This window comes from Paenibacillus septentrionalis (assembly GCF_042659865.1).
In the GTDB taxonomy this organism is placed as follows: domain Bacteria; phylum Bacillota; class Bacilli; order Paenibacillales; family Paenibacillaceae; genus Pristimantibacillus; species Pristimantibacillus septentrionalis.
On record NZ_JBHSTE010000003.1, the window covers coordinates 315,571 to 430,913 of the forward strand.

The 115,343-nt window shown below is 43.9% G+C and carries 107 protein-coding genes and 2 pseudogenes (1 of these 109 running past the window's edge); 26 read left to right on the plus strand and 83 right to left on the minus strand.

The window, feature by feature from the left end:
• The 6 genes and pseudogenes from ACFP56_RS21785 to ACFP56_RS09770 form a co-directional block, all read left to right on the plus strand.
• A pseudogene (locus ACFP56_RS21785) lies at positions 1-1,063 on the plus strand (collagen-like protein); the annotation flags it as partial.
• A gap of 299 nt (positions 1,064-1,362) precedes the next feature.
• Positions 1,363-3,639 carry a helix-turn-helix domain-containing protein gene (locus ACFP56_RS09750; protein ID WP_379233820.1) on the plus strand — a complete coding sequence of 759 codons (2,277 nt, stop codon included), beginning with the start codon at positions 1,363-1,365 and terminating at the stop codon, positions 3,637-3,639.
• A 316-nt stretch (positions 3,640-3,955) separates the two neighbouring features.
• A complete protein-coding gene (locus ACFP56_RS09755) occupies positions 3,956-5,578 on the plus strand; it encodes an extracellular solute-binding protein (protein WP_379233822.1) in 1,623 nt (540 codons plus the stop codon).
• A gap of 57 nt (positions 5,579-5,635) precedes the next feature.
• Complete coding sequence (locus ACFP56_RS09760; protein ID WP_379233825.1) at positions 5,636-6,547, plus strand: ABC transporter permease; 912 nt, start codon at positions 5,636-5,638, stop codon at positions 6,545-6,547.
• A gap of 66 nt (positions 6,548-6,613) precedes the next feature.
• The gene (locus ACFP56_RS09765; RefSeq protein WP_379233827.1) at positions 6,614-7,507 is read left to right on the plus strand and encodes a carbohydrate ABC transporter permease; all 894 of its coding nucleotides are present in this window, start codon (positions 6,614-6,616) and stop codon (positions 7,505-7,507) included.
• Between the two features lie 324 nt (positions 7,508-7,831).
• Positions 7,832-9,082, plus strand: coding sequence for an MFS transporter (locus tag ACFP56_RS09770; RefSeq protein ID WP_379233829.1), 1,251 nt, complete (start codon positions 7,832-7,834; stop codon positions 9,080-9,082).
• A 118-nt stretch (positions 9,083-9,200) separates the two neighbouring features.
• On the opposite strand, the gene cysI is transcribed toward ACFP56_RS09770, so the two are convergent.
• From cysI to ACFP56_RS09795, 5 genes are all read right to left on the minus strand, one after another.
• Positions 9,201-10,940 (minus strand): assimilatory sulfite reductase (NADPH) hemoprotein subunit, encoded by a 1,740-nt coding sequence (gene cysI / locus ACFP56_RS09775; protein WP_379233831.1) that lies wholly within the window; start codon positions 10,938-10,940, stop codon positions 9,201-9,203.
• Between the two features lie 76 nt (positions 10,941-11,016).
• Positions 11,017-12,852, minus strand: coding sequence for an assimilatory sulfite reductase (NADPH) flavoprotein subunit (locus tag ACFP56_RS09780; protein WP_379233833.1), 1,836 nt, complete (start codon positions 12,850-12,852; stop codon positions 11,017-11,019).
• Positions 12,853-13,144: 292 nt separating this feature from the next.
• Positions 13,145-13,816 (minus strand): SOS response-associated peptidase, encoded by a 672-nt coding sequence (locus ACFP56_RS09785; protein ID WP_379233836.1) that lies wholly within the window; start codon positions 13,814-13,816, stop codon positions 13,145-13,147.
• Between the two features lie 72 nt (positions 13,817-13,888).
• Positions 13,889-14,740, minus strand: a complete 852-nt coding sequence (locus tag ACFP56_RS09790; RefSeq protein ID WP_379233838.1) for a helix-turn-helix transcriptional regulator — start codon at positions 14,738-14,740, stop codon at positions 13,889-13,891.
• Between the two features lie 36 nt (positions 14,741-14,776).
• On the minus strand, positions 14,777-15,316 hold the full coding sequence (locus tag ACFP56_RS09795) for a hypothetical protein (RefSeq protein WP_379233840.1): 540 nt from the start codon (positions 15,314-15,316) through the stop codon (positions 14,777-14,779).
• Positions 15,317-15,408: 92 nt separating this feature from the next.
• Between ACFP56_RS09795 and ilvA the strand changes: the two genes are divergently transcribed.
• From ilvA to ACFP56_RS09825, 6 genes are all read left to right on the plus strand, one after another.
• Positions 15,409-16,674 carry a threonine ammonia-lyase IlvA gene (ilvA, locus tag ACFP56_RS09800; protein WP_379233843.1) on the plus strand — a complete coding sequence of 422 codons (1,266 nt, stop codon included), beginning with the start codon at positions 15,409-15,411 and terminating at the stop codon, positions 16,672-16,674.
• Positions 16,675-16,708: 34 nt separating this feature from the next.
• A complete protein-coding gene (locus ACFP56_RS09805) occupies positions 16,709-17,275 on the plus strand; it encodes a TVP38/TMEM64 family protein (RefSeq protein ID WP_379233845.1) in 567 nt (188 codons plus the stop codon).
• A gap of 60 nt (positions 17,276-17,335) precedes the next feature.
• Positions 17,336-17,809 (plus strand): large-conductance mechanosensitive channel protein MscL, encoded by a 474-nt coding sequence (gene mscL, locus ACFP56_RS09810; protein ID WP_379233847.1) that lies wholly within the window; start codon positions 17,336-17,338, stop codon positions 17,807-17,809.
• Positions 17,802-18,437 (plus strand): NUDIX hydrolase, encoded by a 636-nt coding sequence (locus ACFP56_RS09815; protein WP_379233849.1) that lies wholly within the window; start codon positions 17,802-17,804, stop codon positions 18,435-18,437. The genes mscL and ACFP56_RS09815 overlap by 8 nt, the downstream gene beginning before the upstream one ends.
• Before the next feature lie 82 nt (positions 18,438-18,519).
• Positions 18,520-19,131, plus strand: a complete 612-nt coding sequence (locus tag ACFP56_RS09820) for a TraX family protein (RefSeq protein ID WP_379233851.1) — start codon at positions 18,520-18,522, stop codon at positions 19,129-19,131.
• A gap of 113 nt (positions 19,132-19,244) precedes the next feature.
• Positions 19,245-19,463 carry a hypothetical protein gene (locus tag ACFP56_RS09825; RefSeq protein WP_379233853.1) on the plus strand — a complete coding sequence of 73 codons (219 nt, stop codon included), beginning with the start codon at positions 19,245-19,247 and terminating at the stop codon, positions 19,461-19,463.
• A 73-nt stretch (positions 19,464-19,536) separates the two neighbouring features.
• Here ACFP56_RS09825 and ACFP56_RS09830 read toward each other — a convergent pair whose 3' ends face one another.
• From ACFP56_RS09830 to ACFP56_RS09850, 5 genes are all read right to left on the minus strand, one after another.
• Entirely contained in the window at positions 19,537-20,733 is a 1,197-nt protein-coding gene (locus tag ACFP56_RS09830) for a putative bifunctional diguanylate cyclase/phosphodiesterase (protein WP_379233855.1), read from the minus strand.
• A gap of 112 nt (positions 20,734-20,845) precedes the next feature.
• Entirely contained in the window at positions 20,846-21,559 is a 714-nt protein-coding gene (locus ACFP56_RS09835; RefSeq protein WP_379233857.1) for a response regulator transcription factor, read from the minus strand.
• 128 nt (positions 21,560-21,687) lie between these two features.
• A complete protein-coding gene (locus tag ACFP56_RS09840) occupies positions 21,688-25,542 on the minus strand; it encodes a response regulator (RefSeq protein ID WP_379233859.1) in 3,855 nt (1,284 codons plus the stop codon).
• A gap of 21 nt (positions 25,543-25,563) precedes the next feature.
• The gene (locus ACFP56_RS09845) at positions 25,564-26,994 is read right to left on the minus strand and encodes an HD-GYP domain-containing protein (RefSeq protein ID WP_379233861.1); all 1,431 of its coding nucleotides are present in this window, start codon (positions 26,992-26,994) and stop codon (positions 25,564-25,566) included.
• Positions 26,995-27,033: 39 nt separating this feature from the next.
• Positions 27,034-29,031, minus strand: coding sequence for a putative bifunctional diguanylate cyclase/phosphodiesterase (locus ACFP56_RS09850; protein WP_379233863.1), 1,998 nt, complete (start codon positions 29,029-29,031; stop codon positions 27,034-27,036).
• Positions 29,032-29,568: 537 nt separating this feature from the next.
• Here ACFP56_RS09850 and ACFP56_RS09855 point away from each other — a divergent pair.
• Positions 29,569-30,696: a peptidylprolyl isomerase gene (locus ACFP56_RS09855; protein ID WP_379233865.1), complete on the plus strand. Its 1,128-nt coding sequence runs from the start codon at positions 29,569-29,571 to the stop codon at positions 30,694-30,696.
• 172 nt (positions 30,697-30,868) lie between these two features.
• Here ACFP56_RS09855 and deoC read toward each other — a convergent pair whose 3' ends face one another.
• The 7 genes from deoC to ACFP56_RS09890 form a co-directional block, all read right to left on the minus strand.
• Entirely contained in the window at positions 30,869-31,546 is a 678-nt protein-coding gene (gene deoC, locus ACFP56_RS09860; protein WP_379233867.1) for a deoxyribose-phosphate aldolase, read from the minus strand.
• A gap of 200 nt (positions 31,547-31,746) precedes the next feature.
• On the minus strand, positions 31,747-32,724 hold the full coding sequence (locus ACFP56_RS09865) for a diaminopimelate dehydrogenase (protein WP_379233869.1): 978 nt from the start codon (positions 32,722-32,724) through the stop codon (positions 31,747-31,749).
• Positions 32,725-32,778: 54 nt separating this feature from the next.
• Complete coding sequence (locus tag ACFP56_RS09870) at positions 32,779-34,038, minus strand: Glu/Leu/Phe/Val family dehydrogenase (protein WP_379233871.1); 1,260 nt, start codon at positions 34,036-34,038, stop codon at positions 32,779-32,781.
• A gap of 550 nt (positions 34,039-34,588) precedes the next feature.
• Positions 34,589-35,662, minus strand: a complete 1,074-nt coding sequence (locus tag ACFP56_RS09875; protein WP_379233873.1) for an ABC transporter substrate-binding protein — start codon at positions 35,660-35,662, stop codon at positions 34,589-34,591.
• Positions 35,663-35,664: 2 nt separating this feature from the next.
• Positions 35,665-36,432: an ABC transporter permease gene (locus ACFP56_RS09880; RefSeq protein WP_379234657.1), complete on the minus strand. Its 768-nt coding sequence runs from the start codon at positions 36,430-36,432 to the stop codon at positions 35,665-35,667.
• Positions 36,433-36,448: 16 nt separating this feature from the next.
• A complete protein-coding gene (locus ACFP56_RS09885) occupies positions 36,449-37,264 on the minus strand; it encodes an ABC transporter permease (protein ID WP_379233875.1) in 816 nt (271 codons plus the stop codon).
• Positions 37,254-38,396 (minus strand): ABC transporter ATP-binding protein, encoded by a 1,143-nt coding sequence (locus ACFP56_RS09890; RefSeq protein ID WP_379233878.1) that lies wholly within the window; start codon positions 38,394-38,396, stop codon positions 37,254-37,256. Before ACFP56_RS09890 ends, ACFP56_RS09885 begins: the two co-directional genes overlap by 11 nt.
• A gap of 342 nt (positions 38,397-38,738) precedes the next feature.
• Here ACFP56_RS09890 and ACFP56_RS09895 point away from each other — a divergent pair, with 342 nt between their 5' ends.
• The 3 genes from ACFP56_RS09895 (at position 38,739) to ACFP56_RS09905 (ending at position 41,194) form a co-directional block, all read left to right on the plus strand.
• Positions 38,739-39,107, plus strand: a complete 369-nt coding sequence (locus ACFP56_RS09895; protein ID WP_379233880.1) for a hypothetical protein — start codon at positions 38,739-38,741, stop codon at positions 39,105-39,107.
• A 655-nt stretch (positions 39,108-39,762) separates the two neighbouring features.
• On the plus strand, positions 39,763-40,809 hold the full coding sequence (locus tag ACFP56_RS09900; RefSeq protein WP_379233882.1) for a hypothetical protein: 1,047 nt from the start codon (positions 39,763-39,765) through the stop codon (positions 40,807-40,809).
• A gap of 28 nt (positions 40,810-40,837) precedes the next feature.
• Complete coding sequence (locus ACFP56_RS09905; RefSeq protein WP_379233884.1) at positions 40,838-41,194, plus strand: hypothetical protein; 357 nt, start codon at positions 40,838-40,840, stop codon at positions 41,192-41,194.
• Between the two features lie 117 nt (positions 41,195-41,311).
• Here the strand turns inward: ACFP56_RS09905 and ACFP56_RS09910 are convergent, their stop codons facing one another.
• Positions 41,312-43,333 (minus strand): YhgE/Pip family protein, encoded by a 2,022-nt coding sequence (locus ACFP56_RS09910; RefSeq protein WP_379233886.1) that lies wholly within the window; start codon positions 43,331-43,333, stop codon positions 41,312-41,314.
• A gap of 74 nt (positions 43,334-43,407) precedes the next feature.
• A complete protein-coding gene (locus tag ACFP56_RS09915) occupies positions 43,408-43,980 on the minus strand; it encodes a TetR/AcrR family transcriptional regulator (RefSeq protein WP_379233888.1) in 573 nt (190 codons plus the stop codon).
• Between the two features lie 182 nt (positions 43,981-44,162).
• On the opposite strand from ACFP56_RS09915, the gene ytxJ reads away from it, so the two are divergent.
• Complete coding sequence (gene ytxJ, locus ACFP56_RS09920; RefSeq protein ID WP_379233890.1) at positions 44,163-44,501, plus strand: bacillithiol system redox-active protein YtxJ; 339 nt, start codon at positions 44,163-44,165, stop codon at positions 44,499-44,501.
• Positions 44,502-44,558: 57 nt separating this feature from the next.
• Here ytxJ and ACFP56_RS09925 read toward each other — a convergent pair whose 3' ends face one another.
• Positions 44,559-45,335 carry a YheC/YheD family protein gene (locus ACFP56_RS09925; RefSeq protein WP_379233892.1) on the minus strand — a complete coding sequence of 259 codons (777 nt, stop codon included), beginning with the start codon at positions 45,333-45,335 and terminating at the stop codon, positions 44,559-44,561.
• A gap of 143 nt (positions 45,336-45,478) precedes the next feature.
• Between ACFP56_RS09925 and ACFP56_RS09930 the strand changes: the two genes are divergently transcribed.
• Positions 45,479-46,147, plus strand: coding sequence for a peptidylprolyl isomerase (locus tag ACFP56_RS09930; protein WP_379233895.1), 669 nt, complete (start codon positions 45,479-45,481; stop codon positions 46,145-46,147).
• 52 nt (positions 46,148-46,199) lie between these two features.
• Positions 46,200-46,655 (plus strand): DUF4395 domain-containing protein, encoded by a 456-nt coding sequence (locus ACFP56_RS09935; protein WP_379233897.1) that lies wholly within the window; start codon positions 46,200-46,202, stop codon positions 46,653-46,655.
• An 83-nt stretch (positions 46,656-46,738) separates the two neighbouring features.
• Here ACFP56_RS09935 and ACFP56_RS09940 read toward each other — a convergent pair whose 3' ends face one another.
• The 4 genes from ACFP56_RS09940 to modA all read right to left on the minus strand — a co-directional run bounded on the left by ACFP56_RS09940 (position 46,739) and on the right by modA (position 50,891).
• On the minus strand, positions 46,739-47,554 hold the full coding sequence (locus ACFP56_RS09940; RefSeq protein WP_379233899.1) for a protein-glutamine gamma-glutamyltransferase: 816 nt from the start codon (positions 47,552-47,554) through the stop codon (positions 46,739-46,741).
• A gap of 615 nt (positions 47,555-48,169) precedes the next feature.
• Entirely contained in the window at positions 48,170-48,949 is a 780-nt protein-coding gene (locus ACFP56_RS09945) for a Cof-type HAD-IIB family hydrolase (protein ID WP_379233901.1), read from the minus strand.
• A gap of 497 nt (positions 48,950-49,446) precedes the next feature.
• The gene (gene modB / locus ACFP56_RS09950; protein WP_379233903.1) at positions 49,447-50,106 is read right to left on the minus strand and encodes a molybdate ABC transporter permease subunit; all 660 of its coding nucleotides are present in this window, start codon (positions 50,104-50,106) and stop codon (positions 49,447-49,449) included.
• On the minus strand, positions 50,103-50,891 hold the full coding sequence (modA, locus tag ACFP56_RS09955; RefSeq protein WP_379233905.1) for a molybdate ABC transporter substrate-binding protein: 789 nt from the start codon (positions 50,889-50,891) through the stop codon (positions 50,103-50,105). Before modA ends, modB begins: the two co-directional genes overlap by 4 nt.
• 163 nt (positions 50,892-51,054) lie before the next feature.
• On the opposite strand from modA, the gene hflX reads away from it, so the two are divergent.
• Entirely contained in the window at positions 51,055-52,344 is a 1,290-nt protein-coding gene (hflX, locus tag ACFP56_RS09960; RefSeq protein WP_379234659.1) for a GTPase HflX, read from the plus strand.
• Between the two features lie 116 nt (positions 52,345-52,460).
• Here hflX and ACFP56_RS09965 read toward each other — a convergent pair whose 3' ends face one another.
• Entirely contained in the window at positions 52,461-53,390 is a 930-nt protein-coding gene (locus ACFP56_RS09965; RefSeq protein ID WP_379233907.1) for an alpha/beta hydrolase fold domain-containing protein, read from the minus strand.
• Positions 53,391-53,555: 165 nt separating this feature from the next.
• Here ACFP56_RS09965 and ACFP56_RS09970 point away from each other — a divergent pair, with 165 nt between their 5' ends.
• On the plus strand, positions 53,556-54,317 hold the full coding sequence (locus tag ACFP56_RS09970) for a helix-turn-helix domain-containing protein (protein WP_379233909.1): 762 nt from the start codon (positions 53,556-53,558) through the stop codon (positions 54,315-54,317).
• 1 nt (position 54,318) lies between these two features.
• Here ACFP56_RS09970 and ACFP56_RS09975 read toward each other — a convergent pair whose 3' ends face one another.
• The 26 genes and pseudogenes from ACFP56_RS09975 to ACFP56_RS10100 all read right to left on the minus strand — a co-directional run bounded on the left by ACFP56_RS09975 (position 54,319) and on the right by ACFP56_RS10100 (position 89,441).
• Entirely contained in the window at positions 54,319-55,851 is a 1,533-nt protein-coding gene (locus tag ACFP56_RS09975; protein WP_379233911.1) for a carboxylesterase/lipase family protein, read from the minus strand.
• A gap of 243 nt (positions 55,852-56,094) precedes the next feature.
• Complete coding sequence (locus ACFP56_RS09980) at positions 56,095-57,084, minus strand: ABC transporter permease (RefSeq protein ID WP_379233913.1); 990 nt, start codon at positions 57,082-57,084, stop codon at positions 56,095-56,097.
• Positions 57,081-58,601, minus strand: a complete 1,521-nt coding sequence (locus tag ACFP56_RS09985; RefSeq protein ID WP_379233915.1) for a sugar ABC transporter ATP-binding protein — start codon at positions 58,599-58,601, stop codon at positions 57,081-57,083. Before ACFP56_RS09985 ends, ACFP56_RS09980 begins: the two co-directional genes overlap by 4 nt.
• An 83-nt stretch (positions 58,602-58,684) precedes the next feature.
• Positions 58,685-59,791 carry a sugar ABC transporter substrate-binding protein gene (locus ACFP56_RS09990; protein WP_379233917.1) on the minus strand — a complete coding sequence of 369 codons (1,107 nt, stop codon included), beginning with the start codon at positions 59,789-59,791 and terminating at the stop codon, positions 58,685-58,687.
• A gap of 332 nt (positions 59,792-60,123) precedes the next feature.
• On the minus strand, positions 60,124-61,014 hold the full coding sequence (locus tag ACFP56_RS09995; protein WP_379234661.1) for an aldo/keto reductase: 891 nt from the start codon (positions 61,012-61,014) through the stop codon (positions 60,124-60,126).
• Between the two features lie 83 nt (positions 61,015-61,097).
• Positions 61,098-62,714: a glycerol-3-phosphate dehydrogenase/oxidase gene (locus ACFP56_RS10000; RefSeq protein ID WP_379234663.1), complete on the minus strand. Its 1,617-nt coding sequence runs from the start codon at positions 62,712-62,714 to the stop codon at positions 61,098-61,100.
• A 196-nt stretch (positions 62,715-62,910) separates the two neighbouring features.
• Complete coding sequence (gene glpK / locus ACFP56_RS10005; protein WP_379233919.1) at positions 62,911-64,401, minus strand: glycerol kinase GlpK; 1,491 nt, start codon at positions 64,399-64,401, stop codon at positions 62,911-62,913.
• 23 nt (positions 64,402-64,424) lie between these two features.
• Positions 64,425-64,985, minus strand: a complete 561-nt coding sequence (locus ACFP56_RS10010; protein ID WP_379233921.1) for a glycerol-3-phosphate responsive antiterminator — start codon at positions 64,983-64,985, stop codon at positions 64,425-64,427.
• A gap of 212 nt (positions 64,986-65,197) precedes the next feature.
• Positions 65,198-66,334 (minus strand): glycosyl hydrolase family 8, encoded by a 1,137-nt coding sequence (locus tag ACFP56_RS10015; protein WP_379233923.1) that lies wholly within the window; start codon positions 66,332-66,334, stop codon positions 65,198-65,200.
• Positions 66,335-66,488: 154 nt separating this feature from the next.
• Positions 66,489-67,394, minus strand: coding sequence for a carbohydrate ABC transporter permease (locus ACFP56_RS10020; RefSeq protein ID WP_379233925.1), 906 nt, complete (start codon positions 67,392-67,394; stop codon positions 66,489-66,491).
• Positions 67,395-67,409: 15 nt separating this feature from the next.
• Positions 67,410-68,375 (minus strand): ABC transporter permease, encoded by a 966-nt coding sequence (locus ACFP56_RS10025; RefSeq protein ID WP_379233927.1) that lies wholly within the window; start codon positions 68,373-68,375, stop codon positions 67,410-67,412.
• Between the two features lie 96 nt (positions 68,376-68,471).
• Positions 68,472-70,184 (minus strand): ABC transporter substrate-binding protein, encoded by a 1,713-nt coding sequence (locus ACFP56_RS10030; protein ID WP_379233929.1) that lies wholly within the window; start codon positions 70,182-70,184, stop codon positions 68,472-68,474.
• A gap of 107 nt (positions 70,185-70,291) precedes the next feature.
• Positions 70,292-72,085, minus strand: a complete 1,794-nt coding sequence (locus ACFP56_RS10035; RefSeq protein WP_379233931.1) for a sensor histidine kinase — start codon at positions 72,083-72,085, stop codon at positions 70,292-70,294.
• Positions 72,082-73,668, minus strand: coding sequence for a response regulator transcription factor (locus tag ACFP56_RS10040; protein ID WP_379233933.1), 1,587 nt, complete (start codon positions 73,666-73,668; stop codon positions 72,082-72,084). The genes ACFP56_RS10035 and ACFP56_RS10040 overlap by 4 nt, the downstream gene beginning before the upstream one ends.
• A 160-nt stretch (positions 73,669-73,828) precedes the next feature.
• Complete coding sequence (locus tag ACFP56_RS10045; RefSeq protein ID WP_379233935.1) at positions 73,829-77,029, minus strand: alpha-amylase family glycosyl hydrolase; 3,201 nt, start codon at positions 77,027-77,029, stop codon at positions 73,829-73,831.
• 535 nt (positions 77,030-77,564) lie between these two features.
• Positions 77,565-78,764 (minus strand): staphylopine family metallophore export MFS transporter CntE, encoded by a 1,200-nt coding sequence (gene cntE, locus ACFP56_RS10050; RefSeq protein WP_379233937.1) that lies wholly within the window; start codon positions 78,762-78,764, stop codon positions 77,565-77,567.
• A gap of 19 nt (positions 78,765-78,783) precedes the next feature.
• Positions 78,784-79,527: an ABC transporter ATP-binding protein gene (locus ACFP56_RS10055; protein ID WP_379233940.1), complete on the minus strand. Its 744-nt coding sequence runs from the start codon at positions 79,525-79,527 to the stop codon at positions 78,784-78,786.
• Positions 79,514-80,341 (minus strand): staphylopine uptake ABC transporter ATP-binding protein CntD, encoded by an 828-nt coding sequence (cntD, locus tag ACFP56_RS10060; RefSeq protein ID WP_379233942.1) that lies wholly within the window; start codon positions 80,339-80,341, stop codon positions 79,514-79,516. The genes ACFP56_RS10055 and cntD overlap by 14 nt, the downstream gene beginning before the upstream one ends.
• The gene (gene cntC / locus ACFP56_RS10065) at positions 80,342-81,235 is read right to left on the minus strand and encodes a staphylopine uptake ABC transporter permease subunit CntC (RefSeq protein ID WP_379233944.1); all 894 of its coding nucleotides are present in this window, start codon (positions 81,233-81,235) and stop codon (positions 80,342-80,344) included.
• The gene (opp1B, locus tag ACFP56_RS10070) at positions 81,236-82,168 is read right to left on the minus strand and encodes a nickel/cobalt ABC transporter permease (protein ID WP_379233946.1); all 933 of its coding nucleotides are present in this window, start codon (positions 82,166-82,168) and stop codon (positions 81,236-81,238) included.
• A gap of 44 nt (positions 82,169-82,212) precedes the next feature.
• Positions 82,213-83,817 carry a staphylopine-dependent metal ABC transporter substrate-binding lipoprotein gene (gene cntA / locus ACFP56_RS10075; protein ID WP_379233948.1) on the minus strand — a complete coding sequence of 535 codons (1,605 nt, stop codon included), beginning with the start codon at positions 83,815-83,817 and terminating at the stop codon, positions 82,213-82,215.
• Between the two features lie 350 nt (positions 83,818-84,167).
• The gene (locus tag ACFP56_RS10080; protein ID WP_379233950.1) at positions 84,168-85,253 is read right to left on the minus strand and encodes a Gfo/Idh/MocA family protein; all 1,086 of its coding nucleotides are present in this window, start codon (positions 85,251-85,253) and stop codon (positions 84,168-84,170) included.
• Between the two features lie 69 nt (positions 85,254-85,322).
• Complete coding sequence (gene pepT, locus ACFP56_RS10085; RefSeq protein ID WP_379233952.1) at positions 85,323-86,549, minus strand: peptidase T; 1,227 nt, start codon at positions 86,547-86,549, stop codon at positions 85,323-85,325.
• A gap of 82 nt (positions 86,550-86,631) precedes the next feature.
• Entirely contained in the window at positions 86,632-87,510 is an 879-nt protein-coding gene (locus ACFP56_RS10090) for an SMP-30/gluconolactonase/LRE family protein (RefSeq protein ID WP_379233954.1), read from the minus strand.
• Positions 87,511-87,637: 127 nt separating this feature from the next.
• A complete protein-coding gene (locus ACFP56_RS10095) occupies positions 87,638-87,979 on the minus strand; it encodes a YisL family protein (protein WP_379233956.1) in 342 nt (113 codons plus the stop codon).
• 122 nt (positions 87,980-88,101) lie between these two features.
• A pseudogene (locus tag ACFP56_RS10100) lies at positions 88,102-89,441 on the minus strand (MFS transporter).
• A 214-nt stretch (positions 89,442-89,655) separates the two neighbouring features.
• Here ACFP56_RS10100 and ACFP56_RS10105 point away from each other — a divergent pair.
• Complete coding sequence (locus ACFP56_RS10105; protein WP_379233958.1) at positions 89,656-90,315, plus strand: response regulator; 660 nt, start codon at positions 89,656-89,658, stop codon at positions 90,313-90,315.
• Positions 90,316-90,339: 24 nt separating this feature from the next.
• Positions 90,340-90,813 carry a glutathione peroxidase gene (locus tag ACFP56_RS10110; RefSeq protein ID WP_379233960.1) on the plus strand — a complete coding sequence of 158 codons (474 nt, stop codon included), beginning with the start codon at positions 90,340-90,342 and terminating at the stop codon, positions 90,811-90,813.
• 76 nt (positions 90,814-90,889) lie between these two features.
• Here ACFP56_RS10110 and ACFP56_RS10115 read toward each other — a convergent pair whose 3' ends face one another.
• A complete protein-coding gene (locus ACFP56_RS10115) occupies positions 90,890-92,608 on the minus strand; it encodes an ABC transporter ATP-binding protein (RefSeq protein WP_379233962.1) in 1,719 nt (572 codons plus the stop codon).
• A 247-nt stretch (positions 92,609-92,855) separates the two neighbouring features.
• On the opposite strand from ACFP56_RS10115, the gene ACFP56_RS10120 reads away from it, so the two are divergent.
• Complete coding sequence (locus tag ACFP56_RS10120) at positions 92,856-93,677, plus strand: sugar phosphate isomerase/epimerase family protein (protein ID WP_379233964.1); 822 nt, start codon at positions 92,856-92,858, stop codon at positions 93,675-93,677.
• Positions 93,678-93,903: 226 nt separating this feature from the next.
• Here the strand turns inward: ACFP56_RS10120 and ACFP56_RS10125 are convergent, their stop codons facing one another.
• The 5 genes from ACFP56_RS10125 to ACFP56_RS10145 all read right to left on the minus strand — a co-directional run bounded on the left by ACFP56_RS10125 (position 93,904) and on the right by ACFP56_RS10145 (position 97,861).
• Positions 93,904-95,220 (minus strand): sensor histidine kinase, encoded by a 1,317-nt coding sequence (locus ACFP56_RS10125; RefSeq protein WP_379233966.1) that lies wholly within the window; start codon positions 95,218-95,220, stop codon positions 93,904-93,906.
• 132 nt (positions 95,221-95,352) lie between these two features.
• Positions 95,353-95,502 (minus strand): hypothetical protein, encoded by a 150-nt coding sequence (locus tag ACFP56_RS10130; protein WP_379233968.1) that lies wholly within the window; start codon positions 95,500-95,502, stop codon positions 95,353-95,355.
• A gap of 222 nt (positions 95,503-95,724) precedes the next feature.
• Positions 95,725-96,516 (minus strand): class I SAM-dependent methyltransferase, encoded by a 792-nt coding sequence (locus ACFP56_RS10135; protein WP_379233970.1) that lies wholly within the window; start codon positions 96,514-96,516, stop codon positions 95,725-95,727.
• A gap of 20 nt (positions 96,517-96,536) precedes the next feature.
• Positions 96,537-97,283: a DUF4184 family protein gene (locus tag ACFP56_RS10140; RefSeq protein WP_379233972.1), complete on the minus strand. Its 747-nt coding sequence runs from the start codon at positions 97,281-97,283 to the stop codon at positions 96,537-96,539.
• Between the two features lie 29 nt (positions 97,284-97,312).
• Entirely contained in the window at positions 97,313-97,861 is a 549-nt protein-coding gene (locus ACFP56_RS10145; protein ID WP_379233974.1) for a GNAT family N-acetyltransferase, read from the minus strand.
• A 164-nt stretch (positions 97,862-98,025) separates the two neighbouring features.
• Between ACFP56_RS10145 and ACFP56_RS10150 the strand changes: the two genes are divergently transcribed.
• On the plus strand, positions 98,026-98,490 hold the full coding sequence (locus ACFP56_RS10150; RefSeq protein ID WP_379233976.1) for a cupin domain-containing protein: 465 nt from the start codon (positions 98,026-98,028) through the stop codon (positions 98,488-98,490).
• A 113-nt stretch (positions 98,491-98,603) separates the two neighbouring features.
• Here the strand turns inward: ACFP56_RS10150 and fabI are convergent, their stop codons facing one another.
• The 5 genes from fabI to ACFP56_RS10175 all read right to left on the minus strand — a co-directional run bounded on the left by fabI (position 98,604) and on the right by ACFP56_RS10175 (position 101,587).
• On the minus strand, positions 98,604-99,374 hold the full coding sequence (gene fabI / locus ACFP56_RS10155) for an enoyl-ACP reductase FabI (protein ID WP_379233978.1): 771 nt from the start codon (positions 99,372-99,374) through the stop codon (positions 98,604-98,606).
• 128 nt (positions 99,375-99,502) lie between these two features.
• The gene (locus tag ACFP56_RS10160; protein ID WP_379233980.1) at positions 99,503-99,664 is read right to left on the minus strand and encodes a hypothetical protein; all 162 of its coding nucleotides are present in this window, start codon (positions 99,662-99,664) and stop codon (positions 99,503-99,505) included.
• Positions 99,664-99,804, minus strand: coding sequence for a hypothetical protein (locus ACFP56_RS10165; RefSeq protein WP_379233982.1), 141 nt, complete (start codon positions 99,802-99,804; stop codon positions 99,664-99,666). Before ACFP56_RS10165 ends, ACFP56_RS10160 begins: the two co-directional genes overlap by 1 nt.
• 208 nt (positions 99,805-100,012) lie before the next feature.
• Positions 100,013-100,558 carry an AAA family ATPase gene (locus ACFP56_RS10170; RefSeq protein ID WP_379233984.1) on the minus strand — a complete coding sequence of 182 codons (546 nt, stop codon included), beginning with the start codon at positions 100,556-100,558 and terminating at the stop codon, positions 100,013-100,015.
• Between the two features lie 516 nt (positions 100,559-101,074).
• Positions 101,075-101,587, minus strand: coding sequence for a DNA topology modulation protein (locus tag ACFP56_RS10175; RefSeq protein WP_379233986.1), 513 nt, complete (start codon positions 101,585-101,587; stop codon positions 101,075-101,077).
• Between the two features lie 174 nt (positions 101,588-101,761).
• On the opposite strand from ACFP56_RS10175, the gene ACFP56_RS10180 reads away from it, so the two are divergent.
• Positions 101,762-102,820 (plus strand): flavin-containing monooxygenase, encoded by a 1,059-nt coding sequence (locus tag ACFP56_RS10180; RefSeq protein ID WP_379233988.1) that lies wholly within the window; start codon positions 101,762-101,764, stop codon positions 102,818-102,820.
• Between the two features lie 34 nt (positions 102,821-102,854).
• Here the strand turns inward: ACFP56_RS10180 and ACFP56_RS10185 are convergent, their stop codons facing one another.
• The 21 genes from ACFP56_RS10185 to ACFP56_RS10285 form a co-directional block, all read right to left on the minus strand.
• Complete coding sequence (locus tag ACFP56_RS10185) at positions 102,855-103,277, minus strand: VOC family protein (RefSeq protein ID WP_379233990.1); 423 nt, start codon at positions 103,275-103,277, stop codon at positions 102,855-102,857.
• 30 nt (positions 103,278-103,307) lie between these two features.
• Positions 103,308-104,219: a hypothetical protein gene (locus ACFP56_RS10190; protein WP_379233992.1), complete on the minus strand. Its 912-nt coding sequence runs from the start codon at positions 104,217-104,219 to the stop codon at positions 103,308-103,310.
• A gap of 2 nt (positions 104,220-104,221) precedes the next feature.
• Positions 104,222-104,653: a hypothetical protein gene (locus ACFP56_RS10195; protein ID WP_379233994.1), complete on the minus strand. Its 432-nt coding sequence runs from the start codon at positions 104,651-104,653 to the stop codon at positions 104,222-104,224.
• A gap of 73 nt (positions 104,654-104,726) precedes the next feature.
• Positions 104,727-105,539: a VOC family protein gene (locus tag ACFP56_RS10200; RefSeq protein WP_379233995.1), complete on the minus strand. Its 813-nt coding sequence runs from the start codon at positions 105,537-105,539 to the stop codon at positions 104,727-104,729.
• A gap of 21 nt (positions 105,540-105,560) precedes the next feature.
• The gene (locus ACFP56_RS10205; protein WP_379233996.1) at positions 105,561-106,223 is read right to left on the minus strand and encodes a hypothetical protein; all 663 of its coding nucleotides are present in this window, start codon (positions 106,221-106,223) and stop codon (positions 105,561-105,563) included.
• Positions 106,224-106,250: 27 nt separating this feature from the next.
• On the minus strand, positions 106,251-106,634 hold the full coding sequence (locus ACFP56_RS10210; RefSeq protein WP_379233998.1) for a zinc ribbon domain-containing protein: 384 nt from the start codon (positions 106,632-106,634) through the stop codon (positions 106,251-106,253).
• Between the two features lie 22 nt (positions 106,635-106,656).
• The gene (locus ACFP56_RS10215) at positions 106,657-107,448 is read right to left on the minus strand and encodes a GNAT family N-acetyltransferase (RefSeq protein WP_379234000.1); all 792 of its coding nucleotides are present in this window, start codon (positions 107,446-107,448) and stop codon (positions 106,657-106,659) included.
• A gap of 10 nt (positions 107,449-107,458) precedes the next feature.
• A complete protein-coding gene (locus ACFP56_RS10220; RefSeq protein WP_379234002.1) occupies positions 107,459-107,782 on the minus strand; it encodes a DUF3221 domain-containing protein in 324 nt (107 codons plus the stop codon).
• Positions 107,779-108,357, minus strand: a complete 579-nt coding sequence (locus ACFP56_RS10225; RefSeq protein WP_379234004.1) for a DJ-1/PfpI family protein — start codon at positions 108,355-108,357, stop codon at positions 107,779-107,781. Before ACFP56_RS10225 ends, ACFP56_RS10220 begins: the two co-directional genes overlap by 4 nt.
• A 185-nt stretch (positions 108,358-108,542) precedes the next feature.
• Positions 108,543-108,809: a hypothetical protein gene (locus ACFP56_RS10230; protein ID WP_379234006.1), complete on the minus strand. Its 267-nt coding sequence runs from the start codon at positions 108,807-108,809 to the stop codon at positions 108,543-108,545.
• Between the two features lie 35 nt (positions 108,810-108,844).
• Positions 108,845-109,198 (minus strand): VOC family protein, encoded by a 354-nt coding sequence (locus ACFP56_RS10235; RefSeq protein WP_379234665.1) that lies wholly within the window; start codon positions 109,196-109,198, stop codon positions 108,845-108,847.
• 42 nt (positions 109,199-109,240) lie between these two features.
• Complete coding sequence (locus ACFP56_RS10240; protein WP_379234008.1) at positions 109,241-109,810, minus strand: hypothetical protein; 570 nt, start codon at positions 109,808-109,810, stop codon at positions 109,241-109,243.
• Positions 109,803-110,063 (minus strand): DUF4083 family protein, encoded by a 261-nt coding sequence (locus ACFP56_RS10245; RefSeq protein ID WP_379234010.1) that lies wholly within the window; start codon positions 110,061-110,063, stop codon positions 109,803-109,805. Before ACFP56_RS10245 ends, ACFP56_RS10240 begins: the two co-directional genes overlap by 8 nt.
• Before the next feature lie 52 nt (positions 110,064-110,115).
• Positions 110,116-110,763, minus strand: coding sequence for an HAD family hydrolase (locus ACFP56_RS10250; RefSeq protein WP_379234012.1), 648 nt, complete (start codon positions 110,761-110,763; stop codon positions 110,116-110,118).
• 14 nt (positions 110,764-110,777) lie between these two features.
• Positions 110,778-111,620, minus strand: coding sequence for an HAD hydrolase family protein (locus tag ACFP56_RS10255; RefSeq protein WP_379234014.1), 843 nt, complete (start codon positions 111,618-111,620; stop codon positions 110,778-110,780).
• 22 nt (positions 111,621-111,642) lie between these two features.
• Positions 111,643-112,359 (minus strand): metallophosphoesterase family protein, encoded by a 717-nt coding sequence (locus ACFP56_RS10260; protein ID WP_379234016.1) that lies wholly within the window; start codon positions 112,357-112,359, stop codon positions 111,643-111,645.
• A complete protein-coding gene (locus ACFP56_RS10265; protein WP_379234018.1) occupies positions 112,356-112,862 on the minus strand; it encodes a GNAT family N-acetyltransferase in 507 nt (168 codons plus the stop codon). Before ACFP56_RS10265 ends, ACFP56_RS10260 begins: the two co-directional genes overlap by 4 nt.
• Positions 112,863-112,907: 45 nt before the next feature.
• On the minus strand, positions 112,908-113,381 hold the full coding sequence (locus ACFP56_RS10270) for a DinB family protein (RefSeq protein WP_379234020.1): 474 nt from the start codon (positions 113,379-113,381) through the stop codon (positions 112,908-112,910).
• 5 nt (positions 113,382-113,386) lie between these two features.
• Positions 113,387-113,926 (minus strand): GNAT family N-acetyltransferase, encoded by a 540-nt coding sequence (locus ACFP56_RS10275; RefSeq protein ID WP_379234022.1) that lies wholly within the window; start codon positions 113,924-113,926, stop codon positions 113,387-113,389.
• 21 nt (positions 113,927-113,947) lie between these two features.
• Entirely contained in the window at positions 113,948-114,463 is a 516-nt protein-coding gene (locus ACFP56_RS10280) for a GNAT family N-acetyltransferase (RefSeq protein WP_379234024.1), read from the minus strand.
• Between the two features lie 100 nt (positions 114,464-114,563).
• A protein-coding gene (locus tag ACFP56_RS10285; protein ID WP_379234026.1) for a class I SAM-dependent methyltransferase crosses the window boundary here: on the minus strand, positions 114,564-115,343 show its 3' portion. 33 nt of this gene lie beyond the right edge of the window; 780 of the gene's 813 nt are visible here — the last part of the coding sequence; its start codon lies beyond the right edge, outside the window; the stop codon is at positions 114,564-114,566.

Consider the following 115,343-nt stretch of genomic DNA (forward strand, 5'->3'; position numbering starts at 1 on the left):
TACTGGCGCGACGGGCGATACTGGTCCTACTGGCGCTACCGGTGACACGGGGCCGACTGGTGCTACCGGCGACACGGGGCCGACTGGCGCGACGGGTGATACTGGCGCTACAGGCGACACGGGGCCGACTGGCGCGACGGGCGATGCAGGGCCGACTGGCGCTACAGGCGACACGGGGCCGACTGGCGCTACCGGTGACACGGGGCCGACTGGCGCGACGGGCGATACTGGTCCTACTGGCGCGACGGGCGATACTGGTCCTACTGGCGCTACCGGTGACACGGGGCCGACTGGTGCTACCGGCGACACGGGGCCAACTGGTGCTACCGGCGACACGGGGCCGACTGGTGCTACCGGCGACACAGGTCCGACTGGTGCGACGGGCGATACAGGTCCTACTGGCGCTACGGGTGACACGGGTCCAACTGGTGCTACCGGCGACACGGGGCCGACTGGTGCTACCGGCGACACAGGTCCGACTGGCGCTACCGGTGACACGGGGCCGACTGGTGCTACCGGCGACACAGGTCCAACTGGCGCGACGGGCGACACAGGTCCGACTGGTGCGACTGGCCCAGGTTTTGAAGATGGCTTCTCTGCTCTCGCAACCTTAGACGGTGTAACAGCAACAACTCAAATCGCGCCATGGACAGTTGCAGATCCTTACTTCAACTCTGGTGCCTTTGATCCTACCACTGGAACATTCACAGTTCCAGAAACTGGAAGATACGCATTTATGGCTACAATAAACTATGAAACTACTGCTGCTCTTACTGTATCTCTTGGTCCAGGTGTAACTCCAGCTTTTGTTATTCGTAGAACTGCTCCTGTTCTAACAGACTTAATTACTGGCGTATTCCCAATTTTGAATGTCAACGTCGCATTAGTATTAACCCTGAGAGCTATTTTAGGTAGTGGAACTGTTACTTTAACAGGAGAAGTTGAACTTACAGCTGGCGACACAATTGGTCTATACTATGAGGCTGCTGGATTAACCATTGGTTTGGATCTAGGCGGTACTGCCGACCAAGGAATTGTATGGTCAGCACAACGTATAACGTAATCTAGTAATAAGAGTATGATAGGAGTAGTAGAACGAGTAGACATCGTAATAACTAGTATTTAAATAATAAAGAAAGATGAGAGCCTATGGTTTTCATCTTTCTCTATTATTTATTCCAAACTCGGATAGCGCATGCTAGACTTTAATAAGAGTCATTGTGAAACGCACTAACATTAACAAAAAGATAAAGTGCTGTATAGTTATGTTAATTATGCTATTATGATAAAAAAACGCTTTCATTGTAGTTTATCTACTGTATTCGCTCGTCGTTTCTATTACGAATGATATGGAGAAATACTATGAAAAGAAATATTGGACTTCTTCATAAATTTATTGTTTCATACGCATTAATTGTTGTTCTTCCACTTCTCATTATTCTCTCATTTTTCTATCCTTTTACAATGAACATCATGAAAGAAAAATCAACAGACTGGAATGAACACTCCACCGAGCAGTTGAAAAATTCGATGGATATTTTCACAAAATACGTATATAACTTGCCATCTGAAATTTTACATAATCGAGAAATTAAGCCTTATATGGTGAATGAAAATCCATTACAACACATTATCATTATGAATGAAATGAAAAAGTATAATGTCATTGATGCATTTATTGAAAATGCGCTGCTCTACCTCAAAGAAGCGGATTATTTTTTTAGTAATAAAGGAAGCGCCTATACACTGCAGGATTTTGATACTAGAGGTGTTGGGTACTATTACAGCAATTGGTCGGTTGATGAAATGTACGACGAGTTGCAAAACTTAACGAGTCCTATCGTGCGACCAGTTGAATCAGTCATTGTGCCTGGCGGGCATTCTGTAAACCTTCTCAGCTTTGTATTGCCTCTGCCTTTAGGTGGCAGCAACTCACCTGGGTCATTATTAATATTAGTGAAAGAACATACCATTTTAGAATTAATGAACGCCTCTCGAGAAGACTCAAACGGTATTTTCATCATTACCGATGAGCACAAACGCTGTCTTGTTTCTACCCTTGGGTGCGCTGCGATTGAAGCTACTGATTTTAGTGAAGTGCTTAAAGCTGACATCGAGTTTCAAGGCACTGTCGAACGTACCTTTCAAACAGATAAATACTTAGTGTCAGAGCAAATCTCTGACAGTAACGGCTGGCACTATATCCGCTTGCTCCCTGTGTCAGAAACGATACAAGACGTTAAAAATATCCAGTTTATGACCTTCGTGCTCTTATTGATTATTGTTGTGCTCACATCGTGCGTCATCTATTTATCGTTACGCCTGAATTATCAGCCAATTAAGCGGTTAGTTGATGCGGCATCCTCCATATTCGAAAACAAAAATAAAGATGAGCTTGATGAAATTGAAACCATTCATTATGCGTTGAATCAGCTTACATTAACAAGAGACTCATTAGACAACAAAATAAAGCTGACCGAACCAAAGATCAGGGATCAAATTCTACTCGATTTACTATTAGGGCATTATGATGATTGGACATCCTTTAAGCAGGATAGTGTACAATATCGAATCACGTTTCCATATCCGTATATTACAGTAGCGGCCATTTTGACTGAACAGGAAATGGATACCCAATTAGTGGAATGCTGCAAGCAGAAACTGCTTCAATCTGAGCACAATGAACGACTTGAGGTTTACATCTTAAAAAGCATGTATAAGCGTGAGTGCTTAATCATTCTGTCGCATTCAAAACACGCTGCTGTATTAGACAGGCTAAGCCAGCTGCAGCAACATTTATCAGATGCGTTTAAGCAGGAATGTCTAATCGGCATGAGCAATAAACAAAAAATCGAAGACGGTATCGGCATATTCTATACAGCCTACCTTCAAGCCTCAAGATGCTTGGAGCATATTAGATTCCAACGTACAACGATAATTATGGCGTATTCAGATGCTTTTCAAACTGCACAAGGAGTCGTCTCCTATCAGTCAGAACTGATACAAACCTTGGAGCTGGCTATTATAAGAAATGATATCGAGCAAATCAAAGCACTAACAAAACAGATTCAGAGCTATATGAGCAATGGAGGCATGCCCCCACACATTAGAAGAACCATCTATCTAAATACGATGAGCATTCTATTCAATGCGCTCGAAAAGCATCAGCAGGATAACAGCTCGGTATTGAGCAATATTGAATTTGTCTTCCAGCATCGCTATACCCTTGATCAAATGCTCAGCATTATGACGGATGCTTCGCATAAGCTATGTGAATTAACTGCTGATACAGTGCCAAATCATTCGAGAAGGACGCCATCTGAGCAAATATTAGATCTGATTGAAGAGCATTGGTCAGACCCTAATCTCTCCCTTCAATTCATGGCAGACCAATTTCAAATGTCTACCTCTAACTTCAGCTACCACTTTAAAAAAACTATCGGTCAAAACTTTAAGGAATATATCGATCATCTTAGAATTAAACAATCGATACATCTACTAAAAAACTCCGAGCAATCCATCGAGGGCATTGCGTTACGTGTTGGTTATTTAAACGCGTCGAGCTTTATTCGTTCGTTCAAAAAAATTATCGGTATGACGCCAGGGCAATATCGAGATCAATTAAAGCCGTCTGACTAATCATATACGTATAACTATTGCAAGGAGCTGTATGCAAGTTCAATTCCGAACGCATACAGCTCCTTCTTTTGCCGCTCTTTTCATCCCAGCTAGAATACACAAAAATTATAGCAATCAGCAATTTTTCAAGAGGTACTACGATACATGATAGCTCCATAAGTATTGAAAGCGTTTTAATACAGCGCTTTCAATTTTTGTGGATCACTCAATTCTTGCTCGTTTACGACAGATCGGAGATTGCACTACACTGATATCGCTAGGCTGACTAACAGCCTCTTATGGGCAGTCACTGGCATATTATTAAGGGGGTATGACAATGAGAAAAATGATGTCGGTTATACTTGCTGGAGTTCTTGTGCTCACGCTAGTCTCTGCTTGCAGCGGAAGCAATGGCGGCAGTAACGAGAAAAAGCCAAACAATGGAGAAGGCTCAAGTGGAAACAAGGATAAACTTACTGCGATTATCGTAAAGCATCCGCTTACAAAACCGCTCGCTGAAATGGAATGGCTTCAAGAGGTCGAAAACAAAGCTAATGTAGATATTGAGTGGCAAGAAATAACGGCAGATTGGGATCAGAAAAAAGGACCGATGCTGGCAAGCGGTGACATCCCCGATTTATTTGTTGGTCCAAATGTCATTACTGATGCAGATTTTGCACAGTTTAATGGATTGTTTCAGGATTTGAATGAGCTTTTGGAGCAGGCGCCTAACGTACAGAGTATGTTCCAAGACAACCCGAGTACACAAATTATCGCTACTCAAACAGACGGACGAATCCTTGGCTTGCCAAAGTATCAGCGTTTCTGGCCTGATTCAGTCAACCGTCAATATATCAACCAAACATGGCTTGACAATCTAGGACTACCGATGCCAACCAACTGGGATGAGCTGTATGAGGTGCTGCTTGCCTTCAAGGAACAGGATGCGAATGGAAATGGCGATCCCAATGATGAAATACCTGTTGACTGGCCAGGAGGCATTGGCGGCTATTTCAACCCTGCGGTCATGCTAGGTGGGATGGGAATCAACCTTTCTTCCGATATTAGCGGACAAGGCTATTTTGTAGAGGGCGGTCAAGTGAAAAACTTTCTAATCGATGATCGATTTAAAGAACTCGTTACTTTTCTGAATAAGCTGTATGCAGCAGGCTTAATTAACACCGAAGTCTTTACGCATGACTATACCAAATTCCAATCCGTTTCACGTGGTGAAGGCGATATTGCCAAAGTGGGCTTCACATGGGGCTGGGTTGCTTCAGACCGATTCGGGGAACAGCTTGCGCCGCAATATACGTCCATGTCACCGCTGAAATGGAGCGCCTCTTATACAGGCGATGTATCGTGGAGCTATGATTTCTACACGCTGAATTATGGCGCAAATGCCATTGTCATGTCTGCACGATCGAAAAATAAGGAAGCTGCTATGCGTTTTATCAATGAACTTTATACCCCTGAGGTTGGTATTCAAGCATTATTCGGATCAATTGGCCCGAATATTGAAAAGCATGAGGATGGTTCATATAGCGTGCTGCCGCCAAAGGATACTCAGATGGATCCTGGCACATGGAAATGGACGTCCACTTGGGCTGATAACGGCGCATTCTATATCTCAGATGATATCAACTTAACGCTTGGAACAGATATGCAAGAGGTGCTCAACGATTCAGAAGCACTACAGGAAGCACTCTCTCGCATTAATCCTGGAGAGGATATTTTCCCTAGCGCCTTTATCAAATATTCCAGCCAAGACAACAATACAATGAGTCTTAACAACACCAATCTTATGAATCTTGCCAACACGAATTTTGCGAAATGGATAACGTCCGGCGGCGTTGAAGAGGAATGGAACAGCTATGTCCAGGAGGCCCAAAAAGCAGGCTTGCCGCAAAATCTGGAAATTATGCAGCGTTACTTCGAGGAATATAAAGCCAATAGATAGACAAACTTTTAGATGCTAGTATCGACCTGCTAGCATCTTCCTTCTAGGAGGGTAGCGATGAGACAGCATTTCTTTCGTAAAACCTTTATTCGCGACTATCAGTTATGGATAATGGTTCTCCCTGCTATTGTCGCGATATTCATATTCAACTATATCCCGATGTATGGCATCCAGCTTGCCTTTCGCGATTATGACTTTAGCAAAGGACTAACTGGCGGTGAGTTCCGTGGATTATACTACTTTACGCAATTTATTGAAAACTATCAATTTGAAAGCCTAATGCGAAATACTTTTCTAATCAGCTTCGCAACAATTGTAATCGGCTTTCCTGCGCCTATTATTTTGGCGCTGCTGCTTAACCAAATTCGGATCAAACGGTATAAACAGCTCATGCAAACAACGGTTTACTTGCCGCATTTTATTTCCATTATTGTACTTGTTGGGATGCTTAATGTTTTACTGTCCTCCGAAACGGGTATTGTCGGGCATTTTATGAAAGCAATCGGTTTGGGACATATTAATCTGCTTGCCTCAACTAATACATTTATTCCCGTTTATGTGCTATCTGACATATGGCAGCATTGCGGTTGGAACAGTATTATCTATCTGGCTGCCCTATCTACAGTTGATCCTCAGCTGTATGATTCTGCTAAAATGGATGGCGCAAGCCGCATGCAGATGGTTCGCTATATCGATCTGCCGGCACTTAAGCCAACCATCATTATTCTATTTATTCTAAGCATGGGAAATATACTAAGCACCGGCTTCGAAAAGATCTTCCTCATGCAAAACTCGCTCAATTTGCCAGTTTCAGAGGTTATAGCAACGTATGTGTATAAAATTGGAATCGTATCGAATCAATTTAGCTATGCTTCTGCTATTGGACTGTTCAACACGATAATTAATTTCATTTTCCTTATTAGCATGAATGCCATTTCCAAAAAAATGTCCGATACATCCTTGTATTAATGCTTTTAATGCCTGTCTTGAGGCAAATCTTGTTCCAATTGGCTTGCCAAAGAAAGGAGCCGCACGATGCATACCACCAGAAAGTCCATTTCCGAGATCAGTTTTTCAATCTTGCTCGGTCTAATTTGCGCTTTTATTTTCCTGCTGATTGCCTACCCGCTCTACTTTATTATTATTGCTTCTATAAGCGACTCTGTTTTAGTTTCTACAGGTAAAGTATTGCTGTTTCCAAAAGGTATCAGCTTTTTCGGTTACTCCGAGATATTTCAGGACAGCAGAATATGGACCGGCTATCGCAACACGATCTTTTATACGGTTGCAGGAACGCTTGTGAATTTACTAGTTACGCTCCCAGCTGCCTACGTGCTCTCACGCAGAGAATTTAAGGCAGGAACATTTATTATGTTTGCTTTTGTATTTACGATGTTTTTCAATGGTGGGCTAATCCCGACTTACCTGCTTATGAAGGATCTTCATCTCATCAATACGGTATGGGTGTTTATCATTCCGTTCTGCGTGAACGTTTTTTACTTGATTATCGCACGCACTTTTTTTGAAAATTCACTACCGAAGGAGCTGTACGAAGCAGCCGCAATGGATGGCTGCTCTCACTTTACCTATTTTATTAAAGTGGCACTGCCTTTATCAAAAGCACTGATTTCCGTTATTGGCCTTTATTATCTCGTTGGCCATTGGAACAATTTCTTTACGGGCTTGATCTACATTCGCAGCAACGAACTACAGCCGCTGCAAATCGTACTACGCGACATTCTACTAAGCAACCAGGTTTTTTCGGGCGGAGCCGGAACTGGTGGCAGTGCAGGAGGCTATGCTCAGCGTTATGCGGATCAAATCAAGTATGGCGTAATCATTATTTCGACTTTGCCGATATTGCTCGTGTATCCATTTATTCAAAAATACTTCGATAAAGGGGTGATGATTGGCTCAGTTAAGGGTTAACACGACTGCCACTAATTAGCCGAAACTTTGCGAAGGTGAGCAAATATTGCTTTGCTATTTATATCTATAGAGGGGTATTCATCATACTTGAATATGGTGGATGCCCTACTTTTTTATACTCATCAAAAAATTATCGTATATCCCCCTCCCCGTCTATCATATGATGTTATCAATACTAGTGATATCATACTGAAAGCTTAATTGAGATGTTCATGGTTTGTTATGATTTGGTTAAGATGCAGAAATTGGGAAGGAAATTGCCGAGTTTATTCGAATGATATAGGTTGATAGATGACCTATAACGAATAAATAGATGGAGGAATGATGATGAAGCTTACCAAAGAGGAACGATCCTGGATCTTATATGATTGCGGCAATTCAGCCTACTCGATCGCGATATCCACTGCGTTGTTGCCTGTTGTGTTTGGCATGTTCAATAATGTAAACAGCAGTATGGATTTGGGATATTTTAATACGCTTGCTAGCTTGCTGTTGGCAATCCTGAGTCCTATACTAGGAACGATTGCAGATTATAAGGATAGAAAAAAACGATTCTTTCTCTTTTTCTTTATTATGGGTGCGGTATTTACCGTATCACTAGCCTTTGTACCTCCTTCAAGCGGCATGTGGCAGCTGCTAGCGATCTTTTATGTTCTCTCCTCTGTCGGTTTTGCTGGAGCAAACATCTTTTATGATTCATTTTTGGTAGACGTTTCATCCGATGAGCGCATGGACAAGGTTTCATCGAAGGGTTATGCCTATGGATATATTTCAAGCGTTATTCCATTCGGAATCAGCCTTGCCCTAATTGTTGCGCTAGGGATGGATAAAGCAATAGGCTATCAAATCGGCTTTATTGTAACAGCTGTTTGGTGGGGGCTATTAACCATTCCAATGATTAAACATGTACGTCAAAAGCATTATATCGAGCCAGAACCGAAGCCTGTTATTAACAGCTTCAAGCGACTAGCAAAAACCTTTAAAAATATTAGGCAGTATCGAACTGTTTTCGTGTTTCTAATGGCTTACTTCTTTTATATTGATGGCGTCGATACCATTATTAAGATGGTCGTCCCTTACGCGACTTCCGTTTTGGGAAGTGATGCACTCGATACCTTTGCCTTGCTTGGCATTCTGCTCGTCATTCAAATTATCGCGTTTCCATTTGCTATTCTGTATGGCAATCTGGCAAAAAAGTACTCCGCTAAAGCTTTAATTATCGTTGCAATTTTCACTTACACTGTTGTGTGTATCAGCGGATTCTTCATCACATCGGTCTTGCATATTTTCCTGTTAGGCGCTTTAATAGCATCTGCACAAGGGGGAATTCAAGCATTAAGCCGCTCCTACTTTGCAAAAATTATTCCAAAGCATCAGTCAAATGAATTTTTCGGGTTTTACAATATATTCGGTAAATTCGCAGCGATTATTGGACCGGGCGTCATGGCGCTGACGACAACGTTAACAGGTAATCCGCGCTTCGCCATTTTAGCGATTATCCCGCTGTTTATTATCGGTTTCATCATCTTCGTTACGCTGCCCAAAGAGCCTCAGGTCGCAGAAACAAATGGATAAGAGCCAATCCATTACTCTCCTATTTAAAAATATGCCCCGCAGCGCTTTATTCGCGCCACGGGGCATTTCCAGATATGCTTTTACTCATTATGACTGTTAAGTTATTGCAGCAGCCGTATTAAGCGTTGTGGAAGTTCGTTCCATCAGTTGTTGCTTTAATATAGCCAGCGCGGATTACAAAATCGCCAAAATGCTCTTTTTTATTGCGCTCCTTGGCATAATGCTCAATAAGCGGTTCAAGTGTTGACAAAATCTCTGCCTCACCGATATTTTCCTTGTACATTTTGTTCAGACGCTCGCCTGCAAAGCCAGCTCCCATATACATATTGTACTTGCCAGGAGATTTACCAATAAAGGAGATCTCGCCAAGCGCAGGGCGTGCGCAGCCATTCGGACAGCCTGTCATGCGAATATTGATTTCGTTGTCAAGCAAGCCGTTCTTCTCGAAAATTGGCTCCAGCTTATCAAGCAGGTCTGGCAAGTAGCGCTCCGCCTCTGCCATTGCAAGGCCGCATGTTGGCAATGCTACGCAAGACAAAGCATTGCGACGCAGACCAGACAATTCCTCACCAATAGAGATATTGTATTTTTTAAGCAGCTTGTTGATCGCTGCTTTTTGCTTCGCAGGAATATTGCCGATCATCACATTTTGGTTAGCGGTCAAGCGGAAATCACCCTTAAGCACTTTTGCGATTTCGCGCAAGCCTGTCTTCAGCTGCTCGTCCTCTGTATCTGCAATACGACCACTGCGAACAAACAACGTTACATTCCATGTACCATCATAGTTTTTCGCCCAGCCATAACGATCACCCGTATTTTCAAAGCTGAATTCACGTGCCGGAGCCAGCTCCCAGCCAAGGCGATCATGCAGTTCTTCCTTGAACCAATCCAAGCCATGACGATCAATCGTATACTTAAAGCGCGCATTTTTACGGACTGAGCGGTTACCGTAATCGCGTTGAATCGTTACAACCTTCTCTGCCACTTCCAGCACCTGATCAGGTGTAATAAAGCCAATGACTTTACCTAGCTGAGGATACGTATTGGTATCGCCATGCGACATCCCCATACCGCCGCCAACTGTTACATTGAACCCAATCAGCTTATCGTCCTCGACAATTGCGATATAACCAAGATCTTGGGAATATACGTCAATATCGTTGGATGGTGGAACGGCGATCCCGATTTTGAATTTACGAGGCAAATAAACATGTCCATAAATCGGCTCTACAGGATCAACTGGTTCACTGTACGGCTTGTACGGATTTTCCAGCTTCTCGCCATCCAGCCAAATTTCATGATAGGCAGGTGTACGCGGAGCAAGATGAAGCGTAAGCTCATTGGCCCAATGGTTAACCTCTTCATGCACCTTGGATTGCAGTGGATTAGGATTACACATCACGTTACGGCTAACGTCTCCACAAGCAGCCAACGTTGTCAGCAGTGTGTCATTAATGCCTTTAATCGTTTGCTTCAAATTCCATTTGAGAACGCCATGTAGCTGGAACGCTTGACGTGTTGTCACGCGCATCGTGCCATTACCATATTTGTCTGCAAGCTCGTCGATTACGAGCCATTGATCTGGTGTTGCTACACCACCCGGTGTAACGACGCGCAGCATAAACTGAAATGCAGGCTCAAGCTTTTGCTTCTCACGCTCTTGACGCAAGTCGCGATCATCCTGCATATAGCTGCCGTGGAATTTCAATAATCGGTTGTCAAGCTCTGTCAGACCGCCTGTTACGCGGTTGTTTAACTGTTCAGCAAGTGAGCCGCGCAAATATTTGCTCGCCACCTTCAAATCTTCAACATCACTAGGCGTTCCGCCGATTGGCTCAACCTTTTTTTTGCTTGTCATTGCGTTAACCCTCCCCATAGCTCTGTCAATCTGTCATATATCCCGATGCCTTTTGGCTCAATTAATTATTCTTTTATTAATACACATCGCGCTGATAGCGTCCAGCATCCTGCAGCTCCTGCAAGTAAGCCGCAGCAGCTTCCTCGCTTACGCCCCGCTGTTCTTGAATAATTTGCAGCAATGCCTTGTGTACATCATGTGCCATATGCTTCTCATCTCCGCAAATGTAAAGATGAGCGCCTTCTTCAATCCATGTATATAGCTCAGCAGCATGCTCCAGCAAACGGTGCTGAACGTATACCTTCTGCTCCGTATCACGAGAAAAGGCTACTTCAAGCTTCGTTAGTGCGCCTTCATTCAGCATGCGCTGCCAATCTGTTTGATACAGGAAGTCAGTCACATAGTGACGATCTCCAAAGAACAACCAGGACTTGCCGCTTGCCCCTTGTTCCTCCCGCTCCTCCATAAATGCACGGAATGGAGCAACACCAGTACCAGGTCCAATCATAATAACCGGAGTTTCATGGCTAGCTGGAAGCTTAAAGTTCGGATTCGATTGAACGAATACCGAAACGCGATCTCCAATCTCCAAACGCTCTGAAGCATATACGGAGCATACGCCGTTGCGCTCTCTGCCGTGTGTCTCATACTGTACCTTGCGAATCGTCAGATGCACTTCATCAGGATGCGCATTCAGACTGCTGGCAATAGAATATAAACGTGCAGGAATTTTACGCAGTACACCTGCTACATCACTTGGCTGCCATGTGAACGGTCCAAAATCCTCAACCAAGTCCAGTAAGTCTCGGCCTTTCACATACGCTCTTACTTCATTCGAATCAGCAAGCAGCTTTTTGAATTTATCATTCTTCGCAAACGGCTCAAATTTCTCTAGCAGCGTTTTGGACAAAACCGTAATCTCATACTCTGTCGAAAAAGCTTCTTCGATCGTTAGGCTCACACCATCCTTGGTTGTAACCTGCTCAGAAGCCTTCCAGCCAAGAGCTTCGATCAACTCCTTAACGAGCTGTGGATCGTTGTGAGGGACAATCCCTACAGCATCACCTGGCTCATACGTAATGCCGGAGCCTTCTAGCGATAGCTCTAGATGACGCGTCTCGCGGTCAGAGCCGCGGCCGTTCAGGTTAATGCTTTCAATCACTTCAGCCTGGAATGGCTGGTTGCGTGTATAAACAACAGAGCTTGCCGTTGCATCTGCTACAGCGCTCACCGCTTGCACTGCTGGAGCTGCTTGTGCTTGATTCAGTTTTTCAGCAACAGCGTTAATCCACGCGCTTGCTGTTTCTTCATAATCTACATCGCAGTCCGCTCTATCAACTAGCTTCTCTGCTCCGAGTTCATTTAAGCGCTGGTCAAAATCCTGACCTGTTTTGCAGAAAAATTCATAAGACGTATCGCCAAGTGCCAACACGGAGTATTTCACATGCTTAAGCTCTGGTGCGCGTTTGCTGTGAAGAAACTCATAGAATGACACAGCGTTGTCCGGCGGATCTCCTTCACCATGCGTGCTGACAAGAACAAACAAATTCACAGCCTTCTTTAAATCATTCGTTTTGAATTTGTTCATAGCCGATACCGTTACGTCGAAGCCGTCAGCCTTCAACCGGTCTGCTAGACGACCTGCGAGACGCTGTGCGTTGCCCGTCTGTGAACCGAATACAATCGTTGCTTCTTTCGGAATCTGAACAGCTTCTACTGCTGGAGCCGATATGGCAGTTATTCCCTCAGCAGGTATAGCCGCTTGCACACTACCTTGCACATTGCCCGCGCGATAAAAAGCCAAATACCCGCTAAGCCAATGAATTTGCGATTCAGTTAATGTTGGCAGCAATGCATTAATATGCTGAAGCTGCTCTTCAGAAAACGGACTATTCGTAATTAATAATTGCAAATTCTACACCCCGCATAGTTATATAATTAATTCCTATTATATTACTCTGATTTAATCTATCATTAAAATTACCATATTGATGGTAAGGGGTCAATGTAAAGTGAAGCTTCAGCCTATAAGAAATATTGAATCTAAGCACATAGTTTTCTTATAGGTAATATATGGACATATGCTATACCATTAGTTGCAAGATATAATGTCTGAACTAGAACAAAAACAGCTTGTCTAAACGATAACGTGAGTACATGTCCTCACCATCTAGACAAGCTGCTTATTTTCTCTTCATAGGTTACTATGCAAAATCAATCTTCAGCTCTCGAATGCAATCTGGCGTATCATACTGCTCATTATGCACATCATTGGTAACCGGGTAAGCTCTAAGCTGGTAGCTTTCCAAGCGAGGCAAGTACACCTGCAGCATGTCCACATTGCGCTGATTCGGATTCAGCCAAGCTTCGATCCCTTCTTCATCAAGCACGACTGGCAAGGTGGGCTGCCAATCCGCCATATGACCAATCGTTTCCTCTGTCAGCATCGTAAATACACGATATTCCTTCCCTTGTGTATTGCGGAAGCAATCGAATATGCCCGCTATGCCGAACATTGGCTTGCCCTGCATGACAATATGCATAGCGCGTGGGTCGCGCTCTTGTCCAATCAGCTTAGCCCCATAAAAACCTGTGCATGGAATGACGCAGCGGTTTCGCCGTGCCAGCTCATGCAAAAAGGGCTTGCGGCTCATGTCTGCTTTAGAGGTATTAACCGAATCCTTTGCCCAAAACGGGAACATCCCCCATCTTGCTTCCTGAACAACACGCTGCTGGTGACGATCATTCATTACAACCGATACGACTTGAGTTGGCACTACATTGTATCGTTCACTATGTGCTTTCTCTACTCTGCTTACCTTGAACTGCTCAACTACATCGGAAACCTCAGCTTTTAGTGAAAAACGTCCGATCATAAACATACCTCCTTGGTGTGGAACGAGTAACGAGTCATTCCAGTTTTTGTAGCAAGGAGGTAGATTATGCATTTAATGTGTAAATTTCTTGCGATAACGAAGCGGCGATAAACCAACTTGATTAGCAAACAATCTGGAAAAATGCGCGGTCTGCTTAAAGCCCGTTTCCTGTGCAATTTGCGCGATTGGCCAATCTGTTTTAATTAAGAGCAGCTTTGCCTGATCAATGCGGTAATATAGCAAGTACTGCTGTGGTGTACAATCGAATACTTCACTCATGCTGCGCGTAATATAGTTGATATGAAGCTCAAGCGCATCACTAAGCATTTGATTGCTGACAGAATAGCGGTAATTGCGCTTCAGGAAAGCAGCTGCCTTCTCGGCTACTACGACTGAAGCTTTGGCTGTATCACTTCTCCAGCCTTCATCAAGCATTTGCAGCAAATGTAAAAAGCGCTGCTGTCGATCCCAAAAGGCCCCATGCGAGCTGTTTCTAGCAGCTTCATGAAGCGCCTCAAGCAAAGACTTCATCTCATAAGTTGCCTGAAGCTTGATATGCTTTGGAACACGCAACGCATAGGTGTAGTAATCACCACGCAGCGTCCCCAGCTCCGTGCTTTCGATTTCCTCCCACGGTCCAGCCGCTTGAAAGTGCAGCCAATCGAAAGTCGTTCGCTCGCTGCAGGGTGCATAGGAGTAATGCCATGCATCAGGTCTTAGAATAAGCACCTCTCCTTCTTTTAGCTCCCAGCGGTGGTTTTCCTCTGCAATGTACATACAGCCCTCCCTCACATAAATCATATCGAATAGACCAATATTCGTACGGTTGGGATGTTCCTCTCCAGCTTCGTATGTGTGTGAATTCGATTCAATAAAATACGGAAACGGAGGTGATTTGAATGTAAGTAATAATGATGATTCCAACTGTTTCTCTCCTCTTGCTTTGCCTAATAAAAATTATTATCCAAACATGCTGAATTTCAGCTTTATGATTAGCTCAGTGCCTCTTGTATTTACGCTTTCTATCGCTATAACAGAATTGGCAGGATCATAAATCGGAACGTTTATTTCATTCAGCCAATTAACAGGCAGATTCATATTTTTCAGCTTCAAGGCCACAGGCTCAAGCATCAGATTCGGCTCCTCCCACATGATGGCATAAACGGCTGTAACCTCTGCCTTAACAGCATCCCGCAGCGTAACGTTCAGCTTGGCATATAGCTGATTGTCCGCCACTTGAAAATGTGCTCCATCGACGTATACATCTTCGTGCAGCTGCCTGTCCATATTCGCCTTGATCAGCGTATTGATGTCCGATTCATTCAAAACGACTTCAGGTTTGAAATTACGTACCATATCCAATACTTTCTGTTCCAGTTTAACAGGCTCATAGTCCATCGTTAGCTCCTCATCAGGAGAAATATAGACGAGCAGTCCACCAGCCAGCAAAATCAAGCCCAACATAATCGTTACGATTAGCAACAGCCATCTTTTTTTCATTTTTTCACTCCTCTGCATGGTGATCTTCTCAATGATATACTATTATTAATATGACAAGATACATATTAAAAAGAAGAAAAGGATAGATTGCCATGAACGCATGGGATAACCAGGTGAAAATAGGGTTGGAGGAAATCGTACAAGCGCATATGCATCTTAAGGATGTTATCTCACATACCCCATTGCAATACAATCGAGTACTATCAGAACGCTACGGCGCTAATGTTTATTTGAAGCGCGAAGACTTGCAAATCGTCCGCTCCTTTAAAATTCGTGGAGCTTATCATATGATTCGATCCTTGTCTGCGCAAGGCCCGCTTACAGGCGTAATTTGCGCTAGCGCCGGCAATCATGCGCAAGGTGTTGCTTATTCATGTCAGACACTGGGCATACCGGGCAAAATCTTTATGCCAAGCACAACTCCGAATCAAAAGGTTAAGCAGGTTCAATTTTTCGGAGGTTCTTCTGTAGAAATCATACTAAAAGGCGATACATTTGACGATGCTTATAATGAAGCAATTGCTGAAAGCGAGGCAAGCGGCTACACATTTGTCCATCCATTTGATGACCGAATGATTATAGCAGGAAACGGTACCGTTGGGCTAGAAATTTTAAATGATATTGAGCAGGCGCCTCATTTTATTTTTGTAACAGTTGGCGGAGGCGGACTAGCTGCTGGTGTCAGCTCCTATGTCAAAAGCGTTGCAACGGGAACAGCAGTTATTGGGGTTGAGCCAGAAGGAGCCGCATCGCTTCGATACGCACTTGACCATAATGAAGTGCTAACCCTCCCGCAAATTGATAAATTTGTCGATGGGGCTGCTGTCAAACGTGTCGGTCAGCATACCTTTGCCATTTGCAAGGAGCTGCTTGATGACGTTATCCATGTCAATGAAGGCCAGGTATGTACGACCATGCTGGACCTATATAATGAAAATGCAATTGTAGCAGAGCCTGCGGGCGCGCTTCCTATTGCGGCACTAGAGCAATATCGCGAGCAAATTCAAGGCAAAACCGTCGTCTGTGTCGTAAGCGGAGGCAACAATGATGTCGATCGCATGCAGGAAATTAAAGAGCGTTCCTTAATTTACGAGGGCTACAAGCATTACTTTATGGTCAGCTTCCCACAGCGGGCAGGTGCGCTTCGAGAATTTCTTGTTCAAGTGCTTGGACCTAACGATGATATTACCCGCTTCGAGTATGTGAAAAAATCGAATAAAGACAACGGCCCTGCCCTTGTTGGCATAGAACTAAAATATAGAGAAGACTATGCCGCACTCATCGAGCGTATGAACAGCAGAGGGTACCCTTTTGTCGAGTTGAATAAGGACCCTGTCCTATTCAATATTTTAATATAATTTCGTAAGGAGCAGGAACGGAGAGTTATAGAGTATGACATTAGAGCAAATCGAACAATTTCTGAAAAGTCTATCTAGTCTTGGTCCTTTGCCAGGCATATTGGTTCCATTACTGGAAGCACTACTGCCATTTTTACCGCTTGTTCTGATTATTGCAGCGAATGTGAATATTTATGGCTTCGGGTTCGGTATCATCTTCTCCTGGGTCGGCATTGTAACTGGTGCAATCATTATTTTCAGCATCTTTAGAAAATATGGGCATAAGCTTGGTGCAAAGCTTCAGCAACGGTATCCCACGATGAAAAAAATATTTGGCTGGATTGAAACTAAAGGCTTCACTCCTTTATTTCTTTTATCATGCTTTCCATTCACACCATCTTTTCTCATTACCATAGTCGCTGGCTTAAGCAACCTTCCCTTTCGAGCTTTCCTCGTCGCAATGTCGCTCGGAAAAGCGGTGATGGTGTTGTTCGTGGCACTGATTAGCTTCGATATTACTAATCTGTTTACAGAGCCTTGGAGAATCATTGCCTCCTTGGTTGGTATCGTTGTCCTCTGGTACGCCAGCAAAAAACTGGAGAAGCGCTATAATGATAAATAAGATGAAAAATTTCATGTTAGATAGTTTTAAACGATCTTAATCATCAGTTGGAGGTCTCCTATGAAAATTTTACAGGAGTTCAAGGAATTTGCCGTTAAAGGAAATGTCATTGATCTTGCCGTCGGTGTCATTATCGGGGGAGCGTTTGGTAAAATTGTTACCTCTCTTGTGAATGATGTTATTATGCCGCCAATCGGGGCGTTGCTAGGCGAGGTTGATTTCAAAGATTTGAAGCTTTATTTAGTTGATACAGAAGCAATGTCAGCTGAACAGCTTGCTGAAGCACCGGCTATTTTATACGGATCATTTATTAATACCGTACTGGACTTTTTAATTGTGGCGCTATGTATATTTTTTATGGTTAAAGGCATTAATCATCTAAGACGCTTGACGGAAAAGGAAAAAGAGAAAAAAGAAGAAGCAGCTGCTCCAACAGAAAAGGAATGCCCGCATTGTCTTTCTCAAGTACCGATCAAAGCGACTCGCTGCAAGTATTGCACATCTCAATTAGGAGAAGCAGCAAGCCATGGGTAACGAGTGGTTGGATATCTATGACGATCAGGGAAATTTAATGGGTCAAGCTCTGCGTGAGGAGACTCATCAAAAGGGCTACTGGCACCGCACCTTTCACTGCTGGTTGTACGAGCTTCGCGATGGCATACCGTACGTCTTTTTTCAACGGCGTCAGCAAGGCAAGGATACCAATCCACTCTATTACGATATTACCGTTGCTGGACATCTAACAGCTGGCGAACAGCCGCAGGATGCCGTGCGCGAGATTGAAGAAGAAATTGGCATACTTGTCCAATTTGAGCAACTTCAAGAGATTATGGTCGTAAAAGAGGACGCGCGTGGCGAGCTCAATGGCAAACCATATTGGGATCGAGAAATCAGTCACGTGTTTGTATTGAACAATCCCGAGCCTGTAACAGCCTGGAAGCTTCAGGCTGAAGAGGTTATGGCTGTTTACGCAGCTCCGCTTGAGCAGCTTATGCAGCTTTTTAGTGAACAAGCGGCTTCTATTACAGTTAATGGGTACGCCTTTCAAGATGATGAGCACATGCTGCCCGATCAGCAAGTTATTACAAGCAGCCATTTCGTGCCACGAGCATCAACCTACTATCTGCAAGTGCTTAACTCTATTAAACAGCTTACAACATAACTTAACCTGCTGGCTGGAGGCTAGTCTTCCAGCTTTTTTCACAATCAACCGAATATACGAAATTAAGGAGATGAACAGCATTATGCAATGGATTGCCATGCTAACGATGCTCATAGATCATATAGGCGCAGCATTTTATCCGGATCAAGCTTGGTTTAGAATAGTCGGACGCATTGCTTTTCCGTTGTATGTCTATTTCTTGGTTGCCGGCTATATGCACACTCGCAATTATAAGCGATATGTCCTTCGACTAGCTGTGCTTGCAATCATCTCACAGCCATTTTATCAATTGGCATTTGATACGAGATCTTTAAATATCATTGTTACCCTGCTTGCCGGCTTGTTGCTATTCAAGCTGCTGGATACAGTGCGACAGCCAATTGTTCAAGGATTAGCTATTGTTGTGTCTGTGCTTGCTGCGGAGTGGCTCTCCTTCGATTATGGCGCCTACGGAATCGTACTTATGCTCATCTATCGTTATTTCCAAAAAAACAAGCTGCTTCTTGCTCATAGTGTTCTTGAGCTTATATTTCTAGTTGTATGGGGATTACAGTTTTTCAGTCTTGTCGTTACCTTGTTTATCAGTACACAGCATCGCATCGTTTCAACGCTCGAACGAGCTCGCGCACCGAAATGGCTGTGGCGCAGCTTCTACGCCCTTCATTTGTGTATCATTGCCATAATACGCTTCTAAACAAATTTGTTAGAAAAGTGTTTGTTTAGTAAATGAATATTAAACGTATTATTCATGTCCTTCTAAACCTTCCGTTTTATACTAGTTTCATAAAGTTTAGGAGGATTTTTGCTATGATGAAAATAATCAAATTCAAAAACCGTTCCGTTCCCGTGTACTTTCCTTCTGAGAAGTCCAAAAACTACGAACGTCTAAATACAAAGCTTCAAGAGCTTGAATATGATTTTTCATTCCGTAAAAAATGGAAAACCGTAACATCGGTTGAGATGGTACGTGATGTTGCGATTTTCCAATATAATGACGGTACTAAGCTGTATTTGGAAGTTTCTTAGAGATCGAGCTCAGCACTATATCGAACAACCCCCCAATAGCTAGAGATTTTCTAGCTATTGGGGGGTTGTTTGCTTATTGTAAGCTATGTATATTAAGACTCATTAATTGTTCAAGACGCTCGTAGTCAATATCAGCAGCGGGAATCGGCTTGCTCATATAGTACCCTTGCGCGTATGTACATCCAAGATTCGCAAGCAGCGCATACTGCTCAATGGTTTCTACCCCTTCAGCAATTATAATCAGGTTCATCTCATCCAGCATCTTAATCGTATGCTTGACGATTGTTGCAGATATTTGATCTGAATGCAGCTTGCATATAAAATGCTTGTCCAGCTTTACACAGCTAATCGGCATTGTACTTAAGCTTTCAAGACCAGCATATCCTGTTCCAAAATCATCAATTGCGAGGAGAAAACCTGCTTCCTTCAACGCTTTTACAGCAGCAATAACCTGCTCATCCACCAGCTCCATCGTGCCCTCAGTTAGCTCAAATTGAATCTGCTGTGGCTGGAGCCCATGTTTCCTTGCATACTTGATGGCAAGCTCCGCGACATCACCTTGCATAAGCTGTACGGGTGAAACATTAATCGAAATATGAAAATGTCCGAGCTGCTGCTGATGGATATGCGTAAGAAGTCTGCATGCTTCATCAATTACCCACTCACCTAGATCATTAATTAAACCGCTCTGCTCTGCTAATGGAATAAATTCAATCGGACTAAGTATGCCAAGCTGCGGGTGATGCCAACGTACCAGCGCTTCAAATCCAACCAGGTCTCCATGGTCCAAGCGGTAAATAGGCTGTAAATCCAAATGAAATTGGTTTTGGGCGATCCCCTCCGGCAGCATGGCTTCTATAATAATTTCTCTCCGATATGCTTCCGCCTGCTTGTCAATAATAAAATTCCGCTTTACTCCGTAACGCTTAGCCATCTGTAATGCGTATTTACTGCGAATAATATCAAGCTCATTAAAGCTCTGATGCTCGGCATAATAAGAGCCTATATACAACCGGATCGGACAATTGCGTCCTTCTACCGTCAACATATTGCCGATACATTTTCGAATTGCACGCTCAACTGATTTGATCTCTGACCATTCTGTTTCTATTCGTAAGACAAACTTGGTATGCCTATCCTCGATATGACGAATCAGATCTCTAAAGCTCCAATACGTGGTGACTAACTTCTTATAGATTATAGATTTAAGCTCAATTTGGTTGAAGTCAGCATCTAAACCTACTTCCCACTCAATTGTTGTTATTAGCAATTCACCACACCTCACAGTTGTTATCTCTTGCTTGTACAATACTAATTTTACATGAATCGGTTATAAATGTAACAGGGTAATGCAAAAAAACTGTCCTTAGTAGAAAGGACAGTTATTTGGTTGCAGCATCGTTAGGGGAATACTTGTATCCAAATCCCCATACTGTTTTAATTAGTTTTGGTTCCTTCGGGTTTTGTTCGATTTTTTTTCGTAAATTCACGATATGTACATCGATAGAACGATCTGTTACGAATGAATCGAAGCCACGTATTGCACTAATCAGTTCATCTCTACTAAACACTTTATTGGGCGATGTAATAAAAAGTTTCATAATTTCATATTCCGAGAAAGTAGTCTCGATAGATTCTCCTCTAACGATTAACTGCCTGCGCTCATGGTCAAGCATAATAGTATCGTCGTCTTCAACCTGTAGTGAGCTCGACTCTTCCATTCTGGTAGTCATGTGAATGGAACGACGAATAAGCGCCTCTACTCTCGCTGTTAGCTCGTGCATGCTGAAAGGCTTGCTCAGATAATCATCAGCTCCCGCTTTGAGTGCGGATACACGTTCCGACACTTCGCTTCTCATTGAAAGAATCATAATAGGGATCGTTGATCGTTCTCTAACCTCTGAACACAAAACGATGCCATTCATGTCTGGCAGCATGAGATCTAGTAATAGCAGATGAGGCATAAATTGATCTATAAGCTGTAATCCCTGCTTCCCGTCGAAGGCTTGTTTCACATCGTAGCCTTCCTCTGTTAAATACATGGAAAGCATATCACTCATCATAACGTCATCTTCCACAACTAATACTTTATACATCGACGTCACCCTTATGGTTTGTTCGTTTCTGCGTTCCTTATATTGTCTTGTTACCTAATACTATACAACATCCTACCAATTCCGACAATCATTTGTTAGGAATCTATTAAGAAAATATTAAACAAATATTAGGAGTGGTCGATAACGGTTGTAATTTCATATAAGGTTTCATGCAACATCGCTTCAAGGTGATCGATGTAAACAGCCAGCATGGATGTCTCGTGCTCACGAGCAATTCGTTCTCCTTCTACTGCCAATTCAACGATTGCGCCTGCACCTAGATAGCTTGAGGCTCCCTTTAACGTATGCAGCGCTCTCGTGATCTCTTCATAGTTATTGCTTTCATACAGCTTTCTCAAGCGTGGAATAAATAATGAATAATCATTAAAGTACTGCTCGAGCATATGCAAATAAATGTTCAGCTTTCCATTGACGCGCTCAACAGCTGCTTTGGCATCAATCGTATCAAGTGACTCCAACTTGGCGTAAAGTCTCTCATTGTGCTCACGCGATGGTCGCAGGTCGTGACTAGTCACTGCAGGCTTTGCTTTATTCGAATATCTCTCGATAACCTGATTTAGCTGTTCCATAGCAATCGGCTTTGTAATAACAGCATTGATTCCCTGCAGCATGTAGTTTTCATGATCTGACGCAAGCACATTGGCCGTAACTGCAACAATAGGAAGCTCATGGAATTTGTCTTGGGCACGAATCAGCCTTGTTGCTTCCAGACCATCCATCTCAGGCATATGAATATCCATTAGAACTAGATCATAATGATTACTTTCAACAAGTCGAACAGCTTCTGCTCCGTGATTAGCAATTGTCACACTGCAATTGCAATGCTTCAGCATTTCGGCTGCTACCAGTTGATTCACTTTATTATCTTCAGCCAGCAGCACTTGTAAAATTGGTTCCGGTGTAGCTGCTGCTATCTCTTTAATACTTAACATTAATGACTCAGGCATATGCTCTTGCTGATCATGCTGTTTTTTGTGCAGCACCTGATCGATAGCATCTAAAAATCGCTTCTGCGTTACAGGCTTCGTCAAAATCGACTCAGGCTGCTGAGCAGGATCTAGCATTAGAAGCTCCTCGCGACCATAAGCCGTTGTAACGGCGATAATAGGTATGCCGCGAGTTGCTGCTTCCTTCTGAAAATCCAACCATGTTTCCATTCCATACATATCATTCATATCCATGTCCATAAGCATAAATGATGGATATGCGCCTTCACCTAGCCGCATTAAGCGAATATAGGCTTTCTTCCATGACTTTTTCTTTACCGAATTGTAATGGCGCTGCGCCAACAGCTTGGACCAATAAGCAGCCATCTTTTCATGATCCTCAATAATCCAAGCGACACTCTCAAGGCTTCGTACCTGTTTCACTGGCTCCGGTACGAAATGATGAGCTACTTTTTTGAAAGGCAAGCGGAAAACAAACTCACTTCCTTCATTCAGCTTGCTATCAACAGTTAAGTCGCCGCCTAATAACTCGACCAAGTTTTTTGAGATTACAAGACCAAGCCCTGTCCCTCCATATTTGCGCGTTGTTGAGGAATCCGCTTGTGTAAATGGCTTGAACAAATATTTCAACTGTTCCTCGGACATGCCGATTCCCGTATCTTTTACCGTAAACTCCAGTTGAATCTCTTCTTCACGTTCCATCATTACTCGAACCGACAGCTCGACCAGTCCATGCTCTGTAAATTTCACAGCGTTCACACACAGATTAGAAAGCACCTGCTCCAATCGAAGCGCATCTCCTATTAAGCTATGAGGAACATTCGCATCGATTTCGATTTTGAATTCAAACTGCTCCTTCCCGCCAAGAAACACACTAAGCTGGTCTGCCAGATGGTTAAACAGCACATGAATTTGAAAAACGGATAAATCCGGCTCGATCTTCTTAGCCTCAAGCTTTGAAAAATCTAATATATCATTCACGATGTTAAGCAGCATGTTGGAAGAATCCTTCATATGCTGCACATATTCCTGCTGTACATAATCAAGCTCCGTTTTTTGCAGCAGCTGCGACAGGCCAACGATTCCGTTAAGAGGTGTGCGAATTTCATGACTCATTAGAGCGAGGAAGTTGCTTTTTGCCTTATTCGCCTCTTCGGCAACCTCTGTAGCATGAACGAGCTTGCGCTGTACCTCCAGCTGCTCCGTAATATCTCGAGATATGCAAGAGAACATCGTCTCACCTGTAAATGAATCCTCATAGGCTACGATAATGATCGATACATTAATAAACTTTCCGGTAATGTTTTGAAATTGCGCTTCGCATTCAAAGAAGCCTTTCTTACGCGCTTCGATTGAGCCCTTCAGCAGCAGCTTGTACATATGCCCAGGCAAGAGACTTTTAAGCGACAAGCCCTCTAGCTCTAACTCCTCCTCGCCCATTCCTATTATTTTTCTACCTGCTTCATTAATGTAAATAATATTGCCCTGCTGATTAACGGAAGCTATCAGATCCTTCGCTGATTCAACAACCATCTGCAATCGATTCCGAACATTTTCCAGCTGTCTTTGTTCCGACATATCAGTTAATACGGCAATAATGCCAGAATAACGTCCACTTCTATCTCTTAAGCTGCTTGATCGATTGAATACAGGTGTTCTACGCCCGTTTCGGTTAATTATCGTCAGCTCAAAGTCATAGCTTGGATAGTGCTTGCGCAGCTCCAAGAAGAGCTCTATGCCCGGCTGAACCTCTCTACCAATTTCAAGCGAGAACTTTTCAGCCTTCTCTCGAACCTCTTCCATATCCATAAACAGCAACGGCGTAACCTTGCCTATAATTTCTTCCGAGCTGTAGCCAAGCATTTCCTCTGCTGCTCTATTCATATAAGTGATCACATAACGCTCGTCCATAACGAGAACAGGACTTTTATTTTGGTTAATGACTGCGTCAAGTCGATCAAACATAATTTGTAGACGCCCCATCATCCCATTAACGGTGCTTGCGAGAACACCAATTTCGTCCTTATTCCACGAGTTCAAATGATCCCCGTCAAAGTTACCTTCTGCCGCACGCTTTGTAACCTCCAATATGGATTCCAAGCGAGAAATGATCGTCTGAAAATACAAATAAAACACGATCCCAATTAATCCAATCGCGATCGCAATAATAATGAGCATGCGCCACAATGTTGGAGATGCAAGCTTATCGAGCGCTCCTAAATCCTTCACTTCCATAATAACCCAATTTGTACCAGCTATCTTTTGATAAAACACGATAAAATCGTTCATTAAAATGGATAGTTGCTCTTCGCCAGCTGGATTGCTTAATGCCCGTGCAGCAAGCTGCTTCAAGTTGCTGCGCAGGACAATATCCTGCTGCTCGGTAAACAGTGTTTGGATATGGTCGTAAATTAGCTCACCGCTATGATTGTACAAATACAAATTGCCCTCCTCGATTTGCAGCGTTTGTCTATAAGCTGCAGGAGGAAAGGCGTAAGCGGCGTATAACGCGCCAATTAATTCATTTGATTCGTCCATGCTGTATACCGGTACACTTATGAAGCCTGAACGTTCGCCCTCATGACCTGTCCGAACTGGATCTGTCAGGACAACATTGCCACGCAATGATCTTCCGATCGGAGTCTGTTCAACAACGGTTAATGGCTGTCCGGTTAAGCTCGTGATATTGCCTTCGCGGTTAACAAATCCGATTTCAGTATATTGAAATTCATTAAGAGCATGTTCTTGCTCCAAGTATTCCATCATCTTCTGAGTGTCACCTGAGCGAACCTCGTTTGTTCGGCTCATGACAAGCACCTCGGACTTTCGCGTCTCCAACCACGATTCAATAATAAATGACCGACTTTCTTGTTTTAGGCGAATTTTTTCAATTTCAGTTGCAACTATATCCTTTTTAATAGAGGTATAGTTGTATAAACCGACCAGCATAAATGGCACAAACGAAATCAAAACAATAATCAAAATTCCCTTAGTTCGAAGAGAAAGTTTGTTCATTAGGCTGGATCCTCCCTACAATCACTGGCTCATAACATCCTTATGGCTCGAAAGCATGTCGTCAATAAAGCATCTTTCTTCTTCCACGATTTTTTTCCATGCCTCAACGCAACGAGGATCAAAATGTTTACCACTTTCCTCCACTATGATCTGCATTGCTTTTTCATGACTCATCGCCTTTCGATAGGAACGAGATGAGGTTAATGCATCATATACATCCGCCACTGCTGTTACTCGAGCTACTAAAGGAATCGCTTCCCCTGCAAGCTGGTCCGGATAACCCGACCCATCCCACTTTTCATGATGGGAGCGGATGATGGATAATTCTTCAAGCATGAAGCCAACTTGCTTGCACATATTATAGCCATCAATTGGATGGCGTTCGATTAGCAATCGTTCTTGATCTGTTAGCTTTCCTGGCTTGTTTAACACGTAGTCTGGTATATTTATTTTGCCAACATCGTGAACGAGACCGCCTATTGCAATAGATTTAAGCTGTGAGGAGGACAACCCCATTTCCTCTCCCAGTTTTAACGCATAGACCGTAACGCGATAATTATGTCCTGCTGTGTAAGCATCTTTCGATTCTGTTTGTCTGACAAGCTCATTTACACTAGGTGTTTTATAAGTTTGAATCCAGCGATCAGGATCAGCGCGGTACAACTGCTTGACTGAAGCCGTAAGAGATTCCGTCTGAGTGTATTCATTTATAATGACGACCATCATTAGAACTAGGGACAACAGCAGCAGTACATGATACGCCCACCAGCCCGTATGATTTGGCGTTATCGAAAGAAGTACAACCTGTGCAGTGTTGATCCAGCCCGTGCTATACACAATCGCAAGCTGAATGGAAAACCGTGATGCAATATACGTAATCAGATGGCGGTACACCGTCCAAGTATTAAAGAGCAAGATAAACAAGGTCGTTAATCGTACCGTACTATGACCAAACACCTGCCATTTCCCATCAAAATCCTGCAAAAACCAAACCAGACAGCCAAGCATGATAAGTACTAAACACCAAAGCGGTACAAGTTTCATTCTGTGTCTAGCTAAAAATCGTACAAGACGATGATCAGCAGACAAGGAGCTAAGCCACAGCCAGCAAGACGAAAGCAGTAATGCCAGTTGCGCAAAAAGAAAGAAGTGCTGCTCAAGTGCTAGTCCATATCTCGGCAAGGATAGACCATGAAAAATGAGCATACCGCCAATTGAGACATACGACAGGGACACAAACAGAATCTTGATATTTCTTACCCGCTGTGCCACAATCCCCATTACCACTGCAAGCGTGATCGAAAGCAGTACGACAATGCCGATCATATATACGTATGAGGAATGTAAAAGTGCATCGTGAATACCTTGCTTTTGATCCAACCAAAAGTAAATAAACATTGGTAAAATCATCGCCAGTCCCAGCTTTAGCAGCACTAGTCCTCTAGAAAGCATAGGTGTTCCTCCGATCCTATTTCTCTATCTCTGTCAGCGTTAAAGCTGCTTAATCCATGTCCCGACTTCATCTACTGGCATTGGCTTTTTGAAATAAAAACCTTGCATAAGATGACAGCCTGCCGATTTCAAAAATTGAAGCTGCGATTCTGTTTCAACACCTTCAGCGATCAATTCGATGTGAAGCTGCTTCGCTAGATCAACAATTGAATTGACAATCGCTCGCTTGGCAGGCGTTTCGTATTGCTCGATATACGTTTTATCGATTTTTAATGTTTGAAATTGTAGCTGCTCCAGCGAACCCAAGAACGAATAACCTGACCCGAAATTATCCATCGATAATTTGACGCCTAAGTTTTGCAACGGTTCAATCTGCTCTCCTACAAATGAACCGCAATTCATCATAATCTGCTCAGTGATCTCTAATTCAAGCAGATTAGGCTTGAGTCTCGTCGTTTCCAATGCGTGTCTAGTCATCACATAAAGTCGATCTGATTCTATTATTTTACTTGTTAAATTGACAGAAACGACTAACTCGTCCTCACTCCCCAAATTCCATTCATAACAGTCCTGACAAGCTGTTTCCAGTACCCACTCCGTGATAGGCAAAATCAATCCTGTTTCTTCTGCAATCGGAATAAATTCATCAGGTGGGATAATACCAAGGGAGGCATGTGTATACCTTAACAACGCCTCAAAGCCGATTGGGCGATTCGTGCTAATATTCCATTTAGGTTGGTAGTAAATCTGGAACGTTTTTTTGATGAGCGCCTCCCGCAGCCCCTTCTCAATCTCCATCCTTCTGATCACTTTCATTTCCATGTCATGGTTATACTCACAAAATTGATTTTTTCCTAGGTTTTTAGCGTAGTACATAGCGGTATCTGCTGCCTTCAGCAAGCTATCCTTCGTGACGCCATGCTCTCCTGCATAGCTTACACCGATACTGCCAGTAACCTCGAGCTGGTGCTTGCCTAATACGAAAGGCTTCCGGATTTCATTAAGCAGCTGTGTTACAAACTTCAGCACCTCTGTTTTATCGTTGTAAGGAACAACGATAAGAAACTCATCTCCCCCGATGCGAAATACGAGCTGCTTATGTTTCCGAAGACGCTCGCCCATATTTTGAATTAATTGATCACCGATATCATGTCCAAGTGTATCGTTAATGTACTTAAATTGATCAAGATCAATGAACATAACAGCCAGCTTGCGGTTTACTAATGATGTATTTCTAAAATATTCATTCATGGCATGTCGATTACTTAACCCAGTTAATGAATCGGTATATGCCATTCGCTTATAAACTACCTGCTCCCAAACTTGAGCAAGCCACGTTAACAAAATAATAATAATAATCGATGCGAGAACTGTAATTAATAGACGAGTCGGCGCCTGAATCTTCGCCTGATCTGCAATATATGATGGATCGATGCACCAAAATGTGCTTGCCTCCATCCCTACATAATGCATCCCCGTTACAGCCAGTGCCATTAGTGCAGCAGATAGTGATCGCACAACAAAGCCTTCATGCGTCATTTTCATTCGCACAAATAAATTCAATGCTGCATAGGAAGCGATAAAGGCTATTAAAGCAGATACACTCCACATGAAAGGATCATAGCTTAAGGTCATAAATTCACTTTTCATCGATGACATGCCAACATAATGCATCGTGACAATGCCTGATGCCATAAATAGGCTGGCTAACAGCAGCTTACCTTGTGTTATTTTCGTACTCGTAACATAGAAGGCTAATAGAGACGCTCCTATGCTAGCAAGAACAGAGATAACAGATTTTCCGATATGATAATCTACCATTACTGGTAAATGAAAAGCAATCATTCCAACGAAATGCATCGTCCATATGCCGCAGCCCATAACAAAGCCTGCAATAAACAACCAGCCCCAAGTAATTTTACCTGGTATCATAGTAACCTTTTTAATTAAGCCTAAAGCTTGATAGGAAGTGAAAAAAGCTATTATTAACGACAATACTACAATCCATATATTATAACTGCCAGTTAACGAGACCAAAATATACCTCCACCGTTCACCTTAAATAAGTATTCTATTAATTATACAATATATTAACTAAGTTCCATATGACTGGACTCCAATTTCTAGTAAATTATTTTGTGTTTATGTACTGGACCAGCTTAGAATTTTTTTCAACAAAAAACTGTATAGGCTTTTTCCTTAAAGCCCATACAGTTTCAATAGTTATTTAGATCAAAAATAATCCCTACTTTCTTTACTATTATGATACATGCCTCTATATTATTTTAATTCGAACCAGCATTAAAGTAATAATTCGTTACTGATAAGGAAATAAATTTATTACTATTAATGTAAAAACATCTTCGTTACTCCAATTACTTTAACACAATATATTCGGGTCTTGTTGTGTTAGTTTTCATTTGTGTGACCTGCATCACAAACCCGACTTAACGAATCATTCATTTCTGGTATTATTAGAAAACGCTTTTAATTTAAGGTTATATTAATGTTTTTCATTGTAAAATTTGTTATAGTAGTAGCATATCTTTTTAATATTGAGAGGAGCTTAAATGAATGGATAATAAAGAATCGCAATCTCAGGAATTTACGACGAACAACGAGGTTGCGGAAAACGCATCTGTTGTTAAGGATGCAGTAGCAAGTCAAGGACCAGAAAAAAATAGCTCAAAAAGCAATCCTTTTTGGATGATCGCATCAATCATACTAGCAATTGCGCTAGTAGTAGTTATTATCTTCCCGCTTGGTGGCGGAAGCAAAGAAGAAACTCTTGCAACAGTGAACGGAACTAAAATTACAACAAATGATTTGCTAGATACGTTGCAACAATACTACGGCGACAGCATTACAAGCGTTCTTGACCGCATGATTACAGAAGAAGTGGTTGGACAAGAAGCAGAAGCTAATAACATTACGTTGACAGATGCTGACCTTAATGCTGAAGTTTCTGCATTAAAAATTGATTACGGCTCTGATGAAAACTTCCAAAGCTTCCTTGCTTACTATGGAATGACTGAGGATGATCTTAAAAATGAATTAAAGCTAACAACTCTTGTTCGTCTATTGCTTCAAGGCTCTGTAGACGTAACAGATGAAGAAGTTCAAGCGTATTACGATGAAAACAAAGCTACTCTTGGCGGCACTGAAGAAAAAGTTCGTGCTTCTCATATTCTTGTAACGGACAAGGCATTGGCAGAGGACATTTTGGCTCAATTGAAAAATGGAGCTGATTTTGCAGAATTGGCTGCTGAATATGGTACAGACGGAACAGCAACTACTGGCGGTGATCTTGGATTCTTCTCATATAGTGGAATGGTAGAACCATTCTCCAAAGCAGCTTTTGCACTTGATGTCAATGAGCTAAGTGATATCGTTGAAACGGAATACGGCTATCACATTATCTTGAAAACAGATTATCAGGAAGCAACTGAAGCTGATTTTGACAGTGTGAAAGATGCTATCAAAATCAAACTCGTTAACGAAGAAATCTATGCGAACAACAGCACGTACACAGATGACCTACGTGCAAAGGCTAAGATTACAAACCATATGGCAGAAACTACTGCTGTTGAAGCACCAGTTGGGGATGCGCCTGTTGGGGATGCGCCTGTTGGGGATGCGCCTGTTGGGGATGCGCCAGCTGGGGATGCGCCTGTTGAAGTGCCAGCTACGGATGCACAATAAATATCATCATATCGGACAAGCTAAAGACTTGCGTCAATCGACGCAAGTCTTCTTTTTTAATTTCAAGTCAGCATAATATAATAAGCCGCAATAGTTGAGTGGCTGTTCGAGACCAGCGAGCGAAACAATCTAAAAAAATAAAGCGCGCGGAGCCTATGCTCCGCACGCTTTATTAATAGCTTCCTTCACCCGCATCCAGCTTCTCGACAATTGCAATACTGCTGCTGGCACCAATTCGGCTTGCACCAGCCTCGATCATCGCCATCGCTGTTTCATAATCTCTTATACCACCAGAAGCCTTTACGCCGATCTGAGGGCCTACTATGCTGCGCATTAGTTGAATATGCGCTGTCGTTGCCCCTCCCGTACTAAATCCTGTTGATGTTTTTACAAACTGAGCTCCTGCCTGAACAGAAAGTCTACACGCTTCCGCTATTTCTTCATCCGTTAGCAAGCTTGTTTCAAGAATAACCTTTACGATCGCTTGATTAGCAGCAGCAGCAACGACGGCCTCAATATCCGATTTGACTGCACTTAAAAACCTACTTTTTAAGTAACCGACATTGATCACCATATCGATTTCTGTTGCTCCATCGCGAATCGCCTGCTTCGTCTCCATCGCTTTTATTGCGCTGGAGGAAGCACCTAACGGGAAACCAATAACTGTAGTAACTCCTACATCATTAGCCTGCAGCTGGTCAGCAGCTAGCTTTACCCAACAAGGATTTACACAAACAGTCGCAAATTCATATGCTGATGCTTCCTCACACAGCTTAATAATTGCCTGTTCAGTCGCATCTGGCTTCAGTAAGGTATGATCAAACATTGCGGATAATTGCTTACGATTCATAAAAACCCTCCTTTCTCAGCTCGATGTCTATTATTGTACCTTGGAAGACATCAAATTACTATGAAAGGAACTATACACTTATAATTATAAAAGGTTGAGTATTTTTATACATGTTGAATGCAAATTACTATACACATAGTACAAATCATGAGTAAAAGCATGGTCATGATTACCCTGCGTATCATGACCAGCTTATTGTATTACAGAAGCTCTTTACGAAGCTCTGCAGCGGATTTTGGAGATAGATGTCCGATTGGAATATCGAATACAGTCTTTGCACCCGCTTGACCTTCCTTGTGAAGCTTGTATGCAGCACGTGCATAAGCTACAAGAACACTTGAAGTGAACTCTGGATTACTTTCCAGCTTCAAGCCAAACTCCATAATTTGAGTCGTATTTTCTCCTGTTTTACCACTATGAAGCACGATACCACCGTGCGGCATAGCTGAGTGATTTTTCTTGAGCTCTTCCTCAGAGACAAAGTGAACCACTGTATCGTAATCAGCAAAATAGTTAGGCATCGTAACGATGGTCTCTCTAATTTGCTCAAGATCAGCACCTTCTTCAGCGACTACATAGCACTCGCGAAGATGCTTCTCACGTGTTGTAAACGATGGATCTTCACCGTTGCGAACACGCTGAACAGCTTCCTCAACAGGAATCGTATATTGCTTGCCGTCTTTCACACCAGGAACACGACGAATGGCATCTGAGTGGCCTTGGCTCACGCCTTTGCCCCAGAACGTATATGCGTTGCCTTCCGGAAGAATAGCTTCAAACAATAAACGGTTGATAGAGAACAAGCCTGGGTCCCAGCCAGTGGAAATAACAGCCACTTTATTGCTATTAACCGCACCAGCGTTTACTTCCTCGTAGTATTCAGGAATACGCGCATGCGTATCGAAGCTGTCTACTACGTTAAACATTTTCGCAAATTGAGGACCTTGCTCTGGAAGATCAGTAGCTGAACCCCCACACAAAATCATCACATCAATGTCATTCACAAATTTTTCTGCGTCTTCAATCGAATATGCTTTAGTGTTCGAAGAGATCGTTGCAGGGTCTCTACGAGTGAAAATTGCATCCAATTGCATATCCGGATTTTGCGCGATGGCTAATTCAACTCCACGGCCCAAGTTGCCGTATCCTACGATTCCAACGCGAATCCGATTTGTCATGTATAAAACTCACCTTTCTGCTTTTAAATTAAAAGTTAACTTTCCTCTTCCGTATTAAACCCAGCCTCTTGCTTCCATTGCAGCAGAGATGCGTTTAATGGCAATCATATAAGCGGCCTTGCGAAGGTTTACATTGTATTCTTTCGCAAGATCACGAACTGCCTTATAAGAGTTAATCATATTTACTTCCAACTTTTCAAGTACTTCTTGCTCACTCCAGTAGTAGTTCATTAGGTTTTGTACCCACTCGAAGTAAGAAACCGTAACGCCACCAGCGTTAGCAAGTACGTCTGGAATTACGATAATGCCTTTTTCAGTCAAAATACGATCTGCTTCTGGCGTTGTAGGACCATTCGCAGCTTCTGCAATGATCGATGCCTTGATGTTGTTAGCATTTACAGCTGTAATTACGTTTTCTAGCGCAGCTGGAACAAGTACGTTCACATCAAGCTCAAGCAGTTGCTCGTTGGAGATGTGATATTGTTGACCGTAGTCAAGAATAGATGCGTTATCTTTAAGTTCCCCTACTTTAGCAAGATCCAAACCGTTAGGATCATAGATACCGCCTTTAGAGTCGGATACCGCTACTACTTTACAGCCAGCTTCTTCAAGAAGATGAGCTGCAATGCGACCTGCGTTACCAAAACCTTGAACTGCAACAGTTGTTTCTGCAGGTGATTTGCCCATATCTTCAAGTGCTGCAAGAATTGTGTATACACAGCCTTGAGCAGTCGCTTCATTACGGCCTTGAGAACCGCCAAGAATAATTGGCTTACCAGTAATTACGCCAGGAGAATTTACGCCAGCAATTTTGCTGTATGTGTCCATCATCCATGCCATTGTTTGAGCATTAGTATATACGTCTGGAGCCGGGATATCTTTTTGTGGACCAACAAATGATGCGATAGCTTCCATGAAACCACGGCTAATACGCTCTAGCTCACCTTTGCTGTGTTCGCGCGGGTTACAGATAACGCCGCCTTTACCGCCGCCATATGGCAAGCCAACTACGCCGCACTTGAAGCTCATCCACATAGAAAGTGCTTTAACTTCGTCCAATGTCACATCTGGATGGAAACGAATTCCGCCTTTAGTAGGACCGATCGCATCGTTGTGTTGAGAACGGTAGCCTTCAAATACACGTACAGAACCATCGTCCATTTTCACTGGAAAGTTTACAGTAAGCACACGCATTGGGCGCTTCAAGACATTCGTAATATGCTCTGGCAGGTTCAATAGTGCTGCCGCTGCATCAACCTGCTGTTGTGCAATCTCATAAGGATTTAGAGTTTCTTGAATAACTGATACTGTCATTTTAGATCTGCCCCTCGTTTTAGAATTCGATCACCTGATTGTGTCGTTATGTACAGCATACTCTCTAATTTGTATTTTGGGAAGAATTTTGTGTGCATTTAGTGCAAACTTTTTTTCAAATATTACATTGTAAATTTTCATAACGTTAATATGTAACATATTATAAACAAAGTCGATAAGCTTCACTTACATACAGGGAATATTTTGAAATTACGACGTATTACCATAGAGAAATTGTGAACCATTACAAATAATATGTTAGGTATTTGTATGTTTTATTCGTTTATTAGTGATGCATTCACAAAAAAGTTCCAGCTCCAACACAAATCAATCCCCAACATGCATACAAACTACCTTGTTTTATCTCATGTCCAGATTAAAAAGTTCACAATTTATTCACAAATTTATAGCCCTGATTTCCTGTATACAAAAAGTGCAAATCGCTCATAAATTTATTTTTTAGTGTAATAAAAAACACTTATCTGCTACTCTATGCGAGTGAACAGATAAGTGTTTTTGGTATTCTTTGCACTAATTTACGTGAATCTTATTACTTGCGATGCATCTTAAATTCTAAAAACAGATCGTTGTAATGCGAGAGCATTCTAGGACCTAAATTCTCGTACACTTCAAGCCTTTCAGTAAGCTCCTCATCCGGATAGAATCGCTCATCGCTAGAAATTTCTTCATCCAGCAGCTCGAGTGCTGCTGCATTTGGCGTAGAGTAACCCACATACTCTGTATTTTGTGCCGCGATTTCCGGATCAAGCATAAAGTTAATGAATTGATGAGCACCGTCAATGTTACGCGAAGTTTTAGGGATAACCATATTATCGAACCAAAGGTTCGAGCCCTCCTCTGGTACGATATAGTCCAGCGCTTCGTTTTCCCACATAATCTCCGCTGCATCACCAGACCATACTAAAGCCGCTGCTGCTTCCTCACCGGCCATTAGCATTTTAATCTCATCCCCAACAATCGCTTTTACATTAGGAGTAAGCTCGGACAGCTTCTCAATCGCCTCCTGCAAATGCGCTTCATTCGTATCATTCAAGGAGTAGCCTAATGAGTTTAAGCCCATGCCAATCACTTCTCTAGCCCCATCGAGCAGGAAGATGCTGTTTTTTAGCTGCTCATCCCATAGATCATCCCAGCTCTCAAACGTGAGATCGCCAACTAAGTCGGGATGAAAAACGATTCCAACCGTTCCCCAAAAATAAGGAATCGAATATTCATTGCCTTCATCGAAGGAAAGATCCAAAAAGCGCTGATCAATATATTGCAAATTTGGGATTAGGCTATGATCGATTGGGAGCAGCAAGTCTTCATCCTTCATCTTTTCAATTGCATATTCTGAAGGAATGCTAATATCAAAGGTTGTTCCGCCCTGCTTGATTTTCGTCATCATCGCTTCATTCGAATCAAACGTTTGATAGATCACCTTCAAGCCGCTTTCTTCCTCAAAGCGGGTAATCAGCTCAGGGTCGATATAATCTCCCCAGTTGTAGATGGTAAGCGTATTGTCTCCCGCATAGCCCTCGCTTTTGTTCAAGTAGCTTGCAAGATAGATTAAAGCAAAGCTCGTTGCAAATATAAGCACAAACATTTTAGTAAGCTGCTTCATCCTTATACACCTCCGCTCAACGGACGCTGATTGCGACGCTCAATGTAGTAATAGCCGATAACCAGAACAATCGTGAACAAGAAGATCAATGTAGATAGTGCATTGATCGAAAGCGATACGCCTTGGCGAGCACGTGAGTAGATCTCAACAGCGAGCGTTGAATAGCCATTTCCTGTTACGAAAAAGGTTACAGCAAAATCATCCAGGGAATACGTCAGCGCCATAAAAAATCCTGCATAGATCCCTGGTTTAATATAAGGCAGTACGACACGAGAGATAACTTGCCAAGGACTAGCACCCAAATCTCGTGCTGCATCAATTAAAGAATTGTTCATTTCCTGCAGCTTCGGCAGTACCATGATCACGACAATTGGAATACTGAATGCGATATGGGAAAGCAGCACTGACGTAAAGCCGAGCTGAATACCGACTATCGTAAACAAAATCAAAAACGATGCACCAATAATAACGTCAGGACTGACGATTAGCACAGTGTTAAGCGTAAGCAGAGTTGCCTTTGATTTGGATCGAATAAAATGAATAGCGATCGCGCCAAATACACCAATGATCGTTGCAATAGCAGCGGACAGCAATGCAATAATAAAAGTATTAAGCACAATAATCATTAATCTCGTATCCTGCAGCACTTCGCTATAATGCTCCAGTGTAAAGCCGTCAAACCCCTGCATTGTACCTCCGCTGTTAAAGGAGTACACCATCAAGTAAACAATTGGGGCATAAAGCACAACAAAAACAGCAATCAAATACAGGTTAGAGAGCTTGAATTTAGCGTTTGACAATGACTAGCCCTCTCTTTCTTAGGCCCATCAATCCCATAACAAGAGCCATAATGATAATAAGGAATACAGCGATCGTCGCACCCATTCCCCAATCCTCCGTCACGAGGAAATGCTGCTCAATCGCTGTACCAAGTGTAATGACACGGTTTCCGGCGATCAGACGAGTCAGCATGAATAGCGACAGCGCTGGAATAAATACGGCGATACAGCCTGCTTTCACACCATCAAGCGTTAGCGGGAATATCACCTTGCGGAACGTTCCCCATGGCGATGCCCCCAAATCACGTGCCGCATAAATGAGAGAAGGGTTCATTTTCTCAAGTGCATTGTAAATCGGCAAAATCATAAACGGAATAAAGATATAGACGGACACAAACACAAAGCTGAAGTCCGTAAATAAAATTTGCTGATTGCCAATTCCGATTGTTTCAAATATCGCATTAACGACGCCATAGGTACCGAAGATTCCAATAAATGCATACGCTTTTAGCAATAAATTAATCCAGCTCGGCAATATGATAAGCAGCAGCCAAAGCGATTTATGCTTTGTTTTTGTAAGCAAATAAGCTGTCGGATAAGCTACTGCCAACGAGAAAAAGGTAATGAGCAGTGCATACCAGAAAGAGCTTAATGTCATTTTCATATAAACTGGTGTGAAAAATTTCTCGTAGTTGGCAAACGTAAACTCTCCCTCAACATTAAAGAAGGAATAGTAAACGATCAACAGGATTGGAGCCACTACGAACAACACAAGCCACACCATATACGGTATTAGATAGATCGTGCGAGTTCTAGCTTCCATGGTTCATCTCCTCGCCAGCATTTCCTTTCGTCTCTGTTGAGGTTTCTTCATACGATTCCAGACGCTTATCGAATTCTTCCTCCGTCTCCCCAAGCCGCATAACATGTATCGCCTCAGGCTCAAAATACAATCCGATGCGCTCGCCTACCGTTGCCTTGCGCGTACTATGTACCAGCCATTCATTGTTGTTGTCATCGTAGCAGCATATCTCATAGTGAACACCACGGAACAGCTGAGAATCTACTCGTGCGAGCAGCTGGCTCGTTTCGGTTCCGACAATCTCAATGTCCTCTGGGCGAATGACGATATCGACAATTTCATTCGGATTCAAGCCCTGGTCTACACATTCAAAGCGTTTCCCTGAAATTTCAACCTCAAAGTCTTTGATCATTTGGCCTTTTACGATATTCGATTCTCCGATAAAGTCTGCGACAAAACGGTTGATCGGCTCATCATAGATGTCGATTGGAGAACCTGACTGCTGAATTACTCCTTCATTTATTACGAAAATCTCATCACTCATCGCAAGTGCTTCTTCCTGATCATGGGTAACGAATATAAAGGTGATGCCTAACCGGCGCTGCAGCTCTCGCAGCTCATACTGCATTTCGGTACGAAGCTTCAGGTCAAGCGCAGACAGCGGTTCATCAAGCAGCAAAATTTCAGGCTCATTTACAATTGCTCGCGCAATGGCAACACGCTGACGTTGTCCGCCTGACATTTCGGTGATTTCGCGATTTTCATAGCCACTAAGGTTAACGAATTTTAATGCCTCGGCTACTTTATCTTTTATTTCAGAGGCTTTCATCTTTTTTATGCGTAAGCCAAAGGCAACATTTTCAAATACATTCAGATGCGGGAATAGCGCGTAATCCTGAAATACTGTATTTACCTGCCGTTCATTAGCTGGTGTTTGGTTAATTAGCTTGCCATTAAAATAAATATTCCCTTCTGAGGGTGCAGTAAAGCCTGCAATTAGACGCAGTATTGTCGTTTTGCCACAGCCAGAAGGACCTAAAAGCGTATAAAACTTTCCACGCTCTATTTCAAAGCTGACATTTTTCAGTACAGCAGGGTCCTGATCGCTATATTGCTTCGATACACCCTCAAAACGAATAATCGTTTGATCCATTTCCATAACTCCTTTACCAGTGCAATTAAGGTGATTATACATGATTACTCTGAAATTGTGTTTAAATTCGACATCCTCTTCTATAACATTATTGCAAATGTCGGTTGTTTCCATTCGGCGCTCCGCCATTCTCTGGTTAACGCTCGAACATTCAGCGCTACGTCTTTCTCTGCTTAACGCTCGAACATTCAGCGCTACGTCTTTCTCTGCTTAACGCTCGAACATTCCTGCGGAATGGAGGTCACTTTTAACCAGAGAATGACTCCGCTGGAGCGGTTTTCGGGGATCAGCTTTGTAGATGTTGAGGGCGGATTCAGGGGCACTTGGGGGTATCTCAGCGCTGTGACATCCTTGCTCTTCGCTCAACATTCCTTCGGAATGGAGGTCGCGTTTAGAGCTCGGTTGTCGCAGCTGGAGCGGTTTTCGGGGATCAGCTTTGTAGATGTTGAGGGCCGATTCAGGGGCACTTGGGGGTATGCGACTTCCTTGCTCTTCGCTCGACATTCCTTCGGAATGGAGGTCGCGTTTAGAGCTCGGTTGTCGCTGCTGGAGTGGATTTGGGGGATCAGCTTTGTAGATGTTGAGGGCGGATTCAGGGGCACTTGGGGGTTTCTCAGCGCTGTGACATCCTTGCTCTTCGCTCAACATTCCTTCGGAATGGAGGTCGCGTTTAGAGCTCGGCTGTCGCTGCTGGAGTGGATTTGCGGCTGACCTTTGTAGATGTGTGAGGGCCGATTCAGGGGCACTTGGGGGTATACTCAGCGCTCCGTCTTTCTCTGCTTAACGCTCGAACATTCCTGCGGAATGAGGGTCGCTTTTAACCAGAGAATGACTCCGCTGGAGCGGTTTTTGGGGATCACCTTTGTAGATGTGTGAGGGCTTATTCAGCGGCACTTGGGACAACTCAGCGCTGCGACTTCCTTGCTCTTCGCTCAACATTCCTTCGGAATGGAGGTCGCGTTTAGAGCTCGGATGTCGCTGCTGGAGTGGATTTGGGGCTGACCTTTGTAGATGTATGAGGGCGGATTCAGGGGCACTTGGGGGTAACTCAGCACTGCGACTTCCTTGCTCTTTCGCTCAACATTCCTTCGGAATGGAGGTCGCGTTTAGAGCTCGGCTGTCGCTGCTGGAGTGGATTTGCGGCTGACCTTTGTAGATGTATGAGGGCCGATTCAGGGGCACTTAGGGGTAGTTCAGCCCTGCGACTTCCTTGCTCTTCGCTCAACATTCTGCTGGTAAAATGAAACAAAGTTAACATATATATCGTTGTTTATATTGAGCTTCAACCTAAACATTTATTAATAATTAGAATGCTATTTTTTGTTTCGGTCAGTATAAGAATGAGTAAACCTAGGGAGTGATGATAATGCCTAGAAGACGCGTCTATATCCACTGTTTTATCATAGCTTTATTACTATTAGTACTTGGATGCCAGAGCAAACCATCAGCTGATGATTCGGATAAGAGTATTCAAGATAATTCACATGGACTATATGTTGAGCTAGATGACCTGAACAATCACGATAATGATTTGAAAAAGGTTGAAGAGTTACAGCCGATTATTAGAGTAGTCGATGTTCGGACAGAAGAACAGACAACAATCGAGGTCACGTTAGCAAATCAGATCTATATAGCAGAGGATGCCGTAAATAAATCGAATAAGATATTTATGACAGATGTTCGAGGACCTCAATTGTTAGATCCGTTTACAGGAGATGTCCAACCGATCCAGCTTGAAACTAGTAAGAATGATGTGAACAACAGGTATAACTATTATTTTCCGGACACATTTTTTGAAAATACAAATTATGTAATTGAATCGTTGAAAACTTTATATCGCTATGACAATGAGGGTAACAAAACAGCCATTTGGGTAGGGCCTAATAATCAGCCAATTTACGGTTTTGCGGTATCCCCCCATGAAAGCCGAATCGCAGTTTTAATTAGTGCTGATAATCATATAGCTGGAGCCAAATCTGATTTGATTATATTAGATACAGAGGGCAAGGAACTTATGGCAATTGAACAAGTCGCATATACAGGGAAAAGCGACGGAGTGATACCAAAAATTGACCTCAAGTGGATGGATGAGTTTACGTTGCACATACCTACTGAAATTGCTGCAGATGAAGGTTATGAATTTGGTAAAAGAGTCATCACCTTAAAGGATGAAAAACCAGTTATTACAGAGTCGATTCGTTCAGGTTGGGAATTTGACTCAAGGGTCTATCCATCTCCAAGTGGTGAGCATGTTGTACGGGTTAGCCAAGAAGAAGGAATATACTTCGTCCCGGATAAAGAAGATGAGAAATTACTGGGCAAAGGATATTTCCTCGGCTGGTTGGATATGCATCGAATTGCTTGGTATGAAAGCTACAACGAAGAATATCCTGAATCCACCGCTATATTTTAATGACAGTACGATAAAGGAGGCTAGAGTCTTGAAAGTATCGTATTTATTTGCCGCTTGTTTGCTCTTGTTCGTTTTGCTGGTTGGATGTTCAACTGAGGCTGCTAAGGAGAATGATTTGTTACATGATTATGCACTTGCAAAAAGAATTGCTGCTAAAAGTCTTTCTTCCGAACAACGAAAGGAAATCTTGCCTTGGAAGCTGGAGACGGTGACTCCTGTCTCTGCTTCAAGCATTCCTAGCTTCATTCAAACCGATGACTTGAATCCCGATTCCCTTATTTATAAGGTACAGTTCTATACGAGCAAGGATGAGATTTTAGGTCCTATCGGTGTGTATGTCGATGTGGCGAGTCAAGCCGTAGTAGGTCACCAGCTTAGAAATTAGCTCAAGTATAAGTTAACCCCACACCATTCAAACGCCCTCGTCACTAAAATAGGGAGCCCTCGTCATATCCAAATGACTGTGAGCTCCCTTATGATTTAACAATCAACAGGTAAATTACTATGCTATCATCGTACCTTCTTGTCCGCGTTCTCCACGCTGGTTGCGTCTGTAGCTAATCGTCATATATAGGAAGGTTATGACTGAGCATACAAGTGCAAAGGCTAGCAACATCCATACATTTTCCCAGTACATGCTCATATTGTTGCTCGAAATTGCCTGTTTAAATCCAAGGACAGAATAAGTCATTGGCAGGAATGGATTAACCGCCTGCAGCCAGTTAGGCACAAGCTCTAATGGGAATGTTCCAGCTGAGCTTGTAAGCTGCAGGATGAGCAGTACAATCGCAACAAACCGACCTGCATCGGCAAGTGTAACGACTAACAGCTGTATCAGCATCATAAACGTAACGCTTGTTATGACGATAAATCCGAAATAAGCGAACATGTTGGCTACTTCTAGATCAAGCAGCACAAGTGCAGCTCCTCCAAGGATTAAGGCCTGCAGCACAGAAACCAGCAACACGGTAAAGGTTTTCCCTGCATACCAGCTTGCGCCGCTTTTCGGCTTAAGCGCAGGCTCTCGCATGGAATATACAATGGTTAACAACATACAGCCGACATATAGCCCAAGGGATATAAAGTATGGAGCAAACCCTGTACCGTAGTTGGGAACAACGGTGTATGCATCCTTCTCCACCTCAACAGGCTTGGAAAACTGATGCTTCATATCCTCTGTAAGCGTAAGATTCAACGCCTTTCCGTCTGCTCCACCTAGACCTTCCGCTAATTCTGATGAGCCGTCTTCCAGCTGCATCAGACCGCCAGCCAACTCTTTCGCCCCATTTTCTAGTTTATGATTACCTTCTATCAACTGAGAAAACGAGTCTGGAAGCTGAGACAAGCCTTGAGATAATTGTTCGGCTCCTGCTGCAGCGGATTCTGCTCCATTTGTCAGTTTAGCAGCACCTTGACCTGCCTCCTTAACTGCCGAAGCAAGCTGCTCTGTGCCTGTAGCTAAACCGTCAAGTCCGCCAGCGACTGCCTGTGATCCAGCAAGTAGCTCTGCCTCGCCATGCTCCTTATCCAGCAGTCCTTGAACGAGCGCATTACTTCCCGCTAAAAGCTGCTTAAACGATTCGCTCGCTGCCAGCTGCTCATTTTGCTGAGCAAGCTGCTGCAGACCTGCCTGAAGCTGCATTGCCCCCTGCTTTAAAGCGGTCGTACCCTCATTTGATTGCAACAATCCTGCATCAAGAGTAGCGTATTGACTGTTTAATTGCTTCGCACCGCTATTCACCTTTTCACTTGCTTCGTTAATTTGCTGCAAACCATTATTCAATGAGTTGCTGCCGCCTTTTAATTCGGCCAGTCCTGCAGATAGCTGCTTGCCTGCCGTATTCAAAGTATTAGCTCCTGCTTGAAGCTTTCCTAGTCCGTCACCGAGAGCCTGCTGTCCCTCGACGAGCTGATCCGCGCCTGTTCGAGCGTCGGCAGCGCCGTTAGCAATCTGTACGGCACCTTCACTCGCAGTTTCGAGTCCTTCTACTGCATTACCAATCTTGTCGTAAATCGCAGAAACGTAGGTTTCGGTTATTTGCTGATTGAGTAAAGATGCAAGCTCCTTAACAGCAGTATCTCCGATCTGTGCAGCCAAGAAATTGTAAGCCTCGTTAGGCGTATAAATTAATTGTGCTTGCTGTGGTGCATCTGATGTTAGCGAAACGGCATGCTCGGAAAACTGCTCTGGAATTTCAAGCATCATATAGTAGCGATTTTCCTCCATCCCTTTCAACGCTTCTTGCTTCGATACAAAGATCCAGCTAAAATCATCAGATTCCTTGAGCTTATCTACAAACTCATCACCAATGGATAACGTCTCTCCTTCAAATTGAGCTCCCTTATCCTCATTGACAATTGCCACTGGTACCTTATCCAATCTAGCATACGGGTCCCAAAATGCACCCAAAAACAATACGGAATAAAGCAATGGTACAAGCATAATCGCAATAACAGGTACAACTACCTTTGGATTACGAACAATACTGCTTAATTCTGAAGTGATTTGATTTCCTTTTGACATCTGCAAAACCTCTCCTGTCTAACTGACCATTTTCCTCATTTGGTCATTTTAGTTGAAAAAGAACGGCACCTCCATTAAGAAAGCGCCAACCCTCTTTCTAAATAAAATCTTAATTGTGTAGCAATTTCACTTTTTTCCATAGCATGCTGCTTACTCCACTCCACAGCAAGAGCCATGTACAGCTTCATAATAACGAAAGCCGTTAGCTGCGGGTTGCACGGTTTTATTTCATTGCGTTCAATAGCGGTACTTACTTTATCAGCAATATGATCAATGATAAGCTGTTCCATCTGGCTAATTGCCTCTATCGCCATTGGGGTTCCAATCTCACGAACCTCTTGTGTCAGCTTCAACGCCAATTCATGATCCTTACGAAATTCAAGCAACGCATTCAACGCTTCCGTCATTCGATCGAAAAAGCTTGATTTTTCATCCATGACTCGCTCGGATGCAAGCTTCATCTCACGCAGCATCCGGTTTAACACTTCCTGAAAAAGCTCTTCCTTATTTGAAAAAAACGTATAAATTGTCCCTTTCCCTACGTTGGCTATTTTCGCAACCTGTTCCATCGTCGTTCCTTTATATCCAAAAAGCGCAAACGACTTATTGGCTGCATCGACAATTAGCGCACGTCGATCAACATTCATCCCCTCGCCTCCTATCATTGACTTTCTGACTGAATGACCAAATTCAAATTCCGGTCAATAATCACATTTTAGATGATTGCTTCTCATTTGGCAAGAGGTATTATTGAAACTTGGCGATTCATCCTATAAACAGCTATAATAAAATATACACCATTACATATCTTATTAAAGGAGATTAACATATGAACGTTACTGAAATTACAACTGCAGAGCAATGGGAGCAAGCCTTTGAACGCTCAAAGGATCATCCGATCGTAATATTCAAGCACAGCACAACTTGTCCAGTTAGCGCAAATGCCTATGAGGAATTTTCCAACTACTTATCTGACAAGCCGCGTAGTGATGCTGAATATTTACTAGTCAAAGTCATCGAATCTCGCCCTATCTCCTTGCAAATTGCGGAGGATACAGGCATCAAGCATGAATCTCCTCAAATTATGCTGTTGCAAAATAAAGAAAAAGTGTGGAGCGCATCCCACTGGTCCGTCACAAAAGCTCATATTACAGCGGTTTTGGATTAGGATTACAGACAAAAGCAGAGACTTCGAGTAGATTCCTTCGAAGCTCTGCTTTTTTGTCTAACGATAAAGGCGATATTTTCGACCATATCTCGCTCCATAGTGGACGATACGTGCCAAGGCTGCTCGATCTCCTACCAAAACAAACATACGGTGATCAGGTCTTGTATTAAATTCTAAAATCCAAGGCTTCAAGTTGTAATCAAGCGCAATATCCAAACCAATTTCTTTTTGTGAAGGCCAATATTTTTTCACTTGATGCATAACAGCTAGACTTAGCTGACGAATACGCGGCATGGCTATACTGCGCTGATGAGAGGTAAGTAAACTGTCGACGGTTCCTACCGCTCCTCCACCACCTCCATTACTAACCACTCTTCCACCTTGTGAAATACGTGCTGCTATTCCTGTAATCTCAAAGCTTCCTCGTGGGCTTTGCTGAACAACTACACGAAAATCGTAGACTCTTCCACGGTAACGCAGTGAATGAATACCTTTCTGAACGATGTAACGCTCTCCCTTAGTTCGCCTTACGATTGATGCGTACAAGGAATTAAAGCTGGAATAACTCATTACATTCGTTCCTGCATGGCTCGTATAGCGCGTCCCATTTTTCGTAATTCGAATGACACCTCGTCCAAGCGAACCATTTTTAGGCTTAATATATACCATGCCATAACGAGTAATCATTCGTAGTAGTGAAGCTTTTGTCATGTAACTGGTAGGTGGGATATGAGAACGAATGTATTCGTTACCCTTCAGAATTGAAGTCTTGAGCAGCTTATCGGAGCGTCTCACCTTCTTTTTCGCTGAAATTGATGCCTTTGGCTGCTTCATGTCGATTACTCCTTTCTAGAGTCATCCTTCTACAGCATATGTTTCGCGAACAAGGTTCGACATGGACATCTAACTGATTAGGTAACTGCAACAAATTATGCTAAAATATAAGGTAAAACCAACATAGAAAAGGAGTATGATTCATGCGTCATTTTACACATCTTGCTCTTCTTATAAGCATCTTGCTTATCATTAGCGGCTGTGGTGAAGGCAATAATGAGCAAAAGAATCAAGCCGGACAGCCACAAGAGGAAATCGTATATTCCAATGACTCACTTGAACTGCTTGATTCAAGCAAGCACCCTGAGGTTACCATCGAAATGAGCAATGGTGGTATAATCAAGGTAGAGCTTTATCCTGAAATTGCACCAAACACGGTCAGCAACTTCGTATCCCTAGTTCAAGAGGGCTATTATGACGGCGTTATCTTTCACCGCGTCATTCCTGGCTTTATGATCCAAGGAGGCGACCCAACTGGCACTGGTAAGGGCAATCCCGGCTACTTCATTAAAGGAGAGTTTACCGCAAATCAATTCGACAATCCTATGGTCCATAGTCGCGGCGTCATTTCCATGGCACGTTCAACAAGTATGGACAGCGCCGGATCTCAATTTTTCATTATGCATGCAGATTCACCGCATCTGGATGGCAATTATGCAGCCTTCGGTGAGGTAACCGAAGGCATGGAAGTTGTTGATGTAATTGTTGCGCAAGAGCGTGACCGTGAAGATAAACCGCTTGATCCGCTTGTCATGACAAAGGTAACGGTTGATCTTCGTGACAGCGAGCTTCAGGAGCTTGTGAAGCAGTAATCATTCAGCGACTTACGTCAATACTTATATCTTTTGAAAGGAGGAGAGGCAAATGATTTTAAAGGACCCTAACAATCCGCAAGCCAACAAGGAAATTCCTATAACCAAGGTCAGAAGCAATCAGCTGGGCATTGTATTGTCGATCGCTATTGCGATTGCAATCCAGCAGCCATGGATTATCGCGATTGTATGGCTCATTCAAGTGTTAACTATTCTATTTGGACCTGGAGCTAACGTATTCGTCACATTGCTTGAGCCGCTAGCCAAAGCCTTATATCGCAAAAAGGAAACAGAGGCTGCTGAGTTGGTCAAATTCAATCTCAGTCTAGGCATCACCTTCCTGACGCTTTCCATGGCCTGCTTATCCATGCAATGGACATTAGCAGCTTATATTCTGGCAGGTTTAATGGGAGTCGCTGCACTGGCTGCCTTGCTGGGTTACTGCATTGGCTGCACCCTCTACTTTCAATATAAAAAATACAAGGCACTGCGCAGTCATACCAAATAACACAATAAGGGCAGTTGATGCTACGCTTCCAGCGTAGATCAACTGCCCTTTTCTATCAGTGACTTATTAGCATTTACGAATTATTAGCCAAGCATCGCAAGCTGCTCTTCTTCCACCTCATCAAGCACAAGCTCGCCATTAGAAATAGCGAGTCGCTGCTCATAAATAATAAGATTGCGCAGCATCTCAAAATCAGGACGCACAATCAGATTTTCCATGTATGCGGAGCGCCTAGCAAATGGGCGTCTTGCACGATTCAGATTTTGAATAATGCCGTATGCGGTCTGTACACCTACGCCATGTCCAAAATACAAATCCTGATCCAACATAACCGCGTTTTCACCCTGCCATTCTGGATGACGAGGATGGTGATCCGGATTTCTAAAGTAGCATACATCTCCAGGATAGACATCACTTAGATCATAGCTGGCAACTAAATGAAGGTCGTAATCCTTTTGCCAATCCCTTAAGAACAAATCTCGGAAATAATAATTGAACGTTGCATCACCAATTGTCTCCAGCACAGCGCGATAGTACAAAATAATAATTGCTCCTGAACATTCGAATGCGTACATATGTCCATTTATGAAGATATCCCGAATCGCATCCGATGGTCTTACATCTCTACGCAGCAGAAATCCTCCATTGCGTGTGCGAATCCAGAAATTAGGATTGCATCTCGAACGACTAAACACAGCGAATTGAGCGCCGCTTTGAAACATCGCATACGACGCTTCTACGGTATGTCTTCTCATTGCTAGCTCGAACTTCAAGGCCGCTAATGAGGAATATTCGTAGCGATGTCGACTAGCGATTTTCCAGCGCACAATTTTCTGCTCCACGTCGGGCAAGCTGTCAATATTCAGCTCATTAAGTGAGCCTGTTTTTAGCACGATCACGTCAATAACCTCCTATGCCTATGCATCATTAGGTTATTGTACGCCCATATCCGCGGATTGGTGAATAAATTCGCGCTTTTTAACCTCCCCATTCCAATGAGGGTTAAAAAGCTGGGCTTTCAGGACCAAGAAGCTTGCTCGCTAGTAGAAAATAAGGAACGCAGCGTACGGAGTTGGTACGTGAGTTAAAATGTTTTCGCAGAAAACATACTTCGTAAGCACCCTTCGCTAGCGTGCAAGATTCGCCGTCAAAGTCCAGCTTCTTAACCTACCGCCTTCCAATGAGGGTTAAAAAGCTGGGCTTTCAGGACCAAGAAGCTTGCTCGCTAGTAGAAAATAAGGAACGCAACGTACGTAGTTGGTACGTGAGTACCGCAGTTTTCGCTAGCGTGAAAGATTCGCCGCCGACTATGCTCCAAAGCATTACATCGTCATCAAAGTCCAGCTTTTTAACCTACCACTCCAATGAGGGTTAAAAAGCTGGGCTTTCAGGACCAAGAAGATGGCACGATACTAGAAAGCGAGTAGCGCAGCGTACGCCAGTTGGTACGTGAGCAACGGAGCTTTCGGTAGCGTGACATCTTCGCCGTCAAAGTCCAGCTTTTTAACAACTTCTTACTTCTCCAAGATGCCTGCTGCGATTAAACCGTTCCGTATCCCCCGCTCATCAACATGCGTCGTAACGTAATCTGCATATGGAATTACATCCGGATGCGCATTGCCCATAGCAATGCCGAACCCAACATACTCAAGCATTTCTTTATCGTTCAACCCATCACCAAATGCAATCGCTTCTGACTTGTCGATCCCAAGCTTGGCGAGCATTGCTTCAATGCCCTTTGCCTTAGAGCCGCCGATCGGCAAAATATCAAGCGCATCCTCATGCCAGCGAATAAAGGTCAAGCGATCATGAAAAGACTCATAGGTAGACTCTTCATCTGCAACCGCATGAAGGAACATTTGATATATCGATTCCTTCGTCCAGAAATCATGCTCATGCTCAGGGAACGGAACCTTGAGTGAGCCTACTGAGCGAAGAACACGCTCATTATCGATTTGATCGGTGGTATAGCGGGTCTCTCCTTCAAAGCAAAGGGCATGGCCCTGCTCACGCGCAGCTTTAACAAATGCCTCTATTGTCGCTGGCTCTATTGGGTTGCGATAAATTGGCTGCCCCTTATATACAGCAAACGCTCCGTTCAAGCAAACAAATGATTCGATGCCGACCTGCTCAAGCAGCGAATCTAAAAAATATGGTGCGCGACCTGTCGCAATAACGGGTTCTACACCTTTCTCCTTCAATTCCGCAATCGCATCAATCGTATCCTGCGGAATGATCTTTTCTTCATTAACAAGCGTACCATCAATATCAAAAAATGCAATTTTGTATGTCATCGTATCTCTCCCATGTTTTTATCTCTATCTATTATGAATACAACAGCTTAACACCTATCTACAAAGTATAGCGAACAACAGCGGTAACAGGCAATGCCAACATTTGCAACGTCCAGCTATTTAACCTACCTCTTCCAATGAGGGTTAAGCACGATACTAGAAAGCGAGTAGCGCAGCGTACGACAGTTGGTACGTGAGCTAAAATGTTTTCGCAGAAAACATACTTCGTAAGCACCCTTCGGTAGCGTGACATATTCGCCGTCGACTAAGCCACAACGCATCACGCCGTCATCAAAGCCCAGCTATTTAACCTACCTCTTCCAATGAGGGTTAAATAGCTGAGCTTTCAGGTCCAAGAAGATGGCACGATACTAGAAAGCGAGTAGCGCAGCGTACGACAATTGGTACGTGAGCAACGGAGCTTTCGGTAGCGTGACATATTCGCCGTCGACTAAGCCACAATGCATCACGCCGTCATCAAAGCCCAGCTATTTAACCTACCTCTTCCGCACAACAATCATTAGCATAAACGAAAACCCTATCATAACCGCTACCCAAGCAAGAGCAAGCGTTGTTCTTCCACTATCTGCAGCGATATAAATCGCTGTAGCCATCGTTTGTGTGCGTCCAGGAATATTGCCAGCAAGCATTAAGGTCGCGCCAAACTCCCCTAGCGCCCGAGCAAAGCCGAGCATATACGCGATCATCAGCATTCTTGATATAAGCGGCAATGATATGTAGCGCAGCACCTGCCACTCATTAGCTCCTTGCGACCTTGCCACATCCTCAAGCTCACGCTCAATCCCATCGAAGCCCGCTTTTATCGTTTGGTAAACTAGCGGGAAAGCAACAACTACGGCACTTATGACGCCACCCCACCACGTAAATACGATTGAGACTCCAAACGTTGCATCGAGCAGTTTGCCAAGCGCTCCTTGCTTGCCGAACAGTAGGAGCAAGATAAAGCCAACTACCGTTGGAGGCAAGACAAGCGGCAGCATAAACAACACATCAAGCAGCAGCTTGCCGCGAAATCTAGCTCTGCTCATCCAGCGGGCAATTGCCATTGCCAATATGAAAACGATGCCGCTGGATAGCAATGTAATTTTCAATGAAACACCAATCGGCTCCAGAAAAGCGTCCCAATAATTACTCATGGCATTACCTGAAAGCCATATTGCTCATAAATGTGTTTCTGACTTTCCTCCAATAAGTAGCTGTAAAATTGCTGCGCTGCTTCCCGTTCCTTTGTAGACGATACGATCGCAACAGGATATACAATCGGATCATATACATCGATTTCATAAACAATTTGCACCTTATCGGAGCTCATTGCATCCGTTCGGTACACAAATCCAAGTTCTGCATTGCCTTGTTCGACATATGCAAGCACCTGCCGCACATCCTTTCCGTATACATATCGGTCCTGCCAGCTTGTCCAGAGCCCTGCCTTTTCAAGCGCCTGCTTAGAATATTGGCCTGCTGGCACAGTGTCTGGCTCGCCGATTGCAATATGCCTCGCATGAATTGCGATCAGTAATTCTTCTAATGAGCTGGGCGAAGGGATAAGCTCGCCTTGGCTAATTGCAACTAATTGATTTCCGAATAGCGGTACAGACTGCTCAACCAAGCCTTGCTCGACTAGCTGTTCCATTTGTTTTGACCCCGCTGATATAAATAAATCGGCTGGCGCTCCCTGTTCAATCTGCTTTTGCAGCGTACCTGAAGAAGCCGCATTTACTTCAACCCTTATATCGGGATGTTCCTTTTCGAAGGTACGTATCGTCTCAGCCATCACATCGTTAACACTGATCGCCGCAGAGAGCAGCAGCGTCACTGGAGAATTCGTCTCTTTTGTCTGATCCACATCGTTGCTCGTGCATCCCATGCATAAGAGCAAAACCATACTGACAATAATAATAAATGTACGAATGCCTTTCATTACTGTTCTCCTTTCCCATGCTGCACAAATGCGTTAACCATATTTCACAATAGCATGAAACATTTGATATTGGTAGTCGCCTGTTTTACGGGCATAATAAATGTTGCTTGCAATTTTTTCATATGCTACACTGTTGGCAACTTGGATGGAGGTATTTTATATGATTGAACAAGCAACGGAAAATGCCATGATTGTCGGCCTGCATCTTAATGATCGCCCCCAGGCTGATTTTGATTACAGCATGGATGAGCTTGCTGCTTTGGCGGAAGCATGCCATATAACAGTGGTTGGTCGACTCACGCAAAAGGCACAACGTATTAACCCGTCCCATTACATAGGCACTGGGAAGATCGATGAGCTTCGTGCCATTGCTGATGCACATGAAGTTGAGACAATCATCTTTAACGATGAGCTGTCCCCTTCACAAATTCGCAACCTAGAGGCTGATCTTGAGCGTAAAGTGATTGATCGCACCATCCTTATATTAGATATTTTCGCTGAACGGGCACAAACACGCGAAGCACAGCTTCAAGTAGAGATTGCCAGATTGCAATACATGCTGCCAAGACTTGTCGGCTTGCGCGCATCCCTTAGCCGCCAAGGCGGTGGCGGTGGTGCTGGGCTGCGCAACAGAGGTGCTGGTGAAACGAAGCTGGAGCTGGATCGTCGTCGCATTGAAGAACGGATTACGATGCTGCAGCATGAGCTGAATCGCCTCGTTGCAACAAGACAAACGCAGCGCATGAAGCGTAAAAAGAATGAGGTCCCTGTTGTCTGCCTTGTCGGCTATACGAATACAGGTAAATCAAGTCTTATGAATGCGATGCTGCGCTATACCGATCCCGAAACAACGAAGGAAGTATTCGTCAAGAACATGCTGTTTGCCACGCTTGAAACATCCGTGCGCAATATTGAGCTCCCAGACAAAAAAAGCTTCCTGTTAACCGATACAGTCGGATTTGTTAGCCAGCTGCCTCACCACCTGATTAAAGCGTTCCGATCAACACTAGAGGAAGTTACAGAAGCAGATTTGCTTGTACATGTCGTCGACTATTCAAGCGAGGACTACGACAAGTTGATTGAAGTGACGAATCAAACGCTTGAGGATATCGGTACAACAGGCATTGACATGCTGTACGTTTTCAACAAATGTGACTTGACCGATCATCCCTACCCTGTAGTAAACGGCAATCAAGTGTATATGTCTGTTCGTGAAGGGGCAGGCTTAGAGGAATTGATCAACTGTATTCGCAAGGAGCTATTCAGCGATTACGTAAAATGCCGCGTCCTTATTCCTTATGAGCAAGGAAATGTTGTCTCTTACTTTAATGAGCATGCGCAAATTTTTGGCACTGAATACGAGGAAGGCGGCACGCGCCTGGAGATGGAATGCAGCCAGGTCGACTTCGAGCGTTACAAGGAGCATTTTATTGATCTCACTGTACTTAGCTAATATGTGCTTGCTACAGCGAGCTGTCTTACCATTATCATCACAAAAACAACAAAAACAAAACCGGTTGATTGCCAACTAGTTTTGTTTTTGTTATTTTTATTGTTTTCGTGAACCACTTATTGTCGTGCATCATGCTGAAATGGTGGCTTTTCTAGTATCGGTCGATATAAATGAGCCGCTAAGAACTTTTCCGTAACCTGCAAAACCTCTGGATTCCATACGCCTGGACCATGCTCACCGCCTACTACCTTATAAAACAATACTTGATGACCATGCTCCTTCAGCTTTTTATACATCTCGATACTTTGATTAATATGTACGATACTATCACGATCACCATGTACAATTAAAATGGGCGGGAGGCTTTTGTTCAATGGCTGATAATAAGGACTCGCTTGTTTCGCAAGCTCAGGATATTCCTGTACTTTCCTGCCCCCAATAAATAACCCTTCCGGTGAATCAGCAGCATCATGATCTAAAATATGGTTATATTTGCCGAGTGAAAGCAAGTCAGAAACTCCATAAAAATCAACGACCGCATTCACCTCATCCGTATAATCACCATACTGGCCGTTATTGTACTCGCCTATCGTCAAACCTGTCATTAACGATAGGTGACCACCTGAAGAATCACCCCACACCGCTACCCGGTTCGGATCTACATGGTAGGTCTGTGCATGTTTCCGCATAAATCTAATCGCACATTTCACATCCTCAAGCGCAGCTGGAAATGGTGCAATATCTGATTCTCTAATTTCCACACTTGCAATGACATAGCCCTTTGCAGCCAGTTGACACAAATTCGGAATAGCTGCATATACGTCCTGCTTTCTCCAGGCAGATCCTTGAATAAAGATGATTAAAGGAAATGTTCTGTCTGAGCAATGCGGAACGATGAGCTGCATGTTTCGATGGAGTCCTTCATACGTTGCATACAAGACATTTGGTATATAGGTACAGGAACCGTTTTCAGCGTACTCCGCATAGATAACCTGTGTTCCTTCAGGCATTTCGTTAGCAGCGATTGCACTTGCATGTTTATCCATACTACACACTCTTTCCTTATTAATTACACCTCAATTATTCTATTACATTAGCCTGCCATCTACTACTTTCATTTCAATGTGACGCTATCATTCTCGTACGATCTGTTACAGAAATAGGTTACTGCTATGGTACAATGTAGCTATTAGAATTTGGAGGGCTAAGTGATGACACATATCCACTATGTCGAAAGTGATAGAAGGCATGACAGCAGCTTCATTATTGATGTTCCTATTGGCTATCATTGGCTTCTCGTCATAACGAAAACACCTGCACGATTTTGGGTTAATGGCAAGCTGAAGGAATATCCAGCTCATAGTGCTGTACTCTATCGTCCTCATCAAAAGGTATATTACTCGGCTTGCACGGATCAATTCGTTAATGATTGGATTCGTTTTGAAACTAATGAGCCTTATATTACAGAATCATCGCTTGCTCTAGGTGTTCCCTTCTCCTTAAACGATCCAGACTACATAGATAAGCTTTTCAAATTACTCGTGATTGAACACAATGATGAGCAGCTATATAAAGCCTCCTCTACCAGCAGCTTGCTTCGCATCCTGTTTAACAAGCTGCTGGAATCGCATTTTCATGATAACATTACATCCAAGCATTACAAGCTGCTGCGTCTTCGCAACGCGATACAAAGCAATCCCGGCGAACAATGGACAGTGGAAAAAATGGCAAAGCAAGTCATGATTAGTCCTGGCTATCTGCAAAACCTGTATAAAAAAACGTTTGGCGTCTCCTGCATGGAGGAAGTAATCAACAGCCGAATAAAATTAGCAAAGGAATATTTAAGCCATAGCTCGCAAAGTATTGCTGAAATCGCCGATCAATGCGGCTATCAAAACGTCGAGCATTTCTGTCGACAATTCAAAAAAGTAACGCAAAAAACACCGCGACAATACCAAAAGCTCGAAAACTAATTTATTCTGAGGATGCTTTATTCAAAACATATTGGTCAACAGCAAGCTTCATGACACTGCTTGGCAGCTGCCTTAAACATTCGGCTTGATCAGCAAACAGCATGCTATATGGCGCTTCCGACGTATAAGGCTCCCAAGTCGGCATCTGCTCACCAGTGCTGTCTGGCCCGTTCGGATCGCCACTCCTGATGAAGTTAGCCCAATAGTTGCACATGTGGCGTGCTAAATCATAATGCTTGCCTGTGAATGGGCGCCAGCATTTGGCTAGCGTTTCAAAGAAAAACCAAAGATCAACGCTATGGAATGTTCCGGGATTATCCCATCCTGGTATGTCCGCATCAAAATTGTAGTAGTATAAAGGCGTATTCGCTCCAGTATCCTCGTTGGCCTTAGCCATAATTCGTATCGCGTATTCAATACTGCTAATCGCAGCCTTCTTCTTGGACAACTCTAATGAATTAGTTCCCGCTTCACATAGCTCAAGGAAGAGTGGTGCGCGGCTCCCAAACACATCTTGGGCCATTTGCTTCAATTCCTCCATACTGTTCACGTTAGGTGTGTTAATAAACTCTGTTGATGTATGTCCCAGCATAACAGGAACCATTAAACGCTTGTTTTGCATAAACAATTCAAACGGATCACCTACACTGAACTTCTGATCTACCACGGTTCCCCAGAAGCTATTATAAGCTACAGCCTTGTCGCGCAGATAGACAGCATCCAGCTCACGCGCTTCCTTCAGCGAGGATACACCTAAATAGTCAAAAAACGCTTCGCCCTTCCTTTCTGCTTCAGACAACTGCATTCTTACCATTGGCATAAAAGTTCCCGGGTAAGCATGTCTAAATACGCCGCTTTGAACGATAGCTCGTTTGCATAACCCTTCGTTCTGGGGGGAGGTCAGCTGACTCATGACACTAGCGCCACCTGCAGATTGCCCCCCGATTGTAATATTGTCAGGATCACCGCCGAATGCGGCGATATTGCGCTGCACCCATCTCGTTGCGAACTGCTGGTCTAGATTGCCAAAGTTTGCTGGAGCTTCTGGAGCTTCTGCTGTAATGTCCGGATGGCATAAAAATCCGAATACATTTAATCGATAATTAATCGTTACAACGACAATGCCTCGTCTAGCAATACGTTCCCCGTCAAACTCCATTTCCGATGGGTGACCAACTTGAAGCCCTCCGCCAAAATACCAAACATAGACAGGCAGCTTCTCATCTGAATGCTTAGCAGGTGTCCATACATTCAAGTATAGACAATCCTCGCTCATGGCGATATCGGGCTCTACTGCCCATTCACGTGTATAAATGTTGTTGTCGTCCAGCTCCTGTCTGACCTGTAGCGAAATCGGAGCAAACTCGTACGCCTTTAACACGCCCTCCCAGTCACTGGCAGGCTGTGGTGCTCGCCAACGATTTTCCCCGACAGGCGGCGCAGCAAAAGGGATCCCTTTAAAGCTTGTAATGCGAGGATCGGCAGCTGGAAGACCTCGTACAAATCCATTCTCAACCTTCACTTCTCTTAGCATGTATACAATCTCCCTTCTATACCTGCATATGGTTTACTTGAATCTTCTATGGTAGCTAGCAAGCGCTTTCATAATCTCTTACAGTAAAGAGTAATGGACTCTAACCTGCAAAACAATGATGAATCCACATAACTAATTGATGTATTCTCACAATCCACTAATAATAAAGAGCACTGACCAATATCGGATCAGTGCTCAGGTATTGAGATACCTATACATCTATCAGGCTGTCGTTCATCTTCGTCAATGCTTACGCTTGTAATACGTGATGCCAAGCGCCAAAGCAAGCACTGCTCCTTTTACGATATCGGTGGCGTAATAAGGTACGGATATCATAACCAGCCCGTTTTGCAGAATGCCGATCAGCACCGCTCCGATTAATGTACCAAATGCGTTCGGCTTACCGGAGCCAAGCACAGAGTAGCCAATAAAGGCAGCTGCAACAGCATTCATCAGATAAGGCGAGCCTGCATTGACCTCCGCTGTCATAACGCGAGCTGCAAGGATCATCCCGCCAATACCAGCAAACAATGCAGCCAGTACATAGGCGATAAAACGGTATTTGCGTACTTGAATACCTGAAAGCTTCGCAGCTTCTGGATTGCCGCCAATCATATACATATAACGGCCGTACTTCGTATGGTTAAGCAGCAAATGCACAAGCAACACCGCTACAAACATAATAATAATAAGCCACGGCTCTTTGCCTAAAGCGCCAAATACAGCTGGAATTGATCCTGGCGCATAATCACCGCTAGGCATAATCATATTTTGTGAGATCGTGGCCCCTCTTGTATAGGTTTGCGCTACCCCCTGGATGATAAACATTGTCGCGAGCGTCATGAGCATATCCTGTATCTTGAAGCTCGTGACCAAAAAGCCATTAATTACGCCAACTAATGCACATAGTATAAGCACAACAAGAATACTTACGACTATATTCTGACTATACCATACAAACATGGAGATCACGACTGCGTTGGCAAGTGAAGCTGTTGAGCCGACAGACAAGTCAAAGCCACCAACGGAAAGCGACAAGGTTAATCCTATTGCAATAATCGTCGTAATCGAGATGTTGCGAAGGATTGTAATAATATTACTCTGCGTCAGAAAATTGTCAGTCACGACTCCAAAAAACGCTATGAGCAGAACAATTGTAATGAGTGTTCCGTACTTATACAGAAATTCAATAAAATCGAATCCCTTCCTGCTGCTTACATTCGCTGCCTTCATTCTGCCTGACCTCCCGTACTGTAAACCATAATTTCTTCTTCCGTCGTTTGCGAGGTAATTAGCTCCTTCGCTACCTTCCCGTCGTACATGACATACATCCGATCCGTGATCCCGATCATTTCGTTCGTTTCACTAGATGCAAAAAAAACGCTTTTGCCTTGCTTCGCCAGCTCCGCAATCAAATTGTAAATATCCCGCTTCGCCCCAACATCAACTCCCTTGGTCGGTTCATCGAAGATATAAATCTGCGCATCAGCGAGCAGCCATTTGCCAATTGCGATCTTTTGCTGGTTACCACCTGACAGGTTGGAAACGCGCGTTGCTTCGCTTGGTGTCTTAATGCCAAGCTTGCTAATCATCGACTGGGAGGCGAGCTTTTCCTTTGCTTTATTGATCCATGTCTTCATCGAAGTATGCGGCGTCAAATTCGATACGGTTAGGTTTACGCCCACCGATTCATCAACGAAAATCCCTTCTCGCCGACGTTCCTCTGGAATCATCGCAAGCCCTGCTGCAACCGCTTGATACGGCTGCTTGTAGCTCAGCGTGTTGCCTGCAACTCGAACAGTGCCGCTTCGCTTGGGAGCCGCACCAAACAGAATGCGGCATAGCTCGGTTTTGCCTGCTCCGACCAGACCGGCAATGCCAACGATTTCGCCTTTATGAACACGCAGCGTTACACCATGAACCTTATCATAATCCGCTACGTTCTCGGCTTCAAACACTAGCTCGCCAACACTTGCTTCGCGATGCGGAAATTGACCCTGCAGCTGAGCGCCAAGCATATGCTGCGCAACCTGTGCTTGGTCCATAGAATGAATTGGAGCCGAAATAACAAGCTGACCATCGCGAAGAATCGTAATATCATCGCAAATCTGAAACAATTCTGGCAAGCGATGAGAAATGAAAATAATGCCGACTCCTTCCTGCTTTAAACGCTCGATCAACGCAAACAGCCGCGAGGTTTCACTATCACTAAGCGGCGCTGTTGGTTCATCAAGTATTAAAAACTTGCAGGACGTAGATACTGCGCGTGCAATGAGAACGAGCTGCTTCTCTGCAAGCGTTAGCTCCTGCACCAGTTTTCCAGTAGGAAGCTCTAATCCTATACGCTGCATAATCTGCAAAGCCTCTGCATGGATAGACCTCCAGTTCACAGCAGCTTTACCCTTGGAACCGTGTACAAGCTTCTCCAGCATAATATTTTCAGCTACACTTAGATTCGGAATAAGCAGCATATCGACCTCTTGATAGACAATCTGAATGCCATAATCCTTCGAATCCTTCGGATTGCGTATCGTAAGCGGTTTGCCGTCCAATTCAATCGTACCCGTATAGTGATCGTACGCGCCCGCTAAAACCTTCATCAGCGTTGATTTCCCTGCTCCATTAGCACCGATCAATGCATGCGACGTACCTGACATCATCTGAAAATGTACAGAGGAAAGAGCTTGTACACCAGGGAAGGCAATCGATATTTCTTTCATTTCTAGCTTCACTTGCTGGTTGCGAGTCAACTGCTTCCACCACCTTCAAAACAGGATATAGAGCGCCATTCTCACTATACCACATGAGAATGGCGCTCTACGATATTGTAGTCTTACTTTTTAGTCGCTTCTTTTAATTCCTTCATCCAGTCCTCAATGAATGCTTCGCTAGTACCCCAGCCAGGGATAATTGCACTAAGTTCATCCATTTTAACTGCCTCTGCAGCTGACTTCAAACTCTCTTGCTTAATAAGGCTGGCATCAAGGTTATACGAATCTGGTGTATCTTCACCTGCAAGCTTTTTCGCTGCAAGGCGAACGTTCACTGCACCGATCAGCTTCGGATCAACGGCTGCAGTAGACACCCAAGGGCTGTTCTCTGCTTGAATCGCTTCAAGATCCGGATTAGAAACGTCAATTCCGTAAATTTTAACCTCTGTGCGTCCTGCTTCAACTAAAGCGCGATATGCCCCAATCGCAAACGCATCCCATGTCGCGAATATCGCATCAAGCTCGCCTTTTGGATATTTCGACAATAATGCAGCTACCGCATCTTGTGTATCAACTGATGTATTGTCATTCGCTACCCCGTAACGATCCAGTTCAACAATGCCAGGGTTTGCAGCTAGCACCTCTTGATAAACCTGGTTGCGACGAACCATTGCCGGGAATCCATCAACCCACAGGTATAGAATGTTCGCTTCGCCGCCTGTTTCTTGAACTAAATGATCTAGCGCAAGTCTAGCAAGCGAGTGGTCATTTTGAGAAGTAACCGTTACACCATCGATCTCTTGCATCTCATCAACAGAATCAAAGGTAACGACCTCGATTCCTTTATCGCGAATAGCTTGCACAAGCTCAACTGCTCTTGCATCATCGCCGTGAGATACGATAACGGCATCAATATTCTCGTTTGCCGCTTGCTCCAGCGCCTCATGGAACTTCAGCGTATCGCCGTTTGCAGAGAACGTATCTACTTTAAAGCCAAGCGATTCACCTTCTTGCTTCGCACCAGCAAGGAACTGTGCTGTATGATCATCTCCGCCGATTTTACGGATTACTTTAATTTTAATTTCGCCCTTTTCAGCCAACGCAGCTGGAAGGTTTTTCACTTGAGGCAGACCGGCAGAAGATGAACCGCCATTGTTTCCGCATGCTGTTACGACCAAAACTGCTGCTAATAAAAGCACAACTAGTGAATACAACTTGCTAGATTTCATTGAACTCTCCCCTTTTATGACTGCTTATTCGTTAATTAATACAAAGTAATCCTATCGGATTTATTTGGAAGTGTCAATATATTTTTTCCTGTTTTCAACCGAAATGTCGATTTTAGTAGAATCTGATAAGTTCAGACTCTTGTATTATAGTAGATTATGAACAATTTATAAAGATAGATTATTATTTATTTTTATACATGATTCGTAAAAAACAAGAGATTACTGCCTTTTCACAGTAATCTCTTCGTTATAATTATGCTTTTTACTTAATCATCTTTAAATTCTACTGAATATTGTTCGTGTTTTCTTCCTGCACTTTGAATGACGTAACATTACAGCAAAGCTACAGCAGCTGCGTTAGCCCTAACCTGCTCAGCAGTTTTGCAGCCCGGGATTACTGTAGTTACAGCATCATGCTTTAAACACCATGCCAGTGCCCAGCTCGCCATATCGACGCCCTCTGGCAGCTCCTCTTGTGCAATTCGCTCTACCTCCTGCAGCAGCTTCGCTTGATGCTCTGCATCCTGTCGATGTCGAACATCATTGCTGGCGAACGTTGCGCCTGGCTTGTACTTGCCGCTTAAAAATCCACTTGCAAGCGGGACTCGTGCAAGCACACCCAGATCTTGCTTGGCACACGCTGGAAAGACTTCTTCTTCTGGCACACGATCCAGACGATTATAAACGACCTGAATCGCCTTGGCACCAACCTCAGTCGCACGCTTCACTTGATGGATATTATTGTTTTTACCAATCGAAATGCCCAGATGACGAATCTTCCCTGCTTGAACTTGCTTATCAAGCGTTTCCCACAGCTCATCCTGATCAAAAGCCGCATCTGGCCCAGAGTGGAATTGATAGAGATCAATATAGTCCACCTGCAACGCCTTTAAGGAATTATCGAGCTGTTTTACGACACTTTGGCTATCGAAGCGATCCGTACGTGAGAACAGATTATGAAACTCATGACCGAATTTGGTTGCGATAATCCAATCTTCACGTTTATGTCGACTAATATAGCCGCCTATTAACTGCTCTGACAAATGGTCACCGTAGCATTCGGCCGTATCTATCAAATTAATGCCAACCTCATGAGCTGCATCTAGTATCTGATCGACCATCTCTTGAGTATAATTCATGCCCCATTCACCGCCAAACTGCCACGTTCCTACTCCAATGACTGAAACATTCAGCTCTGTTCTTCCCAATATACGATAGTTCATCTGCATCCTCATTCGCCTCCTTAAAGATCTTACGCTATCAGTATACCCTCTTTTTGGAAGATTCTCACGATAAGTTGTCTCTTCTAGTGTGCATGTTTTGCTTGCTCAATGCTGAGCTCAAGCTCCTCTTCATACGCGACTAGCTGCTCCTCGCTCCAGCCAAGCACGGCTGACATGGCGTGCAGCACTGGCTGCTTCCAAGTTTCGACCTCTTCGATTCGGAAGAAGAGATTTCCTGTCCGTCGAATGAAATAATCAACAGGCTTAACGGCCATCTCATGCTTTAAGGAGTAGCTTAGCATGATAGCATGCAGCGCGTTCAGCTTGTAACGAACTCCCCATTGAATCGCATCCTGTGCAAGTGCATAAACGACATCTATATTAGTGCCATAACGCTTGGTTAATAGAGCGGCAACCTCTTTGCTTAGCCCTAGCCTCATTCCTTCACTGATTTTGCTATCCATATAACCAGCCATTTTGCTAGAGCCGCCAAAGTCACCGCCTGATATCGGGATCGTTCGCGTTGATATCGAAGCAGCTTGCAACGATTCCCCCTCGCCTCGCATCAGCTCTAGCGTTTTATTAATAACATCCTCAGCCATTTTCCGATAGCCGGTCAGTTTGCCCCCAGCGATGGAGATTAAGCCAGAATCAGATACAAACATTTCATCTCTGCGCGAGATTTCCGACGGATCCTTGCCTTCCTCATGAATAAGCGGTCTTAGTCCTGCCCAGCTTGACTCGATATCACTATCAGACAAGCCAAGGCTTGGGAACAGATGATTAGCCGCCTTTAACAAATAATGACGATCTTCTGCTGTTGCAACTGGACTGGCAATATCACCGTGATAATTTGTATCGGTTGTACCAAGGTATGTCTTCCCTTCACGCGGGATTGCAAATGCCATGCGGCCATCCGGGATATCAAAATAAATCGCCTGTCTTAGCGGAAACCGCGACTGGTCAAATACGAGATGAACCCCCTTCGTCAAGCGCAGCGTCTTTCCAGTTTTAGAACCGTCCAGCTCACGAATCGTATCGACCCAAGGCCCAGCGGCGTTAATGATTTTTTTCGCATGCAGTGCATACACGTCGTTTGTAATTTGATCGCGCACCTCAATGCCTGTTAATTTGCCATGTTCATCCGTCAGCAGCTGCTCTGCCTTCGCATAGTTGATCGCGATAGCCCCAAGCTCGCATGCCTTCTTCATTACCTCTATTGTTAAGCGCGCATCATCCGTGCGATATTCAACATAATAGCCGCCCCCCTTAAGTCCATCCTGCTTCAGCAATGGCTCCTTCATTAACGTTTCCTGCGGGGTTAGCATTGATCTGCGCTCGTTTTTCTTAACGCCCGCAAGAAAGTCGTATACTCTTAAACCGATCGAGGTCGTAAATTTCCCGAATGTTCCCCCTTCATATAGTGGCAGCAGCATCCACTCTGGTGATGTGACATGCGGTCCATTTTCATAAACGATTTCACGCTCCTTGCCAACTTCAGCCACTACCCCAATCTCCATCTGCTTCAAGTAACGCAGTCCGCCATGTACCAGCTTCGTAGAACGACTTGAAGTTCCTCCTGCAAAATCCTGCATTTCGATTAAGCCTATCTTAAGCCCTCTGGCTGCTCCATCAAGCGCGATTCCCGCTCCTGTAATTCCCCCGCCGATTACGAGCACATCCAGCTGCCCTCCAGCCATCTGTTTAAGCAGTTCCTTACGATCCCATACACTGAATGACCTTTGCTTGTTTTTCACTCTCATCACCCATTTCCACGTTGTTTGTATAGTAAAACAAAAAAGGAGAAACCTCGGAAGCCGTTCGATCTCTCAAACGGCATTCGCGGTTTCTCCATATCTCCAACCAAATTATTAACTTGCTGCTATTATACTACAGTTAATCACAAAACGCCATTGCGGCTTTGACGGCTTTCAGCCAGCCCTTAAACAAGGCTTCACGCTCCTGCTCTGCCATTAGCGGAGTGAAGGTGCATTCGATCTTGCGAAGACCAGCGAGCTCCTCCTTGCTGCTCCAGAAGCCTACGGCAAGACCTGCTAAAAAGGCAGCGCCCAGCCCTGTCGACTCGCTAATTTGCGGACGTTCAACCTCAATGCCTAATATGTCACTTTGAAATTGCATCAGAAAATCATTTTGTATCGCTCCGCCATCAACAGCCAACTTCGATAGCTTAACGCCAGAATCCTCTTCCATGACAGCAACCAGCTCGCGTGACTGATAGGCTAGTGACTCCAGTACAGCACGAACGATGTGCGCCCTCGTCGTTCCACGCGTAATACCGAACATTGAACCTCGCACATCACTATTCCAGTACGGCGTGCCTAATCCGACAAAAGCAGGGACAACGTAGACACCCCCAGTTGAGTCTAGTTGAGCTGCAATCTCCGATGTCTCGCCTGCTTGCTGAATGATGCTCAGCCCATCTCGCAGCCATTGGATAGCTGCTCCTGCAACAAATACGCTTCCTTCCAGTGCATACTCCAGCTTGCCGTCGATTTCCCATGCTATCGTTGTCAGCAGCCCATGCTTGGAGGCAATCGGCTTGTCACCTGTATTCATCAGCATAAAGCAGCCCGTGCCGTATGTGTTTTTCGTATCGCCAATATGAAAGGCTTGCTGACCGAACAATGCGGCCTGCTGATCACCAGCAGCACCCGCGATAGGTACAGCAGCTCCGAGAATCGACGTATCCGTGTAACCGTACAGTTCAGAGGAAGATCTAACCTTTGGCAGCATCGAAGCAGGAATGGTAAGCAGCCGCAGCAGTTCCTCATCCCATGCTCTTGCGTAAATGTTAAACATCAGTGTGCGAGAGGCGTTAGACACATCTGTAATATGCACCTTCCCATCCGTCAGTTTCCAGATGAGCCAGCTCTCGACGGTGCCGAACAGCAGCTTGCCCTGCTCTGCCAATGCACGCGCACCTTCTACGTGGTCAAGCACCCATTTGACCTTCGTCCCTGAAAAGTAAGGATCAAGCACGAGACCTGTCTTCTGCTTGAACAACGCTTCATAACCGTCTGCCTTCAAGCTCTCGCAAATGCCTGCGGTTTGTCTGGATTGCCATACGAGGCCATGGTAGATCGGTTTTCCTGTCTCCTTGTTCCAGATCACCGTCGTTTCACGCTGATTCGTGATGCCGATGCCCTGCACATCAGCAGCGTTTATTCCATTCTTCTTTAACAGCTGCTGCATAACGCGCAGTGTCGAGTCCCACAACAGATCGGCATCAACCTCAACATGACCGGGCTGTGGATAGATAAGTGGCAGCTCTTCCTGCTCGATTGCCGCAATTTCCCCTTGCTTGTTAATAAGCAGTGCCCTTGTGCTCGTCGTTCCCTGGTCAATCGCCATCATAAATGTTGCCATCTGATCTCCTCCTCGATCTCCATTTATTTTCGATAGGTCCATAGCTCCTTGCGTGAGGTCGTAATTGCCGTTGCTCCTGCTTCCAGTGCATCGGTTATATGCTGATGAGTTTTAATCAGACCACCACCGATAACAGGAATACCTGTATGCTCCTTCACTTCCTTAATCATCTCGGGAATAATACCAGGGAGTACTTCAATATAATCAGGGTTTGATTTTTCAATCATTCGATAGCTTCGTTCCATCGCATCACTATCGATCAAAAACATACGTTGAATCGCAATCAGCCCTCGTTGCTTCGTTCGCATAACAACGCTTGCTCGCGTTGAAATAATGCCTGAGGGGCGGATGGATTGACACAGAAAGTCTGCCGCAGGTTCATCGTTTTTCAAGCCGTCAATTAGATCAGCGTGCAGCAGCACCTGCTTGCCATGCTCCTTCGCCAGGTCAACAACATGCTTCAGCTGACCGATATGGCCGCCTAGCAGTACCATATACTGATGTGAAGAGGCAAGCACCTTCTCTACCTCCTTCATCTTATGAACAGCTGGTAAAACCGATTGATTAACCAGATGGTGGCTCATCGCTTCCTCCCCTTGCGTGCTGTGACGTTCATAATGCAATTTATAATTGAAAATGTAAATGCTGTCATTTGTTTGTTCGACCATATTATGAACGGCTATCTATTGCCGCGTCAAGCGTTAATCGCTGCCTACGTGCACTCCCTATGCGAAAAAGAGCCCGTCTAAAGGAATCTTTCCTCTAGACGGGCTCTTGCAGCTAGCTCACTAGTTGCTTACGCATAAATACGATAGTTGCCGCTTAATGCAAGAATCGCAAAAATGTACAGACAGTTGTCATAGTAGCGACGCTCGCCTGTGCGAACTGGTGTATTCCATAGTAAATCTACAGCTGCCTTTGCTGTTTCTTGATCGCTCGCTGCCAAGGACGCTTGCGCATTCGTTGCCAAGAGGCCTACAGGATGAAGCGATTTTTCTTCAAACGGCTCGCCTTCAATTGTATAACGGCGATAATCGTCAGGATGCTTATCTGCGAAAAATGCCTGAATGCGATTCGCGATATCCTGTTGCCTTGGATCAACACCAAACCATTCGAAGTCCAGACCAATATTAGCTGCTACACGGTATGAATCGCTGAAGAAATAACCAAAGCCACGAACATGATTCGGTGTACCGTCATAATGCGCATATTCTGCAGCTAAGCCTGTTTCGGGATGACAGCTGATATGAATATAATCGCGGCTTGCCTGAGCAGCCTCTTTCCAGAACTGACGGTCCTCTTCATATGCCCACAGTGCAAACAGCTCGTAATAATGAGGCAGATGGTATGACGGATCGGAAAACTCCACCTCTGGCACAAATTTGATCAGCTTATTGTCGGGATTCCACATCGGAAAGCCCGGTGGCTGCTGATGAATACAAGTACGAAGCAGATCCTTCGCCTGCTGACTGTAGTTGTAAGGCGCTTCGCGGTCTCCCCAGCGATTGCTTGCAAAAAACAACGCTAGTGCAAAGTACTCCTCGCCGTCTGGCGCAGGCCCTTGCGCATTGCGCGTGCCGTCTGGTTGACAGGACCACGCAAAGTAACCCTTATGAATGCCTTCTGTCATATACATATAGCTGTACGTCCAGTTCCATAGCTTGTCGAATATATCTTGACGATCATATTGGACTGCCATCATCATGCCATAGGACATGCCCTCAGAACGAACATCTATATTACCCGTATCAAGCAAATAGCCCTTGTCTTCACCGAGCTCATAATAAATTTTCGTGGATTCGTCCTCGCCGAACAACGCATCCCATGTGTCCTGTACTTTTTTGGCAATATCTGCTTCACTGTAACCGTATTCAGCGAATAAATTGCGATATTGTCCTGTATAATAAGCACCTTGCTTGATTGTACTTGTCATCAGCCATCATCCATTCTATTTATTTTAGTGTTAAAACAATGTGAATGTAGACCATTATAAAGCAGCATAGGCTTATTTCTAACAGGTCAAAGTATAGCATTTACTGTGTAAATTTAACCTTTTTATCTCTTCATTCTTTAACTTACGTCTTCCATTATCCTTTAACGCCGCCGACCATCATACCTTTAACGAAGTACTTTTGCAGGAATGGGTACACCATTATAATTGGCACTGATGCAACGATTGTCATCGTAGCCCGAACAGCGGTTGGTGTAACCTGGCTCTGGTTCTGCAAGTTTCCTCCTGCAATAACATCTGTTCCAGTTCTAGCAGTCATTGATGCGTTGGAGTTCTGTAGAATCTTTTGCAGCTCATATTGCAGTGTACTTAGCTCAATCGTTGAGGAGTTGTACAGGAACACGTCAAACCATGAGTTCCATTGAAATACCCCGCTAAATAACGCAACTGTAGCAAGAACAGGTACGCATAACGGCAGCACGATGCTGAAGAAGGTTCGATAGTCACCCGCGCCATCAATTCGAGCTGATTCCAGAATGCTTTCCGGAAGTCCATCAATAAAGGAACGAATAATGATAAGATTGAATACCCCGATAATGCCTGGCAATATATACACCCAAAACGAATCAAGCAAATTAAGATCGCGAATCAACAGGAAGTTCGGAATCAAACCACCATTAATATACATCGTTAAAATAAATGCGACCGTCACAAATTTACGCAGTACAAAGTCCTGTCTGCTGATCGCATACGCTACCATTGCCGAGCAAAACACGGTTACAACGGTACCGATCACGGTTCTTAGAATTGAAATCATTGTAGCATTATAGATGCTTTTCTCTGAAAGTATATACTTATAGTTATCCAGTGACCATTCCCTCGGCCATAGATATATCCCACCACGAATGGAATCCTTAGCGTCATTAAAGGAAATGGCAAGTGTATTAAGAAACGGATATAGCGTCACAATCATGAGCAACGTCAACAAGGCATAGTTCACGTAATCAAAGATTTTGTCGCTCGTAGAATAATTAGTACGCATTCTCTCACCTGCTTTCTAGTAAAGTCTCGCTTCGCCTAAGCGTTTCGCTATATTATTGGCTGCAAACAGCAGGATGAAGCTGACTACTGTTTTGAACATGCCCGCAGCTATCGATAAAGAGAAGTTACCTTGTGCTATCCCGTATTTCAGCACGAAGATATCTATATTCTCTGAATAATCAACGTTCATACCGTTACCGAGTAGATATTGCGGCTCAAAGCCTGACTCAAGCAAATATCCGATATTCATAATGAGCAGCACGACAATAACTGATTTTATGCCTGGAAGCGTAATATGCCACATTCGCTGCAAGCGTCCTGCCCCATCGATTTCTGCGGCTTCATATTGAGCCGGATCAATCATGGTCATCGCTGCCAAGTAGACAATCGTATTCCACCCGACATCCTTCCATACGGTGGCTGCTCCAAATATTCCCCAAAAATATTCACCGATACCTAAAAATAAAATATCCTCTTTAATGAATCCGAAACGCATCAGTAAATCATTAATAATGCCATCAGGCGACAACGTCTGCTGAACAATACCTGCTGCAACAACCCACGAAATAAAATGTGGCAGGTAGCTTATCGTTTGTACGACTCGTTTAAATACAACAATACGAACCTCATTAAGCAATAATGCAAGTGTAATCGCGGTTACAAAGCCTAAAATAAGATTAATCCCGCTCATCGCAAGCGTGTTGCGCAATACTCTTAAAAATCGTTCATCCTCGAAAAGGAACATAAAATGTTGAAAGCCCACCCACTCTTGCTCGGCAAAGCTTCTAGCTGGCTTATAATTTTGAAAAGCTATCGTCCAGCCCCATATTGGTAGATACTTAAAGATAAACAACCATATTAAAAATGGAATTGTCATTGTTAACAATGCATGCTGACGTACACAGCGCTGTAAAAACGTTACCAGCTTGTTCGTTGTCTTTTTGGGATGCTGGTCAGTTTTAGCAACCTCCACCTGTTCCATTGGTAAACTCTCCTCTCATGCTAAGTCATTCTGCGGTTGAAAGAAGGGACCCCGCGCTGGTCGAAGTGACCAGCGCATGGTCCCACTCATACTCATTTATTTCGTTTCTTCAATGAGCTTTTTAACTTCTGCTGTCATAAAGGCTTCATAGCCTGCATAATCCAGCTTATTGAACTCACTCAAGAATTCTTCCCAGTTGCTTTCGAATTTCGAAGGTTCTTCAAGCACTAGCTTAGGGAAGTATTTACGAGTAACTTCCTCAGACTTCGTTTCATAGATTTGCTCTGGAGAGCCCTGCTCCTTAGGAATACCCCAAGCAGGGAACCAAGGGCGGTCGTCTGGAGCCGCGAACATTTCAGCGTACGTTTGTGCGCCATATGCATTCAGGATAGTTTTATCCGCTTCAGTCAGGCTCAACTGGAATACCTCAGGCTGCACACCAGGAGATACAGCATTGCCGTTAGAGAAGGTAGAGCTTGCGCTATAAAGCGGCCAGTTCCAATCAAAGTATTTGAAGCCGAATGATTCACGGAAAGCTTCATCAATTTTAGCGATTTGTTCAGGAGTACGGTAGTAGCGGCCGTTTTCATCGATTTCATACGTTTCGCCTTCAATACCCCAGCTTCTTAAAATTTGGTTTTCTTCCTTCAACATATTATCGAAGTATTGGATAATACGTACAGGGTCTTGTGCGCTGATTGTAATACCAATACCACGGTTCTTAACGAAGGAAGGTGGATCCAAGTATTGATCTTTACGTCCGTCAAATGTAACTGGCAGTGGGAAATATACAAAATCATCTTGTGCTGGATCAGCTTTAGCAGCATCCATTAACACATTTTGTGCATTCGCGATTTGCCAGCCATAATCGAACATACCCAAAACTTTACCAGAAGTCAGCTTAGCCAAGTACTGGTCATAGTTGTCGATGAAGGATGATTTATCGAATAATCCTTCAGCATTCAGCTCATTAAGCATTTTCAAATATTGCTTTGTATAGTCGCTATTGGCATATACTTTCGCCTCAAACGTATCCATATCAACGATAACGCCACCGTCATTTGGATAGCCTGCCAAATGCATTGGCGGATTCGTTGTAGCAAAGAATCTCCAGTCATGTGTAAGTGAAATAAAGCCTGTCAAGCCTTCTTCTGGGTGCTTTTTCACGTAGTCGCGAATCAAATCGAAGTATTGATCAATCGTTTTAACCTCTGGATAGCCTGCTTCCTTCAATACGCGGCGTTGAATCCAGAATGCACCTTGACCAATATTAGGGTCAGGAATAAATTCGCCTACTTGAGCAGACATTGGAAGATAGTAAATTTTTCCATCTTCTGTTTTCATGCGCTCCAAATCGCTGCCATATGCCTTTTTAATGTTTGGACCATGCTCTTCAATAAGATCCGTTAGATCGATGAAGCCGCCTGCACCAACTACGTCATCAATTGCTGCATCTGGAATAAGAACATCTGGATATTTTCTAGAAGCATTCATTGTACCGATTTTTGTATTTAAATCGCCTACAAGGTTTTCAATTTTAAAATTAACACCTGTTTGATCTTCAAAAATTTTACCTAGTGTTGTTTCATTCGTGTTAATATCCTTAGCTGCACCTGCACCATTGAAGTACGTAAATGTTACTTTTTCTAATGGTTGTTCCCCATTGCCGCCCTCGTTTCCAGAGTTTGTTCCAGGACTGGAAGTGTTAGATGGAGTATTCCCACCGTTATTGCCTGCACATCCCGTAATGACGAGCGCAAGCACGAGCATAAGCATTGCTGCCATGTACACTGGTGTTTTTCGCTTCATGCAATTTCATCCCCTTTAATCTTTAATTGTAAGCACTTACATTGTAACAAGAGGACATGCGAAGATCAGTGAGAGAACTTTAGAATCTAATATAAAAATTATAGTTTTTATTGTTGGGCAGGTATAATAAGGGAAATTGAAGTCCCTATCCCTTGCTGACTCGTTATCGAAAATTCAAATTGATCCTCGTAAAACAGCTTTAAACGATACAGAACATTTTGCATGCCAATGCGCTCGCCAAGATCTTTATTTTCCTCCAGGTAGGAATAGATCTTCTGCACCTGTTCCTCATCCATTCCCGCTCCGTTGTCCTCAATGTGGAAATGCAGCTTATCCTGGAGCACCTTTAGTGAGATCATTACTTTTCCACCTCGCTTAACCTTCTCGACGCCATGAATGCATGCATTTTCAACAAAGGGCAAGTAGATCATTTTCGGAACAAGGCAGTTTTCAGCCTCGGAGTCCAGCTCAATGCTGTAGTCCAGTCGATCGGCAAAGCGATACTTCTGAATTTCAAGGAAGCAGATAATAAACTCTACCTCTTCTTTTAATTTGATCTTATCTCGTTTCCATGTCAGCGAGCTGCGAAACAGCTTGGCCATGTTATGAATGATTTTCGCGGTTTCCTTCTCGCTTTTCATCATACTGCGCATTCGGATTGTCTCCAGCGCGTTGAATAGAAAATGAGGATTAATTTGACTTTGCAGCGCATTAAGCTGCGCATAGCGATGCTCAAGCTCCATGTTTTTTTCTTTAATATCTGCAACATACACGTCATTAATAAGTGCGCTGATCTGCCTGGTCATGCGATTAAATTCGGTCGTCACTTGACCAATCTCATCTACTGATTCCCGTTTGTTTACTAGATCAAAGTTGCCGTTTTTAACGCGCTTCATCTGTCCGAGCAGAAAACCGAGACGCTTCGTAATTGAGCGAGAGATCACCACGATAATGACGGTTGCAAGCATAATATTCATTAAGGCAAACCATAGTACAAACTGCCTTGCTTCAGGCGCTTCATGCATGATCTGATCCTCCGCAACATGAGCAACAATGTACCAGTCCTGCAGCGGATTCATATCGAAATGCTCCCCTTCAAACACGGCAATGTCGCCATTGACATTAATCTCGCTCATATGAAGATGTTCTGAGCGCCAATTTACGTCAGGATTAGTGCTATACTGCACCATGCCATTTGGATCAACCAGATAGACGCTGCCTGGTATATTCAGATTGCCGAGAATAAGGTCAAAGGATTCTGTTTTCAGCTCGATCTTCAACACCTTTTCCCAATGATTAAGCGAATCGTTATAATCCATTACCCGAATAATATTAAATGTGTCTTGGGGTTCCGCAACTCGACCTGATGATATGCTGTCCTCTTTACTGGCGCGAACCAGAATCGGCTCGCTAGACGTTCTCTGCTCAAGCATTTTGTACCAAGCGCTGTCACGAGTCGAATCAGACAAAAAAGCAATACCGCCAGAGTGCAGCAACATCGGATTATTGACGTAGATTTTAATATTTTGCACTGACGTATAGACCGGCGTATAACTATTGAGGATACGCCGCATATAACCATCATAAGCAGCTACAAAATCAGCAGGATTGTGATATTGCGAGTCCAGTAAGAGATATAGGTTGTAATCGGTATAAAACACCCAGGATACACTTACTGCCGCTTCGATCATGCGCTCCAGCTCAAGATGAACTTGAGCTAGTGAAATCTGAATATCCTCCATCCGTTGTTCCTGAACATTGTTGCTCATTAAATTGTAAAAAATAATATTGGTACAAATAATCGGAACAAACACGCATAAAACATACATAATAAAAAACTTATTTCGCAGGCGAATATCGTCCAAATGAAAATTATTCTTCATGCGTTGGATAAATTTCATTGCCCTTCACCTGCTGTGTTGATACCGTTTTTGAACGTTTGACGATACGCTGTAGGCGATAGATTTTCCTGCTTTTCAAATTGAGAAACAAAGTACTCGGGATGGCTGAAGCCAACACGTTCAGCAATTTCATAGATTTTAAGATCGGTTTGACGAAGTAGTTTTTTAGCCTCTTGAATGCGAAGCTGAAGCAAATATTCATTGAAATATAGATGGTAGTTCTTTTTGAAAAGCTGACCGAGATAGACGGGATTAATATAAAACCGAGCGGCAATTGATTTTAAACTGATAGGCTCGGCGTAATGCTGGTCGATGTATTTTTTAATGCGCTGTATGCCGCCTTTCGCCATTTCCTTGCGTTCCTCTGCAATGCAGCGACTACAATCCAATGCGAATGACAACAGCAGCTCGCGCAGCGTCGCCCGGTTCATATAGTTGGATTCCCAGCCAATCAGCTCGTGCAAATGACTTAATCGCCCTTTGTCAATTTGCATCGTTTGAACAATGTGCAGACAATCCGCCACTAGTTTATGAATGGTTGCCTTCACCGCTTCCACAGAGCAGCGCTGCTTGCCGAATTGTGCAATTAGTGCATCCAGCTCTGCTTCTATTCCTTCCTCATGATTGGCTTCGATTTCATTAAGCAGTTCCTTGTAGCTGTCTGAAGGGAGCATAATGGTACGCAGCTCCAGCTCTTTCAGCTCAGCGTAGTCAAATAGCGCACGATCATCAATGTATTTAAATTGAGCGGCATGCAATGCACCTTGATAGGCTTCTTGCAAAAAATGTACGCCTGTACATTTTTTGCTATAGTAAATATACAGCTGGTGTTCTTCTGCCAATCGATTATATAAATGTCTAACGACCATATGAATTGAAGAGTTTTCCTTTATCAACGCCTGCGGTACGACAACACCAAGCTGTCCTCGCTGCGGAAACATATGCTTGATGCCGAGTGAAGGAAGAATCGACTGAATTGTGTGTATAATCTGTTGAAGCTGATTATAAGTGAATGCTTCCTGCTTGCGACCACTCCCCGGAACATAGTGATACTCAAGCAGGATAAAGTAATGCGGCGCTTTAGGGTCAAGATCAAGCCCGTCATAGATGTCGAGCAGTTGCGACTCTGACAGCGTTCCAAGCTCTAATTGACTTAGCAGCTCTTGATTATGATGAGTAATCGATTTCTCATTTTGCCGAGATTCTCGCTCGATTGTTTCGGCGATCTGCTTCAGCGTCTCCTCCAATCCACTTTCATCAATTGGCTTAAGCAGAAAATCACATACTCCATACTTTACAGCCTGTTGTGCGTACTTGAATTCATCGTAACCGCTTACAATTATAAATTTGGTTTTTAGCTTTTCCTGCTGTACAACTTTATGAATCAATTCCAGGCCATCAATCTCTGGCATTCGAATGTCAGTTATGACAACGTCAGGACGCTCCCTTACGATAAAATGAAAGGCATCTTCACCGTTATCCTCTTCGCCAATTACCTCGTAACCACAGGACTGCCAATCCACAATCGCACGCAAGCCTTGGCGAAAAAATGTTTCATCGTCTACTAGCAATACACGCAACATGCCATTCACCTCTCCACTGCTTTTTTCTTGTAATAAGATGGTTTCTATGCCATTATCATATAACCCTGCCGTGTTATTGTCCACTGCCAAAGCTATGAAAAAAGAAGACCCGCACCAATTATAGGCAGCGGATCTCAGTATGCAATAATGTTAGCTTGAATTATCTATCCTTCCATCTCTGAACCGTGAGATATAGCGAGCTTCCATTCATCGTATAGGTACGATTGGAAATATCAGCACCTGCGGCGTTCACCTCAACACTGCTCCAAGTACCTCTTGTGAACTTGAACTGAAGCTGTGTTCCAGATTCCACAGGAAGCGTAATGCTGTATGTTCCATCTGCGTTGCGTGTTAATTGATTGCTTGTATCACCCGGATTCCAGCCCGAAATATTACTTGCAATGTAGATCGGCTCATTAGCAGGTGTATTACCGGGTACCGTTAAATGTATTGTCAATCCTTCCTGAACAGCAGTAGGCTCACCAGATGTAATTACGCCATTATTAAATGTAGAAATGCCTGCTGGAAACAGATAGTTCCTGCCTCCGTTATTGTCCCAGGTTCCGCTGCCATTGTTGAACACCGCCTGCATGCTCGTTGCTGTGCCAAGATCCACTGTAATGACGCTGTAACCTGGATATTCTGCCGAAACGGTCATCGCCACACCTGGAACAGCAGTCCACGATCCGCCACTCGGTGCATAATGAAAATACGGGGCATTAAAGCCGTGTTTGTAATAAATCGTCGCTGTATTCGACGCTGAACGTTCCGTCGTTGACACCTTAAGCGGCTCACTTTCTAATGATTTGTTGCCCGCGCTGTCATAGGCTTTAACTGTATAATGATAAGAGGTATCTGGTTGCAGTCCACTATCAGAATAGAACAAGGCTGATGTCTTTCCTATCATGCTGCCCTCACGATATACTTCATACCCAGCAACTGCCACATTATCTTGCGATGCATCCCATGCAATCTGAATCGTTGATGACGAGGCAGTAATCGCTCTCACATTGGTCGGAATCGTAGGAGCTAGATGGTCAGTGGGATCTGTCACCCAACCGTTGTCATACCAGCTTTCCTCTGAAACGAGCAATCCTGCTTGCTGTGCTGCAGGGAGCTGATTACCGTTGGAATCCTTGAAAATAACTCTCGCACGCTCTGCATCCTCGATGGTATACGAGTACCATCCATTTCCTTGTGAAACCATGGATGGAGCTGTCGCCCATGTCGGTTCAGTCAGTTTTGGACTGGTTTCATAGTAATATAGCTGTGGCGCCCCCCATGCTTCAGGCTTCTTGAAATGAACCGTCAGCACGCTTCTTTCTGTTTTCACGTACGTATATTGTCTAGTATCGATCCCCAGTTCGTTGCTGCCATACAGCTTCAGGGTTACTGACTCTCCGATCTCCATGCCATGACCAATCGTCAGCTTTTGTCCATTCGTATAAGTGATGCCTGCGACGGCAGGGTCGCTGCCATCCACAGTGTAGCGTCCTGTATCTGCATTCTGCACATTTAATGTAAGCTCGAGTGTATCGCTGCTAAAGCCTCCTCCTGCAGGAGAAGCGGACACTTTCACCTCTGGCGTTGGAACCTCCTCGAGCAATATCACGCCGTTAGGATGTGCATTTACATTTACACGTCCGTTCTGCACGATGCCTTCATCGCCCGCGTAGTAATCTCGGACCAGCGTTCCATCAGGATATACTGAACTTACATTGACCGCAGTTGTACCACTTGCCCCAATAACTACGACGACCTTATCCTGTATGCCTTCCTTGTTGTACGTTCTGCTGAATGTATATGGCGCGGCTTGAAGCTGCTGGTGCTCCCCTGCTCCAATTGCGATATGCTGATTACGGAATTGTCCCAGCCTCTGCCAATGACTCAACACTTCTTGGTCGATGGAGTTCCAATTCATATCGGATCTAGTCGGCTGATCCCAAGGCGCAGCCATAGGCTGTCGTGCCGATTCATCCCCGTAATATATTTGCACGGCACCAGGCAACAGCAACAGCGACGTGCCACCATTGATCAAATTAGAGCGATTGAATAGCGAAGTATCGTGTGACGAAATATAAGATAATACGTTAAAGCTGGAGTCTGAGTTAATCTTCGATGCATATTCGGCATGAATAGATGGCAAGGCCTGCAAGTTGCCTGCACTGCCTTGGAAGGAAAAATTAATGACCGAATCAAATCCGTTATCAAAGTAGTTGGAGCGCCCTACCCCATGCCCCCATACTTCTCCCGTCATCCAGAAATCGAGATCATCCAGCTTTTTGTCTGGATTGGCTGACTTCCATTCACGAAGCGCTAATACCGCTTCCTCCTTTAGTCCCTTCCATATACTTAGATCCACGTGCTTTGCCGTATCGACGCGGAAGCCGTCAACTCCATACTCTCGAACCCAATCTGTCAGCCATTTTGTCAAATAATTGGCGACCGTGCGTGGCTTGCCTGACCGATTAAAGAATGCATCCAGCTCTGCTTGCTCCTGAACTCGTTTCGCGTCGCTCCACTTGTTAAGCAGCAGTGGCGGCAAGCCTACACTATTGGTCGATTCAGTTTTGAAATCAGGCAGACCAGACAAACACATCAATTGATCTGATGAGCCGCACGCTGAATACCCAGGCTTATCCACTCGAATCCAATCTGCTCCCCACCAATTAAGCCAGCGGCCTGCATCTGTCGTCTCTAGGTAATTAGCATAGGTGTTATAATGAGCTGCAGATTCTGGCTGATTGTAGTAATAGTTTTGCCAGCCGTTTTGCAGTTGTCCGAAATTAAATTCGCTCATGTCCTTCATCGTTTCATAGCCTGCATGGTTCAGAACAATATCCATCACAACGCGAATTCCATTAGAATGTGCTGTATCGACAAACGTTCTAAAATCCTCTTCGGTTCCCATATTCCGATCGACCTCTGTAAAATCCAATGCATAATAGCCGTGATACGCATAATGCCTGAAACTTTCACCACCAACCCAGCCGTGAATTTGTTCATACGGCGCTGTAATCCAGATCGCGTTTACACCTAGATCGTTAAAGTACCCTTCATTGATTTTTTGTGTAAGCCCTTTCAAATCTCCGCCGTGAAAGGTGCCCACCTTTGATTTGTAATCTGGGTATGGATTGCCGTTTTGATCGAGCTCCCTGCCATAGGAATGATTGTTGCTCGGATCTCCATCAACAAACCGATCCGTCATCACAAAATAAACTGTAGCATTGTCCCATGAAAATTCATCGGCTGTTGATGAAGCCATTGAATTCACATTAGCAGATACAGAGTGACCACCGATCGTTATTACGCCCGAAAGTGCGATGAACCAAGCCAAACATACTAGAGCTAGTTTTTTCATACACGTACCTCCCCTAAATTAATTAATGTAGAAGCAATTGTTCTGTATATTCGTGAAGACTTGATAAGTCCATGATGCAAGGAATTGTGCAAACGTTTTCGCAATACTCTAGCATCTACCACACCCTTTCAATAAAACTTCATCCTAATGAAAGCGCAATTATTGGTAATTTATTATGCTTCCTATAGACTACTTTGTTTCTTATTATATTGTCAACCCAAAAATTCAAACGTTTGCACAAATATGTAGCCGGCTGTACAACAAAAAAAGACGTTATCCTGTCTGCAGGCACTGACAGCAGAGCAACGTCTTTTCGATCTCATTACAACACGCAACCTGCCATTCACTCCCACTTTTTTTCTGTGACCTCCGTGTTATTGTCTACTGCCATTATGGGGTTTGATGTCTATGTACTTATTTACATAAAATAAAGTCGCTAAACATGTAACGAGCCGGTGTTTTTAACCTGTAATACGTTCATTTCATCTTACAATAAACAGACAGTTGATAAGATATTTCGTTAGATTGTAGTCTTTTACTCCTTATTCATCAACATACCGCTCTTGTCATAGGCAAGAAGCAGCATAGCTGCGCCAATAATCGCACATATCATATACATCATAGAATAAGATGTGAAGTCTGCTATCGGACCCATCACAATACCACCAAGCGATACGCCAAGATCTGCCATGGCAATGAACAAGCCAATCAATACATTGCGCTGATCCTGCGGCAGCACAAAGCTCAGGTAGGTCGTTAGCGTTGGGTATAGGAGTGCTTGAGCAACGCCCATTAGCAAGGCACCTGCGTACAGCAGCAATGCTCCTGCTGTCGCAGCCATGCTTACGCAAAGCGATGCCACTGTCAGCAGCAGCATCGTACCCATCATAAAGGAGGAACGCCAATTGCCATCTGACGGTATTTTCTTTCTGAGCAAAAACCGCGCTGCCACAACAACTGCCGCCTGTATCATCAAATAAATCGCTGCACTGCCGCCTGGAACATGCATCGCATACAAAGGTACAAACGCGGTTACCGCTCCAAATACGATTGATGCGCTTAGCATTAGCACGCTGCTCTTTAGCAAATGCGGATTGCGTATCAGCTGACTAGTCGCCTTTATCATTCCGATAGCTGTAGAATTGGACGAACTACTTCCGCCAGCTTGCTCAGGCTGCTGCTCTTGTTTCATATAAGCAGTAAAGCCTACTAATCCAGTCAATACTGCAATGACGATCATGGTCACGGCAAATACGCTCATCTCTCCTGTCTGCCATATACCGATTGCCAACATGGGCCCAAGTATCCCTGGTAAATAGGAGCAAAGCGAATACATAGAAATGCCTTGTGAACGATCTTTTTCAGGAAGCGCATCAATGATGCCTAGTTGCAGTGCCATTGAGAAAAATGCGGTACAGCTGCCTTGCAGCACACGAGCAAAAAAATAGCCCCCAATATCAGTGAATGTATAAAGCAGCAGGGCTAGCCCGTTGATTGTTAAAATAATCCGCAGTACTCGAATCGGTCCATAGCGATGGATGAGCTGACCCGCCCAAGGCCGAAACAGCATGGTCGTCAACAAATAAGAACCCATTATGAGGCCGATTGTCGTATTGGAAGCGCCTAGCGCTTCACCCTTGAGTGGAATAATCACATTTAAAATCGAATTAGCACTAAAATACAGCAGCGTCAGCAGATAAAGCCTCATAAACGGCCAGGACAATGCACCCTTCACTACATAAGCTCCTTTCTTTTTAGATCATGACCTTGTTCAACAGTTCCCTTGCATAAGGAGAGGTCACGTTTTTCAGCTCCTCTGCCGCAACAAGCTCCTCAATCCGTCCACTTTTTATAATCATGATTCTGTCGCATAGGTAAGCCGCTGCACCAATATCATGTGTGATGAATATATAGCCTACACCTAACGTTTCTTTCAAGCTTTTCAGCAGCTCAAGCACTTGAATTTGCACAGAATTATCAAGTGAGCTTACGGCTTCATCTAGTAATATACATTGCGGCTCCGTAGAAACGGCTCTAGCAATACATACGCGCTGCGCCTGCCCCCCAGAAAGCTCATGCGGATATTTTGAAAGGTAGCTCGCATCAAGTCCAACCTGCTCCATGAGTGTTGCGAGATTGACATCCGTTTGCTTAGAGGTTCTTCCTAATATGCTCAGCGGCTCCATTAGCGCCTCTCTAACGGTATAAAAGGGATTAATAGATGAGGTATAGTCCTGAAAAACAGCACTAATGACCCCTCGTCTCACGCTGCGCTGTGCTACTGGCTGTCCATTTAACGTGATTTCACCTTGATCCGGCTTCTCTATTCCTAAAAGCAGACGACCAAGCGTAGATTTTCCGCTGCCGCTTTCTCCGATGATGCCCAGACATTCACCACGCTTCCATTCGAAGCTGATGTCGTGCAGCACCTGTTGACGATGCTTGCTAAGCCAGCCATTTTTACGGTATGACTTGCTAACGGCTTTAACCTTCAGCAACATCAACACCTCCTATCAAACGTGTAAAATGCTGACGCAGGGCAAGCTTGGATGAAACGAGATATTGGGTGTACGGATGCTTTGCATGAGCAAAGATATCCTTGGTTGTTCCGCGCTCTACAATCTCTCCATCCTTCATCACAAGCACCTCATCCGCAATTCGCTTCACAATGCTCAGATCATGAGAAACAAAAATCACCATGCTGCCTAATCGGTTGCGTAATTGTACGAATTGCTCGACGACCTCATATTGCGTGACAGCATCCAGCGCTGTCGTTGGTTCATCGGCAATGATTACGTCTGGCTCCAGCACGATTGCCAGCGCAATCATTACCCTCTGCAGCATCCCACCGGATAATTGATACGGGTAGCTGCGCATTACCGCTGCGGGCTCCTTTAGCCCGACACTTGCCAAGGCTGCTGCTAGCTTGGCTGTTGCTTCACTACGGCTCCAAGAATAATGAACAGCTGTCGTCTTCAGCAGATATGTTCCTATCGGCTGAGAAGGATCAAAGGCACGCATGCCATTTTGCATAATCATGCAGAGGCGCTTTCCTCTATAGCTGCGCATATCCTTGTTAGAAAGCTCCATAAGATTAACGCCGTTAAGAATGATATTGCCCGATTGATAAAGCCTTGCTTGATTGAGTCTCATAATCGCTCTGCACGTAAGCGATTTGCCGCTGCCGCTTTCCCCAACAATAGCTAGACATTGCCCTTGTACGAGATGGAAGGAGCTGTCTGGTACGAGAACGCCGCCAGTCTGACTATCCCAGATTTTCAAGTGTTCGACTTCCAGCAGTTGAAATGTCACTTAGGCAACCTCCTTCCGGCGCAGCTTTGGTAGAATTGCACTCCTACTAGTTTTGTTCCGATTACTCGACGTCATCAGCTTAGGATCAAGTGCATTTTGAAGCGAGTCGGACAAGAAATTAACAGCTGATACGACCATGACGATAGCAAGCCCAGGAGTGAGCATGAGCTCAGGTCGTGTAAACATGACCGATCTAGCTTCATTAAGCATCATTCCCCACTCCGCATGCGGCGCTTGAATGCCAAGTCCGAGAAAGGACAAGCCGGAAATTTGCAGGATCATAGATCCAAACGTACTACTGGCCGTAACTGCAATATCGGGAATCGCCACTGGTGCAATATGCTTGACCATAACCCGAACGTGACCAGCACCCAGCACCTTGGCGAATTTTATGTAGTCTGCGTCGGCATATTGCATGATCGAGGTTCGTATTACTCGCGCGAACCATGCCCACTTCATCACAACAAATGCAATCAGAATATTTTCGATTCCAGCTCCAAGAATGCCTACAACGGCTAATGTCATAACATAGCCGGGGAAGGAAAGCATACAATCACAGATTCTCATGAGCACAGCGTCGACCTTGCCGCGGAAATAGCCAGCAATAAACCCCAGGAGGCCGCCGACAAAAGCCGATGCAGCAAGGGCTGCAAACACCCATATTACACTTGGGCGTATTCCATAGATCAAGCGCGACAAGACGCAGCGACCAAGGTGATCATTGCCGAGCCAATATTGCCAGGACGCCCCGGCGAACCTTAACTCCATATTTACTTCATTCGGAGGATGTGGAGCGATGAACGGAGCACAAATGCCTACCAAAAGCGTAACTGCAACGACGCCAAGTGATGCAGCGGCCAATTTGTCTCTTAGCAATCTTTCAAGCAGTTTCATCTAGAACTCCTTCCTCAGCTGGGGATTAAGCGCTGCATTAATAATGTCTGATACGGTATTAAACAGGACAAAAGCTACGGCAAGCACAAGAACATAGGCTTGAATAATTGGAAAATCTCTTCCTAGAATCGAAGTAACCGTAAGCGTGCCCAGTCCAGGCCAGGCAAATATATTTTCCACTACGACTGTACTGCCTAAGATGACAGGAATCGCTAAGCCAAATACAGATACAGCCACCTGCATAGAATTGCGCAGCACATGCAGCGTAATGGTTGATTCTGCTAGGCCGCATGCTCTGCCGTACATCACATAGTCCTCATTCAAATTGCTAAGCATGGAGCTGCGAATCATTCTGAAATAAATGCCTGCGTAGCCGATAACAATGACAGCAACGGGCAAAATGTAGCTGCTGTACGAATCCATCCCGCTTGTTGGCAGCAGATCCAGCTTGACCGAAAAATACCATACCATTAGTGCAGCAAGCCAGTAGGACGGTAAGGAAGTTAGAAGGAAGGAAATGCCTCGGACCGATAGATCGAGCCATTTTCCTTCTCTTAAGGCACATGCAACACCAAGCACAATCGAAAGGAAAATAATAAATATGGAACTTACCAGGGTCAGCTTGAATGTATTAAGCAGCGCCGGACCAAGCAACGACCAGACGGGTTTGCCAGTTACGTAGGAGCTGCCGAAGTCTAGCTGAAAGCACGAAGCGAGCCAATCGAAATATTGAATCATAAACGGACGATCCATGCCCAGCTTTGCTTTCGTTTCTGCAATCAGTTCATCCGTTATAACGGGTACGCCTTGCGCATGCAAGACGACCTCCGCAGGGTCCATAGGAGATAGCTGATTCAAAACAAATGTCAAAAACGAAATGACAATAAGCAAAGGCAGCGCAACGCATATACGCTTAAAAATGTAACCTCCCATAACCTTTCTTACCTCCTACAAATGTACGGTCCATCTGTCTATTTCTATTGAAGGTACATTCGCTCAAATGGTAGTTCAAATTGCGTTTGCTTGAACCCGATGCCCTGAAGACGAGTAGGTGCTACAACCGTTACACTCCCGTTAGTGAGAGGAATAAATACGGCTTCATCGTGAACAATTGTCAAAATGTCACGATACAGCGCTTTACGCGTATCTTCATCGACAGACACCATGACCTCATCAATTTTGCGATACAGCTCTTCCGCTTGAGGAATGCCGCTCGTGGTGTGACGATAGGAGGTCTCTGATGCGAAGGCCGTAATCGTGCTTTGCGGATCATAAGCTAAACCCCATGTCTGATTAAAAAGAAGATCATAGTCCCCAGTCGTTCTACGATTCGCTATGGAGCTGGATTCCTCCCCAATCAACTCCAGCTGAATGCCAATTTTAAGAGATTCGCTTTGCAGCAGCTCCGCCTGTATCTTCTGCGAAGACGAATTGACATCGTAATACAGCTTCATGGATAATGGCTTCCCATCCTTCACTCGAATGTCATTGCCGTCCACCGTTTGCCAGCCATCTTGCTCCAGCAATGCTAATGCTGCTTGTGGATTGTAATCCCTGTGCTTAAGCTCTACATTCGCATAGTTGACATTTGAAGAGAATAGCGTATTAGCAGGCGTTTCTGTACCGCTGAAAATTGCGCGGCTGATCGTATCACGGTCAACGATATGCCATAGCGCTTCGCGTACCGCTAGCTCGCTCACTGGACTTTCCTTCTTACTGCTATTGGCTACAATCATCTTCGTGTTCATGGGCTCGCTGCGAACAATCTGATAGTTTCCTGAATCTACGAGTCGCTGCATCGCTTCTACATCAAGGCTGTCTGTACCGCGATCATCGGTGAATACAAAGTTTACTTCTCCTTTTTGCAGGGCAAGCAGCGTCGTCTCGCCCGCTGGGAGTACTTTTGCAGTAATCGATTGGATTTGAGGTTCTATGCCCCAATAACGATCATAAACTTCGAAGCGAGCATATTGCTCGGTTACATGCTGAGTAAGCTTGTAGGGGCCTGTGCCATTGTAGCCTTTGACGCCATCCTTCGTTTCCCCGTCAATGAAGTCATTCGGCGATAAAAATACATATGGACGAGTCATGGAAAGCTCTAATAAAGCAGGGTAATAAGGCTCTGTCAGCTTCAATTGAATGGTATGCTCGCCCAAGATATGAATGTCTTCTATCATCGTAGATAGCTTGATCCACGTATGCTTGCTTGCATTGCTTTGAACCGCTTCAATATTTTGCTTTACAGCATCCGCATTGAAGGGTGCTCCATCATGAAAGGTGACATCTTTTCGCAAATGGAACGTATACTCTTTACCATCATTCGATATTTCCCATGAATCTGCGAGCAGCGGCTTAATGCCCTCCGGTGTGTTTTCAACGAGCGATTCGTATACCATCCCTTGAGCTGCCATTGAGCCTGGATACAGATGTGGATTCATATCGTTAATATCTTTTGCAGTTGCGTATACCAGCTCCTTCGTCTCTTGCTTAGCAGATGTGCTCCCTTGATTGTCGCTGCAACCGGACATCCATACCAACACCAATGCCCAAGCCAACAGTACAACTCCCTTTTTTATGTACATTCCTCTAACACTCCTTTTAATAAATCATAATAATTACGATTAACAACAAAGCTAATTGTAATAATAACTATTATCATTGTCAATTGAAAGTTTTCTATTTTTTTCTATATTCTTTTCTCTGCTCCAGTTGACAACTTTTCTGTGCACTGTTGAATTCAATTCAATCAAGTATTCGTGGTGAATGCCGTTGTTCGCCTCATCTCTACCGTTTTGATCGCATGAAAAAGCCCCTAGTAGCTGTGCGCAAACTGCAATTATGCAGTCACCCACAGCTACTAGGGGCTTACGGATTCATTTTTCTCGTTGAATTGTTGCTCGATGCTTGCTACAGCCGTTGTGCATAACACTCGTTACTTTTTCTCCGGCATTGCTTCTGGGCGCTCGCACGTGTGCTGCACCTCGTAATGACGACCTTCTGCTGAAGCAATATGCACGCCGTGCATAATTTCCAGCACTTGTAGTGCCAGCTCTCCACTTGCACGATGCGGACGATTTTCGCGAATTGCTTGCGCCATCTCAAGCAAGCCTACACCGCGATCTGGTCCATCATACGGATGGGTTAGCGCTATTTCTTCGAATTGATCACTACCAGCTTTTCTAAGCTTAACCGGACCAGAAAACGTATTCGGATCTGGAACAATCAAGGAGCCTTCGCTTCCATACAGCTCAATATTAGGAAGGGTACTTCCTCCTTTAATATCAAAGCTTGTCGTTAACGTAGCGGTTGCGCCACTTTCGAAATCAATGACGCTGTTAATATGAGTAGGTGTCTCTACTTCAATCATCTGTCCATTCAATGGCTGGCTTGTTATCTCACGTTCTGGATATGAGATGACAGCCGAGCCCGTCACACGCTTGATTGGTCCAAGCAGCGTAATGAATGCCGATAAGTAGTAAGGTCCCATATCGAACATCGGTCCTGCTCCTTTTGCATATAAGAAGGCAGGGTTAGGATGCCAGCTCTCAGGACCGCCAGAAAGCATAAATGCAGCTGCAGCTATCGGCTTGCCGATTACGCCTTCATCAATCAGCTTGCGGCAGGTTTGAATGCCGCTCCCCAGCACGGTATCAGGAGCAACACCGACGCGCAGCTTGCGTTCCTTCGCCTTTTCAATAATGCGCTTGCCATCTTCAACCGTAACAGCAAGCGGTTTTTCTGAATATACATGCTTGCCTGCTTCAAGCGCGGACAAACTAATCTCCGCATGCGCCTGAGGAATCGTTAGATTAAGCACGATCTCAATCTCTGGGTCTGCCAGCAGCTCATCTGTTGTGAGCACGCGTTCAATTCCATAAGTAGATGCCTTGCTTTTTGCCAATTCAAGATTCAAATCAGCCAATGCGACAACTTCCAACTGCTCATAGTGCACACAGTTTTTCAAATACGCATCACTAATATTGCCACAACCAATAATCCCTACTTTTACCTTCTGCACGTTGATGCTCCCCCATCCGTTTAATTCTATGCTGCTGAACTTATGCACTTGTTTATAGCGCCTGTTGTATCAGCTTTGCTTGCATTTTGCGATTTCAATAATTACCTGCACAGCCTTTTCCATCGTATCCAGGGCGACATACTCATACTTGCCATGGAAGTTTTCCCCGCCAGCAAAAATATTCGGGGTCGGCAATCCCATATAGGACAGTCTTGAACCATCTGTACCACCGCGAATGGGTTGAACAATCGGCTTAATGCCGAGCTTCACCATTGCGTCGTGCGCGCGATTCACAATCTCCATATTCGGTTCGATTTTATCCTTCATATTGAAGTAGCTGTCCTTGATTTCAATCTGAACAGAACCCTCGCCATACGTCTGCTGAAGCTCCTTCGCCACCTGCTGCATAAATTGCTTGCGCGCCTCATACTTGTTCTTATCGAACTCACGAATCAAATAATGCAGTGTTGTCTGCTCGACACCACCCTCGATATGATTCAAATGATAGAAGCCCTCATAATGCTCGGTATGCTCAGGCGTTTCCAGCATCGGCATCGCTGCCTGAAAATCAAGCGCAATTCGGGTAGAATTGATCATCTTGCTCTTGGCAGTCCCCGGATGAACACTTCGACCATAGCAGGTCACGACCGCACTTGCAGCATTGAAATTCTCATATTGAAGCTCTCCAAGCGGCCCGCCATCCATCGTATAAGCAAAATCAGCGCCGAAACGCTGCACATCGAAACGATCCGCTCCGCGGCCAATTTCTTCATCCGGCGTAAAGGCGACCTTGATCGTACCATGCTTTATTTCAGGATGCTCCTGCAAATAAGCCATCGCTGTCATGATCTCGGCAATGCCAGCCTTATCATCTGCACCAAGTAAAGTCGTTCCATCTGTTGTAATTAGCGTTTGCCCGACATACTGCTTCAACTCGGGAAACTGCTCGGGTGACAATACGATTTGTCGTGTATCGTTCAGTACAATATCTCCACCATCATAATTCTCTACGATCTGCGGATTCACATTTGTGCCGGTCAGCTCGGTTGCGGTGTCCATGTGCGCCAAAAATCCGATCACCGGCTCCTGCTGCTCGCAATTGGCAGGCAGCGTAGCCATAACGTATCCATTTTCATCTAAGCTTACATCCGTCAGGCCAATCTCCTTCAGCTCTTCTACCAGTTGTCTTGCCAGTACCCATTGTCCTTCGGTAGACGGGCAGCTGTCAGAGCTCGGGTCAGATTGCGTCCCGACCTGAACATAGGATATAAAACGTTCCAACAATTGTTCTCTCATAGGTAACGCTCCTTTTTCTTACATAACATATAGCCTCTATTTTACATGAGTGAACGTCAATAGTGAAATAACCCATTACCCGTTAATTGCTGCGCTTGAATGTTGGATTCAGCTTGCCGATCGCGTCAACCTCGATGCTGAACACAGAGCCTGCAAGCGGCTGTCCTTTCAGCTGCTCCTCACTCAACCCATAACGCGACGTCGTAATATATAGCGTGCTCAAATTCGCACCGCCAAAGCAGCAAGAAGTGACTTGCGAAGCTGGAAGCGAAATGCGATACAGCTCCTCACCAGTTGCCGGGTCCGAACACGTTACACAATGACCGCCCCAATGTGCAACCCATAATCTGCCTTCGGCATCCGTACACATGCCGTCAGGCACACCAAGCGAATCATCAAACTGCACAACAGGACGACGATTCGCGATCGTACCGCTTTCCACATCAAAATCAAATGCATCAACTCGTTTCGTAGGTGAATCAATGTAATACATCGTGCGTCCATCTTTACTCCAATCAATGCCGTTCGAGCAGCCTACCTGCTCCACATGCTTCTTGATACGACCTGCTGCATCACAGCTGTACAGGGAGCCTGTCCATCCCGGACCGCTCATCGGCATCGTGCCGATCCAAAAACGCCCTGCAGCATCTACTTTCCCATCGTTGCTTCGATTGTTAACCATGTCTCGCTCCAGCTCAGCAAGCAACGTTAGTCCGCCATCTCGCTCAGCAATATACAGTCCATCCTCAAGCGCGCATACTATCGTGCCGTCCGATGCTGGAACCGCAGCACCTATTCGTTGCGGCAAGGAAATAACATCATGCTGCTTCGATTCAACGTTGTACAGATGAACTTCCTTTTCCTCAATATCCACCCACATTAATTGATTGGAATTTTTCAGCCACTGTGGACCTTCCGTATGATGACATGGCTCTGAACTAACAAGCTTCAATTGATTCATCACTCATCCTCCATTCATCTTCATGAAAACGTTATTAAATGCATTATACAACAATATAAGGAAAGAAGTTCAAGACAATAAAAAAACTGCAGTGTGAGTTATAACCTCAACACTGCAGCTTAATTTGTTAACCAAATGAAATAACGCCATATCCGATTAGTACGACTACTACTAGCAAGATAACTAGTGCAATCCATAATGGGAGTACGTTCTTCCCTCTTTTACGACGACCAAGAATCATTTCCATAACACCGATCAGCAAGATCGCAAGAAGCATTTTCAGGTGATATGCGCCTTCGTAGCCTCCAATGCCGAACAGCATATAGGCACCTGTTCCTATCATAATCAGATAGAACAAACGCAGAATCATAGGAAGCACTTTGTTTTTATGAAGAAAGTAAGACAATACGAACAAAATAACTAGAATTATCCATGAGCTTGCATGCGTATGATAAATCGCAGTTTCCATTTTCAACTGACCTCCTTATTTTTCAAGTTATATGTATAGACTTTTGCCACATCTCTTAAAATTATAGCAGTTCCGCCATAATAATCAAATCACCGCTATGCTAAGATTGTGACGGTTTTGGCTCATTTCGCAAACGTAGCCTTTTTCTGATTCTCTTCAAGGTATTGAGCGACTTTCGCTTCATCTAGGCGATAAAAACGCATCGCAACCAGCATTACGCTGTAGCCAATAATCGGTACAAGCGTGAAAATGATCCATATGCCGTGCAGTGCTTCCTGCGTCTGCTGTGCGGCCTGCTCCACATAACCAAAATAGGCTAGCAGAACGAGACATAGCGATGATGAAAGAGCACCAGCCAGCTTCGTAAACATCGTCTGAACGGAAAAAGCTAACGCTGCCCGGTTATGGCGTTGCCGTATTCAATGCAATCAGCGGTAAACATGCCATAAAGCAGCAACGGAATCTGCATAACTAGTACACGAACCGCAGCAATCACTAAAAATAATGCAAAATGCTCATAGCCAACCGCATATTGTATTAGACATAATAGGATGGTAATGATGCAGCAAGCGATCATTAATCGCTTTTTCCCAAACGCTACAATAAGTGATGGCAGCAGTGGAGAAACAATGACTATTGGCAATACAAGAACAGCAAGCAGAACGGTCAGCATCTGCTCATTGCCCAAATTCGAATTGGCAAAATACGCCGCGATGGTCTGAAGCGTATTGGTAGCGCTCATGAATAGATAGCCCGTATAAAAAATAAAAAAGTACTTATTGCGTAATAAAGACTTAATAAACTGCCAAATCGGAACGGTTTCTGTTGTCCTATAGGACACTCTTTCTTTTGCCACAAAAGGCAGAGGCAGCATCGTCAGCAAAGCTGCTGCGCAGTACACGGCTACAGCTCCAAACCAACCAAGCGAGCCCTTTAGCATCATAAATACCGCTGTCGCAATGGCAGCAAGCGCTCCAGCCATACGTGCACTGGCAATTAACCGATCGCGCTCATACACGCTTGGACTCATGACGGTTGATAAGGAGAACATAGGGGAATCAGAGACGGTATAGGCCATTCCCCACAATATATACGTCATATAGGCAAACGCAAGCTTTAGTGAATAGGCGGCATCGAGATTGACAAAAGCAAACAGCAGCGTTAATGGAACGAATACGCTCATGAGCTTCAACCAAGGCGTATATTTTCCGGTTTTCAATTCCAATTTATCTACTACCACTCCCATTATCGGATCATTCAGCGCATCCCATAGCTTGGCAACAAACAGCAGTGTCGCTGTTGCACCTAAACTCAACCCTACCTCCTCCGTATAAAAATACGTTAGAAATTGGAGCTGCAGCATATAAATCAGATTTTGACCGAAAGAGTAGCTGCCATAGCTCCATCGCTCTAATTTGCTAGTAACGAGTGTTTTAGCTCGAGAGGCTGCATGTATCATCATTTCTCCCCTATTCTAAACATAATAGAATTTGCATTAGTAACTAATAAAAAATGACATTTTTCTCTTTATTTCTACAAATTGTTAAAATAAACATAAATATATAACTTATGATATACTAACTCTATCATTTCTGTACATTTAAACTTTATAAATATTCGTTACTTTTACCCTTAAAATATCTTATATATATGAATTGTTTATGTAAGGAGAAACTATGCTTATTAAATTACTACTCATCGAAACAAACGAGCATTTCGCTCAGCAAGCTGTCTCTTTATTAGAACCAATTGAACATATAATGATATGTGGATATGCTGCTACCTATGAAGATAGTCTTCAATTAATTGATAAATATGAACCCCAAATTGTGCTGCTTGAATTGAATTTGAATAAAGAACACGGTGTAACCTTTTCTGCAAAATTGAAAAAAAGGTACCCTCACATACATATCATTATTTATACCGACTACGACTACGTTCCGTTTTTTAATCAGCTTATTGAAAGCGGAGTTAGTGGAATGATGAACAAATCATCAGCGGTAGAAGAACTCCTATGCATGGTCTCCACCGTCATGAGCGGAAGGACGATTGTTCCCCTCACTTTATATAAACAAATCAAACTCCATCGCTCAGACCACGTCAAGCATTATTGGGAATTTGATCTTACTCCTACCGAGCGACATATCCTTGAGTTAATCTACGAGCGACATACGAATGCATTTATCGCAAAAACCATCTATCTTAGTGAAAGCTCAGTTGAAAAATATTTGCGAAAAATATACGATAAATTAGGAGTACGGAACAAAACCGAAGCCATCAAGCGTATGCAGCAGGATCTTCGCTTTCGTCTCGTCAATCACCATCAGGAGCAATAAATCTTGCTCTAAAGGAGGCTGCAAATGACCATTTACAACTTTGAAGTAAAGGACACGAAGGGTGAGCTTCACTCGTTACGCGAATACGAGGGCAAAGTCGTGCTTATCGTCAACACAGCAAGCAAATGCGGATTCACACCACAGTTCGAAGGACTTCAGGAGCTGTACAACAAGTATGCGGATCGAGGGCTTGTTATTCTCGGATTTCCCAGCAGTCAATTCAACAATCAGGAGTTTGAGAACATTGATGAGACAACTGAGTTTTGCCAGCTGAACTTCGGTGTCACTTTCCCGATGTTTGCAAAGGTCGATGTAAATGGAGATCAGGCAGATCCATTGTTTCGTTACTTGAAGGAGCAAAAACGCGGCGTACTTACACGCAAAATTGAATGGAATTTCACAAAATTTTTAGTTGATCGTCAAGGTCAGGTCGTGAAACGCTTCGCCCCGACAACTACACCTGCCAAATGTGAAGAGGAAATCATCAAGCTGCTGTAGTACATGGAAGCAACATAGAAAGGCTGTGACTGTGCTCTGCTATCTCGTAGCAAAACACGGCCACAGCCAGTTCCAGTTATTGCAAGCCAAACTGAGCTTCATAGAGCTTGGCGTATACACCATCAGCTGCAAGCAGTTCATCGTGACTGCCCTGCTCGGCAATGCCGTCCTCAGTAACAACGACGATAACATCAGCACTTTTTATAGTAGCTAAACGATGTGCTATCACCAGTGTTGTTCTTCCCGCTGACAGCTCAGCGAGTGACTGCTGAATCGCTACCTCTGTTTCAGTATCGAGCGCAGATGTCGCTTCATCAAGAATGAGAATCGGAGGATTTTTCAAAAACATGCGCGCGATCGCGATTCGCTGTTTTTGTCCGCCGGACAGCTTAACGCCCCGTTCTCCTATTACGGTATCCAGCCCATCAGGCTGGTCCAGCAAAAAGGATTCCAAACGCGCACGCTTGGCGGCTTCCCATATTTCAGCTTCTGTTGCATCAAGCTTGCCGTACTGTATATTTTCACGAATCGTACCCGCAAACAAAAATACGTCCTGCTGCACAATTCCGATATGCTTGCGCAAGGAATGCTGGGTATATTGCCGAATATCTACATCATCGATCCGAATTGAGCCTTTCGTTACTTCATAAAAGCGCGGCAGCAAGCTGCATATTGTCGTTTTACCCGCACCAGATGGCCCTACAAAAGCAACCGTCTGGCCTTGCTTGATCGTTAGATCGATATTGCTTAAAATTTGCTTGTTCGTCTCGTAGCCGAAGCTCACTTGCTCAAATGTAATCTCGCGTTCGAAGCTTTTCAGTTCCTTCGCATCAGGCGCATCCTCGATATCCGGAGCTGTTTCCATCAGCTCGACATATCGCTTAAAGCCCGCGAAGCCTTGCGGATAGCTCTCGACGACCGCGTTAATTTTCTCAATCGGACGGAAAAAGACGTTCGTCAGCAAAATAAAGGCTAAAAACTGACCGTGGCTCAGCTCACCTTGGATGACAAACCATCCACCACACACCAACACGAACAATGTAACAAAACGCATCATCATATACGTAATGGAGCCGTTTTTGGCAATCAGCTTATAGGAAGTTAGCTTCGTATGCTTAAACTGCGTATTGTTGCGGGCGAATTGCTTCTCTTCAAACGCTTCATTCGTAAACGCCTTAACGACGCGAATGCCTCCAACATTATCTTCAATTCTGGCATTAAAGTCGCCAATATCCTTATAAAGCTGATGGATCGCTGCTGTCATTTTTTTATTGAAGTACATCACGACGACGATAATGAACGGCACAACAATAAAGGTTAGCACTGCCAGCTTCCAGTTTATCGCTAGCATAAGCACGAATGCACCAATAAGCGTCATAATCGCTATAAATAAATCCTCTGGCCCGTGATGCGCCATCTCGCCAATCATGTTCATATCATTGGTCAATCTGCCTATCAGATGACCGGTCTTAGATTGATCAAAAAATCGGAAGGACAGCTTCTGGATATGTGAAAATAAGTTTCTCCTCATATCGGTTTCGATGCTGATCCCTAGCGCATGTCCCCAGTAGTTGACGACATACATCAGTACCGTATTGACGATATACAGCACTAGCAGTGCCAAAGAAGCGGCGATAATGCTGCCCCATTGTCCTGTCGGCAGAAAATTATCGACAAAATACTGAACCGCAATCGGGAATGCAAGCTCAAGCAATCCAACGATAATGGCGCAGCCAAAATCAAGTAGAAACAATTTTTTGTAGGGCTTATAAAAACTAAAAAACTTTGCTATCATTCACTAATCTCCTTCTGCTCGTACATAGAATCATAGCCTGAGTATATGCAATGATGTAGAACGTTGCAAGCGCAATCAACTCATTGTCATTCGTTATTTCGGCAAATGTACAGCTGCAAGGGTACATTGCAAGCTGACAGAAACGAGCATAACGACTAAAATTGGAGGAACATACGATGGTTATTTTGATAAGGCAGGTCAATCAATTCAATAGCTCTCATTCACCACATAATGGAGGTAGCCTTTCATGCTAAGAGGATTAAGTCAGGCTGGACTTGGGCCAATCAACGATTATATGCACTATATCGAACTTGCTGCACAGTACGGCTTTCAAGCCGTTGAGCTGGATGCCGCTTTACTTATTGAGCAATACGGTAAAGCGCGTGTAACAGAACAACTTGATCGCTTTCGATTAACGGCTGGAGCCTTTGATCTTGGCGTACAATGGCGCGAATCTGAAAAGCAATTTCAAGCCGATCTTCTTCGACTGCCCGCTCGCATTTATGCGCAATCACTGCTTGGTGCTAAGGTGTGTACGACTTACATTCTTCCTTCAACTGATCTATCTCCTGCACACTTTGCACTTGAGACAGTCAATCGATTACGAAGCTGTGCTAAGCTGCTTCAGCCCTATGACATCTCGCTAGCTCTGGAATTTGTTGGGCCGCATCATTTGCGGAGCCGATGGAAGCACCCTTTCCTCTATACCCTAGAGGATACCCTTGCATTAATTGATGCGATCCAAATGCCTAATGTTGGTCTGCTGCTCGATGCTTATCATTGCTATACAACAGCACTTAGCTGGGAAGAAATTCGCAGCTTGCCTCCTTCGCTTGTTAAATACGTGCATGTCAATGATGCGAAACCGCTGCCTATTAAACAGCTGCATGACCAGGACCGTCTATATACCGGCGAAGGGGTAATTGATCTTGCTTCGTTTATAGCAGCGCTGCGCGACATTGGTTATAGCGGCATCGTTGCGCAAGAGGTCCTTACCTCCGAGCAGCCTCCTAGCCTGGAGGATGCCCTATTCCGTACAAAAATGGGATTTGATGTTTTGTTCGCCTAGGGCATGTCTAATAGTGATCGCCGCCTTTTCGCCCATGCTTCGCTTTCGTTTGCCTGACAACGTCCCCTGGTACGCCTTCACAAACGCGCCTTGCGTGATCTTTGGCAACATTTTTGCTGTCCTCTTCGACACGCCCTAGTATACCTACCCTATACATAACGAAAAGCTGACCATTGCGAATTTCACAATGGTCAGCTTTTCGTTGGAGTATGTCACAATACATCCGCTAAGCCGAGCCTGTTTTCACGGCTGGACCTGTTGCAGCAATGGTACGAATCGTAAGTCTTTGAGTAAACCAGTTTTGGTCAGTCAAGGTTTCAAGCTGTACATTCGGATATCGGCTCACAATTTTGTTTACCGTAGCTAATCCCAACCCACGATGCTTTCCTTTCGTAGAATAATTCTCTTCAAAAATTCGATGAACATTGCAGTTTTCCAGTGTGGTACGATTTTCTACAATAATAAGTACATGTCCTTGAATCGTATGGATCATGCCAAGATTAATACGGGCATGATCAACAGATTCACTTGCTTCTATTGCATTATCCAGCAAAATACCGGTCACTCTTGCCAGATCAATAATATCCATATCAACCGAAGTAATTAAATCCGGAATTTCTACATTGACGAAAATCTTGTTTTTTTCTGCGGTAATTAGCTTGGTTGCAATTAGTCCTTTAAGCTCTTGAATTTTAATATTTTTGAATTGCATGAACATCAAATTGTGCTTAAGCGTTTGCTGCTCTACTTTAATAATATGCTCATGAAAGTATGTACGGAGCCCCTCCAAGTTATTGTCATCTAAAAAGCCACGCATCGTCAGCAGGATATTGACATAGTCATGCCTGAACTTGTGCATATCCTGATTAACTAGCTCCAGCTCCTTCATATATTGAAGAAATTGCTTTTGCTCCATTTCCTTTTGGTGAATGGCATTGCGTTTTCTCATATAGATGAACAGCAGGCTGCAGAGCACCATGATAGCAATAAAGTAGCCCGCCTGTATGAACAGATTTAATAATATAATCTCATTCGAACGTCCTGCTGCGTCAAAGACATTCATGTAAACGACTAATACTGTGCTTAGCAGTACCGTGACAAGTGCCACTTGAATATACCAAGGCAAATCAAGCATTTGAAATTGACGATAAATGAGCTGCTTGTACAAGTAAATAAGCAGTGAAAGCGTCAGAACATTCAGGACGACAGTAGAAGCTGCAGACCATTCTCCAAAGAGATTGTAAAGCAGCGGCTGCAGCAGCATAGAAAAATGATCAGAAATAATGGCGCTCACTATAATGACGCATACCGTGATGAATGAAAATATCGAACGAACGAAGCTATAGTACAACAGCAGCGTGGCTGCAACCATATATAGAATCGAAGCAATATGATTAGCGTAGAAACTAATTAAGATCGTAGGGAAGACAACACCGCTAGCATACATCAGCAGCTGCCTAATCGATGGACGCTCACTGATCACATAAAAGAATGCTAAAAATAAAATGGTGAATTCCAGTATGCCGTAAATGATAACCATCATCTTTTTCAAACGCCTTTCTATACGTTATCGGGATAGAATTATCACCATAATACCAAAAATTTCGACAAAATCACCAAAGCGTTCTTATGTGTAGCATTTTCATTCATAGTTGAGTCTTGCCAACGGCTACTACTATAGTTTTTTATTGCGATTTTTCTGTGCGCGCGTCTTCGCATCTCGGATCATGGCCTCTTCGACATAATCGCGTTCAGGCAAACTCATTCTTAAATCTAGCAATATACATATAATGACGATGTTAAGAGCGATGATCACATAGCCCATTACGTCCACCTCTCTTCACCTAGAGCACTCCTAATGATAAAGCTGAGCTTCCTAAGAAAAACAAGCCTATTGTTATCCTATGCCTGTCATTAAGCAAACATGTCACTCCACTGACTACGGCCTCGCGGCAAGGCAGCTCATGACTTTCCAAGCAAAAAGACTCCAGCTGCTGGAGCTATAGCAGCTGGAGTCTTTTGAATGTTCACCTATGATGTTATTAGGCTAATCTTTGCGTGCAAGCAGCAGCCCATGCGTACTAATTCCCAGCATGCTGCGCTCTCGACAGGTTGCCAAATGATAGGAACGATAGAGCTCGTATTGTTGCTCATCGAGCGCATCTACTTCCTGATCAATCGTATGACTTAATCCGTCAGTCGCGACATGATCGACAATCGTAAGCTTTAATGCAGTAATCGTTCGCTCGATTTCTTCAGGCGTTGTGTAGTAGGAATCAATCCAAAAGTTATCAGGATCATCCCCTTTTAAGTACCCTCGATCCATAACGTGCTTCAGCGTTGCCTGACGCATATATGCTGGCAGCTTCTTCACGAGCATTGGCACAACAGAGAATTTATTAATATAAGCAATCGCCAGCAGTCCGCCTGGCTGCAGCACCCGAATAGCTTCCTGCAACAGACGCGCTCTCGCCTTCTCGTCAGTGACATGGTAATACGGTCCAAGCATAAGTACATGCTGAAAGCTTGCATCTGCAAATGGCGACAGATCCGTTGCATCTCCCTCAACCGCATCCAGTACGAGCGAGCGCTCACGAGCCCGTTGCCGTATAACCTCAACATTGCTCGGTGTAAGATCCAACGCCGTGACAGCATGACCCAAGGCAGCGTAGTGCAGCGCGTAAGCGCCTCTTCCAGCCCCTAGTTCTAGAATAGATTGTGGAGGAGAGATCTGTTCCTCCAATATTTTAATCGTCGTAAACCATTCAATAGCTCTGGAATTTCTCGCAAAGCGCTGCTCTTCATCCACTTGGTTGTAAAACTCAATAATCGATGACATGATCTGCTCCTCCTTTTGTTTTAATGTGAAAGCCGTTGCACAATAAGTGAAGTTAACACTAATCCTACCACTGCGCCGGATATCGGTGCAACAACCAATATCCCTATCGTATTCTCACTTGGGCTGAGCATTAGCTTCAGCAACGTAACAAGTACGGAGAATAGCACAACTAGCAGCCAGAACAGCAGCTTCTGCTTGGAGCTAGCCGTTGCCTCAGCGTCTGACTCCACCTGCTCGCGTGCCAGTCGAAAACAAAGAATGACAGCAAGTCCAATTAGTCCAATAATAGATCCACCGTACTGCAACAGCTTGTATATTGGCAGGCCAAGCAGTTCATACTGCCATATCCAAGGGAAGATATGCGCTAGCGAGCTGCCAGCATGGGTAAACTCGTCAATCACAATATGAGTAACAAAGCCGATTATAATAGACAGTATCAAGATTCCCCAATCTTTCAGCGAACGCAGCTGCTCACGTCGGAGCAGTGCAGCGCATCTCGCATCAAGCTTATAGGTACTCGGGAGATGCTGAGAGAGAGGCATCTTTACAATATAATGAAACAAAGCAGCCAATAGTAGACACAATGGCAAGGCTTGCAGCAGAAGACCCTGCCATGTATGACCGATGCCGCGATGTGGCTCCAAATATAAAAAGTACTCCAGATCAGGAGCCATGCTACCAAGAACCAAGCCTGTCACGCTAAAAAATTGAACATGGATATGACGAATAGGCAGTGCAAAAAAAGCATGTGAAATGGTAAAGGGCATATCCTTACTCCTCTTCTATTAATGGGCTGTTACGATGTGATGTATTCCTTTTTTAATCTCGAGAATATAGCAGCATCCACAAACTTCCCTTTCTCAAATAAATAGTCGCGCAGCAGACCTTCCTGTTTGAGTCCGCATTTCTCCAATAGCTTTCTCGACGATACATTATCGGGATCAATCAAGGCCTCGATTCGATTAAATCCCATCTCTACAAATCCAAAGCGAAGCACTTCCTGCAAGCATTCACTCATAATACCTTGCCGCCAGTACTGAGGAGCAAGTTCATACCCAACTTCTGTTCGTTGATGCAGAGCAGACCAGTTATGAAAGCCAATTGTACCAATAACCGTATTATGCCCGTTAACACATATGCCCCATCGAATTGTTTCATCCTGCTCCCATCTAAGCTGCCAATTCATTATGATTTGTCTTGCTTGCTCAATAGATGTTAAGGTTTCCAGATCGTAGTAGCGTGTCACGTCATCATTAGAAAAATAATCAAAGAGGGCAGCACTGTCATTAAGCGTTAAGCGTCTTAACCAAAACCGCTCAGTGTTCAGCTCCGGAAAAACGTTCATTCGATCTCCTCACTTCACTCGTTTGTAGCAGCATCCATTATTTATAATGCTAATGTTGTGCTGCTATGTACTTTTTCGTTAATTTACGATATAAAGATACTTATTGGTCCATATCGAACTACATTACACAGCTTCCATATAGAAGCACAGATAGGAGCGTTATGATGCAACCGAACAAACCACATTCCCCACTTGTTGAGCTACTAGGATTACAGCCTCATATTGAAGGCGGCTGGTACAAGGAGCTATGGAAGGCTAACTTCACGATTCCACAGCATGTGCTTGGCGAGCCGTATTCCGGACCGCGCCCAGCGGCTTCTTCTATTTACTTTTTGCTTCATCCCGATGAGTTTTCTGATTGGCATACTGTATATTCTGATGAGCTGTGGCTCTGGCATTCAGGAAGTCCGCTGCTGTTATGCTTAGGCGGCACTGACAAGGATCCAACTGTACGCAAGGAGATCATCGTTGGTCCTGATATTGCGGCTGGTCAACAGCTTCAGGCACTCGTTCCTGCTAATGAGTGGCAGATGGCGAAACCGCTTGGTGATGAGCCTGTGCTCGTTTCCTGCATCGTGTCTCCAGGCTTCCATTATGATGACTTCAAGCTAATTAACCGTAACAAGTAGCTCTTCAGCAAACAAAAAGCGTCCATCTCGTTGTACAGTACACTAAGATGGACGCTTATTTTCTTATAATGTTTTGCAGTTATTGAATTTTACCAAATTTGTCAATTTTTCCGCTACATGCCTATTACATGATAGCCTGCATCGACATGAAGCACCTCGCCAGTAATACCTCGTGACAAATGGCTAATTAGAAACATCGTTGCATCGCCAACCTCGGACTGGTCGATATTCCGTCTAAGCGGTGCGCGCTCCTCAATAACGGACATAATGTCATTAAAGCCAGAAACTCCTTTAGCAGCTAAAGTACGAATCGGTCCAGCCGACACCGCATTTACACGTATATTGTATTTGCCAAGATCCTCCGCCAAGTAACGAACACTTGCTTCAAGCGCAGCTTTCGCTACACCCATCACATTATAATTTTTCATGACACGCTCTGCTCCAATATAGCTTTGCGTGACGAGGCTGCCGCCTTCCGTCATCAGCTTCTTCGCTTCGCGGGCTACTGCCACGAAAGAATACGCACTCGCATTTTGAGCGGTCAGATAACCTGCTCGCGAGGTATCGGCATATTCTCCTTGCAGCTCTTCCTTCTCTGCGAATGCGATGGAATGGACAAGACCGTGCAATACTCCTACCTGCTGACCAATATCTGCAAAGGCAGCTACGATACTATCATCGTTGTCAACATCACAGCTTACTACTGCTGTAGCTGGAATTTGCTCCTTTTCCAACAGCTGTTGCAGCTTTTGCAGTGAACGCTCCTTGCGATATGTAAAAATTAAGTTCGCCCCTTGCTCATGCAACGACTTGGCAACTCCCCAGGCGATGCTTCTTTCATTGGCTACGCCCATAATGACGATGTTTTTATTAGCTAACAGCATTGACTTCCTCCTATTGCTCTCTTCAGTGGTGTTGTGTTCTACCTTATCATGTCATGTTCGCCCGTTGCAAGTCGGGCCGTGAGATTTACTAGAAGCCATTTATTGCTTGGCATGGCTGACAATATGAACTACAAAAATCCATCGCGCTTTTTCGATTCATTGGACGCCGAGATTCGTTCAAGCGTATGCTGCATCTGCTCCAGCTGCCTTAAGGTTGCCGTCTGGTTGCCAATGATTCCTGCAAAGCCGATAATGACAACAATTAGCAATAAAATGACAATAACATCCATTATGTATCTATCTTCCTTTCACGGTTTTTACGATCTCTTTCAAGCGCCTCCTCAACAGGATCGCGTTGGAGTGGTCCAAGCTTTCTATTAATATGGAGCAGCAGCCCCACCACTATAATTAGTAATAGCGTATCCAACATGAAAGAGGCCTCCTTTTAATTCCCACTTACATCCATACTATACAATTCATTCATTTTTATCTACAAAAAAACCGAAACACAACTTAAGTCTTGTTTTCCTGCTCTCTACTATCAAGTGCAAGTATTCAAGTAACTTATGTATGGTTTCGGCTATACACTTATACGTTTTAGAGATATCTAACTTCGGGCCCTTAACATGTAGATCTATCTATTGAGTACAGTCTTGATATATGGCAAGCTTCTCCGTAATCGTATTCACAACATCATCAATCGAAATGTTGTCCGTTTCGATAAATTGTTCGAAGCGTGAATCCGTAAGAGCTTGCGTACATTTTAATGTTTGCTGATATGTCCATCCGTCCAACGCGTCTCCACGTTTTTGCAGCCGTTGTTTGATGGTTGATTCGGAGGCTAACAGACAGAAATGATGCAAAGCGGGGTCAATGGATTTCAAACCATTCAAAATGTATTCAAAATTATCCGTTTTATAGATCGTCATCGGGATAATAAGATCCTTGTTATACTTTCCTATTAATTCGCGTGCTGTATCGACGGTGAGAATTCTCCACAGCTCCATATCTTGAAAGTCATCTGTTCGTTCTTTTTCATCTCGTATATGCTCTGGCACAATCTTCCTTAACATATCCCCTATCTCTTCCGGATCAAATACTAGACTATTGTCAAGCATCTGATGAAGCATATATGCTGCTGAAGTTTTGCCAGCACCGAATGCTCCATTAATCATTATGATCATGATGCACCTCCATTATAAACATGTTATTGTTGGAAACTATCTAATAAATTGCCATCGTTAACCTGGATGTTTATATATAGATCATTCTAATCTTAACATAATTACAACGGCTTAAGTCCAATTTGTGGCAAATTTAATAATTCATTTTACTTGACAACCTAAAGAAGAGCCCTGGCACATAAAGATCGTTCGCACCAAAACTCTTCCTATTGTTTATTCGATTAGTGGGGATACATGCTGCTTGGGATAGGTGTGCAAAGCACTTAAATGAGAGGAGACAAATTGCAGAGCTACTATAAGGCGGCTTATCATCAATTACTAGCAACTAGGACGTTAAGCTCACCCCTTTGGTCCTATTTTATCATTGAATCCTAAAAACTTGTCATAAACATAATCAAATCATCTTTTTTTGTCATAACATGCATAAAAATGATCATTTCTATTAATTTCAAGTCATGTTTGAGTCGTACATGTATGAATATTAATCGTCTAAATCATCACGTTTCTGCAATCGACTTATTCAACTGGCAAGGAATCTATATACGCTGCTACCTCTGCCTTGCTTTTTAATATAATAACCTCTGTATGCGCTGAACCCTCACGAAGCTTTTGGATCGTAGCAGGACGACTTCGCTTGCGATAATTCCATACCCATTTCAAAAATGCAAGGTCGAGCTTCTCCTGACATTCTTCATTCATGTCGGGTCTGCTTTTTTTGTGGTAGATTAGCCTTCTTTTGAAAACACGATATAGGCACAACCATGTCGGCATATCCAGCCATATCACTTGCTCCGCCCGTTTTAATCGAATATCCATCGTTCGTGAATAGTTGCCGTCTATCACCCATTGCTCCTGTGAAGCAAATTGCTCTAGCATTTGATCAAAGGAGTCGTTGTCACGAGGTGTCCAATTGGCTAGCCAATAATGTTTATCTAGATGGATAACTGGCAGCTTGTAATGGCGACCTAGATGCTGTGATAGTGTTGATTTTCCTGAACCTGGAGAACCGATTACCATTACACGATTCATAAAATCATCTCCATAAGTATATGCCATTCGACCAGCTTGGCTGTTCAAGCTGATCTGCAAGCATTTGTATTTTTGCACAATATTCAATAAACAGTATTGACAGAAGAATAAAACTACAATAGTGTTATATATGAATATATGCTCATATATAACACTATTGTAGGTGATGAAACCATGAATCCTTCTACTAATCTCTATGAAGCCATTATTATCGGCTCAGGTCAAGCTGGACTTGCTGCTGCCTATTATCTAAAAGAAGAAGGGATTGACTTTCTATTGCTTGATAGTGAACAACGCATTGGTGACAGCTGGCGGCGTCGCTATGATTCGTTAACACTGTTCACTCCCAAACGATATAGTCAGCTCCCTGGACTCTTTCTTGATGGAGAAGCGGAACAATTTCCTGCAAAGGATGAAATAGCAGATTATTTGGAACGGTATGCAGAGCATTTCCAGTTTGCCGTTCAGCTTGATACGAAGGTTGTCTCCTTAAGTAAACCAGATAAGCACTTTTTAATCGAAACGAATAAAGGAATGCTGCTTGCGAAGCAGGTAATTGTTGCAACAGGTCCGTTTCAGCTGCCTAATATTCCTGCGTATGCATCACAACTGGATGGCTCTGTTCTTCAACTGCACACATCACAATTTCATAATTCGTCTGATTTGCAGGATGGTAATGTTTTGATTGTCGGAGGAGGAAATTCGGGTGCACAGCTTGCGGTTGAGCTAGCAAAGGAACGTCAAGTGACGCTATCCGTTCACCGTCAACCAAGTTTTTTGCCGCTTCACATATGGCGCAAAAGCATATTTTGGTGGCTAGATAAGCTTGGTCTGCTCTACGCACCGACTGAAAGCCTCCCTGCAAGGTTGCTTCAAAAAAGAGGTGACCCGATATTCGGATTGGAGCTGCAAGATGCAATTAAACAAGGACAGATATCCTTGAAACCTGGAACAGTCGGTAGCTTAAAGCGCGAGATGGTCTTTGCCGATCAAAGCAGGCTGGAAGTATCCAATGTGATCTGGGCTACTGGCTTTCGAGCAGATTACAGCTGGATCAAGCTCCCTCTTTCAATTGGAGATAAGGGCTTACCCGATCATACACGAGGCGCAACTAGTATCGAAGGGCTTTATTTTGTTGGATTGCCATGGCAGTCCCATCGTGGTTCAGCACTTCTAGCTGGGGTTGGAAGAGATGCACAATGGATAAGCCGTATATTATCTAGCAGACGCTAGCTTGCGCACGCCAATCTGTTGCTAGTAACTTACGCTAGAACTTCCACTCATCGTCCGTATCCCAGATTGACCATGCAGCTTCAAGTAAATTACCTTCATTGTCGCGAAAATAAAAGTACTTGGCTTCTCCATTACCTAGTATATGGAGTTCGTCCACGTCAAGCTGCTGCTCTTTCCACAGCTGGTGTGTCTGTTCGATATTCGAGCAATTGATCGCCATGATCGGGAATGGCTTGCCATTTCGGTTGATTGCCAGCCGATCTGGCTGGTCGGTTTCTACTAAAAGTAATGCAATCGCGTGCTTATGCGGGTGATGTAGAACAGCCACATAAGATCCACGATCCTCAAATTTGTTCATCAGCTTGAAGTTCAAATAGGTGGTGTACCACTCAATTGATGCTGAAATATTGGAAGTCGGAACATATACATAGCCAATTCGCGGAAAGCTTCTTTCCATGATATCTCTCCCTTTCAATTGAGGCTCGTCCTACTCGATTCTTCCATAGGCTTTCAGAATGCGAAGATTTTGAAGCGTAATAATGCCTGTCCACTCCTGTTTAGCCGCTCGCCATTGTTCTTCATACCTTCCCCACGCCCAATTCGGTCCCCACGTTCCTTGTTCACTCTGTTCATCAATGAGCTGATCCAAATCATGCGGGATCGCCTCTGCAAATAAAGAATAAAAACGAGAGGTTGGAGAGGCAGCTACCTGTAATGGCACAGCACAATAGCCGTTACGATCCTCATGATTGCTCACTACGCTTTGCATCACAAACTGCTTCATAGGCTCGGCAACCGCCTTTTGAGCATGTGCGGGCAACTCATCATACAGCCTTAGAAAACAAAATAACTCATGCATTTCATGGCGCGTGCATGTCTCCTGCAAGTAGATCAATGCATAGTCGAGCAGCTTACTGCTTAAGGAACGCAATTCATCGTTGGCATTATGCCCATAACTTAACAGATAGGCCAATATCTCTGCGTTAGGATTGCCCCAATGCTCCGAATGCTCGGAGTAGTTCCACCAGTTGGCACGAGGCTCCTGATCGGCTTCCTGTGGAATGATCTCCCAGCCCCATTTATCAGCCTGATAGGTCTGAGCAAAATAGCGAAAGCAGTCCTTAATCATCGTTTCCTTCCATTCGGAAGGTGGAAGAAGCGATGCATGCTGCAGGGCAACGGTAGTTGCAAGTGCGGATGAAGCCTTGCATCTTAGATCAGGCTCGAGACCCTGTCCAAAGCCGCCATCTTCATTTTGAAACGCTAGCAGTTCCTTCCATACTGCCTCATCACTGCCGTTCTCAAATTCGTATTGATACCATGCCCGTTCAAGCGCTCTTGCCTCTGTGCATAGAAATTGCCCAGCTCGCTCTAATCGAACCTTTGATAACTTTTTCACCATCATTCCTCCGATTCACCTACATTGGCTTTCTTCAGCCTTATCTCTTCCGGCAGTTGAAACAGTACAAACTTCCCTGTCCACATTTGAGAACTGACAATTAACGTTTCCGATTCATCTGGTGACGCAAACATATAGGCTGCTCCCATTTGCTCCTTAAACGTATAACCTTGCTGCTTCAGCTGTGCAATTAACTCATTAGACCCGTCAAGCGCGTTGCCTCTCACAATATACCAATTGTGGCCACGATTCGTTGTTAGATAGGTCATCCCTGAATTGTCTCTTGCAGTTTGATAGACTTCCTTTTTCGAGAGGTTATCAAAAGGCAGCGGCGGCAAGTAATAGCGATTATTAAAAAGCATGAGCATTACGGTAATCAGTATAAGAAATAGAATGCTTACTAGAACCATAAGCTTGCGATACGTAAAATGCATACGACCTCCTGTACTCTCTATGTTCAAATATAGATCATGTTCGTACAATACAGTTAACAATCCGGTTAGAAGCTTACATACTGCTAAAGTTATATCGATTGCCATTTGGGTCATAACAATGAAAGCTAACCATGCCTCTTGTAACAAAGCCACCAATATCAGAGGTTTCAACACCGGAATCGATTAAAAATTGATGATAGCGAAAAAACTCGTCCCGCTCCTGTATCCAGCAGATTGGCTGCACTTGACTATCTGCTTTATTTATACTGGCTTGTGCATCCTGTTCAATCACCCAAAGCGAATCTCCGTCAAGATGATTTAGCTTAAGGCTCATCAACATATAGCCCTGATCGGCATGATCGGCTGTTATTTTCATGCCCAGATGCTTCGTAAGCCACTCGACTGACTGATCCAGATCAATAACACCAATGCGAATCCAAGACGGCAATACGCTATCCATAGATTCTATTGATCGATCCTCTTGCAGTGTTAATCTGAATCCTTCGCCCGGAACCCAAAAATCAAAATACGTGGTTGGACCAGCTCCATTATAGATCGGAGTAACTTGAATACCCGCCTGTTGGAACAGATGATGCTTCGCTTGCAGCTCTTTTATACGGAAGCATAAGCGAATATTACCATCTGCTCCACTCCTTGCAGCATAATGATGTGGCAGCTGCTCCATCGCAATGTAGGAAATGATCCAAGTCCCCCATTCCATTTGGGTCATCTGTCCATCCTCGCAGCGTGGATCAACCTTCCACTGCTCTTGCCGCTGAATGCTCCACCCAAAATATTTCGCAAACCATTCGGCAACGATTTTCTCATTTCCCCACTGAACATCGATTAACTGGCCATCAAAATACAAATTAGGTACACTGCTCATTTACATTTCTCCCTTATCAGCTTACTTAGTTAAGCCTAATCCAGAAAGCAAAAGTCTAGCCTTGTACAACAGCCATGTCTTGACTAATGATTCATTATCCTTATGTGTTGCAACCTTATCCATAAAATAAAAGTCTTCTATTGAAACGTTTAACTTGGCAATCGGTGCTACTGGTTCGTGACTAATCCATTCATCAAAATAAGTCTTGCCTTGATCAGCACGTTCGAAAGAATGCTTGGGTAAAATATAAAGCATGCCATCAGTCCAAGGATTATTTTTTTGTGTTGATGCATTTAGCGAATAATAATGATACCTTTTCCCATTGCTTGAGACACAACCATTACGAAAGCTTCCTACTATTTTTGTTCGATCCAGTACAGCGTAGAAAATTGACCAATTCGGGTCTGCCGAGGCAAAAACTGCCTTCGTCACCTCATTGTTAAACAGTGTTTGCTGTCTTGGTTCAAACCGATCAATTTTCTTATGATTAGAGCCATGAAAAACATATAAGCCTGTTAAAGCTAAATAATTTAGAAATCTACTTTTAGGATACGGCAAGCTGTAATGAAGGATATTGTTATTCTTAAGCTGGCTTATCAGTTCCTCGTAATCTCTCACTTCTTGCTTTGAGTAGACGATTGGTGACATCCTGCAGAGCAGAATCGAAACTAACAGTGCCTTCATCCGCAGCCCTCTTTCACATTTTACTGTTTATTGTTCACGAACTCGATTTCCGCAGCTTGAACAAAATACATGCGCTTCATCTGCTACATGTTGTCCACAGTAAGGACAATATTGAATGTCTCTCATTTGATTCGCTTGCTTCGCTGTTTGTCTTGTTGCTGGATCAAGCGGATCAGGCTCATGCTCGGTAATATCATAAACCGACATTCTATGTTTTCCAGTAGCGTTCATTGCATGATAGATGCCCTGAATAATAGCCATGATAATAAAAATCACGCCAAATATAATAAAAGCTGGAGGAGCACCCATACTAGCTGCACTGATCGTCCATATAACTCCAACTATGCCAGCAATAATACCTCCCACCGCATTCATTGCAGATGGACCTCTTCCTGGCTTAATACTTTTCATAACTATACTCCTTTGCACATCGTTATTCTGATGCTATTGTCCATGTGGCGCGTGTATAGCCAATTTTCATGCCGACTCGCTCCATATTGCGATGGCTCGCAGAGCCATACGTACACTGTCCAACGACAAGCCTGCATCCACGGTGATAGGCCTCGTTGATTCTAGCTTGCAAGAGCTGGCTTTGTAATCCCATTCTTCGATATTCCGGTAACGTTGTTGCGAACGTAAGCGAAGCGAGCTGATCTTCAATATGCATGACTGCCACTGCGGCTGGTTGGTCATAATAATATGCGATATAGTAACGCCATCCTTCACGCTGGAACAATACGTGATTGTTGGCGGCAACAGCTGATTGACCTGACAAGGAAAGACCGGTGCCTAGACAATGCACTCGCGCATACGTCTCGAATTCCTCCTCCTTCAGCTCACGTATATAAATATTCGGCTGCTCCTTCAGTTCCACTGCTCTCGGCTCGGCAAACAGCGAGGTATGAAAGCCCGATTGATAAAAGGATCGCTGATGAAGCATAGCCAATACGGGTGGATTCACCTTGCTAGGAATGATTTGAAATTCAAATTTGCGATCACGTTCGTTATAAAATTGAATAATATCGTCAATGACATCCTCTTGAAGATATCCCTTTACATTATTAAACAAGCCCCACGGCATCGTTTTGCTATAGAATGCAACAGCGCTTCCAAATCGTCTGATCTCAATCCCCTCTGGATTGCCCTCACGCTGTTGAATTGCTATCATGCGATCGATCATATAATTAATTTCTGCTTTTTCGATTAGGTCGGTTAGCGTATTCATATAGAGCCTCCTATTGTTCGTTAATAATTTGAATTTTCTTGGCAAATGCTTGAGCTGGGTATGATGTGTTTACGCCTCCATCAAGCCAATAGCGTACCTTTTGCCCCTGCTTCAATCCAATTTTATTAGTACGCAGTACAATTGCATCTCCGTCGTAATCGTCTATAATCTCATTCCACTTCGCGTCCACTATGCGCCGATCTATAATTAAGACTCCCGTGCTGGTTTTCTCCAACACATACCCTTCACCGTCTGGAGGAGCACTGCCCCCACAGCCCGTTAGTACAGCAACCATAAGTGTGAATACGATAACAATGTTCATTCTGTGCTTCATTCCACAATACCTTGAACAGTATAAGGATAATCGAGCTGTTTTTTTACAATTGCGGCTTCCTCTGCACCCGCAAACCTTTCAATAAGATAGATACCCAGATCGATGGAAGTGGTAACACCACCTGCTGTTATTACATTTCCGTCTCTTACAATGCGAGCTTGGACCACCTCTTCGCAATAAGGCTCCAGTAATTCATAGGCATTGGGATGTGTTGTTGCTTTCTTATCCTGCAGAAACCCTGCTGCTCCCCATAATAAGGAGCCCGTACATACCGATACCTTATAAGGCACTGGTTCTGCAGTTCGAATCCAATCGATATAGACCTGATCATCCTTCAATCGTCTCGTTCCCATCCCCCCAGGTATAAACACAAGATCGTAATGAGATAAACTAGGCTTGATCACATTCACCTTTACTCTCATGCCAAGCTCATCAGTCACTTCTTCAGTAAGTCCGCAGATGTCCCACGTTGTACCTTTTGTTTGCTCAAACATGTTCAAACGATAAATCACATCGTAAAAACCAACAAAATCAAGAAAGGTTACACCGTCAAATAAAACCAGCGCAATCTTCATCTTTGACTCCCCCTTGCTCGTTTATATTGATGACTACGTTCAATCCTTTTTGAACAGCTTTCGAGAGAGATAACATATAAATTGTTCATTGTAATCTCCCTCCACGCGCATTTTCTACATAAAAAACCATGTCAAACTATTTTAACATGGTTTTCCATGATTTTCTTCTTTTGTCTTTTCCGTTGTTATTCCCAGCTGGTCCAAGCTAAAATCAAACAGATTAGAGCAAATACGTAAAACAGAATAGAAAGCTTTTTATTGCTTCTCAGCTTATAGCCAAATACACAAAAGAAAATCGCAGCAGCAAGCTTAGACAGACTGCCGTAGATCGGCTGAGTAAACAAGGAGCTGCTGAATAACACCGATGATATAAAACACAGCGGCACGACGAGCTTAAACCATAAGGGTTGTTTTATAAATTGCCTATAAAAAAATTTTACTCTTTGCTGCATCGTACACCCCGCTTATATTCGTTAGCCATCCGTACCTATTGGCACACCATGAGTACGTTGCCGTCTGGATCCTTAAAGTTAAACCAGTGTCCATTTTCAATTTCGGTTAATAGCTCGACCTCTAAGGACTTCATATACGCATAGCTCTGCTCTATATTCTGTGTAGCTAACTGGACAACTGGAACTTTCATTACACGATCAGGCGCATAAATTTTACTGTCCAGCACAATATCTACAGCACCCTGCATCGGTAGGACATAGAGATGTCCAAAAAAGATTTCACCATCACTCGGCAACTTAAACAAGCGGCAATACCAGTCTCTCGCTTTCTCAATATTGCTCACAGGAATAAATACGCCCTTAACCTTATTTTCAATCGGACTTGTCATCATTTCGTTCCTCCATTCTATTCTTTTCAACTTCTCTTCCCATTACTTAATTGCTCGTTTCTTTAAACCTATTCTTCTAATCTTATGCAGCAGATAGGTTGCACTGTCTGCTTTCACCAATAAAGCAATCCCTATAACAAGGCGAAGTCCTTGCTCCATATATGAAGAGAAATGAGCTTGATAATTAATCAGACCAAAATCAGAGTGCGAGACCATGACGATATGATTGCTAATGATTCGCACCAGTGTCGTAAACGAGAAGATGACAAGCAGGAGACCGATTATGCCAAGCACAAATGCTTCAATGCCTCTTAAATGAGCTATTGATTCAATGGTCGAATCTTGCCTAGCAGCATCTTTCGGAAGCAGAACTATTGACAATTTGCCCGCAGCCAACCACAGCACGATACTGATAATAATGAGCATACATGCCGGCAATCCCGCCATTAGAAAAATTTCAAAGCTTGACCAATTCACATTAATCACTTGCAAATAAGTAGGCAATGAGATTTGAAAGAAACTCATAAGATTATGCAAGCCTAGCAGAAATACGATAAGTGCCACTACTCTAATACATAAATAAGAAATTCCTTGCAAGGGCGGTCTAACCATCCTTGTTGATCGCCTCCTCCTTACTATTAACTTGGCGTTGTCCTTTGTCCAGCACCTCGAGTCTCGCCAATATTCGCTCCAGCTGTGCTTCAATTCTTATTAACGCCTTCTCAGTATTGCGTCTTGCTATAACTATGCGCTTAATGAATAAATAAAAGCTGACAACAAATAAAATAACGAGCAGTATTAAAATAAAAGGCATGATTACTCCCACAACCGAGGTTTTAGCGTCTGAAAACAAAAATTCGTTCATCTTATGTCTCCTTCCTGTGCACACTTCAGAAACTAATAACGTTGACTTTTTATCATATTAAATAATCATGAAGCTCCTCAAGTGCTGAAATGAACGCTAACGGCTCTACTCCCATCTCCATCATCTTCGCCTTATCGCTCTGATAGGCGATAAAAGGAATACCCGCAGCCAAGGAGGCTTTCCCATCGATCCATGAGTCGCCAATTGAAAGCCAATCCTCGGGAGTAGTATCTGCGTACAGCTCCAGTACGTTATAAAAAGCAACAGGTGATGGCTTAAGTGCATTCGCTGACTCTCTGCCAAGCACATTATCAAAATAATGCATAATCTGATTAGCTTGAAGTGCCTTCGCAGCCGCAGCATAGGCGTTATTCGTAATTACAATGAGCTTGTAATTCGGCTTTAACTGCTCCAGCAATTGCTTCGCGCCTGGCTCAAGATCTGCATGATGCATCCCTTGCACTTCATGGCCTTGCACCACATCCCACAATTGAGCAATGGCCTCATCTGACAGCAGCTTAGCTTGCACAGCCTCCTCAATAATGGTAGAGGTTGTATGCCTAAGCAGTTCCGACTCGCTTAGCCTAATGCCATACGTGGATATAAAAGCAGCTACATCCTGTTTCATAGCAGCAAAATCGATAGAGGAGCGCAGTAACGTATTATCCATGTCAAATATGATGCCTTTTACCTTGATCAACCTTTCACCACCATTCAACGATGCGCCAGGACTGTTGCCTGTATATGCCTAGCTACTCCATCCTCGTTATTGCTTGCAATAATCTCGTCGGCAAGCTTTACTATTTCCATATGGGAATTGGATACGGCGAGCCTCTTCCCCGCCGCTTCGAACAATCCTCTATCATTTAGATGATCCCCAAAAATCGTAATGTGCTGAGGATCTACATCCATATGTCTTGCCCACATTCGCAAGCCTTCCTTCTTCGTTGCTAGAGGGTTGCTAAACTCCAAAAAATATTGATTCGGAATATAGTAATCTTGCATCATATGTGAATGAACCTGTTCTCCTAATTCGGCTGTTACCGCACGCTGAAAGGGAAGCAATTGCTCCTGTTCCGCAATATACGTTAACACAAGGGAGCGACAATCAGTAGATGCTTCCAACGCTGTCACTTCGCGAAATCTTGGGTCTTGAGGTCGACTCTTCTTAAATTCAACCATGCCATACGTCGTAAGCGGCTCATGGTATACACGTTCTTGATTCTCTGCATTTAACGCGAAATAAAAGGGTACAACACCGTATTCTTTCCCTAGCTGTATGATCGTGTCCGCAGCAATATGATTTAGCCAGTAGCCATCGATTACCGCTTCATGCTGCATATCGTAGAGAAGAGCTCCGTTGTATAAAATAACGGGATGTCTCCACTCTATATGAGCGGTAACTGCTCTTGAGCTTAATAGACCTCTAGCAGTGGCATAGCTAATTACGAATCCTTTTCGAATCGCATCATTAAGCACATTAATTGTAAACGTCGATAACGTTTGATCTGACCGCAGCAATGTGCCGTCCAGATCAGTTACAAATACGTCGCGCATGCAATCCTCTCCTTTTCTACTGTCATAGACCAGACCGTTGCGAAGCCTGAATATGATAGGATGTATAGATACCATTCCACAAGGTGAGCGCATTCAGCTGCAACCCATACGCACATCCTCCATCGATACCAATCTTATCTGGTTGAAACCATATGTCCGGCTTTTCGTGCAGCTCGATCGTTCGTGTATGACCGAACACAATGCGTTTACTTAGGCTGAAGGAATGCTGATGGAAGTCTTCCTTTATATACATAAAGTCAATAGAAGGCTGCTCTTTCCAATTATAAAAAGCTGGATTCAACCCTGCATGAACATAAATATGGTGCTCATCTTCATGATAAAGCGGGCATGTACGCAAAAATTCCAAATGCTTGCTATATTGTGTACGTATAAACGCAATGGCTGTGTCTAGCTTATCCGCTTCAACCTTATAGCCACAATAACTGTGAAGGGTAGGAAGCCCACCATGCTCTATAAACTTCTTTCTTATTAAATCATCATCCTGAAAAACGAGATCCACCAATCGTTGATCATGATTACCACGCAAAGCAACAGCACCTGATTGTGACACTAGCTTCATAACCAGCTCTACCGTTTCCTTGCTGTTTGGTCCCCGGTCAACATAGTCACCGAGCAATATTAGCTGATCATGGTCGTTGTTAAAATCGAGCTTCTCTAGCAACGCTATGAAAGCATCGACACAACCATGTATATCACTTATCATCACAAGTCTTTTCATAATTTGCCTTCGTTATTAAATACGAAGCCTTGCCCCCTCCATGATTCAGTCTCTACCTCCAACAGCTCATAGTGACCGTCCGTATACTGATCGATCACACTGTGCCAAAATCGTTTAGAAGGTTGATTATTACCATGCTGAAGCACTTCCCAATTTCCTCTATAACGGTCAAATACAGAAGTTGCCGCCGTTCTCCCTATACCTTTTCCACGGTATTTGCGCATAATAAAAAATTCTGCTACCGAACTCACTTGACTACCCTTCACCAGATAAGAGTGACTATTAATTAATACAAATCCTGCATACTGTTGGTCGACCTTTATAAAAAAGGGATGGCGATCATTTTCAGTCCAGTAATGATCCAAGTACTTATAGCCGTATTGACCGTATTCGTTCACATCTCGATCATTGTACTCACTAAAATCATATTCATAGAGCTCAATCAGCTGTCTTAAAATGAACTTTTGATCCAGTGATACCTCTACAAGCTCAACTTGCTGCACATCTCATCAACTCCATTCATTGCTTTGAACTGCTAAGCTTGATTATCATCTAAGAAAAGCGATATAATCTGTCTTCACTCCTGCATAACCCAGAAACCTAAGCATAGTCGTAATATTTCCACGATGATAAGTACCATGGTTGACCACATGCTGAACAATTTGCTCAATCGTATGCTCGAATGGTTGCCCGGATGTGTTCTTATAGGAAACCGTCTGTTCAATCGAAGCCGACTCGATAAAAGCCCGCATGCTTTGTTTATTGTTTAGAAAATCTATGCGTGCTTCTTCCACGTTTCTATATGGCGTGAATTCCAACGAGGATGGGCTAATTCCTTTACTGATACGTGAATACCATATACGATCAGCGGTTGCGATATGACCAAGCACATGAGAAATTGATTGAAACCCAAGATTAACATCTTTCACAAAAATATCGGCTGGCACAGTTTGCAGATGGTCCAGTACTCGCTCATTTGCCCAGCAATTGTAGTCATACCATGCTAATAATTTTTCCTTCATTACACTCACTCCCAATGTTCAGCTAACATGCCGTAGATGACATGATTGATATAATGATCGTACAGCCATTCTGCCTGTCTTACGATTCCCTCTTGAACAAAGCCAAGCCTTTCAGGAATTGCCCGACTTTTCTGATTGTATTCCCCTGCTCTAATTTCAACTCGGTTAAGGTTTAACTCCTTAAACGAATAATCTATTAAGGCTCTGCATGCTCGCGTCATCATTCCTTTGCCTTGTTGATCCGAGGCCAGCCAATAGCCAATAGACGTTTTTTTGTTATGCCAATCGATATTGTGAAGTCCGATGCAGCCTGCGATAGTACCTTCATAGCAAATAGCTGCCTGGAAGCCATTATGAGCAGCAAACTGCTGCAGCGATGAATGAATGAAGGCTTTTGTATCTTCAACCGTATTCGTTCCATCCACCCATGGCAGCCACTTACGCAAATCATTGCGATGGCGATTTAAAAGCCTGAACAGCTCCTCGGCATGATGAAGCTCTAACAACGTCATGCACAGCTTGTCATCAACACGGTAGCTAAACATATCTACTCCTCCTTCCTATCGTTACATCCTTCTAATTGGAAGAGTTAGCTTCATCAGTTCTTCATCGTAATACGTGCCATTCTGCTTCATCGCTTTTCGTTCTAAGCCGTAGCTAGTAAATCCGAACGATTCATATAACGCCTTTGCATTGTTGCTAGTAACGACACTTAAATTAATTTGTTCCAGCCCTTCAATAAGCCCTGCTAAGCGGATTGCTTCATGAAGAAGCTGCCTGCCAACACCTTGGGAGCGATGTTCTGGCTTTACATACATACCCCAAATGAATCCTTTGTGCCTGAATTTGACGCCCTGCTCTTGCTTGAAGCCAACCACTCCAATAAGCTGCTCTTGATCATACGCACCTAGTACAAACTGATGAGGCAACGACTGCAGCCTCGACCTTGTAGCTTCAATATCTCGTTCAGCTTCTTCCTCGTATGTTGCACCGAATGCCTCTGACGATCGACTTAATGCGTCGAGTCGCACCTCGCGATATTGCTCAACATCATCAGCCTGTAGTATCTTGATTGCAATCATGCTTCTACCTCCCTCATACTCGGATTCCTTACGCTGCCCCAATACTGTTCATTACAGCAAACGCCCACCCTGTTGAGTTGTCTTAGGTGAGCGTTCTGTATTATTCCTTCTTGCCAATACTGTACATAAAGGAGCCCGAATAAAATCGATTCGGATCACTGCAAAATAATTTGATTTTTTGAAGAATATCTATCCGTTGAGCCTCGGTAATCAAGCCTGCTTCCACTAAATGCATCGCTTGATCAGAACCGATTGCAAGCTGTAAAGGAAATGGAATGTCGTTATATGGACCTTCATAGTCACTTGTTTGTGTAATGACTTTCACTTGCTGAATATTTGCCGCTTTATAAAGAGAAAATAGCTTTCTTCCGATAATTCGATCGCAGCCATTTTGAGCTGCATAGGCAACATTGGCTCGCATGAGATCAGAAAACTCGCTGCTATAAGGATGAAAAATCATCGTTTCATCATCGACTTCTACGCAAATAATCATGCCTCCCGGCTTGCACACTCGCTTCATCTCACGAATAATACGTTCAGGAATGTGATTATGCATCAGTACAAGCCTCGTATAAACGAAATCAAAGCTATTGTCCTCGAATGGAAGCAAAGCAGCCTCTCCACGAGTAAAGCTTGTATTGGGTAGCACGTTTTCTTCCGCTTTAGCCAATATATGATGACTGTTATCAAGCCCAACAAAGGTTGTATTGGGCATAAGCTTAGCAAACATATCAATCATTGCGCCTGTCCCACAGCCCACATCAAGCACTTTTTTCGCTTCGTGCAACCCATTATTCAGAAAAATCTCCGTCATCACCTTGGAATGACTATCCACATTGCTCGTAAGCCGCTCGATCTCCCTGCTTTTCAACTGATCATC

Excerpts from the sequence above, each read along its gene's own strand:
- ACFP56_RS09750 (WP_379233820.1), top strand. The coding sequence starts at position 1,363 with ATGAAAAGAAATATTGGACTTCTTCATAAATTTATTGTTTCATACGCA.
- ACFP56_RS09755 (WP_379233822.1), top strand. The coding sequence starts at position 3,956 with ATGAGAAAAATGATGTCGGTTATACTTGCTGGAGTTCTTGTGCTCACG.
- ACFP56_RS09760 (WP_379233825.1), top strand. The coding sequence starts at position 5,636 with ATGAGACAGCATTTCTTTCGTAAAACCTTTATTCGCGACTATCAGTTA.
- ACFP56_RS09765 (WP_379233827.1), top strand. The coding sequence starts at position 6,614 with ATGCATACCACCAGAAAGTCCATTTCCGAGATCAGTTTTTCAATCTTG.
- ACFP56_RS09770 (WP_379233829.1), top strand. The coding sequence starts at position 7,832 with ATGATGAAGCTTACCAAAGAGGAACGATCCTGGATCTTATATGATTGC.
- cysI (WP_379233831.1), bottom strand. The coding sequence starts at position 10,940 with ATGACAAGCAAAAAAAAGGTTGAGCCAATCGGCGGAACGCCTAGTGAT.
- ACFP56_RS09785 (WP_379233836.1), bottom strand. The coding sequence starts at position 13,816 with ATGATCGGACGTTTTTCACTAAAAGCTGAGGTTTCCGATGTAGTTGAG.
- ACFP56_RS09795 (WP_379233840.1), bottom strand. The coding sequence starts at position 15,316 with ATGAAAAAAAGATGGCTGTTGCTAATCGTAACGATTATGTTGGGCTTG.
- ilvA (WP_379233843.1), top strand. The coding sequence starts at position 15,409 with ATGAACGCATGGGATAACCAGGTGAAAATAGGGTTGGAGGAAATCGTA.
- ACFP56_RS09805 (WP_379233845.1), top strand. The coding sequence starts at position 16,709 with ATGACATTAGAGCAAATCGAACAATTTCTGAAAAGTCTATCTAGTCTT.
- mscL (WP_379233847.1), top strand. The coding sequence starts at position 17,336 with ATGAAAATTTTACAGGAGTTCAAGGAATTTGCCGTTAAAGGAAATGTC.
- ACFP56_RS09815 (WP_379233849.1), top strand. The coding sequence starts at position 17,802 with ATGGGTAACGAGTGGTTGGATATCTATGACGATCAGGGAAATTTAATG.
- ACFP56_RS09820 (WP_379233851.1), top strand. The coding sequence starts at position 18,520 with ATGCAATGGATTGCCATGCTAACGATGCTCATAGATCATATAGGCGCA.
- ACFP56_RS09825 (WP_379233853.1), top strand. The coding sequence starts at position 19,245 with ATGATGAAAATAATCAAATTCAAAAACCGTTCCGTTCCCGTGTACTTT.
- ACFP56_RS09835 (WP_379233857.1), bottom strand. The coding sequence starts at position 21,559 with ATGTATAAAGTATTAGTTGTGGAAGATGACGTTATGATGAGTGATATG.
- ACFP56_RS09840 (WP_379233859.1), bottom strand. The coding sequence starts at position 25,542 with ATGAACAAACTTTCTCTTCGAACTAAGGGAATTTTGATTATTGTTTTG.
- ACFP56_RS09845 (WP_379233861.1), bottom strand. The coding sequence starts at position 26,994 with ATGCTTTCTAGAGGACTAGTGCTGCTAAAGCTGGGACTGGCGATGATT.
- ACFP56_RS09855 (WP_379233865.1), top strand. The coding sequence starts at position 29,569 with ATGGATAATAAAGAATCGCAATCTCAGGAATTTACGACGAACAACGAG.
- deoC (WP_379233867.1), bottom strand. The coding sequence starts at position 31,546 with ATGAATCGTAAGCAATTATCCGCAATGTTTGATCATACCTTACTGAAG.
- ACFP56_RS09865 (WP_379233869.1), bottom strand. The coding sequence starts at position 32,724 with ATGACAAATCGGATTCGCGTTGGAATCGTAGGATACGGCAACTTGGGC.
- ACFP56_RS09870 (WP_379233871.1), bottom strand. The coding sequence starts at position 34,038 with ATGACAGTATCAGTTATTCAAGAAACTCTAAATCCTTATGAGATTGCA.
- ACFP56_RS09875 (WP_379233873.1), bottom strand. The coding sequence starts at position 35,662 with ATGAAGCAGCTTACTAAAATGTTTGTGCTTATATTTGCAACGAGCTTT.
- ACFP56_RS09885 (WP_379233875.1), bottom strand. The coding sequence starts at position 37,264 with ATGGAAGCTAGAACTCGCACGATCTATCTAATACCGTATATGGTGTGG.
- ACFP56_RS09890 (WP_379233878.1), bottom strand. The coding sequence starts at position 38,396 with ATGGATCAAACGATTATTCGTTTTGAGGGTGTATCGAAGCAATATAGC.
- ACFP56_RS09900 (WP_379233882.1), top strand. The coding sequence starts at position 39,763 with ATGCCTAGAAGACGCGTCTATATCCACTGTTTTATCATAGCTTTATTA.
- ACFP56_RS09910 (WP_379233886.1), bottom strand. The coding sequence starts at position 43,333 with ATGTCAAAAGGAAATCAAATCACTTCAGAATTAAGCAGTATTGTTCGT.
- ACFP56_RS09915 (WP_379233888.1), bottom strand. The coding sequence starts at position 43,980 with ATGAATGTTGATCGACGTGCGCTAATTGTCGATGCAGCCAATAAGTCG.
- ytxJ (WP_379233890.1), top strand. The coding sequence starts at position 44,163 with ATGAACGTTACTGAAATTACAACTGCAGAGCAATGGGAGCAAGCCTTT.
- ACFP56_RS09925 (WP_379233892.1), bottom strand. The coding sequence starts at position 45,335 with ATGAAGCAGCCAAAGGCATCAATTTCAGCGAAAAAGAAGGTGAGACGC.
- ACFP56_RS09930 (WP_379233895.1), top strand. The coding sequence starts at position 45,479 with ATGCGTCATTTTACACATCTTGCTCTTCTTATAAGCATCTTGCTTATC.
- ACFP56_RS09935 (WP_379233897.1), top strand. The coding sequence starts at position 46,200 with ATGATTTTAAAGGACCCTAACAATCCGCAAGCCAACAAGGAAATTCCT.
- ACFP56_RS09945 (WP_379233901.1), bottom strand. The coding sequence starts at position 48,949 with ATGACATACAAAATTGCATTTTTTGATATTGATGGTACGCTTGTTAAT.
- modB (WP_379233903.1), bottom strand. The coding sequence starts at position 50,106 with ATGAGTAATTATTGGGACGCTTTTCTGGAGCCGATTGGTGTTTCATTG.
- modA (WP_379233905.1), bottom strand. The coding sequence starts at position 50,891 with ATGAAAGGCATTCGTACATTTATTATTATTGTCAGTATGGTTTTGCTC.
- ACFP56_RS09965 (WP_379233907.1), bottom strand. The coding sequence starts at position 53,390 with ATGGATAAACATGCAAGTGCAATCGCTGCTAACGAAATGCCTGAAGGA.
- ACFP56_RS09970 (WP_379233909.1), top strand. The coding sequence starts at position 53,556 with ATGACACATATCCACTATGTCGAAAGTGATAGAAGGCATGACAGCAGC.
- ACFP56_RS09975 (WP_379233911.1), bottom strand. The coding sequence starts at position 55,851 with ATGCTAAGAGAAGTGAAGGTTGAGAATGGATTTGTACGAGGTCTTCCA.
- ACFP56_RS09980 (WP_379233913.1), bottom strand. The coding sequence starts at position 57,084 with ATGAAGGCAGCGAATGTAAGCAGCAGGAAGGGATTCGATTTTATTGAA.
- ACFP56_RS09990 (WP_379233917.1), bottom strand. The coding sequence starts at position 59,791 with ATGAAATCTAGCAAGTTGTATTCACTAGTTGTGCTTTTATTAGCAGCA.
- ACFP56_RS09995 (WP_379234661.1), bottom strand. The coding sequence starts at position 61,014 with ATGAACTATCGTATATTGGGAAGAACAGAGCTGAATGTTTCAGTCATT.
- ACFP56_RS10000 (WP_379234663.1), bottom strand. The coding sequence starts at position 62,714 with ATGGCTGGAGGGCAGCTGGATGTGCTCGTAATCGGCGGGGGAATTACA.
- glpK (WP_379233919.1), bottom strand. The coding sequence starts at position 64,401 with ATGGCAACATTTATGATGGCGATTGACCAGGGAACGACGAGCACAAGG.
- ACFP56_RS10010 (WP_379233921.1), bottom strand. The coding sequence starts at position 64,985 with ATGAGCCACCATCTGGTTAATCAATCGGTTTTACCAGCTGTTCATAAG.
- ACFP56_RS10015 (WP_379233923.1), bottom strand. The coding sequence starts at position 66,334 with ATGACAAGTACAATCAAGCAAGGTGCTTATTATACAGGACAATATCGC.
- ACFP56_RS10020 (WP_379233925.1), bottom strand. The coding sequence starts at position 67,394 with ATGCGTACTAATTATTCTACGAGCGACAAAATCTTTGATTACGTGAAC.
- ACFP56_RS10025 (WP_379233927.1), bottom strand. The coding sequence starts at position 68,375 with ATGGAACAGGTGGAGGTTGCTAAAACTGACCAGCATCCCAAAAAGACA.
- ACFP56_RS10030 (WP_379233929.1), bottom strand. The coding sequence starts at position 70,184 with ATGAAGCGAAAAACACCAGTGTACATGGCAGCAATGCTTATGCTCGTG.
- ACFP56_RS10035 (WP_379233931.1), bottom strand. The coding sequence starts at position 72,085 with ATGAAATTTATCCAACGCATGAAGAATAATTTTCATTTGGACGATATT.
- ACFP56_RS10040 (WP_379233933.1), bottom strand. The coding sequence starts at position 73,668 with ATGTTGCGTGTATTGCTAGTAGACGATGAAACATTTTTTCGCCAAGGC.
- ACFP56_RS10045 (WP_379233935.1), bottom strand. The coding sequence starts at position 77,029 with ATGAAAAAACTAGCTCTAGTATGTTTGGCTTGGTTCATCGCACTTTCG.
- cntC (WP_379233944.1), bottom strand. The coding sequence starts at position 81,235 with ATGAAACTGCTTGAAAGATTGCTAAGAGACAAATTGGCCGCTGCATCA.
- opp1B (WP_379233946.1), bottom strand. The coding sequence starts at position 82,168 with ATGGGAGGTTACATTTTTAAGCGTATATGCGTTGCGCTGCCTTTGCTT.
- cntA (WP_379233948.1), bottom strand. The coding sequence starts at position 83,817 with ATGTACATAAAAAAGGGAGTTGTACTGTTGGCTTGGGCATTGGTGTTG.
- pepT (WP_379233952.1), bottom strand. The coding sequence starts at position 86,549 with ATGAGAGAACAATTGTTGGAACGTTTTATATCCTATGTTCAGGTCGGG.
- ACFP56_RS10090 (WP_379233954.1), bottom strand. The coding sequence starts at position 87,510 with ATGAATCAATTGAAGCTTGTTAGTTCAGAGCCATGTCATCATACGGAA.
- ACFP56_RS10095 (WP_379233956.1), bottom strand. The coding sequence starts at position 87,979 with ATGGAAACTGCGATTTATCATACGCATGCAAGCTCATGGATAATTCTA.
- ACFP56_RS10105 (WP_379233958.1), top strand. The coding sequence starts at position 89,656 with ATGCTTATTAAATTACTACTCATCGAAACAAACGAGCATTTCGCTCAG.
- ACFP56_RS10110 (WP_379233960.1), top strand. The coding sequence starts at position 90,340 with ATGACCATTTACAACTTTGAAGTAAAGGACACGAAGGGTGAGCTTCAC.
- ACFP56_RS10115 (WP_379233962.1), bottom strand. The coding sequence starts at position 92,608 with ATGATAGCAAAGTTTTTTAGTTTTTATAAGCCCTACAAAAAATTGTTT.
- ACFP56_RS10120 (WP_379233964.1), top strand. The coding sequence starts at position 92,856 with ATGCTAAGAGGATTAAGTCAGGCTGGACTTGGGCCAATCAACGATTAT.
- ACFP56_RS10125 (WP_379233966.1), bottom strand. The coding sequence starts at position 95,220 with ATGATGGTTATCATTTACGGCATACTGGAATTCACCATTTTATTTTTA.
- ACFP56_RS10130 (WP_379233968.1), bottom strand. The coding sequence starts at position 95,502 with ATGGGCTATGTGATCATCGCTCTTAACATCGTCATTATATGTATATTG.
- ACFP56_RS10135 (WP_379233970.1), bottom strand. The coding sequence starts at position 96,516 with ATGTCATCGATTATTGAGTTTTACAACCAAGTGGATGAAGAGCAGCGC.
- ACFP56_RS10140 (WP_379233972.1), bottom strand. The coding sequence starts at position 97,283 with ATGCCCTTTACCATTTCACATGCTTTTTTTGCACTGCCTATTCGTCAT.
- ACFP56_RS10145 (WP_379233974.1), bottom strand. The coding sequence starts at position 97,861 with ATGAACGTTTTTCCGGAGCTGAACACTGAGCGGTTTTGGTTAAGACGC.
- ACFP56_RS10150 (WP_379233976.1), top strand. The coding sequence starts at position 98,026 with ATGCAACCGAACAAACCACATTCCCCACTTGTTGAGCTACTAGGATTA.
- fabI (WP_379233978.1), bottom strand. The coding sequence starts at position 99,374 with ATGCTGTTAGCTAATAAAAACATCGTCATTATGGGCGTAGCCAATGAA.
- ACFP56_RS10160 (WP_379233980.1), bottom strand. The coding sequence starts at position 99,664 with ATGGATGTTATTGTCATTTTATTGCTAATTGTTGTCATTATCGGCTTT.
- ACFP56_RS10165 (WP_379233982.1), bottom strand. The coding sequence starts at position 99,804 with ATGTTGGATACGCTATTACTAATTATAGTGGTGGGGCTGCTGCTCCAT.
- ACFP56_RS10170 (WP_379233984.1), bottom strand. The coding sequence starts at position 100,558 with ATGATCATAATGATTAATGGAGCATTCGGTGCTGGCAAAACTTCAGCA.
- ACFP56_RS10175 (WP_379233986.1), bottom strand. The coding sequence starts at position 101,587 with ATGAATCGTGTAATGGTAATCGGTTCTCCAGGTTCAGGAAAATCAACA.
- ACFP56_RS10180 (WP_379233988.1), top strand. The coding sequence starts at position 101,762 with ATGAATCCTTCTACTAATCTCTATGAAGCCATTATTATCGGCTCAGGT.
- ACFP56_RS10185 (WP_379233990.1), bottom strand. The coding sequence starts at position 103,277 with ATGGAAAGAAGCTTTCCGCGAATTGGCTATGTATATGTTCCGACTTCC.
- ACFP56_RS10195 (WP_379233994.1), bottom strand. The coding sequence starts at position 104,653 with ATGCATTTTACGTATCGCAAGCTTATGGTTCTAGTAAGCATTCTATTT.
- ACFP56_RS10200 (WP_379233995.1), bottom strand. The coding sequence starts at position 105,539 with ATGAGCAGTGTACCTAATTTGTATTTTGATGGCCAGTTAATCGATGTT.
- ACFP56_RS10205 (WP_379233996.1), bottom strand. The coding sequence starts at position 106,223 with ATGAAGGCACTGTTAGTTTCGATTCTGCTCTGCAGGATGTCACCAATC.
- ACFP56_RS10210 (WP_379233998.1), bottom strand. The coding sequence starts at position 106,634 with ATGAAAAGTATTAAGCCAGGAAGAGGTCCATCTGCAATGAATGCGGTG.
- ACFP56_RS10215 (WP_379234000.1), bottom strand. The coding sequence starts at position 107,448 with ATGAATACGCTAACCGACCTAATCGAAAAAGCAGAAATTAATTATATG.
- ACFP56_RS10220 (WP_379234002.1), bottom strand. The coding sequence starts at position 107,782 with ATGAAGCACAGAATGAACATTGTTATCGTATTCACACTTATGGTTGCT.
- ACFP56_RS10225 (WP_379234004.1), bottom strand. The coding sequence starts at position 108,357 with ATGAAGATTGCGCTGGTTTTATTTGACGGTGTAACCTTTCTTGATTTT.
- ACFP56_RS10230 (WP_379234006.1), bottom strand. The coding sequence starts at position 108,809 with ATGCAGCAAAGAGTAAAATTTTTTTATAGGCAATTTATAAAACAACCC.
- ACFP56_RS10235 (WP_379234665.1), bottom strand. The coding sequence starts at position 109,198 with ATGACAAGTCCGATTGAAAATAAGGTTAAGGGCGTATTTATTCCTGTG.
- ACFP56_RS10240 (WP_379234008.1), bottom strand. The coding sequence starts at position 109,810 with ATGGTTAGACCGCCCTTGCAAGGAATTTCTTATTTATGTATTAGAGTA.
- ACFP56_RS10245 (WP_379234010.1), bottom strand. The coding sequence starts at position 110,063 with ATGAACGAATTTTTGTTTTCAGACGCTAAAACCTCGGTTGTGGGAGTA.
- ACFP56_RS10255 (WP_379234014.1), bottom strand. The coding sequence starts at position 111,620 with ATGCGCGACGTATTTGTAACTGATCTGGACGGCACATTGCTGCGGTCA.
- ACFP56_RS10260 (WP_379234016.1), bottom strand. The coding sequence starts at position 112,359 with ATGAAAAGACTTGTGATGATAAGTGATATACATGGTTGTGTCGATGCT.
- ACFP56_RS10270 (WP_379234020.1), bottom strand. The coding sequence starts at position 113,381 with ATGAAGGAAAAATTATTAGCATGGTATGACTACAATTGCTGGGCAAAT.
- ACFP56_RS10275 (WP_379234022.1), bottom strand. The coding sequence starts at position 113,926 with ATGTTTAGCTACCGTGTTGATGACAAGCTGTGCATGACGTTGTTAGAG.
- ACFP56_RS10280 (WP_379234024.1), bottom strand. The coding sequence starts at position 114,463 with ATGATTGCAATCAAGATACTACAGGCTGATGATGTTGAGCAATATCGC.